Source organism: Chryseobacterium panacisoli, assembly GCF_008274625.1.
In the GTDB taxonomy this organism is placed as follows: domain Bacteria; phylum Bacteroidota; class Bacteroidia; order Flavobacteriales; family Weeksellaceae; genus Chryseobacterium; species Chryseobacterium panacisoli.
In genome coordinates this window covers 2,074,795-2,190,137 of the sequence record NZ_VTRU01000001.1, presented here as the reverse complement: position 1 = coordinate 2,190,137, position 115,343 = coordinate 2,074,795, and the positions used below count along the sequence as shown (strand labels likewise).

The window sequence follows — 115,343 nt, the reverse complement described above, 5'->3', positions numbered from 1 at the left end:
AAGACTAATCTTTACCTTTCTTTTTAGTTTATTAGGAATAACAAGCTGGGCACAGGACAAAAAAAAGGAGGCAGAGAAGAAGGTTCAGGAGAAATATGAACCTAATTTTATGGTTGGCCTTGATGTACTGAATACCGGAGCCGGTTTTTTTTCTGACAGAAAATTATATCAGGGATTTATTTCTTCAAAGATAAAAGGAAATCTTCATGCCATTGCAGAGGCAGGTTTTGAAAAGAATGTATACCAGAAGAATGGTTATGATGCAAAGGCAAGCGGTCCTTTCGTGAAGTTGGGGGCATTTTATATGCTTGCAAAAGATGCAGAGAATGAGTTCAACGGATTTTATGCCGGAGGAAAAGTTGCCGGATCATTTTATAATCAGGAGTATATGGCAATTCCTGTTCGTGGATTTGGAGGAAGCAATTCTTCTGAAGCCTTTCCCTCATCATCACAGTCATCTTTTTGGCTGGAAGGTACGTTGGGAGGCAGAGTGCAGTTGTTTAATTCCAATTTCTACATTGATGTGAATCTTCAGCCAAGATATATGGTATATACTTCCAAGCAGGATGATATCTCTCCAATGATCGTTCCGGGCTTCGGAAAAAGTTCTTCAAAATTCAATATGGGATTTGCATGGAATATTGCGTATAAGTTTTAGAAATAGTATTTCTTGACATTTAAAATAGATAAAACACAAACTTTAGAACAGTCTAAAGTTTGTGTTTTTTTTAATGGATATCGTTAATGAGTGTATTATGTTGAAAAATATTAACTTATTTTACCCATAAGATTTATAAAATAGTTATATTTGGCGGAAATTATAATTGTGTTTTAATTTATGAAAAGAGTATTTACTGCTTTAATGTTCACTTTTATAGGAGGCGCCGTGTTCGGTCAATGGACACCAACTTCCTTTAAAAAAGGAGACGATAACAAAAGAAGTACAGGATTTAGAGTAGATCAATCTAATGTAAGAGGAAACGGGTACTATAAATTAGACCTGAACTTACTGAGATCTCAGCTGAAGAATGCACAGGAAATGGGTACAAATGCCACTCCTGTAGTGATTTCTCTTCCCACTATGAGCGGGAAGATTGAAAGGTTTAATGTATACAGTTTTCCGGTAGTTGTAAAAGAACTGGCGGACAAGTATGAATTAGGATCTTATGTTGGAACAAGTGTAGAAGACCCTACCAAGTATTTAAGATTCAGTATTGCTCCTAATGATTTTCAGTCGATGATTATCCATGGAGGTAATTATGAGTTTATTGACCCGGCTTCTGCAGATAAAACAGTTTATGCCGTTCATCCTAAAACTAAAAAGGATAAAAGTGGGTTCTTATGTTCTACAGAAGAATCTCCTGTTGCTAAAAAGGAAATAGACGCTTTATTAAAAAATGGGCAGTCATTCTCAAATCAGGCAACGACTTTCAATAAGACTTCTGATAAGAAATACAGAACAATGAGACTGGCAATGTCTGTTACTGGTGAGTATACCCAATACTTTATGGGACTTGCTGGTGTACCTGCTACAGCTACAGATGATCAGAAAAGAGCTCCGGCACTTGTTGCAATCAATAATACTTTAACCAGAGTAAACGGAGTTTTTGAGAAAGATTTTGCATTGCATTTGAATTTGCAGAATTTTCCAGGTGTAATTTATATTGACCCGGCTACAGATCCATATTCTGCTGCTGCAACAGGAGCGGGAGGAGCATGGAATGGACAGCTGCAGGCTGCTTTGACAGCCAATGTAGGAGATGTCAACTACGATATCGGACACTTGTTCGGTAAATCAGGAGGTGGAGGAAATGCCGGATGTATCGGATGTGTATGTATCAATCCTACAACTACAGTTCCTAAAGGAAAAGGTTCAGGATTTACTTCTCCGGCAAATGGAATTCCATCAGGTGATAGCTTTGATATCGACTATGTTGCTCATGAGATGGGACACCAGTTAGGAGCTAACCATACTTTCTCTCATAATATTGAAGGAAGTGGTGTAAATATGGAACCTGGTTCAGGAACTACCATTATGGGATACGCAGGTATTACTGGTCCTAATACAGATGTTCAGGCTAATTCTGATCCTTATTTCCATAAGGCAAGTATTGGTCAGGTTCAGGCTAACTTAATTGCAAAAACGTGTGATGTTGAGACTACCATTACCAATAATCCACCGGTAGTTACGGATTTACCAACATATAATATTCCTAAGGGTACTGCTTTTGTTTTAACAGGTGGTGCTACGGATCCTGAAAATGATCCAATGACTTATTCTTGGGAAGAAGTTGACGATGCTTCAGTTTCTATTAACAAGTTTAACTTAGGAAATACAATGTCAGGTGCTTCGTTCAGATCTGCTGTTCCAAGTACGAATCCGGTAAGATATTTCCCTAAGTTTGCATCTGTAATGAACGGAGTATTAAATAATGCAAACAATACTTGGGAAGCAGTATCAACTGTAGCAAGAACGACAAACTTTGCATTAACTGTTAGAGATAATAATTCTAATGTAGCTCAACAGCAGTCAGCTTTTAAAGTTCAGACGGTTGTTGTGGGAGATAATGGGCCTTTCAGAGTAGCTAACCAATATGCTGATGTGAATACTCCAACTCCGGTTCAATGGATTGTTGCCAATACAAATGCTGCTCCTTATAATGTAGCTAACGTAAAGATTGATTATACTACAGATAACGGGACAACCTGGACTGTTTTATCTGCTTCAACACCTAATGATGGTTCTGAAAACTTTACTTTCCCTTCTTCATTGAACGGACAGACTATTAAAGTAAGAATTTCTTCAATAGGTAATATTTTCTATGCGGTAGGACCTGTTAGTATTGCACCTCTATCTGCATGTAGCAGTGCTGCTCCAACGAACGTAGCGGTGAGCAATATTACAGTATCTTCTGCAAGCGTATCATGGATGTCTTATACCGGGGCAACTTATAAAGTACGTTACAGAAAGGTAGGTACAACTGCTTGGACTGAAGCTGATACAACAGTGCCGTCAATCAATTTAGGTAATTTAATAGATGGTACACAATATGAAGTTCAGGTAGCTTTAGTTTGCGGTACTACAGTAGGAACGTATTCTGCTTCTGTAAACTTCACTACACCACAACTTGCTTATTGTACCGCTTCTACGAGTGATCCTAGCTATGAGTATATTTCGAATGTAACACTTTCGAATGTAAATAATACTTCAGCAAGTAGTACGTATACAAACTATACAACAAACACTGCACTTCAGATAAACTTAACAAAAGGGAATGTTTATCCTATGTCTGTTACTCTTAGTAACCCTGATGTTGCTGATTATGATACAGTAGCTGCATTTATTGATTTTAATAAGGATGGTGTTTTCAGCGAATCAGAAAGAGTATTGAATTATCCTGTAGCGCTTAGTCCGTCGCCAACTGTAGTAACAGGGAATGTTACAATCCCAAGTAGTGCAGTAGAAGGACAGCCATTAAGAATGAGAGTTGTGGCATTTTTTGTAGGAAGTACAAATGCAGGCTTATCATTACCGGCAGATTATCTGTGTGGAAATAATTTTGATTATGGTGAGGTTGAAGATTATAACGTAGTCATTACTGGTACCCTTGCTACTTCTGAAACAGCTGTTAAAAATAACGGTATTCAGATTTATCCAAATCCGGTAAGTGATATTTTAAATGTTACTAAAGTTTCAGATAAAGCTACTTATAAAATCTATAGTGCTGCTGGACAATTAGTAGATAGAGGAAATATCAATGATGGAAAAGTGAATGTTTCAACTTTAATTAAAGGTGGTTATGTAATTACAATAGATGATAAAGGAATTGAGCAATTCAAATCTAAATTCATCAAAAAATAAAGATAACCTTCAAATAATAGTAAATCCCCGGGCTTTCCCGGGGATTTCTTTATTTAAAGCAAAAGTGGAGATATTGTTATATTTTTATAAAAAAACCTAAATTCGCCTGTAAATTAATAACAAAAAATGATTAGATTTGTATGATTAATATTATAATGAAAACATTATGAAGAAATTCTTTACCTCTTTAATTCTGTTTCTCTGTTTGATCTGTACAGGCTTTGTATCCAAAGTCTCAGCTCAGGCAGGACAGATCGGGACAGGAACGGGTACCTCAGTGTATCTCCCCATACGTTCCTATTATGGGTATAGTTATTCCCAGCAGATTTATACTGCTGCGGAACTTACGACTGCTATAGGTACGTCGAACTATATCACGGCTGTAAAGTTTTATTCTACCACCGTTTCAACATCTCAGGATGTCTATAAGGATTGGGTAGTATATATGGGGAACACAACCCAGAATAACTTTGCAACCACTACAAGTTGGGTTCCATTAAGTGGTTTAACCCAGGTTTTCGACGGAGTTTTACCTACCCTGACAAATGGGAACTGGGTAACTCTTCAGTTGGCTACTCCGTTTTTGTGGAACGGAACAGACAATCTTGTGATTGCTGTAAATGAAAAAACTCCAGGTTATTCGTCTTCGCCAGGTACGGCTTGGGGATCTTATAATGCAGGAGCAAACAGAGGGATGATCTATTATGAAGATTCCGCAAACCCAGATCCTGCAGCACCTCCTACTGCAAAAGACAGACTTGCGGATATTCCTAGAATACAGTTGGAAAGCCATCCGCTGCCGGCTTGTTCTACAGCTCCTCCTACCAATATTACAGTTTCCAACCTGACAACAACTTCTGCTAATGTAGGCTGGTATCTTTCTGCAGGTGCTACGTACGTTGTACGATACAGACCTGTAGCGGGAGGCCCTTGGGTGACCATTAACGTAACAACACCTTTGGTAGGAAATCAGATTATTACCGGATTAACAGAACAAACCCAGTATGAAGTTCAGGTAGCTACTATCTGTGGGGGTACTCAGGGAGCATTTTCTTCCAGTGTAAACTTTACAACTCCGGCACTTACTTATTGTAATTCAGCGGCTACAAGTACCTTTATTGATGGGTATATAAGCCAGGTTGCAGTTAATGCACAAGGAGCTCCTTCGATGGTAAGCAACTCTAATCAAAGTGGTTACACAAATTACAGTACAGATCCTACAAGATTAGTTACTTTGGTAAGAGGTGGTACTGCTACTGTTTCTGTATCAAAAACATGGCCGGGTTATCAATATAGCTTCTTAACAGGAGTTTGGATTGACTTTAACCGTAATGGTATTTTTGAAGCGACTGAAAGAGTATTAACTTCTCCAAGTAATACGACAACGCCGGTTACAGCTACATTCAATATACCAACTGCTGCAGGTGGTGCATATACCGGAAACCTTACTACCAGAATGCGTGTAGTAATGAATGAGTATAGTCCTATTAATGCCTGTGGAACGTATTCTTATGGTGAGACTGAAGATTATGCTGTTAAACTTATTGATTTATCAGCATGTACTACAGCTCCACCGGCTGATATTCAGGTAAACAACGTAACTCCTTCTTCAGCTAACGTTACTTGGACATCAACTACAGGAGCTACTTATATTGTAAGATACAGAGTTTCTCCTTCCGGTGCATGGCAGCAGATTGCTGTAAATACACCTTTGGTAAGTAACCAAATACTTACAGGATTATTAGAGCAGACTACCTATGAAGTTCAGGTAGCTACTATTTGTGGAGGTACTACAGGAGCATTTTCTCCTAGCTTAACCTTTACAACTCCGGCTCTTACTTATTGTACGGCAGGTCCAACAGGTAATACTGCCACTAGCGGATATATTAATAACGTAACCGTTACTCCTACGAATACTCCTATTATGTTGAGCAATTCAGGATCGGATAACTACAAAGATTATACACCAGACCCTACAAGAGTTGTTATATTTGAAAGAGGTTCTGCAAATAATAAAATTTCTGTGAACAAATACTGGCCAGGTTCTCCAACATCTTATGGAGTTTCAGCGTGGGTTGACTTTAACAGAAACGGAACATTTGAAACAAGTGAGAGAATTCTGAATACTACTTATAATACAACTACTCCGGTAACGGCAACTTTTGCTGTACCTACAGTGGCGAGTGGAAATGTATATACAGGAACTCTTCCTACCCGTATGCGTGTCGTAATGAGATATTTTGACAACGCTAACCCTTGTGGAACATTTACTCAGGGAGAAGTAGAAGATTACGCAGTGAAATTTGTAGATTCTCAACCATGCTCAACAGCTCCTCCAACGAATATTACAGTAAACAATATTGGTGCAACTACTGCAACAGTATCATGGGTTGCAACGGTAGGAGCTACTTATAATATAAGATGGAGAACTACTCCTGGAGGAGTTTGGCAGACGGCTACTGTGCTAGCTGGCCAAAACTTCTATGGAATCACTGGTCTTACTGAGCAGACGAATTATGAAGTTCAGGTTTCTACAACTTGTAATGGTTCTACAGGATCTTACTCATCATCAGTAACCTTTACAACACCACCGTTGTCTTACTGCCAGATGACTGGTACGGGAACGAATGACCATATTTCGAATGTAACAGTTACCTCTTCAAACCTTGGAGTTCCTCCAATGAACAATACTTCAGTACAGACTAATTATACCAGCTACACAACACCTGAGACTCTTATTACTTTAGATGTTAATTCTCAAAATAATAAAATCTCTGTAGCTAAAGGTTGGACTGGAGCAACAGGAAACGATGCTGTAACAGCATGGATTGACTTTGACAGAAACGGACAGTTTACAGACGCTGAAAGAATTTTAATTTCTCCGCCTAACACAACTACTCCCGTTACTGCTACGTTTGCTGTTCCTTCAACATCTTATACGGGTCCATTGACAACTACAATGAGAGTTGTACTAAAACGTACAAGTGCCCCTGTAATGTGTCAGAATGCCGTAGATGGAGAAGTTGAAGACTACAGAGTAAGAATTAGACCTTGTAGCAATGCAACTCCAAACGCTCCTACATTTACTACTACTCATACAACAGCTACTGTTACCATTACAGGGGCAGGAGTAAGTTATGTAGTAAGATACAGAGTTCAGGGAACAACAGCTTGGACACAAGTATACGCATCAACACAATTGGGTAACCTTCCATTAGTAATCACCGGATTGACACCAGCTACAACTTATGAAGTAGAAGTAGCCGCAATTTGTGGAGATATTGTTGGTACAGCTACTCCAATCAAGACATTTACCACAAGATGTGATCCTACTCCTCCGAATGTGACAGTAAGTAACATTACTCCAACAACAGCATTGATTACATGGGCTCCGCTTGCAGCAAGCTCTACTTATACAATGAGATGGAGAAAAGTAGGTACTACTGCATGGACTCTTATCAGTTTACCTGCAGCTCCTGCAAATACCTATGTGTTAGGTAGCGTAACTCCATTAGAGCCGTTCACTACTTACGAAGTACAGATTGCTAATATGTGTAATGGAGAAACTGCTCTGAATCCATATTCTAACCCTAAAGTATTTACAACAGAAAGAATCTGTGAGATCCCGCCTCCGGGATTAACCATTACTCAATTGCTTCCTACATCGGCAGCAATCCAGTGGGATCCTTTCCCTGGAGCAACCTATGTTCTTAGATATAGAAAAGTAGGTATTCCAAGCTGGACAGAAGTACCATCATTAGTTAATAACCTTGTATTAACAGGTCTTACAGAATTAACTAAATATGAAATGCAGGTGGTAAATATCTGTAACGGTACACCAGGAAACTATACTCCTCCATATTACTTCACAACTCCTACAGTAATTTACTGTCAGATGAATTCAGGAAGTTCTACAGGTGAGCATATCTCTAAAGTTACTGTGAAGCCTACTGGTAAGAAAACAATGGAGAATGAATCAGGAGCATCAACGTATACAGATTATACAGGAGTTCCTAAAACATTCATCGAAATGATCCAGGGATCAACAGATAATGAGATCATCATTGAGAAGAAGTGGACAGGAAATACCTATAACGAAGGTATCGCAGTTTGGATCGACTTCAACAGAAATGGTGAATTCGATATCAATGAAAGAGTATTGAGCTCTCCACCAAATACAGACAGCCCTATTTCAGGTAAATTTAATGTGCCGGCAGATGCGTTTGTAAGTATGACGGATTACAAATATGTAGTGATGAGAGTAGCAATGGAAAGAGACGGTATCCCTGTAAACTGTACAAGCTTCAAAAATGGAGAAGTAGAGGATTACACAGTAAGAATCTCTAAACCGATTGTTGCTAATCCAATTGATCAGACGGGTATCATGATTTATCCTAACCCGGTAAGTTCAATACTGTTTGTGAAAAATATCAGCAAGAGAGCTAAATATAAGATCTACAATGCTGCAGGACAGGTAATCGGAGATGGTATCTTATTAAACAATCAAATCAACGTAAGCAGATTGATTAACGGTGTTTATGTAATCGATATCGATGATAACGGTAAAACTGTTCAGAAGAAATTTATCAAAGAATAAATAAACTAAATTTCAAATAGAATAAGCCTCCAGAAATGGAGGCTTATTTTTTTTACCTTATTATATATTAATTAATCACAATATTTTGATTTTTTTTATTTGATTTTCTTTAAAACATTTATATTTTTAATTATTTTAAGTTTTTATTGCGATATTTTTATCTAATTGGTGATTTGTGTTTTTTATTGATAATAAATTAATTAAATTTGTGATATTAATATAAAAAAACAGAAGATTATGAAGAAAATATCTATTTCGTTATTTTTTATTTGCTTGTTCATAATGATTTATCTGAAATGTACTTTTACAGCCTATAATGAAGAAATAATAAAAGATAGCTCGTTTGATAATAGCTATTATTCGTTAGAGCATTCATTAATAAAATCCCAGATGAAAAGTGAAAAAAAATGCGATAAAAAACATTTTATATGGATAGTTAGGGAAATGGATTATTATAACTACAGGCTAAATAAGCTTGTCCAAAAAAGTACTCCTTTTGAACCTGGGCAGATAAGTAAGGAGAACCATACAATAAAAACTTATTAAAATAGTAAAATTTAAAAAATGAGAGAAAAATATTCTTTTTTACTGAGTTTTCTATCTGCTGTGCTTGCTATTTTTATACTGAACTCTTGTACCACAGCAAGTTTTCCGTACAAACAGGAATTTAATACGGGTAATGGCGGATTTACCTTTGTGAATACTGCACAGACAAATAAATGGTTTTATGGTAATGCAGCAGGAAATCCTCCAAATGCTATTTATATTTCGAATACCAACGGAGGTACCAATGCTTATAATATTGCTGGAGCAAGTACTGCTCATGCTTATGTTGATATTGCTATTCCTGCAGGAACCAATACAACTATTTTATCATTTGATTGGAGGGCATCAGGAGAAGGTTCTGAGGATTATCTGAGAGTATGGCTGGTTCCTACATCTTTCACTCCGGCAGCGGGAACAAGTATTACAGCTGGAGCCGGGAGAATTAAAGTAGGAAATGATTTCAACATACAGTCAACGTGGAAGACATACATCAATTCAAATCTGAATTTAAGCAGCTTTGCAGGTACAAATATGCGGTTGGTATTTGAGTGGAAAAATAACAATAACGGAGGTAGCCAGCCCCCGGCTGCTGTAGATAATATCTCACTGGGAAATTGTTTTATTCCTACTCCGATGCCTGCGTCTTCTGTTTCACCTACTACTGCTATATTAAACTGGGCTGCTCCTTCGTTAGCTCCATTGGGTGGATATGAATATTATTATAATACAACCAATGTTCAGCCTACTTCAGGAACTAATCCCACAGGTACAAGTGGTCTTGTTTCTGTGAACTTATCTCAATTATCCCAAAATACAACTTATTATTGGTGGGTCCGTTCAGTATGCAGTCCGGCAGATAAAAGTCTATGGATTTCCGGAGGAAGTTTTACCACCCCGTCTTGTAATATTACATCTCCTGTAGTCACATTGAGTGACATTACTCATAATTCTGCTTCCATAAGATGGCCCCAAAGTAATCATGCGGATGCTTTTCAGATAAGATACAGGCCTGTAGGTTCTCCTAGCTGGACCGTAACAAATGTACCTATAGCACAGCCTCCGGCCACAATGAATATTTTCAATTTAACCAATTTATTACCTGCCACATTTTATGAAACTGAAATTGCTGCAGTGTGTAATGCAACAATAGGGGGGTATTCTCATCAGGAATTTTCAACAAGATGTGATCCCTTTCCTCCAAATGTAATAATAAGTAATATTACGTCAACATCTGCATTGATTGAATGGTCACCAGTTTCAACAAATTCTACCTATGTAATGAGATGGAGAGAAGTAGGAACAACAACCTGGAATCCTGTAACTTTACCTGTACCACCTGCCAATACCTTTACCCTTACAGGTTTAGATGTTAATAAAACATATGAAGTTCAGATTGCTAACAAATGTAACGGAGAAACAACCCTGAATCCATATTCGAATCCTAAAGTCTTTACAACAGAAAGAGTATGTGAAACTCCGCCTTCAGGATTAACAATTACTCAGTTGTTTCCTACTTCTGCAGCAATCCAATGGGATCCGTTCCCTGGAGCAACATATGTTCTTCGTTATAGAAAAGTAGGTATTCCAAGCTGGACGGAAATATCATCATCAGTAAATAACCTTGTATTGACAGGCCTTACAGAGTTAACGAAATATGAGATGATGGTAGTGAATGTCTGCAATGGTATTACAGGAAATTATACTCCTCCATACTACTTTACAACACCTACGGTCATCTACTGTAAGATGAAAGGTGAAAGCTCTGCGGGTGAGCATATTTCCAAAGTCACACTGAAGCCTGTTGGTAAGAAAACAATGGAGAATGAATCAGGAGCTTCTGCTTATACAGATTATACAGGCGTTCCTAAAACATTCATCGAGATGATTCAGGGATCAACAGACAATGAGATCATTATTGAGAAGAAATGGACCGGAAATACTTATAACGAAGGAATCGCAGTATGGATTGACTTCAACAGAAATGGAGAGTTTGATATCAATGAAAGAATATTTACATCTTCTCCCAATTCAGACAACTCTGTTTCAGGTAAATTTAATGTACCGGCAGATGCTTTTGTGAGTATGACAGACTATAAGTATGTTGTAATGAGAGTAGCAATGTCAAGAGGTGATATCCCGGTAAACTGTACAGACTTCAAAAACGGAGAAGTGGAGGACTATAAAGTGGTCATTCAAAAAAAACAAGTAGTTAATTTACTGGACCAGAATGAGGTTTTGATTTATCCGAATCCGGTAAAAACGCTGTTATATATAAAAAATATTAGTAGAAAGGCTAATTATAAGTTATACAGCGTTTCCGGCCAATTTATATCAGGCGGAATAATATTAGATAATAAAATTGATCTGAGTAAATTAATCAACAGTGTTTATGTTATCTCTATTGAAGACAATGGAAATATCATCCAAAAGAAATTTATAAAGGAATAATACAAAAAGCCCTCAGATAATGAGGGCTTTTTATTTTTAACTGAGAAAATAATTTTCTACTATTCAATAGCAAAGATCACTTTTTCAGTTTGTTCTTTTAATTCTTCCAGATTGGTATTGTTGTAGATGATACAATCTGCCATTTTTATTTTATCCCTTTCAGGCATCTGCTTTTCCATAACAGCCTCTACCTCACGATAGGTTTTGTTATCTCTGTCCATTACTCTTTTAGCCCTGATATTATCTTCAGCGGTTACCAAAAGAGATTTGTAACATTGTCTGTTAAGTTTTAGCTCAAACAATAATGCTGTTTCTTTGAACACCAGATATTTGCTTTGCTTCTTTACCCAATCTTCAAAATCAATTCGTACAGCCGGGTGTATGATTTCATTTAATTGCTCAAGAAGATCATTATTGTTAAAAACCTTACTGGCAACAAATTTTCTGTCATACAACCCATTTTCATCATAAGATTCTTCGCCAAGAAGTTCCTTGATCTTTATCTTCAGGTCTTCACTCTCGTTGACGATTGCCTTGGCTCTGTCATCGGAATAATAAACCGGAAATCCGAATTCCTCTATAAAATGGGCTACTGTAGTTTTTCCAGACCCGATTCCGCCGGTTAAACCTATGATCTTGGGTGCTGGTTCCGGTTCAGTCTGTTGTGTTTCTGAATGTAATTCTTCCATGATTTAAAATTAATATCCAAAAACATCATTAAACGTGAACGTCTCATCAAGTCTCACCCCTTTATCGGTCATTTTAAGACTTGCCAGCTCATTATGAGCATCATGTTCAAAGAACAATAAATATTCGTTATCTACACACTGCTTAAGGAATTTTCCTTTCTCTTCCATTGTTAAAAGAGGTCTGGTATCATATCCCATCACATATACCGGGTTGATATGTCCTGCTGTAGGAATAAGATCTGCAGCAAAAACGACTGTTTTTTCCTGGTATTGAATGACCGGAAGCATCTGTTTTTCTGTATGTCCGTCTACAAAGATGACATCCATTTTCAGATCCGGAGCGAAACCGTAATTTCCGGTAGTAGGGAGAGGTAAAAAATTAAGCTGGCCACTTTCCTGCATCGGCATAATATTTTCCTTCAGGAAACTTGCTTTTTCTCTCGCATTAGGTTCTGTTGCCCATTGCCAGTGATTTTCATTCGTCCAGAAGTGGGCATTTTTGAAAGCCGGTCTGTATCCGGTTCTGTCATCATTCCATTCTATGGCACCGCCACAATGATCGAAGTGAAGGTGGGTAAGGAATACATCCGTAATATCTTCCTTTATAAAGCCGTATTTCTTTAGATTTTTATCAAGAGTATCATCTCCAAAAAGAGAATAATGTCCGAAAAATTTATCATCCTGTTTGTTTCCAAGACCACAGTCTACAAGAATTAGTTTTTTTCCGTCTTCAATAAGCAGGGAACGTGTTCCCAGTTCAATTAGGTTTTTTTCGTCTGCCGGGTTTGTTTTTTCCCAGAGACTCTTCGGGACGACTCCGAACATAGCACCGCCGTCCAGTTTAAATTTTCCACATTGTATTGGATATAACTTCATATGTATATTTTGATTATTTTTTTATTGCTTTCATTTTCTCTGCAATCCTTTTTGCGTTATCATCAGAACCCTCAAGATGAGTGATAATATTGTTATAATCAGCCTCTTTTCTGTTCTGAGAAAGTTTTTGCTTGATAAATATTTCGTCAGGGATTATTTTAATGCCAAAAGCACCCTTCATTTCCTTTTCCACAAATTCTTTTCCCATATCCTTCACCATCATTGGACACTGCTGAAACTTTTCATATTTGGCCGTTAATTTATCCAAATGAGCATAAAGCTCGTCAGGATTCATCAGTTCGATCTTTCCGTAGACCTGTACAGCTTCATAATTCCAGGTGGAAACATTAATATGATCATACCAGCTGCTGGATATGTAAGTATGAGCGCCTAAAAAATCGCAAAGAACTTCATCTCCGTTTTTTAAGATTTTCGCTTGTGGATTAGCTCTTGAAATATGTGTTTCAATATAAGCATTTTCCGGATCATCTTCATTTAACATCATCATAGCATGAGTCGCCCTGATTTTGTCAACAGAAGAAATCAGCAAAGCAAAAGAATTTTCTTTAATGATCTCTCTCATCAAGTTGTAATCTTCGCTTCTGTATAATTTGGGTATAAACATAAATTAATAAACTCTCATTAACCTTAAACCTTGAACTTTAAACTTAGAAAAGCTCTCCCGGGTTTTTAGGTCTTGTAATATTTAAATGCTTGTAAGCTTTGTCAGTAACTTCTCTTCCTCTCGGAGTTCGGATAATAAACCCTTCCTGGATCAAAAATGGCTCATAAACTTCTTCCAATGTTTCAGGGTTTTCAGCAATAGATGTGGCTAAAGCGGAAATCCCAACTGGTTTTCCTTTAAAATTTTCAATCATAACACGCATGATCTTATTATCCATTTCATCCAATCCAAATTCATCCACATTCAGAGAGTTCAGCGCATATTTTGTAATATTGATCTCAATTTCGCCGTTCCCTTTGATCTCTGCGAAATCACGTACCCTTCTCAGCAATGCATTGGCAATCCTCGGGGTTCCGCGGCTTCTTCTTGCAATTTCTATCGCTGCATCTTCGTAAATAACCACTCCCAGAACCCTTGCACTTCGCTGGATAATCGTAGACAAAAGTTCAATAGAATAATACTCCAGTCTGCTTTGAATCCCGAATCGGGCAAGCATAGGTTTGGTAAGCATTCCGCTTCTTGTAGTGGCTCCTACCAGGGTAAAAGGATTCAGCCCAATCTGCACACTTCGGGCATTAGGACCTGTTTCCAGCATGATATCAATCTTGTAGTCTTCCATCGCAGAATACAGATATTCCTCTACAACAGGAGAAAGACGGTGAATTTCATCAATGAAAAGAACATCATTCTCTTCCAGATTGGTCAATAAACCTGCTAAACTTCCGGGTTTGTCCAGTACGGGACCGGAAGTGATCTTACAGTTTACTCCAAGCTCATTGGCAATAATATTGGCTAAAGTGGTTTTTCCAAGACCTGGCGGACCATGCAATAAAACATGATCTAATGCTCCTCCACGTCTTTTCGCAGCGGTAACAAAAACTTCAAGGTTCTCCAGCGTTTTTCTCTGCCCCGCAAAATCTTTAAAGCTCTGGGGACGGATCTGTTCTTCCTGCATCAGCTCCTCGCGTGAGTAGTTTTCCTTATCTGGATGTAAAAAATCTGGCATTAATTCATTTCATTTACCTCAAAGATAGCAAATTTAGACTAAGGTTGAAGGGCAGATTGAGAAAAGGTTAAGATTGATGCTGGGTTTAGGCTAAGGTTAAAAATGAGAACGGCTAAGATTTAAATAATTGGGATATTTTAAGTATTTTTGAGAGGAGAAATTATTGATAAAAATTATTAAAATTTTGATTGTTTAGCGAGCAGGCATTGATGATAATGAATCAGCCTCAATCTAAACATTAGCATTAACTTTAAACTAATGAAATTAATAGGACCATTTAAGCAGGTGGTGACGCTTGCTAACTTACCATTAAGAGGAAGACTTTCCGATGAACAACTTGAAATTATTGCAGACGGAGGAATTGTAGTAGATCAGAATATCATTCAGAAAGTTGGAAATTTTGAAGCATTAAAAACAGAAAATCCTACCATAGAGATCGAAAACATCGAAGGAGAACAGATTGTTCTTCCTGCCTTTGTAGATTCACATACCCATATCTGTTTCGGAGGAAACCGTGCTAATGATTTTGCCATGCGTAATGCAGGGAAAACCTATCTGGAAATTGCTGAAAGCGGTGGTGGAATCTGGAGTTCTGTACAGCATACAAGAAATGCATCAGAAGAAGAATTGCTGAAAACTTTAGTGGAGAGAATTAACTTTTTGGTTGATTTAGGAATTACCACTATTGAAGTGAAGAGCGGCTACGGTCTTGATGTTGAAAACGAGCTGAAAATGCTTAGAATTATCAAAAAAGCACAAAATAAAACTAAAGCTACCTTGGTTCCTACCTGCCTTTCGGCTCATTTAAAGCCTAGAGACTTTGAAGGAAGCAATCCTGAATATCTTGACTATATCATTACTGAAATTTTACCAAAAGTAAAAGAAGAAGGATTAGCCAACAGAGTAGACATTTTTATCGAAAAATCTGCTTTCCAGCCTGAAGAGAGTAAAGAATTCTTACTTAAAGCAAAAGCATTAGGTTTTGAAATTACCGTTCATGCTGATCAGTTTACGCCCGGAAGCTCAAGAACTGCAGTAGAGGTGGGTGCTCAGTCTGCAGACCATTTAGAAGCAACTATTGATGAGGACATCGAATTTTTGGCTAAGTCTGATACTGTGGCAACAGCGCTTCCCGGAGCAAGCTTAGGATTAGGGGAAAAATTTACTCCTGCCAGAAAATTATTAGATGCAGGAGCTATTGTAGCCATTGCAAGTGACTGGAATCCAGGTTCGGCCCCAATGGGAAATTTAATTACCCAGGCGTCTATTTTAGCCACTTTCCAGAAACTGACCACTGCTGAAGTGTTGGCAGGAATGACTTTCCGTGCAGCTTATGCCCTTAACCTGAAGGATAGAGGACAGTTGGAAACCGGGAAAAAAGCAGATTTTGTCACGTTTAAAACTAGTAATTTCCAGAATGTGCTGTATAATCAAGGAAGTTTAAAGGCTGAGCTTGTTTATATTGATGGAAATAAAAATTAAAATTATAAATTAACCATACTTTGTTATTCAATGAGCACATTTCCGGTTTCGGCTCATTGAATACTTACAATAGGCAAATGACTGAATAATGAGTAATATTTGGCAAGGCAGATTGGACGGAGAAGAACTTCTCCATCACAGAATATTTCAAAGAGTAAAAGAAGAACGCAATTACGATAATATCGCAACGGATGATTTCGTACTGCACGGTTTTGCTGTAGATGAAGGGGTAAGGCGAAATAAAGGTCGTGTGGGCGCTAAGGAAGCTCCTGATGTGATCAGAAAGAACATGTCTAACTTTCCTGTGATTCTTCCTGATTTTTCAATGCTGGATTTTGGGAATATTACCTGTGATGATGGTAATCTGGAAAATACGCAGAACAATCTTGCCAAAAATGTTTCAAAAGTCCTTTTAAAAGGAGGAAAATCCCTTGTTTTGGGTGGAGGGCATGAAGTTACATATGCTCATTATTTAGGAGTTAAAACAGCTTTTCCTGAGCAGAAAATAGGGATTATTAATCTTGATGCCCATTTTGATAACAGGCAGCCGGAAAAAGGAGTAGGAGCGAGCTCAGGTACCGGATTCTGGCAGATTGCTCAGGAAGGTCCTATCAACTCGCTGCATATTGGAATTCAGAGAAACTCCAATACACTGAAGCTTTTTGATACCGCTCATCAGTACGGAATGAAATACATCCTGGCTGATGAATTGTTTTTTGAAAACCTTCCGTCGATCTATCAACGTATTGATGAACTATTGGATACTGTAGATTATGCCTATCTTACAATTTGTATGGACGTCTTTAATGCATCAATCGCTCCCGGAGTTTCGGCTGCAGCATACAACGGAATCTTTGCGGACACAACTTTTATGCATTTTTACAGGCATATCTTAAAAAATAAAAAATTGGTTGCCATGGATGTGGCGGAAGTTAACCCTTCATTCGATATCCAGGACCGAACAGCAAGACTGGCAGCATGTCTTGTGAATGAATGGCTAATGATGTAAGATAAAGTTATATTCTTCTGATAGAGAAAATCATTATTTTATTGACCCTTAAGGAATGAAATTTGCTAATTTCACCGTGCTTTTAAAATAAAAGCGCTCATAAATTCATTAGCTGAATTTAAAACAGATTTATATTATGGAACAATTAATTGAAAGCAAGCTTATTAAAGCAGATAAAGCGTTTTCAGTGTGGAGAAAAGTGCCGTTTGAGGAAAGGCAGAAGTTAATTGCAAAAGCAGCAGAAATTTTAAAGAATAATTCGGAGAAATTTGGGACAATAATTACTACAGAAATGAATAAACCCATTTCAGAATCTATTGCTGAAGTGGAAAAGTGTGCTTTAATGATGAATTATTATGCCGCTGCTGAAAATATATTAAAACCAGAAAAAGTAGAATCTGAATTTGCTTATTCTGAAGTTCATTATACCCCGAAAGGAGTGATTTTAGGGGTAATGCCGTGGAATTTTCCTTTTTGGCAGGTATTGAGATTTGCTACTCCGGCAATTTTAGCTGGAAATACAATCGTTTTGAAACATGCTTCAATTTGTTTTGGAAGTGGAAATGCCATAGAAGAAGTACTTCTGGAAGCAGGTTTTCCGGAAGGGGTTTTTCAGAATCTTGAAGTGGGACACAAAGCAGTAAAGGAAATTCTTGAACATGATGCTGTAAGAGGGGTAAGCCTTACAGGAAGTGGAAAAGCCGGAGGTGAGGTAGCTTCAATAGCGGGTTTAAATATCAAAAAATCTTTACTTGAATTAGGCGGAAGTGATGCATTTATCATTTTTGATGATGCCAATCTGGAGGAAGCTGCAAAAGCTGGAGTAAAATCCAGGCTTCAAAACTGTGGGCAAACCTGTACTGCGGCCAAAAGATTTATCATTGATGAAAAGATTGAAAATGAATTTCTCCCTATATTCATTGAAGAATATAAAAAATATGAAATTGGAGATCCCTTAGATAAAGAAACCAAATTGGCAGGAATGGCAAGGCCCGATCTGGCTGATGAGTTGGAAGCTCAATTCAACAGAGCATTGGAAAATGGAGCAGAAATCATTATTCCTCTGGAAAGAATTTCAGAAAATGAATTTAAACCAGGCTTAATCAGAGTTCAGGAAGGAAATCCGATTTTAAAAGAAGAGCTTTTCGGACCTCTGGGCATGGTTATGATTGCAAAAAATGATGAAGAAGCCCTACAAATGGCCAATGATATACCTTTTGGACTTTCCAATTCCGTATGGACTAAAAATAAAGACCGCCAATTATTCTTCATTGAGAACCTTGAATCCGGAACAGTCAATATTAACAGAATGACAAGTTCTGATCCGCGTTTTCCGTTCGGAGGATCAAAAGCTTCAGGATATGGAACAGAATTGTCTCTATTGGCTTTAAAAGAATTCGTAACAGCTAAGACTATTGTAGGTAATTAAGGTGTGTAAATGTCATTCGAGGAACCAATTTCAGAGATTCTTCACTTCACTCTGTTTTGTTCAGAATGACAAGGTACCCTTTATAAGTTAATAGTATACTTTAGACTATAAACAAAAACTCCCGGAAATCAATTTCCAGGAGTTTTTTATGTTTTGACAAAAAGTAATTTTGCTTATTGCTTATACTGTCGTCAATCTCAGCGTATTCGTTTTTCCGCCTTCGTATGATGGAGTAGCATTGATGTTGATTACAAAGTCTCCAGTTTCGATATAACCGTAGTTGTGGGTCAGCATATTTACCTGAATGATTGTTTCATCAGTAGATTTCTTCATATCATAATAGTATGCGTGAACACCCCAAAGAAGGTTCAGCATGGTAATAACTCTTTTGTTACCGCTGTATACAATGATATGAGAGTTGGGTCTGTGTGCTGCAAGCTGGAAAGCTGTATATCCAGAGTGAGTAAGCGTCACAATAGCAGAAACGTTTGTTGTTTTAGCAATTCTTACTGCTGCAAGACAAACTCTGTTTGTAATGAATCTCTCATCAATACAGTTATAATCTTTTTCGATTGGCTCATTTTTGTGTTGGTAAAAATGAGTGGTTTCGATATTCTTTACAATTTTGGCCATGTTTTCCACTACCTGTACCGGATATCTGCCTACAGAAGTTTCTCCGGAAAGCATTACGGCATCAGCTCCGTCCAATACAGAGTTGGCAACGTCATTTACTTCTGCTCTTGTTGGTGTCAAACTGTTGATCATGGTCTCCATCATCTGGGTAGCGATAATCACCGGCTTAGAATAGAATCTTGCTTTTTCTACAAGGTTTTTCTGGATCGCAGGAACTTCTTCCATTGGAACTTCTACTCCAAGGTCTCCACGGGCTACCATTAATCCGTCACATTCAAGAAGGATTTCCTCAATATTTTTAACGCCTTCAGGCTTTTCAATCTTCGCAATAATCGGAGTCTTGAATTTACCATTTGGATGCGCTTTGATAAGCTCCTTCAAGTCGATAATATCCTGAGCATGGCGAACAAATGACAAGGCAATCCAGTCAACCTCCATATCAAGCATGAAATTAGCATCCTGAATATCTTTTTCTGTCAATGCAGGAAGAGATACATTCGTATTAGGTAGATTAACTCCTTTTTTAGAACTTAACGGACCTCCTTGAATGGTTTTTGCTTTTACAGTATCTATTTCATTGGTTTCGATAACTTCCAGCATTAGTTTTCCATCGTCAATAAGGATTCTTTCTCCTACTTTTACGTCTTGTGGAAACTGTTGATAAGTCATATATACCTTAGTGGAATCTCCCTCCATCTTTTCATTGGTGAAAGTAAGAATATCACCTGGATTCAGGTAAGATCCTTCCTTTACAACTCCCACTCTCAGTTTAGGCCCCTGAAGATCACCAAGAATTCCTACTGAATAACCATACTCGCTGTTTAGCTCTCTAATTATTTCAATATTTTTTCGAACTAAGTCGTAATCTGCATGGGAAAAATTTATTCTGAAAATATCAACACCCGCTTTCATTAAATCTAACATTACCTCCTTCGATGATGAAGCAGGTCCTAGTGTTGCGATAATTTTTGTCTTCTTTAAATACTTATTCATAATACTGGATAATTTGATAAAGTTCCTCATCAGAACTCAGTGTATAATCTTGAATTGGAAACACAAGATTTTCAGGGAGCAAAATTACGGAAAAATCAGGAAACTGTTCCGAACTATGCAGAATATATTCCACATCTACCTGATTATTTAATAAAAATTTAATGTTTTCTTCTTCTGTAAAGAGTTCTGTCTGAACTTTTTTTTGCTTACTTTCAGAAGATTTATTTGAAATAAAGGTAAAACAGGTCTTGGAAAACTTGTGGTAGGCCTCAAATCGTGGAAAAAAATAATCATAATATCCTCCATGAAAGACAAGATCTTTTTTTCTTGAAAAACTGAGATTGTTGGCTTGATTTATTTTGTAAAAAAACTCATGAGCTGGTACTTCTTTTGCTAATCTTACCAATCCTATGGCAATATCTTCAAATTCTATATCATCAAGATCATAAAGTTTTTGAATTTCCAAGTATATTTTCTTTTTTATTTAAAATATAAAATGCCCTTTGTGCTGCCTTTTCCTCTGCTTTTTTCTTGGAAGTTTCCGTTGCATTGGCAATTTTTTCTTCACCCAGCCATACGTGACATCGGAATACCACAGATTTATTAGCTTGTATTTCTTCGCAGGTTTCGTATTTTATATTGACCTTCTTCTTTTGGCTCCATTCGAGCAGGAGACCTTTATAGCTTACAATTTTGTTTTCAAGCTTGTTGATTTCGGAAGGGGTCAGCAATCTTTCCAAAATAATCCTTTTACAGGTATCATAATGGAAATCTAAATAAATGGCACCAATAAGGGCTTCGAATAAATTTCCGGAGATATTCTCACCCAAAGCGGAAGAACTGTTTTGCTTTTGCAAAAGGTTGGTTAGCTTGAGGTCTTCGCCTAATTTATTGAGGTTTTTCCTATTAACAATTTTAGATTTCATCTGTGTCAGATATCCTTCATTAGCCTGAGGATAGGTCTGGAACAAATGACAAGAAATAATTGTACCCAAAACAGAATCTCCTAAAAATTCAAGTCTTTCGTAGTTGCTGTCTTGATTTTTAGAAGAATTTTTCAAAGAAAAAGCCTCGCGGTAAAGAGCTATATTCTGTACCTCTGTACCTAAAACTTTATTAAGTTCGGTACTGAGAAAATACTCTCTCTCCGTTAATTGTCTTTTTCTTTTTTTGAGAAGGAATTTAGAAAAGTATTTCTGTAACTCCATTCATTGAATTTAGATTTTCTTAAATAGAACGCAAGCATTATGCCCGCCAAATCCAAAAGTATTGCTCATGGCTACTTTTACATCTTTCTTCACAGCAGTGTTAAACGTAAAGTTTAGTCTGCTGTCAATATTTTCATCATCAGTAAAATGGTTGATGGTAGGAGGAACAGTACCATGAATAATAGTTCCCAATGCAGCGATAGCTTCAATAACACCTGCTGCACCAAGAAGGTGGCCTGTCATTGATTTTGTAGAATTAATCTGAATGTCATAAGCATGCTCGCCTAATAATCTTGAGATTGCATTGGATTCTGCGATGTCTCCTAATGGAGTAGAAGTACCATGCATATTGATATGATCTACTTCATCAGCAGTTAAACCTGCATCTTCCAGGCAACTCTTCATTACCAGATAAGCACCAAGGCCTTCAGGGTGAGGAGCGGTCATGTGATGTGCATCAGCACTTAAACCTCCTCCTAATAATTCCGCATAAATTGTAGCACCACGTTTTACCGCGTGCTCATATTCTTCAAGAATAATACATCCTGCTCCTTCTCCTAATACAAATCCATCTCTGTCTTTGTCAAAAGGTCTCGAAGCTGTTTTAGGGTCATCATTTCTTGTAGAAAGTGCCATCATTGCATTAAATCCACCGACACCACTTGCTGTAACGGCTGCTTCAGAGCCTCCGCACACAATCACGTCTGCTTTTCCTAATTGGATCAGCATTTTGGAATCAATTATAGCATTTGCAGAAGAAGCACATGCAGATACAGTAGTATAGTTAGGTCCGTGGAAACCGTACTCGATAGAGATGTGTCCCGGAGTGATATCCGCAATCATTTTTGGGATAAAGAACGGGTTGAATCTTGGAATTTCCGTATTGGCCCATCCTAACACTTCAGTTTCAAAAGTCTCTAAACCTCCGATTCCTGAACCCCATATTACTCCAACTCTGTTTTTATCTACATTGTCTTCAATAATTCCAGAATGTGCTACTGCTTCTCTGGCAGCAACAAGCCCCAATTGAGTGTTTCGGTCCATTTTTTTAGCTTCTTTCTTATCGAAATGCTGTAACGGATCGAAATTTTTCACTTCGCAAGCGAACTTTGTTTTAAAGTTTGTGGCATCAAAAAGAGTAATCGGAGCGGCACCGCTCTCACCTTTTACAAGATTTTCCCAGTATTCTTTTGCATTATTTCCTATTGGTGTTATTGCTCCAAATCCGGTTACAACTACTCTTTTTAATTCCATAAACTTTGTTTAATTTCTTTTTTGTTGAAGAATATTATTTATTTACTACTTCTTCGATGTAAGCGATAGCGTGTCCTACAGTAGTAATTTTTTCAGCTTGGTCATCAGGGATCTGAATATTAAATTCTTTTTCAAATTCCATGATTAACTCAACTGTATCTAGTGAATCAGCTCCTAAATCGTTAGTGAAGCTAGCTTCAGGAGTTACTTCTGTTTCTTCAACGTCAAGCTTATCCGCGATGATAGCTTTTACTCTTGATGCAATGTCTGACATAGTAAATTATTTTTTTAATTGTTAGATGGTGCAAATATATAAAATTCTTTACGATAAAACATTTTTTTAGCCTTTTTTGTGGGCTGGAAGCTTTCATTTTAAATTGTTTCGGTTTAGTCTTTTAGTTTTCAGGAGGTTATATTTGGTGTGGATTATCAAAAGATAAAATCAAAATTGACTAATGATGGTGTGTTTTATAATAATAAGAAAGTTTGAGGTTAAGCGTAATTTTATCTTATGTGAATAAACCCTAATGAGTAATCTCAAAATTATTTCTCATAGTAAATCAGATCTTATAATTAGATTTTTTTCCGGAAATATATAAAACTAGTTTTTTTGAAGTTCGTTAATTCTTTTCTTGAGTATAATAAATTGGTGCGGAAAATCTGGAACACTTACCATTACTTATATCATTGGTTTTTACACTCTAAGTTTATTCTCACTGTATATGGGGCAATAGGTCTGAAAGTTAGTCTATAAGTATGTATGTTGTATAATGTACTTGATGCTCTTTCATTTTCAACTGCCTATATCAGGTTTGTAGTTTATGATTTGTTATCTGATCATTGAGGTAATGAAATAAGATCATTCCGGGTGAATTTTATATGTTGAATAGGAGTGTTCTTGTGTTGTTTTTATGGCCAAACGCCGTGTATCCAGGGTGGTGGATTGAAATGCTTAATTGGGGTAAGGATTGTAGATTTATCTTCTTATTTATCAGGTGTATGTCATTATCTTCAGGGCAATTTAAAGTTTAGAATAATAGTGCTAAAAAAGGGATTAATAAGATGTCTTTTAATGGTGTAATTAGTTTTGAAAAAATAGAGCTATAGGTTTGGAAGGATTAATTTTCTTTTTATTAATATGTAGGTTTAAGTATATGGATTAGCTGATCAATGTATTCCAATTTAAATGTTGGGAATAGTTGAGTTCTGCGGAAAAAATTTGAAAATAAAAAACCGCTTAGATTAACTAAGCGGTTTTTGGTGGAGTTGGAGGGATTCGAACCCTCGTCCAAACAAGCAATACATAAGATTTCTACATGCTTATTCTACCATTGGTTTTCGACTGGAGGCAGAGAGTAGACACCCAACTTCCAGCTTATCTTCTAAAGTTTTCGAATTTTAGCCGAAGCATCTAAAATCTTATTCCCGCATTCCTATATCTCAGGATCAAACGCCGCAGAACAGAGCATTTGTGAGATATCTTGCTTCCTTACTATCTTCAGGAAAACGCTTGATCTACTATACTTCGATATTAAGCTGCAAGAGCGAACTCTTCGTTGCCAGTTAAAGTTTTGTAGCAAGGGATTAAAGAGATCGCGCCACGGTTCTCTGCATGCTTACTTACCCATTGGTCTTGCTGTCGAAACCAGTCAACCCCGTAAATAAAGTGAATGCAAAGATAGTGCTTTTTGTTTACATTTCATTAATGTAGGTGCTTTTTAGTGAAAACGGTGTCGAAGTGAATAATTTGAAGTCGTTATAATTTGAATGTTTAGTCATTGTGGATAAAAATATTACTGTGTGTTAACTGCTTTTAATACTGGGTTTTTTGAGAATCTTTAAATAGGAGAGCGATTGTTTATGATAATATATTTTGTGTTGTAAGAAAAATTGTCTAGTTTTGCAATCCAAAATGAGATGTAAAATATGTTAATAATTCCAGTAAAAGATGGTGAATCCATCGACAGAGCTTTAAAAAAATACAAGAGAAAATTTGATAAAACAGGTACAGTTCGTCAATTAAGATCTAGACAAGCGTTTATCAAGCCTTCTGTAACTTTGAGACAATCAAGGTTAAAAGCTGCTTACAAACAAAGAGCACTTAGCAAAGAAGAGCAGGCTTAAGATTTTTTCTTAACCATATATTAATTCACTTCTTAAATTCTTATATTTGAGGAGTGAATTTTTATTTTTATACCTATGATGCTTGAAAAATTTTTAGAATACTTACAATTCGAAAAAAGGTACTCTCCCCATACTGTTACAAGCTATAAAAAAGACCTTGAAGACTTCTCTCATTTCTTTCTCCGAACAGAATCTTCCGACAACCTGACCAAGGCTGACAAAAAAATCATCAGAAATTTCATTGTTGAACTAAGTGAAAATAATATTTCCAAAAGAAGTATCAACAGAAAATTATCTTCTCTCCGGAGTTTTTATCTTTTTCTTTTAAAAATAGGTGAAATAAAAGTTTCTCCCACTGAAGGGATTTCTTCCCTGAAGTTTTATGCTGAAAAACAGATCCCTATGTCTAAAGAAGAAATGGCGGATCTTAATGATAGAATTTTTGAACAGCTACATGATGTGCTTGAAAGATGTATCATGGAAGTTCTTTATCAGACAGGTATGCGTAAAGCGGAACTTTGTGGCCTGATATTTGAGCATGTTGATTTATATGAAAATGAATTAAAAGTAATGGGAAAGGGGAATAAAGAAAGGGTAATTCCTATTTCCTGTGAACTGTCTGAACTTCTTAAGAGTTATCTGGAAATAAGAAATCCACAGACAGAATTTAAATCATATTTTTTTGTAAATAAGAAGGGGAAAAAACTCAACGAAAAATTTGTTTATGTGGTAGTTAATAAGTACCTTAGTCTTATAACAACGAAAGAAAAAAAAAGTCCTCACATCCTTCGTCACAGCTTTGCTACTCACGTATTGGATAATGGGGCGGAGATCTCCAAAGTGAAAAAAATATTAGGGCATTCCAGTCTTGCCAGTACTCAGGTTTACACGAATGCTAATATTGAACAATTGAAAAAAGTGTTTAATCAGGCTCACCCTCGAGCTTCAAAAAAAGAAGAATTATGAAGATTTCAGTACAATCAATTGGTTTAACTCCACACGAACCACTAGAGTCACACATTGACAAAAAAGTAAGTAAATTAGATACCTTCTATGACAAGATTCAGGAGTGTAAGGTATTTTTGAAAGTAGAAAATAACGCTGATAAAGTAAACAAAACAACTGAGCTTATTCTGGCGGTTCCGGGAGATGATATTGTAGTAAAAAAGACATCTGCAAGTTTTGAAGAAAGTCTGGACCTTTGCGTTGATACTGCTAAAAAGCTATTAATCAAGAAAAAAGAAATGGCGTAGAAAAAAAAGTTCAAAAAAGTTTATAAAAAATTTGAGAATTCAAAAAATCCGTTCTATATTTGCACTCGCAAAAAAGGAACAGCGATCTTTTGAATTCTTTTTTATATTTGCCTCCATAGCTCAGTTGGCCAGAGCACGTGATTTGTAATCTCGGGGTCGTGGGTTCGAATCCCTCTGGAGGCTCATAAAATATAAACTTTTTGGGGAGATTCCAGAGTGGCTAAATGGGACTGACTGTAACTCAGTTGCTTCGGCTTCGTAGGTTCGAATCCTGCTCTCCCCACTTTATATTTTTATAAAAAAACTTGCAAGATTAAATAAGTTTTCTTAGTTTTGCACAGCGTTTACCAATAGTTTTGGAAACAAAATTGCGGAAGTAGCTCAGTTGGTAGAGCGTCAGCCTTCCAAGCTGAATGTCGCGGGTTCGACCCCCGTCTTCCGCTCAAAAAAATACCTCAATAAGAGTGTTTTTTTTAACACTGAAATGTGTAGAGTAGATTCTCTCAATCACTTTCAGTCTTTTTATTAAAATGCCTCCATAGCTCAGTTGGCCAGAGCACGTGATTTGTAATCTCGGGGTCGTGGGTTCGAATCCCTCTGGAGGCTCATTTTAATATAAAATATCTGGGGAGATTCCAGAGTGGCTAAATGGGACTGACTGTAACTCAGTTGCTTCGGCTTCGTAGGTTCGAATCCTGCTCTCCCCACATTTTATATTATAAAAACTTGCAAAATTAAATAAGTTTTCTTAGTTTTGCACAGCGTTTACCAATAGTTTTGGAAACAAAATTGCGGAAGTAGCTCAGTTGGTAGAGCGTCAGCCTTCCAAGCTGAATGTCGCGGGTTCGACCCCCGTCTTCCGCTCAAAAAAATCACGCTACTTAGTGTGATTTTTTTAGTTGATGCCGACTTAGCTCAGCGGTAGAGTGCTTCCTTGGTAAGGAAGAGGTCACGGGTTCAAGTCCCGTAGTTGGCTCTTGATTTTCCCGAATTTTTTCGGGATTTTTTTTTCTGTTTTTTTAAACGAAGAATGAAGTCATTTTGTTACTGAAGGAGTATTACAGTTAAACAGCTGCTTAAACAAATCATAAATTAATTCTATCCTGTTTCTTCCCTTAGACCACTTTTTATCTATTGTGTATAGAGTGCTTTGATGTCCCGGAAATTTTTACTTCATCTTTAGAATCACAATCATAAAATTTTCGTTAAATTCGTGTAAAATAAATTTTGATGAATATTCTTTTATTAGAAGATGATCTCATTTTGTCTGCAGAACTTTGCCGATTTTTAGAATCAAATAATTTTAACTGTGATAAAATTTATGACGGAGAGACTTTTCTCCGCCAGATAAAAAATAATACTTACGAACTGTATTTGCTTGACATAAATGTTCCTAAGATAAATGGGCTTGATGTCTGCCAGACAATCCGTTCTTTTGATAAGAATACGCCGATCATTATCATTTCTGCCTATGGGGATATCTCTGATAAAAAGGATGCCTTCACAAGGCTGGCCGATGATTATCTGGTAAAGCCTTTTCAGTTTGAAGAACTTCTTTTAAGAATGAATTCGCTGCTGAGAAGAAAAGCACCTTCCGATAATTCAGATCAGGATATTCTCAGGATTGATGATCTTATTATCAACAAAACCGAGCAGAAGGTCTATCGTGGAGGAAATGAAATCACTCTTACATTAAAAGAATTTCAACTGCTGGTTTATCTTGCGGAAGCACAGGGAAGAACGGTTTCAAAACAGCAGATCACAGAACATGTTTGGGAACATAATTTTAATACGAATACCAATACTGTAGAAGTTTATATCAATTTCCTGAGGAAAAAGATTGATAAAGATTTTAAAATTAAATTGATCCATACCCGTTCAGGTTTCGGATATTACCTTAGCCCATTATAAATGTCTTTAAAAAGAAAGATAGCCTTAACGATCAGTATCGCCTTTTCATTACTTTTTGGGATGGTGATGGCGGTCATTTATTTATCTTTTAACGATTTCAGAAGAGATGAATTTAAAGAACGTTTCAGGCAGAGACTTGAATTCACTTCCCATTTCATTTCAAAATCAAAAGACTTTGAGGAGGAAGCTCCGGTTTTCTTCAATGAAAATTCAGACAATATTCTCTTGAATGAAAAGATTTTAATTTTCAACGAAAAAAAAGAGCTGATCTACAGTACAATCAAGGACCGGAATGTCACCTGGGACAGTGCGATGCTTAAAGAACTGGATAAAAAGAAGATTATCTATACGGAAAGAACAGTTCCGGAAATTTATGCTGCACTCAGGACGATTAATGGTGAAGACTATTATATTCTTACCAGTGCTTTTGATACCAATGGCAAATCGAAGCTGGGGTACCTGAAATACCTTCTGATCACCGCTTATGTCATGAGTACCCTTCTTATTGGCTTTTTTAGTTATTATTTTGTGGAAAAATTCCTTCGCCCGCTGGAAGATCTGAACAAAGAGATTTCTGAGGTGACAGCCCATAAACTTACAACACAAATTCCTGTTGAGCATTCTAATGATGAAGTCAGTGTGCTGGCAAGATCATTCAATACAATGATCGGAAGGCTGGATGATGTATTTCAGTCACAAAAGGATTTTACGGCGAGTGCTTCCCATGAGATCAGGACCCCTATTACAAGAATGGCATTTCAGCTGGAGAACCTCATAAAATTTGAAGAACATTCTCCCGAAACCTTGTCTTCTTTGCAACAGATTCAACGGGATGTATACCAGTTATCAGATTTAACGAATTCACTTTTACTGCTTACAAAATTTGATAAAGAAAACATCCAGAGTATTTATGAAGAAGTAAGGATTGATGAAGTCATCTTTGAAGCTTTTGAAGCGGTAGAGAAAAGTTATCCACAGCTAAAACTGGATTTTCTGATTAATGAAGAGAGTTCCGAAAATGCTTTTCTGATGATAAAGGGAATTCAGTCACTATTGGTTATTGTTTTTATCAATCTCTTTAAAAATGCAGCAGTATATTCTGACAACTCAGAAGTGAATGTCTTGATTACCGAAACGAATGATAACCTTTCTGTGGAAGTTCTTTCTCATGGAAATACTATTTCTGAAGATGAGCAGGCTAAATTGTTTGAAGCTTTCACAAGAGGAAATAATGCCCAGAATATTGCGGGATCGGGTTTAGGACTCAGAATTGTCAAAAGGATTCTGGAATATCATGATGCTGATATCATATACTCTTCCCCTGAAGAATATATTAATAAATTCACTCTAATTTTTAAGAAATAATCTTCAAAAGCAACTCGTCTCAAAACAGTTGCTTTTTTGTTAAACTCCGGATTGAATTTCTGAATAAAAAGTCAACGATTGGAGAATAAAATATTTATTCAATTGTTATTTCATTCTTTGAAACGTCCTGTAGAAAGAGATTTTAATATTTTTTTAAGCGTCATTTAAGTTTCTTTTAATAGCATCAGAGCAATTTTGTAATTTAAAAAGAAAAATAATGAACAGAATTGCAGTGCTGTGTCTCGCCGTTTCCTCATTCATGGCAGCACAACAGCAGATGTCTCTTTTGGATTGCGAAGAAGCCTTTCAGAAGAACAACCTCCAGCTGCTCGCCGAACAATATAACATCAATCTGGCTGATGCAGATATTCTGCAGGCTAAAATCTGGGAATTACCACAACTAAGCGGACAGTTCAATGCTTACAATCCTCAGGACAAAAAGATTTTTGATGTGGGACACTCAAAAGGAGCAGGAATTACTCAATTGATCTATATGGGTGGGAAAAAGAAAAACGAAATTGCTTTTGCCAAATCCAATAAAGAACTTGCTCAGCTTCAGTTTTCCCAACTCCTGGCGGATTTAAGGTCTCAGCTTCGTTCTGCCTATTTCAATCTCTATTATGAAAAACTAAAACTGGAGAACACTAATAAGCAGTTAGGGTATATGAATGATCTTTTAAGCGCTTATCGTGTGCAGTCCGCAAAAGGAAATGTTTCCCTTAAAGATGCTGTAAGGCTGCAGAGTATTGTGATCCAGCTGAATCATGATAAGCTGGAGATTAATAAAAATATTCTGGATTTTGAACAGAACCTGAAAGTTTTAACAGGAGTTTCGGAAGAAATAGAACCAACAATGTCTGAAGCTGAAGCTAAAGAATCTCTGGCAGCACAGCCTTTCGGAAATGAAGAGGAACTGAAAAGCAAAGCACTGGAAAATAATGCTGATTACCAATACAATCTGAAACTCATTGATAACAGCAAATTATATGCACAATGGCAAAAATCCCTGAATGTTCCGGATGTAACAGTAGGTGCTGCATGGGATCAGGCAGGCGGAACTTTTAATAATGAAGCAAACCTTACCTTAGGAATTCCTTTGCCCTTATGGAAAGCGAATCAGGGAAATGTGGTAAAGGCAAATTATGCTATTCAGCAGAATCAGAAAAATGCTGACTTTCAGAAACTGACTCTGGAGACAAAAGTTCAGTCTGCTTATAAAACCTGGAAAGCTCAATATGACCAGCTTTTGGACATCAAAACTACAGATCTTGAGAATATGGATCTTGTATACAACGGAATGCTTAACAATTTCAGAAAAGGAAATGTCAATCTGATTGAATTCACAGACTTTATGGACAGCTACCGAGAAACTGCCCTGCAGATCTATGATATGAAAAATGAGATCATGCAGTCAGCAGAACAGCTTAATCAACTAGTACAAACGAAAATCTTCTATTAACATCATGAAAACATATATTATCCCCGTATTGATGGCCCTTTCATTATTGGCCTGTTCAAAAAAAGAGGAAGAGAAAACCAATCACGCCAAAAAAGGATTCGAGCTGAGCAATACGATGCTGAATTCTATTTCCCTGTCAAAAGTTGAGAAAAAGAATATAGAAGATGAATACAGCTTTTACGGAAAGATCTCTGCAGACAAAAACAGCTATATAGATGTTTACCCGCTGGTAGGAGGAAATGTGATGAGTGTAAATGTAGAACTGGGAGACTATGTAAAAAAAGGCCAGGTGCTGGCAACCATCAGGAGTACCGAGCTTGCGGAAATTCAAAAAGATGTAAGTGATGCAAAAACAGATCTGGTAGTAGCAAAGAATAATCTTCGTGTTGCGAAAGAGATGTACGAAGGAAAGCTAAACACAGAAAGAGATGTCCTGGAAGCCAAAAGCCAGTTGCAAAAAGCCGAAGACCAGCTGCAGAGAGCTGCCGCAGTAAGTACCGTTTATAACGTGAAAACGGGAAACATATACAGTGTAGTAGCACCCATCAACGGTTATATTGTTCAGAAAAGTATCAATAAAGATATGCAGCTGAGAAGTGACAGGAGTGATAATATCTTTGATGTTGCCAATACAATCAATGTATGGGCAATAATGAATGTCAACGAATCGGATATTGATAAAATCAGCCTGGGAATGAAAGCACAGGTTTCTACTCTGTCATATCCTGATAAGGTTTTTGACGGAAAGATTGATAAAATATTCAAGATTATTGATCCGCAGACCAACGCCATGCAGGCAAGAGTGGTATTGGATAATGCCAACGGGCTTCTCATTCCGGACAGTAAAGCCACAATAAAAGTTTCCAGCCTGGAAAGCAATACGATGCTGGCTGTTCCGTCCAAAGCAGTGATTTTTGATGATAACAAAAGTTTTGTAGTGATTTTTAAATCCAGAACAGATGTGAAGGTCAGAGAAATTAAAGTGTTAAAGCAGGTGGGTGATGTCACTTATATTGCAGACGGACTGAAAGAAGGAGAGGAAGTGATTACCAATAACCAGCTGCTCATCTACCGTTCACTGAACAGCTAGTCTTATTAAACCATTAAGAATACTGACATTTTTCTTTAACGGCTTTTTTAGGTCATCAATGTATCGATCATGAATAAATTCATAAAAAATATAATCGCTTTTTCATTAAAAAATAAAGCATTTACCTTTATCTGGGTAGCGATTTTAGCCATCTCCGGTTTTATAAGTTTCAAAAATATGCCTATTGAAGCTTTCCCGGATGTAACCAATACCCAGATTGTAATCATTACCCAATGGAATGGGCGCAGTGCAGAAGAAGTAGAACGTTTTGTCACAACACCCATCGAGTTGGCGATGAGCCCGGTTCAGAAAAAAACAAGCGTGAGAAGTACCACCATGTTTGGACTTTCCATTGTTAAAATTCTGTTTGACGATGGGGTGGACGATACTTTTGCCAGAAATCAGGTCAATAACCAATTAAGAACCATTAGCCTTCCTGATGAGGTAGATCCGGAAGTACAGCCACCCTACGGGCCTACCGGTGAGATTTTCAGATATACGCTGGAAAGTAAAACAAAAGATTCAAGAGCATTACTTACTCTGCAAAATTGGGTCATAGACCGTGCCTTAAGAGGAGTTCCGGGGGTAGCAGATATTAATGTTTTCGGAGGTCAGGATAAAGTTTTTGAATTAAGTATCGACCCAAGAGCATTGGATAAATACAACCTGACTCCGCTTCAGGTATATGATGCTGTTACTAAAAGTAATCTGAACGTAGGAGGAGATGTCATTGAAAAGAATGGGCAGGCCTATGTAGTAAGAGGAATTGGCTTGGTGAAATCAGTGGCTGATATCGGAAATATTACGATTCAGAATGACAGCGGAAACCCTGTTCTGGTAAAAAATGTAGCAGAAGTTCATGAGAGCTCAATGCCTAGAGTAGGACAGGCTGCCCTGAATCATCATGACGATACAGTGGAAGGAATTGTTGTCATGAGAAAAGGCGAAAATCCAAGGGAGGTTTTGGTGGGAGTGAAGGCTAAAATTAAAGAGCTTAACGAAAAGATCCTGCCGAAAGATGTCAAGATGGTTACTTTCTATGATCGTGACAATCTGATGGATTTTACAACCCATACTGTAATGCACAATCTTATCGAAGGAATTGTGCTGGTAACGGTAATCGTTTTGATTTTTATGGCCGACTGGAGAACAACCCTGATTGTTTCCATCATTATTCCTCTATCCTTACTCTTTGCATTTTTATGTTTAAAACTGGCCGGGATGAGTGCCAACCTGCTTTCATTAGGAGCTGTAGACTTCGGGATTATCATAGACGGAGCCGTCGTCATGGTAGAAGGCCTCTTTGTAATGCTGGATCATAAGGCGCACAAATATGGAACGGAGAAGTTTAACAAACTTGCAAAAGGAGGCTGGATCAAACAGACGGGAACCGGATTAGGAAAAGCGATCTTCTTTTCAAAATTAATTATCATTACCTCTCTGATTCCCATTTTCTCATTTCAGAAAGTAGAAGGGAAGATGTTCTCTCCTCTGGCTTTTACCCTTGGATTTGCATTAATTGGAGCATTAATATTTACATTAACTCTGGTTCCTGTTCTTTCCCATATCCTTTTAAATAAAAATGTAAAAGAAAAAAATAATCCATTTGTCAATTTCTGGGACAGCATCGTTTTGAAAGGCTTTAGTTTAACATTTAAGCATAAAAAAATGAGTATGATCGTTGCCCTCTCTTTCCTTGCTGTTACTTTATTTTCCGGTAAATTTTTGGGAACAGAATTCTTGCCTCAGTTGAATGAAGGTTCGCTTTGGATTACAGCCGAAATGCCAATGAGTTCCTCATTAAAAGAATCTCTGAAAACAGCTGACCTTTTAAAGAAAGATATTATGAGCTTCTCAGAAGTCACAGATGTTCTGGCGCAGACGGGGAGAAGTAATGACGGGACCGATCCCAACGGATTTGGATTCGTACAGTTTGCCGTTAACCTTAAGCCAAGAGAAGAATGGAAGCGCAAGATCACCTATGATGAGCTGATTAATGAGATTGATAAAAAGCTCAGAAGTTATCAGGGAATTACGTTCAATTATTCCCAGCCGATTTCAGATAATGTAGCGGAAGCCGTAGCAGGTTTTAAAGCAGAAAACGGAATCAAAATTTATGGTGATAATCTGGAAACTCTGGATAAAATAGCCAATGAAGTTTTATTAAAAATTAAAGATGTAGAAGGCGTAAAAGACCCCGGAATTATTAAAAATATAGGCCAGCCGGAAGTAAGCGTTGTACTGGATAGAGATAAAATGGCAGCTTACGGTGTAATGCCGGCAGACGCACAAGCTGTATTGGAGATGGCTTTTGGTGGAAAAACCGCTTCAGAAATGTTTGATGGCGAAAGGAAATTCCCGATTCGTCTGCGTTATTCTCAGGAATACAGAACCAATGAAAATGATATTGCGGCTTTAATGGTTCCTACACAGGATGGAGCAAAGATCCCTTTAAAAGAAATCAGTACAATTGTTAAAGATAACGGAGCTGCATTTATTTACAGAGACAATATCAAACGATATATTGGGGTTAAATTTTCAATCCGTGACAGAGATCTGGGAAGCACTATTGCTGATGCCCAGAAAAAAGTTGAAACTATTGAGCTTCCGGATGGGTATTCTGTAGGATGGACAGGCCAGTTTGAAAACCAGCAGCGGGCCTCTCACAGATTGGCACAGGTAGTCCCCGTGAGCATTCTGATGATTTTCTTCCTGTTGTTTATTCTGTTTGGAAATATGAAAGATTCTCTTCTTGTATTGGCCAATGTACCTTTTGCTTTAATAGGAGGAATCATCGCATTGCATGTTACCGGAATCAATTTTGGAATCTCTGCCGGAGTAGGTATGATCGCCCTTTTGGGGATTTGTATCCAGAACGGGGTAATTCTTATCACAGAATTTCATCAGAACATGAAAGACGGTCTTGATATAGACTCCGCGATATTAAATGGGGTAAAATCCAGGACGAGACCCGTAATTATGACAGCGCTTATGGCTTCTATCGGACTGATGCCGGCAGCATTGTCTACAGGAATCGGGTCAGAATCTCAAAAACCTCTGGCAATTGTTATTATTGGAGGGCTGATTACCGCTACCGTGCTTACACTGCTTATCTTCCCGATTATTTTCTGGATATTCAACCGGACAAAAAAGCTCAGCCACATGTGATTTTTCTTTCATTTATATATTAGTAAAGCCTGGAATATTCTGTATTTCAGGCTTTTTCATAAAAGGTTTCAGAAAGTTTTTTTCAATCAGGAAAAATATGTAAATTTGCAGTCTCAATACGTTGAAATATAAGGTTTGTCCTTCATTGGAAGAGAATATTGAAAGTTTTTTTAATAAAAAGTTTTTGGTATTTAAAAATTCATTATATTTGCACACCGAAAATTTGAAAAACAATAAATAAATAATTTTAAATCATGGCAAAGGAAACGTTTAATCGTAACAAACCACACTTGAACATTGGTACTATTGGTCACGTTGACCATGGTAAAACTACTCTTACAGCTGCTATTTCTGCTGTATTAGCTAGCAAAGGTCTTGCTGAGAAAAAAGACTTCTCTGCAATTGACTCTGCTCCAGAAGAAAAAGAAAGAGGTATTACTATCAATACTGCTCACATCGAATACGAAACTGAAAAAAGACACTATGCTCACGTTGACTGTCCAGGTCACGCCGACTATGTTAAGAACATGGTAACTGGTGCTGCTCAAATGGATGGAGCTATCGTAGTATGTGCTGCAACTGACGGTCCAATGCCTCAGACTAGAGAACATATCCTACTTTGCCGTCAGGTAAACGTACCAAGAATCGTTGTTTTCATGAACAAAGTTGACATGGTAGATGATCCAGAGTTATTAGAGCTTGTTGAAATGGAGCTTAGAGACTTATTATCTACTTACGAATTTGACGGAGACAACTCTCCAGTAATTCAAGGTTCTGCACTAGGAGCTCTTACTGCAGCTACTGCATCTCCTGCTAACACAGAAGATAAGTGGTTCAAGAGCGTTGAAGAATTGATGGATGCTGTTGATACTTGGATCGAGCAACCACCAAGAGATACTGAAAAGCCATTCTTGATGCCAATCGAAGACGTATTCTCTATTACAGGTAGAGGTACTGTAGCAACTGGTAGAATCGAGGCTGGTGTTATCAACACTGGTGATCCAGTTGATATCGTAGGTATGGGTGATGAGAAATTAACTTCTACTATTACAGGAGTTGAGATGTTCAGAAAGATCCTAGATAGAGGTGAAGCTGGAGATAACGTAGGTCTATTGTTGAGAGGTATTGAAAAAACTGACATCAAGAGAGGTATGGTTATCGCTAAGAAAGATTCAGTTAAGCCACACAAAAAATTCAAGGCTTCTGTTTATATCCTTTCTAAAGAAGAAGGTGGACGTCACACTCCATTCCACAACAAGTACCGTCCTCAGTTCTACGTAAGAACTACTGACGTTACAGGTGAGATCTTCTTACCAGAAGGTGTAGAAATGGTAATGCCTGGTGATAACTTAGAGATCACTGTAGAATTGTTACAACCAATCGCTCTTAACGTAGGTCTTAGATTTGCGATCAGAGAAGGAGGTAGAACAGTTGGTTCAGGTCAGGTTACTGAAATCCTAGACTAATTATCTAAAAATAAATAAAGCTTCCGAAAGGAAACTCTCGGAAGCTTTTTATCTACGGGCATCGTCCAATGGTAGGATACCGGTCTCCAAAACCGTTGATCAGGGTTCGAATCCTTGTGCCCGTGCAAATATAAATTATGAGTTCATTTGTCGATTTTTTAAAAGGTTCTTATAACGAATTCAGACATAAAGTTGAATGGCCAAAGTGGGCTGACCTTCAGTCATCTACTATTGTAGTGACTATTGCGACAGTGATTCTGGCTCTATTTACTTTTGGAGTTGATGAATTGTTTTCTAAATCAATCAGCAACATCATTGGAATGCTAATCAACTTGTTCAACTAATTAAAAGTGTTTTCCCATAATGAGCGAATTGAAATGGTATGTGCTGAAAGCAATCAGCGGACAGGAAAATAAAGTGAAAAACTATATTGAGACAGAAATCAAGCGTCTAGGGTTTGATCAGTACGTTACTCAAGTGGTTATTCCTATGGAAAAGGTAATTCAAATTAGAAACGGAAAAAAAGTTCCTAAAGAGAGACCTTACTACCCTGGATACTTGATGATTGAAGCTGACCTGATGGGAGAGATTCCTCACGTTATCAAGAATATTCCCGGAGTTATTTCTTTCTTAAGTTTAACGAAAGGAGGAGATCCTGTTCCAATGAGAAAATCAGAGGTTAACAGAATGCTTGGAAGAATGGATGAACTTTCAGAATTTGCAAGCGATGTTGAAATTCCTTATGTAGTAGGTGAAAACGTTAAAGTAATCGATGGACCTTTCAACGGTTTCAATGGTACAGTTGAGAAGATTCTTGAAGACAAAAAGAAAATTGAAGTTTCTGTATTGATCTTCGGTAGAAAAACTCCAATGGAACTAAGCTACATGCAAGTAGAAAAAGTATAATAATTACTTATAAAAATATAAAAAGAGGACTGCTATTAAGCAGTCCTCTTTTGTTTTTTTATGCTTGCTTTATATTGTATTTATAGTTGTTGAGATTTATTATATCGGCGAATTATTTTTTTTAATTTTCTTTACAATTGCTTTTCAGAAATTTTTATATTCTCAACTACTGTCGTTTATTCTTATAAAGATCTTTGCTTTGATTCAATTGTCACTTTGTTGGGAATAGAGTTGTTTTTACAGATCAAATCTCTTTCCCTATACTTGATTTACTTTCGGATGGCATGCTTCTTGCAACAATATGGTAATTAATCCAAAATTTTATATTTTTTTATTTCATGCACTGTTTACAGGTGTGTGATAATTTTATGTTTTTAACTAAAAATATAAAGTTTGGATGAGCTATTCAAAACACAAGCCTTATATAAACACATAACCCAATGACAAAAATTATTTCGATGGTCATTCTGGTGGGTACGTCTGTACTCGCGAGTGCACAAGTTGGTATCAATACTGACAAACCGGAAAAGGAACTTACAGTGAACGGTACAATGAAGACATCTGGAGTTGTTTTCAAGCAGCCTATGGAGAAACTGAAAGCAGATGAGAATTATACTTTCATTATCAAATCTCCAGCTCCGGAAAATAAAATTACGGCGTACAACGATTCTTTTGTACCCAATTCTCCGGCACCCATTAATCTTATTCAATTTAAAATTACCTGTGATCCTTCAGATAAGGATTGGGTAAATCAATTTGACACAAAGATCAATTCCAGCAAATTTTTGGTCGTAATTTCTTCTTTTGGATTTACACAGCCTACAAGAACATTTACGGCTGACTGGGTGACGCCAATGCCTCAGATCTTTGCTTATTCTTCAGGAGGAACATGGAAACTTAAGGCAGATTATCAGGGATTTGCTCCTGATAACTCTTTCCCTACAGGGGTTTGGACACTGAACTTGTTGGTATTTGACAGGTCATATGCCAAAGATTTCAATTCAACGCAAAGTCTCAATGCTTCAACTACGGGTGCTGCAGCAGCTCCATTAATTCAATAAAATACACTATGAAAAAAATTATTGCGATACTCTTTACGGGTTTTGCTGCTTTAAGCATACATGCTCAAGTAGGAATTAATACTAATACACCTAAAGGAACTCTCGATGTAGAAGGAGAAACACTGGTAGAGTCCTATTTAATAGATACTGAAAATACAAAGGCAAGTGGAAACTATCTTCTTCTTACCCGTTCAAAAGATACATCACCGGTAGGTAAAGTAAAGTTGTTGGACATATCGCTCCGTAATGTAGCCCCTGTAAATATGTATAATGTTGTATTGAAAAATGTGAGACAGGATGAAGTTGTGAATCTCAATACAGGATTAGATGTAAGTAAATATGTTGTGGCCATTACAGGTGCTGTTTTTACAGGAGCGGTATCGGCAGCTAATACGACGACCAATCCCAAATCATTTGGTTCTTATTCTACTGAAGTTACTCAGGTAGTAAGTGGAGGTAAAAATTACCATGCCGTTAATTTAGCTTTTAAAGGAGCTGGAACTGTTTCAGCCCAAAACGGAACCTGGACACTTACCTTAAATGTCTTTGAAAAATCATTAGTTAAAGATTGGGGAACCTTCAACGGTTCTGTTTCAGCATCAGCTTCACCTGTTTATTCAGGAGTTTCAACCAATACACCTCTAGGACTTCAATAAAAAAACTATGAAAAGAAAAATTTATATCACTATAATCTTGTGTCTGGGAATATTTCTGAATGCCCAGAAAGGAAAAGTAGGGGTGAATACCGCTAATCCTACAGAAACACTCGACGTTAACGGAAAGACCTACACCAATTCTTTATATCTGAGAAATCCCGGTGAGCCTACTATGACAGGAGGAAGCTTCTTGGCAACTTCACAGAATGGTTTGCAATTGTATGATCCGGCTTTGGAAAGCAGTGGACTGTTTAATTACCTTAAGCTTACTCTTACGGGAGTATCCGGAACAGGGATAGCGGATTATGATACCAAAATTGATGCGAACAATTTTCTGGTTATACTTCACAATTATTCATTTAAACTGAATGACGGTACTACCAATGTAATGCTTGATTACGGAGACAATGGTGTGAATGATAACAAACAGGGATCACCGGATGTTGTTGCTTTCAAAAGTAACGGAACCTGGCACATCAAGGCAAGATTTACTGACAGCAGGATTCTTGCTGTGAGTTCTTCCACGCCGTCAAGATCTTATAATAACTTTACGGTTGATCTTTATCTGATGGCCTATAGAAGACTGATTGAAAAACAAAATATCAGCGATATCAATGCTGATCTTGGAGGGAATGACGGTTCTACCCAGACGATTAATAAACCTGCAGGTTTTTAATAAATCTTTCCTTTTAAAAATATATAAAGCGGCTATTTAATGTAAATAGCCGTTTTTGTTTTCAATGATAAGGATTCAAAATATATTACAGGGCTTTATGATTTATTTTTCTTAAACTTTTTAAAAATCAGCAATTTCCGTTTGCTGTTTCAAAAATATTTTATACTTTTGCAGTCCAAAAAGTAGGTTTATTGTTATGTGAGTGCATAATCTACTGAATAATAAATGCTTCCAAACTCATTAATTATTCAAATTTAAAAAACAAACAATGGCTAAGAAAGTCTTTAAAATGGTAAAGCTTCAGGTGAAAGGTGGCGCAGCTAACCCTTCTCCACCAGTAGGTCCAGCATTGGGTTCTGCAGGTGTGAACATCATGGAGTTTTGTAAGCAATTTAACGGAAGAACCCAAGATAAGCCAGGGCAAGTTTTACCTGTAGTAATTACAGTATACGAAGACAAATCTTTTGAATTCGTTATTAAAACTCCACCTGCAGCAATCCAGTTAATGGATGCAGCTAAGATCAAGGGAGGTTCTGGTGAACCAAACAGAAACAAAGTAGGTTCTGTAACTTGGGAACAAGTAAAGAAAATCGCTGAAGATAAAATGGCGGATCTTAACTGTTTTACAACAGACTCTGCACTTTCTATGGTTGCAGGTACTGCTAGATCTATGGGATTAAGAGTAACAGGAACTAAACCAACTAACGCTTAAAACTTAAAGAAATGGCAAAATTAACTAAAAAGCAAAAGGAAGCTTTAAGCAAAGTAGAAAAAGGAAGAATCTATAACCTTGAAGAAGGTTCGGCTCTTGTAAAGGAGGTGAACACTACAAAGTTTGATGCTTCTGTAGATATCGCTGTAAGATTAGGTGTAGACCCAAGAAAAGCAAACCAAATGGTAAGAGGTGTTGTATCTCTTCCTCACGGTACTGGTAAAGATGTTAAAGTATTAGCTCTTGTAACTCCAGATAAAGAAGCAGAAGCTAAAGCTGCTGGTGCTGACTATGTAGGTCTTGACGAATATTTACAAAAAATCAAAGAAGGTTGGACAGATGTTGACGTTATCGTTACTATGCCAGCTGTAATGGGTAAATTAGGTCCATTAGGTAGAGTATTAGGTCCAAGAGGTTTAATGCCAAACCCTAAATCAGGAACTGTAACAATGGAAATTGGTAAAGCAGTAACTGAAGTGAAAGCAGGTAAAATTGATTTCAAAGTAGACAAGTATGGTATCATCCACGCTGGTATTGGTAAAGTATCTTTCGATGCTGCTAAGATCAAAGAAAATGCGCAGGAATTGATCTCTACATTGATCAAAATGAAACCAACTGCTGCTAAAGGAACTTATGTAAAAAGCATTTATTTGTCTTCTACAATGAGCCCTGGTATTGCAATCGATACTAAATCTGTTAACTAATATAAATCCTTAAGACAATGACAAAAGACCAAAAAGTTGTAGCAATACAAGAGATCAAAGACTTGCTTCAGGATGCAAAAGTAGTATACGTAGCAGATCTAGACGGTTTGAACGCTGCGAAGTCTTCAGAATTCAGAAGACAGGCTTTCAAACAAAATATCAAAGTGAAAGTTGTAAAAAATACACTTTTACAAAAAGCAATGGAGCAGATTGAAGGAGTAGATTACTCTGAAATGTTCCAGACTTTTAAAGGAAACTCTGCATTAATGATTTCTGAGACTGCAAACGGTCCAGCTAAATTAATCCAAGGGTTCAGAAAGAAAGAAGAAAAGCCAGCTTTAAAGTCTGCTTTTGTTCAGGAAACTTTCTACGTTGGAGACGAAAACTTATCTGCACTTGCTAACATCAAGTCTAGAGAAGAAATGATCGGAGAAATCATCGGATTACTTCAATCTCCAATTCAAAGAGTTGTTTCTGCTCTTCAAAACAAACCTGAAACTGTAGAAGCTAAAGCTGAAGAAGCTGCTGCTCCTGTGGTAGAAGAAACTCCTGCTGCTGAAGCTCCAGCTGCAGAAAGCACTGACGAAACGCCAGCTGCTGAATAATTACACTCAAAAAATTAAATAAATAATCAACAAAAACATTACAACAATGTCAGATTTAAAAAATTTAGCTGAAACGCTAGTAAACTTAACAGTAAAAGACGTAAACGAATTAGCAACTATCCTTAAGGATGAGTACGGAATTGAGCCAGCTGCTGCTGCTGTAGTAGTTGCTGCAGGTGGTGGAGAAGCTGCTGAAGAAAAAACTGAATTCGACGTAATTCTTAAGTCTGCAGGTGCTTCTAAATTAGCTATCGTTAAATTAGTAAAAGATTTAACTGGTGCTGGTCTTAAAGAAGCTAAGGATATCGTAGATGGTGCTCCTGCTCCAATCAAAACTGGTATCTCTAAAGACGAAGCTGAAGCTCTTAAGAAGCAATTAGAAGAAGCTGGTGCTGAAGTAGAATTGAAATAATTTCAATTTTATTATAAATATAGAAGCCCGGGCAAATGCCCGGGCTTTTTTTTATGTAAATCTTTATAAATGTGTGTTTTATTTTTTTAATAGTATTTGAATATTATTGGTTCTTTCTTTCTTGTATTTCAATATGATTGTTTATTTGATAAAAATTAACATAATGTTTTATTTGTATTTTACGATTTGCTCATTTTGTTTAGTTTTTTACTAATAAAGTATTGTTTTGGTTGAAAAAATATTATATTTGTACCGAAAAAAAACACAACATAATTGGATAGAAATTATTTTCTTTCCTACGGCCACAAGATTACACTTCTATTGCTTCTGGCGGCTGTAGGAAAATTAAACGCTAAGTTTATACCTGATACAATGAGTAAAACTGAATTACCATATTGTACAGTTATAAATGATTATCCGCAACGATATTTAGCTGATGCTTCAGTTCTTCTGTCTGAAGCAGGAAATGATGTATCAGCCGTAAATAAACTGTCTGCTGTTCAAAATGAAACCTTTGCATTATATTGCAATAGCCAGCAATACAATTTTTCTTTTTTAAATAATAAGAATCTTCAGTTTTTCCTCCTTAGAGATATAAAACTGGTCACAGCCTGGGCTAAATGGCATTATTGTTCATACTCTATCTTCAAAGAACATATGTTCCTAGCATTTAATGAAGTCCGAAAGTTCAATACCAGTTCTTTTAAACTTGTCGATGGCTTTAAGTTTATTATTAAAATTCCTGATAAATTAATTCATTCTTTTATCTCCTAATATTTCTAACAATTTTATGCGCTTTCTTACAGTATTATCTGTTATTTCATTTATTATTTGAATGAGAATGCTCGAGAATTGCCCTTTCAAAAAAACACATTTACATAAAAAACAGCAAATATCATTAGACATGAAAAACAGATTATTTACCATCGCTCTTTTATCAGTTGGTTTGCCAGCATTAGCACAGGTTGGGATTAATATCGGACAAGCTCAGGCAACCCTTGATATAGTAGGATCACCTTCCAATACAAGTAAATTTGATGGCGTTATTGCTCCAAGGCTTACAGGGGTGCAATTAAAAGCTAAAAACTATACAATAGCTCAAACGGGAGCCATAGTATATGTTACCTCAGCTGAAACTTCACCTTCCGGGCAGACCGTTGATGTTGTTTCACCAGGGTATTATTATTTTGATGGAACCAAATGGGGAAGCATAAGCGGGAGCTGGCGTACGGTAGGAAATATCGGTACAACAGCAGCAACGGCAACCTTAGGAACAGATATAGGTAGTGGGAATTATTTAGGTACAAATGATGGCCAGAATTTGATTTTGGCTACTCAAAAAAACGTAAAAGGAATATTAGATACCAGTGGAACACTGCAGGGTGGGAATTCCAATTCTGCAACAGGTCCATATGCTTCATTTACCTGGGGGTCCAATAATATTCTTACCAACAGTACCTCTTCAAATATTGCATTGGGAAAAGACAATTCTGTCTCTGCACAGGGAAATTTTCTCGCGGTAGCTATTGGATTGGGAAATACAGCAAATAATGGTGCTAAAGTAATAGGAAATAGCAATAGTGCTACAGGGACTAATAATTTAGTATTTGGAAACCTGAACACCGTAACAGGACTTACAGGACTTACTATTGGGAACAATCACATCAACAGTGGAGGAATTGCTATAGGAAGCGGAAACACTACATCAACGAACAATATTGCTGTTGGTTCTGCAAATACGGCAACTGGTACAGAAGCCTTTGCAATAGGGTTTTCAGGTCAGGCAGCTGCAGGACAGTTGGTTTATGCAAACAAACAACATATTTTCTTTAATAAAAGCAACGGAACAGACACCATATTGGGCATCAACATGATTCCTACAGCAGCTACATCTACAGGTGCTGCGGTTCAGATGAAGGGAATTGCTTCCGGTGCGGGCGCATCATGTACTGCCGCTGAAGAAGGTGCAATCCGATATAATACAACCATTAAAGCACATGAAGGCTGTAATGGCTCTAACTGGAAAGCTCTTTATAATTAAAAAATAAACACAAACCTTAAAAAATAAAAAATGACCAGAAAATTATTCGAAAAGTTAGCTGCGATGCTTATGACATTGATGATGTCGGCAGTAGTATTTGCGCAGCAGGGCTATGAACCTATCCGTGGGATGGGGGTGGAGGCAAAACCTGTCAACAATTCAGGGATTTGTCTAGCATGTTATAACGGAAGCATGAATCCGGTGGTAGATGCCAGTCTTGATAACAGTGTAAGCATGGGGAATTTTGCCTCCCTGTTAAGTGGAAACGGAATCTCTGTAAAGAATAAAAACACAACCTATCCTGCGGGATATATTACTGGATTCAATGTAGATCTTGGGACAAGTTTTATTACCATAGATCTTTTAAGTTCTTTGCGGATTAGTACTTATAAAAATGGTGTTCTTCAGGAAACGACTACCAGCAGTACTCTTTTATCAGTTCCTGCATTCGGAGGAAGTAAAAACAGGATATTCCTGCATTTTAAAACTTCAAAAGAATTTGATGAAGTAAGACTGTATCAAACCAATGTTCTTTCCGTATTCAGTGCTATGAATGTGTATTATGCATTTGCGTTTGATCCTGCAAAAGTTCCTACAGATAATAATGGTATTTGTGATGATATCATTGCGGGAAGTGGTGTTGACGGAAATGTATCCGGAAGCAGCAGTTTCCTGGCTCCGCTTTCTTATGTTCAGAATAAAGAAAGAATTGGAGATGGAAATAAGAACTCTTACGGATCAATAGTTCTTCCGATCGGATTGCTGGGATCTTATTCAGTTGGAGTTCTTGACAAAAATCAGGTGTATCCTGCAGGTAACAGAACAGGTTTTGTTATAGAACCGGATGATCAGGGGAAACTCTTAAGTGCGGAGTTTTTAAAAAATATTACAATAGAAACTTATCTTTACGGCCAGCTTCAGGATTCAAAACAGCTGTCTGACGGAGGAGGTCTGATTAATATTAAAGTATTAGGATTTGGTTCAGGAAAGCAGAAAGTTACATTAACGACTACTAAGCCTTTCAATGAGGTAAGATTAAAAATTACCCAGACTGTAGGGTTTAACTTAGGTGCTTTAAAAGTATACTATGCTTTTGAAGAGCCTGTTGCTTGTGAATGTGACGATAAAATTCAGACAAGTGGTTCTGCTGTTCCTGGAAATTTGGTAACCGGAACTACATGGACGTCAGGTCCGGGATTCCTTGGTCTTATTTTAGCGAAGATGACCAATCCGGGAGCTATTGTAGATAATAATCCGTCTAATTATGCAACGGCTACTGTTCCGGCGGCATCTTTTCTTAGTATTTTTTCAGCATTTGCAACGGTAAGCAGTAATACTGTGCTTCCTGTCAACACGATGGCTGGGTTCACCGTAGAAAAAGCGGGGAATCTTCTTGGAGTAAGTGTTCTGGAAAATATCACCGTGACATTATACAACGGAAATACCTTGACAGATACCTTTACAAGCTCAGGAAGTCTTATCAGTGGAAACTTCTTCACAACGAATTCAAATAAATTCTATGTCGGAGGAAAAGCGACAAAGCCTTTCAACCGTATTAAAATTACATTCAACAGCGGAACTGCGGTTCGTATTCCTCAGAATTATTATATCTATAATGCTTTTGCGAGCAGAGATGATGATAACGATGGTGTTCCAAACTGTTTCGATCAATGTGCCGGAGGTGATGACAGCATAGATAATAACGGAAACGGAATTCCTGATTGTGCAGAAGGCTGTACTGAAGTGAATGACAAATCTCCTGCACTGGATACAGACGGAGATGGTATTGTGGATGCTTGTGATCTGGACTCTGATAACGATGGTATTCTTGATGCTGTGGAAGATTTTGATAAAAACGGAAAATACCAGGATGATGATAATGAAGGAGATATTCTGTTAACACCGGTATTAGGAGATTCAGTTCCGAATTATCTGGACCTTGATTCTGATAACGATGGTATCTTAGACTTGTTTGAATCAGGAATTCCAACATCAGTGATCAATCAGATTGATGCAGATCATAACGGAGTTATTGATGCTAATGTTCCGGTAGGTAAAAACGGTATTGCAGATATTCTGGAAACGTCACCTGACTCAGGAGTATTGAAATATGCAGTTAAAAATACAGATGGAGATGATAAACCGGACTTCCTGGATATTACTTCCAATGGTTCAGATCTTGACCTTTATCAGATCGGAAAGGGGAATTTGGATACGCTTGGAGGTGGATTTATCTCTACAATTAATGATAAAGACAAAGACGGTATTCAGGCTGTTGTAGATACAGACCTTGTGAAAAGAGGTTCTCCTAATTCTCCGCTTTCTCCTTATGCTTCATTGCTGAAAAGTGCATCTAAAACTGCTGCAAAAATCACGGATGCGGAAATTACTGATGCAGCGAATGATGTAAAAGTATATCCAAACCCGGTAAAAGCAGGAGAAAATCTTAGAATTACATCTGCAGAAGAAGGGGTGTATACACTGTTCTCAGCACAGGGACAGGTAATTAAGACAGATAAGTTCAATGCCAATACCGGTATTGATACATCTTCACTTCCTACAGGAGTTTATATCATTAAAATAGAAACCAAATCAAAAATAAAGTCTTATAAGGTTATTGTGAAATAGTCATAAGATTAGCTTGTGTTGTGGAGGGGTTGCTCATATTTGAGCAGCCTCTCTTGTTTTTAAGAGTCTCAAAATGAGATGATTTATTTGTTATTGTGGATATTTTTTTGTATCTTTGCCCCTCTTTTGGCGCGAAAAATTGTTTGTAAATTTATAAAATACTGAAAATCAACTCTTTCATTGTGAAAACGTGAGAGGGATTTCGTATATGTAGATATTGCGGTAATGCTGCCTCAAAAGTAATAAAAATATTTTGCATTACACTGTGAAAAGATATACCAGTGTTGCAGTTAGAAAGAGCCAAGTGCATAGTTAAAAGAGTCCTAAGGTCTTCTGTGAGCGCCAAAAACACTTTTACCTTTTACTTTTACCTTGTTTCTTGTTCTTTTCTGATATTTTTTAATGAATCAAAATATTTTTTAACCCTTTCTTAAAAGTTTTATGAGTAAAACAAAATCAACAACTCAAGGAAATCCGAGAATTAATTTCTCATCAGCGAAAGGAAAAATCATCACTCCAGACTTTTTGGATATCCAAATTGAGTCTTTCAGAGAATTTTTCCAGCTTGATACACTTCCTGAAGCCAGAAAGACAGAAGCTCTTTACAAGACTTTCCAAGAGAATTTCCCAATTACGGATTCAAGAAACCAATTCGTATTAGAATTCTTAGACTATCTGGTAGATTCTCCACGTTATTCAATTGATGAGTGTGTGGAAAGAGGACTTACTTATTCAGTTCCTCTAAAAGCTAGACTTAAATTGTATTGTACTGACCCGGAACACGAAGATTTCCAAACAGTGGTTCAGGACGTATATTTAGGTCCGGTTCCTTATATGACGCCAAGTGGTTCTTTCATCATCAATGGTGCTGAGAGAGTTATCGTTACGCAGCTTCACCGTTCACCTGGTGTATTCTTCGGACAAACTTACCACGCGAACGGGACCAAACTTTACTATTCAAGAATTATCCCTTTCAAAGGATCTTGGATGGAATTTACAACCGATATCAACAGCGTAATGTACGCGTATATCGACCGTAAGAAAAAATTACCATTAACAACTTTATTAAGAGCTATCGGATACGAATCTGATAAAGATATCCTTCAGATCTTCGACCTTGCGGAAGAAGTGAAAGTTTCTAAAGCTGCTCTTAAAAAAGTGGAAGGGAGAACATTGGCTGCGAGAGTATTGAACACTTGGTTCGAAGATTTCGTAGACGAAGATACAGGTGAAGTAGTTTCTATCGAAAGAAACGAAATCATCTTGGATAGAGAAACAATCCTTGAAAAAGAACATTTGGATCTTATCCTGGACGCTGGTGTGAAATCAATCCTGATTCACAAAGAAAACAGCAACGAATTCTCTATCATCCAGAATACATTACAAAAAGACCCTACCAACTCTGAAAAAGAAGCGGTAGAGTATATTTATCGTCAGTTAAGAAATGCAGATCCACCAGATGAGGAAACGGCAAGAGGGATCATTGAAAAATTATTCTTCTCTGAGCAGAGATACTCTTTAGGTGAAGTAGGACGTTACAGACTAAACAAAAAGTTAAGTCTAAACATTCCAACTACAACTGAAGTTCTTACAAAAGAAGATATCATTGCTATTGTAAGACACTTAATTGAGTTAGTAAACTCAAAAACTGATGTTGATGATATTGACCACTTATCAAACAGAAGAATTAAAACTGTTGGTGAGCAATTAGCAGGACAGTTCGGAGTAGGTCTTTCAAGAATTGCAAGAACAATCAAGGAAAGAATGAACGTTAGAGATAACGAAATCTTTACTCCGCTTGACCTTGTTAATGCTAAGACTTTAACATCTGTAATCAACTCGTTCTTCGGTACCAACCAGCTTTCTCAGTTCATGGACCAGACCAACCCGTTATCAGAGATCACTCACAAGAGAAGATTATCTGCACTAGGGCCTGGTGGTTTATCAAGAGAAAGAGCAGGTTTCGAGGTTCGTGACGTTCACCATACTCACTACGGAAGAATTTGTCCGATTGAAACTCCGGAAGGACCAAACATCGGTTTGATTTCATCTCTAGGGATTTATGCGAAAATCAACAACCTTGGTTTCATCGAAACTCCATATAGAAAAGTAGAAAGTGGTAAGATTGATCTTAACGCTGACCCTATTTACTTAAATGCAGAAGATGAAGAAGATAAAGTAATTGCTCAGGCAAACGTTGAATTGAGCGATAACGGAGACTTCTTAACAGACAGAATTATTGCAAGATTGGATGGTGACTATCCGGTAGTTGAGCCTGCTCAGGTTAACCTTATCGATGTAGCACCCAACCAGATTTCAGGTATTTCCGCTTCATTAATTCCATTCTTGGAGCATGATGATGCGAACCGTGCATTGATGGGATCTAACATGATGCGTCAGGCCGTTCCTCTATTGAAGCCACAGGCTCCAATCGTTGGTACAGGGCTTGAGCAGCAAGTTGCAAGAGATTCAAGAATCTTAATTAACGCTGAAGGTACAGGTACTGTAGAGTACGTAGATGCTGACAGAATCGTTATTAAATATGAAAGAAGCGAAGACGAAGATTTAGTACAATTCGAGTCTGCTACTAAAACATACAAACTTACTAAGTTCAGAAAAACCAACCAGAGTACAACAATTACCCTAAGACCAAACGTAAGAGTAGGTGATGTAGTGGAAAAAGGACAGGTACTTTGCGACGGTTATGCTACTGAAAAAGGAGAATTGGCTCTTGGTAGAAACTTAGTGGTAGCGTTCATGCCTTGGAAAGGATACAACTTCGAGGATGCAATCGTAATCAACGAAAAAGTTGTACGTGAAGACTGGTTTACTTCAATCCACGTAGATGAGTATTCTCTTGAAGTTCGTGATACCAAATTAGGTATGGAAGAGCTTACTGCAGATATTCCAAACGTATCTGAAGAAGCTACTAAAGATCTTGACGAGAACGGTATGATCAGAATCGGTGCTGAAGTGAAGCCTGGAGATATCATGATTGGTAAAATTACTCCAAAAGGTGAATCTGACCCGACTCCTGAAGAAAAACTTCTTAGAGCAATCTTCGGTGATAAAGCTGGTGATGTAAAAGACGCATCATTAAAAGCTGACTCTTCATTAAGAGGAGTTGTTATCAACAAGAAATTGTTCTCTAGAAACATTAAAGACAAAAAGAAAAGAACTGAAGAAAAACTTAGACTTGAAGAAATTGAAAACACTTACAAGGCTAAATTTGATGAGTTGAGAAATACTTTAATTGAAAAATTAAATACACTGGTAAGCGGTAAAACTTCTCAAGGGGTACAAAATGACCTTGACGAAGAAATCATCGGTAAAGGTGTGAAGTTTACTCACAAACTATTAACTTCAGTTGAAGATTATGTAAACGTTAGCGGTGCAGACTGGACAGTAGACGCTGACAAGAATGAATTGATCAAACAATTAATTCACAATTACAAAATCAAATATAACGACATCCAAGGAGTTAAAAACCGTGAGAAATTTGCAATTTCAATCGGAGATGAGCTTCCAGCAGGAATCATGAAGTTGGCTAAAGTTTACATCGCTAAGAAACGTAAACTGAATGTAGGAGATAAAATGGCGGGACGTCACGGTAACAAAGGTATCGTTTCAAGAATCGTTCGTGAAGAAGACATGCCGTTCTTAGAAGATGGAACACCGGTAGATATCGTATTGAATCCACTAGGGGTACCTTCTCGTATGAACATCGGTCAGATCTATGAAACAGTTCTTGGATGGGCTGGTCAGAAACTGGGAATGAAGTTCGCTACACCAATCTTTGACGGAGCAACTCTTGATCAGATTACTGAATATACAGAGAAAGCAGGTCTTCCTAAATTCGGTCACACTCACCTTTATGATGGAGGTACCGGAGAAAGATTTACTCAGGCTGCGACAGTAGGTATCATTTACATGTTGAAACTGGGACACATGGTTGATGATAAGATGCACGCACGTTCTATTGGACCTTACTCATTGATTACTCAGCAGCCGTTAGGAGGTAAAGCTCAGTTCGGAGGTCAGAGATTCGGAGAGATGGAGGTTTGGGCACTTGAAGCATTCGGTGCATCCAATATCTTGAGAGAAATCTTGACTGTGAAGTCGGATGACGTGATTGGTAGAGCAAAAACTTATGAAGCAATTGCAAAAGGTGAATCTATGCCTGAACCAGGTATTCCGGAATCATTCAATGTATTACTTCACGAGTTACAAGGACTTGGACTTGATGTAAGATTGGAGGAGTAAATTAAAAGATTTAATTATTAAAAAATTAAAACATTAATTAACTCCGAGATGATAAGAATGAAAGTAATTTTTAAATCTTTCAATCTTTAATCTTTTAATCAAAAATAAAATTATGTCAAATAAAAATAAAACAAGTAGATTTAATAAAATAACCATCGGTTTAGCTTCACCGGAGTCTATTTTGCAAGACTCAAGAGGGGAGGTTTTAAAACCGGAAACTATTAACTACAGAACTCACAAACCTGAAAGAGACGGATTATTCTGTGAAAAAATCTTTGGTCCTGTAAAAGATTACGAATGTGCTTGTGGTAAATACAAGAGAATTCGTTACAAAGGGATCGTTTGTGACCGTTGTGGTGTAGAAGTTACTGAGAAAAAAGTAAGAAGAGAAAGAATCGGTCATATCGGATTGGTTGTTCCTATTGCTCATATCTGGTACTTCCGTTCATTACCAAACAAAATCGGATACCTTTTAGGAATCCCTTCTAAGAAATTAGATATGATCATCTACTACGAAAGATATGTAGTGATTCAACAGGGTATTGCTAAAAAATTAGACGGTTCTGATTTTGAAAATATGGAATTCCTTACAGAAGAAGAGTACCTTGATATCATGGAAACTCTTCCTGTAGAAAACCAGTATCTTGATGATTCTGATCCAAACAAATTCATTGCCAGAATGGGTGCTGAAGCTGTAGAAGATCTATTAAAAAGAATCGATCTTGATGCATTGTCTTTCGACTTGAGACACAAAGCTCACAACGAAGGTTCAAAACAAAGAAGAACAGAAGCTCTGAAAAGATTGAATGTTGTAGAAGCATTAAGAGGTGCTAATACAAGAATGATCAACAGACCAGAGTGGATGATCATGCGTGTACTTCCTGTTATCCCACCAGAATTAAGACCATTAGTTCCATTGGATGGAGGACGTTTCGCAACTTCTGACTTGAATGACCTTTATAGAAGAGTAATTATCAGAAATAACCGTTTGAAGAGATTATTGGAGATTAAAGCTCCTGAAGTAATCTTGAGAAACGAGAAGCGTATGCTTCAGGAATCAGTAGATTCATTATTTGATAACACAAGAAAATCTTCTGCAGTAAAATCTGAATCAAACAGACCATTGAAATCACTTTCTGATTCATTGAAAGGTAAGCAAGGTCGTTTCCGTCAGAACTTACTAGGGAAAAGGGTAGATTACTCTGCGCGTTCGGTAATTGTTGTAGGTCCAAACTTGCAGCTTCACGAATGTGGTATTCCTAAAGATATGGCAGCTGAACTTTACAAACCGTTCATCATTAGAAAACTAATTGAAAGAGGGATTGTAAAAACTGTAAAATCTGCAAAGAGAATTATTGATAGAAAAGAACCCGTAGTTTATGATATCCTTGAAAATGTGATGAAAGGTCACCCTGTTCTACTGAACAGAGCACCTACGCTTCACAGACTGGGTATTCAGGCATTCCAACCTAAGATGATCGAAGGTAAGGCAATCCAGCTACACCCGTTGGTAACAACAGCATTCAACGCCGATTTCGATGGTGACCAGATGGCGGTACACTTACCGTTAGGACCAGAAGCAATCCTTGAAGCTCAGTTATTGATGTTAGGTTCTCAGAACATTTTGAACCCTGCAAACGGTTCTCCAATTACAGTACCTTCTCAGGACATGGTTCTTGGTCTTTATTTCATGACTAAAGAATTGAGCTCTACAGAAGATATGAAAGTAAAAGGGGAAGGTCTTGCATTCTATTCTCCTGAGGAAGCGGAAATCGCTTATGCTGAAGGTAGAGTTTCTTTAAATGCTAAGGTAAGATGTAGACTACCTGTTAAAGAAGACGGAGTAATAGTAACAAGATTGATCGAAACTTCTGTTGGTAGAATTTTATTCAACCAGATTGTACCTAAGCAGGTAGGATATATCAATGAACTTCTTACTAAGAAATCATTGAGAAACGTTATCGGTAAGATCCTTGCTGATACAGATTTCCCTACAACTGTGAAGTTCCTTGATGCAATGAAAGACTTAGGGTATTCAAACGCATTCAAAGGAGGTCTTTCATTCTCACTTGGGGATATTGTAGTTCCTGTTGAGAAAAAGCAGATGATTGCTTCTTCAATTGAAACTGTAGACGAAATTAGAGCTAACTATAACATGGGTCTAATTACCGATACAGAACGTTATAACCAGGTAATTGACGTTTGGACAAATACCAACGCCGGATTAACTGAAATGATCATGAGCAGAATGAAAACTGACCAAGGTGGTTTCAACTCTGTATATATGATGCTTGACTCTGGAGCGAGGGGTTCTAAAGAACAGATCCGTCAGTTATCAGGGATGAGAGGTTTGATGGCAAAACCGCAAAAAGCCGGTTCTACCGGAGCGGAGATCATCGAAAACCCGATCCTTGCCAACTTTAAGGAAGGTCTTTCGATTCTAGAATACTTTATCTCTACCCACGGTGCTCGTAAAGGTCTTGCGGATACCGCTCTTAAGACAGCCGATGCTGGTTACTTAACGAGAAGATTGGTAGACGTTGCACAGGACGTTATCGTTACAGAAGACGATTGTGGAACGCTGAGAGGTACAGAAGTTACTGCACTTAAGAAAAATGACGAGATCGTTGAAAGAATCTCCGAAAGAATCTTAGGTAGAGTATCTCTACATAATATTTACGATCCTGAAACGGATGAGCTTATTGCAAGCGCAGATCAGGTGATCATTGAAGCATTGGCGAAAAGAATCGAAGAAGCTGGATTAGAAGCTGTGGAGGTTCGTTCACCATTAACTTGTGAAGCTAAGAAAGGAATCTGTGCTAAATGTTACGGAAGAAACTTAGCAACAGGTAAAGTGATCCACATGGGTGAAGCGGTAGGTGTAATTGCAGCACAGTCAATTGGGGAGCCGGGTACGCAGCTTACGTTGAGAACCTTCCACCAAGGGGGTACTGCAGGAAACGTATCAGAAAACCCATCTATCGTTGCAAGAAGAGATGGTATCGTAGAAATGGATGAAGTAAGAACGATTACTTCTGAAGATGAAAACGGTAATACAGCTGAGGTTGTAGTTTCTCGTTCAACAGAATTCAGATTAGTTGCTGATAATGAGTTCAGAACTCCATTAATGGTAGCTAACGTACCTTACGGATCTATATTAGCTGTGAAACCAGGTGATAAAGTGAAGAAAGGGGATACAATCTGTAGATGGGATCCATATAACGCAGTAATTATTGCTGAAACTTCAGGTAAGGTAGAATACGAGGATATCATCCAGGGTATTTCATTCCAGCTTGAAATTGATGAGCAAACAGGATTCGAAGAGAAAGTAATCTCTGAATCTAGAAATAAGAAAGCCGTACCTACCTTGAAGGTGGTAGACTCTAAAGGAGTTGAGCAGAAAGCTTACAACTTACCGGTAGGAGCCCACTTAATGGTTAACGATGGTGAAAAAATTAAGGCTGGTAAAGTCTTAATCAAAATCCCAAGAAAATCTGCAAAAGCAGGGGATATCACCGGAGGTCTTCCGAGAGTTACCGAATTATTTGAAGCTAGAAACCCTTCAAACCCAGCGGTTGTTACTGAAATCGATGGGGTAGTTTCTTACGGAAAAATCAAGAGAGGTAACCGTGAACTTATTGTTGAAGCTAAAACTGGAGAAAGAAAAATTTATTTAGTTAAATTATCAAACCAGATCTTAGTACAGGAGAATGACTTCGTAAGAGCAGGTTCTCCGCTTTCTGACGGTTCTATTACACCGGAAGATATCTTAAGAATTAAAGGCCCAACAGCAGTTCAGGAATACTTGGTAAATGAGATTCAGGAAGTTTACCGTCTACAGGGGGTAAAAATCGACGACAAGCACTTCGAAATTATCGTAAGACAGATGATGACGAAAGTATCTATCGTAGATGGAGGTGATACTCAATTCCTTGAAGGAGCTCTTGAGCACAAGTATGATTTCTTGGAAGAAAACAACAGAGTATTCGGTCTTAAAGTAGTAGTAGATGCTGGTGATTCTAAAGAATTCATGCCAGGTCAGATGATTACTGCAAGAGAATTGAGAGATGAAAACTCTAAGTTGAAGCGTGAAGATTTAGGTCTTGTAGAAGTAAGAGAAGCTCTTCCTGCTACAGCAACTCCTGTACTGCAAGGTATTACAAGAGCAGCCCTTCAGACTAAATCATTCATGTCTGCAGCCTCGTTCCAGGAAACAACTAAAGTTCTTAACGAAGCAGCGGTTGCTGGTAAAGTAGACGATCTTAACGGTCTTAAAGAAAATGTAATTGTAGGTCACAGAATTCCTGCAGGTACAGGTCTTAAAGAGTATCAGAACGTTATTGTAGGTTCTAAGAAAGAATTCGAAGACCTTAACTAAAATTAATGATTTGAAATTTGGGATTTGAAATTATTTTTATATTTTCACAATCTCAAATTTCGAATTTTAAAAACATAATTTATAACAATGGACAACAATCAAAATCCACAAGACGGAAACATCAACATCGAATTAAACGAAATGGTAGCTGCTGGTATCTATGCTAACCTAGCTTTAGTAAACCACTCTCCATCTGAATTTGTAGTAGACTTTATTCAGTTGATGCCAGGTGTTCAGCAAGCTAAAGTAAGATCAAGAGTTATTCTTGCTCCACTTCACGCTAAAAGAGTATTAAACGCTCTTCAGCAGAACATCGCTAACTACGAGCAGCAGTTCGGAGAAATCAAAGAAGTTGAGCCTTTCGTATTAGGAGGAAACAACGTTCAAGCGTAAGATTTCTTTTTACAATAAAATAAGAATGCCCTGGTTTTTACCGGGGCATTTTTTTGCGCTAAATTCCCACGCAGAAAGGAATATCGAATTTATGTAATTGTTAATTTTATTTAATAACATAAAAATGTATAATAACCATTCATCAATTTTATATCTTTGTTTGAGAAAAAGTAGAAAATATAGGATATGATTGATAATGCGTTCGCTGTAAGTAAATTTGGCTTTTTAGGGGCTGATTTTTTAGCTGAGCTGGAAAAGCATGCTGTTGCAATTGATATAAAAGCAAAAACAGAAATCATAAGAGAAGGACAGAAAAATAAATTTGTCCCTTTCCTGATAAAAGGCTCTATTAAGGTTTTTACCCTTAATGACGGAAGAGAACTTATCTACTATTATATTAAGCCCAAAGATAGCTGTCTTATGACCTTCTCATCCATTCTTACAGACTATATCAGCAGGGTGTATGCCATTGCAGAAGAAGATTCGGAAGCTATTCTAATTCCTGTTTCCGTAATGCATGATTGGCTGATAAAATTCCCGGAAATCAACAAACTGTTTTATCATGAATATGACCGTAGATTTTCAGAAGTAATGAATATGGTGAATGATGCCGTGTTCCACAGGCTGGATAAAAGAGTCCTGAATTACATCAAACAGCAGATTTTATCCACAGGAAACAACCCTATAAAGATAACCCATCGTGAAATTGCAAGCAGTTTGGGAACTTCCAGGGAAGTGGTAAGCAGAGTTTTGAAAAAAATTGAAAGCGAAGGTGAAATTGTTCAGACCAAAGAAGGAATCAAAGTTCCTGTAAATGAAAATGTTAGAATGATCTAATTTTAATTGTTTGAAATGTTTATTTATATCATTGATAAAAACAATTTGAATGGTGACTTTTATCACCTGTTTTTGAATTGAGAACTCGATAAGTTTGTTATATCATAATTTAATTCAAATTGTATATGACGAAAACTCTCTTATTTTTGTCAGTGTTTTCATCAGGTCTTGTCTTTGCACAGGAAGATCTGCTGAAGGATATTGACACGGTGAAAACCAATTCAGAAACCTCACAACCCGCCTTCAAAGCCCTTCAGATTGTTACGGGGCAATCTACAAAACTCGCTGCCAAAAAAGAATGGTACATTATCGTCGCCCACAGATTTGGAGATATAAGCGCAGGATTTAAAGACTTTTTCGGTTTGGATCATGCCTCAACCAAATTAGGGGTTATCTATGGTATCTCAGACGCTGTTTCCGTAAGTCTTTCCAGAGAAACGAATATGAAAACGTTTGAAGGAGCAGTAAAATACAGGCTGGTAAGACAAAATGAAAACTTTCCGGTGGATATTGTGGGATATAATGTAATGGGTGCCAATACTGAACTTGATAAGGATAATTATCCACACCTTAAATTCAGCGACAGGCTTTCTTATCTTACGCAGGCATTGATCTCAAGAAGGTTCAATGATAAGCTTTCCTTACAGCTTACCCCTTCCTTTGTTCATAAAAACCTTTACGAACCCACTATTGAAAACAAAAATCAGTTTTTGGCAGGCTTGGGTGGACGCTATAAAATTTCAAAAAGAGTTTCTGTGAATGCAGAATACTTTGTGAATTTCGACGATCACAGTTTTTATAAAAACCCATTATCATTAGGGGTAGATATAGAAACCGGAGGACATGTGTTCCAGCTTTTATTGACGAACTCCCAGATAAATTCAGATATCGGATATCTTACCAATGCCACTGGAGCATGGGGAAAGGGACATATTTTCTTTGGGTTTAATCTTTATAGAGTTTTTTAATATGAAAAAGCTAATATCCTTATTGATATTGTCGTCAGCAATCATACTGACGGCTTGTGACAGCAGAACTTATGAAGAGATCTCTGATAATACACCTATCACGGCACCTGTAAAATATACAACAGATGTAAAACCTATTGTGGATAACAATTGCATTGGCTGTCATTCCGCCACCGGCTATAAACCCCTTGTTACTTATGATCAGGTAAAAAACAATATAGACGGAATTCTGGATCGTATCCAAAGGCCCAACGGTGATCCGGAAAAAATGCCTCAGGGAGGATCGCTGTCTGCAGCTCAGATCAATATTTTCATAAAGTGGAAAGCTGACGGGTTAAATGAAAATTAAAAAAATTGATATGAAAAAATTAGCATTATTAAGCGTATTACTGCTTTCTGCCGGTTACGCTTCAGCACAAAAATACAGTTCAAAGACAGGAAAAGTAACTTTTGAAGCTTCAGTACCTCTGTTTGATGATATTTTTGCCCAGGATGACAATAATCTTGTCATTCTGAATGCAGACAACGGAGAGATGGCATCTGTTTCAAACGTTAAAAACTTTCATTTTAAAACCAAATTAATGGAAGAGCATTTCAATGAAAGCTATGCTGAATCTGCAAAATATCCGAAAACGACATTCAAAGGGAAAATTGTCAACTTTGATAAGACAAAACTTACGGCCAGTCCTCAGAAATATACCGTTCAGGGAACGCTTAACTTTCACGGTGTAGACAAAGCAGTTAACTCTGCCGCTACTTTGTATACAAAAGATGGGAAAATCTATATGCAGGGTGGTTTTATGGCCAAACCTGCAGATTACAAAGTGACCATCCCTAAAATGGTTACCAAGAAAGTGGCAGAAAATGTCAACATAGAATACAACTACGTAATGGTAAAACAATGAGAAATGTAATCTTAATTTTAGGACTGTTTCTGAGCTCATGGTTATCTGCTCAGGAAAAAGTAAAATCAATATTTGATATTGCCAGAAGTGGAACCGTTCCTGAAGTACAGGAACAGATGAAGCAAAATCCGGATGTTATTAACCAGATTAACGAAAACGGATTTACTCCCCTAATTTTAGCCTGTTACAGAGGGAATATTCCGGTTGCGGAATTTTTAATTACTCACGTTAAAAACATGAATTATGCAAGTGGGGAAGGAACGGCTTTAACGGCTTCTGTCTTTAAAGGAGATAAAAACCTTACTCAGAAATTATTAGCGAACAAAGCTGATCCCAATGTGGCAAACAGCAGTGGAATAACTCCATTGATATACGCTGTGCAGTCACAAAACAAAGAAATGGTAGAGCTGTTACTAAAGAATAATGCAAATAAGACATTATCAGACAAACAGGGAAAAACTGTTTTTGAATATGCCCTATTTACTAAAAATCAAGATATTATTAACCTATTAAAAAATTGATCATATGAAATTAAAAACTACCTTATTATTGATCGGATTTTTTGCTTTTTTTCATGTAAAAAGTCAATATTCGACAGGAACTGTGCCTCTTTTTTCCACACCGGGAGGAGCAGATTTGGCTTATTCAGTTAAGATAGACCTTACCCCTTCTTTAGTTACCCTTACCCTTATTGGACCTTCTACGGGATGGCTGGGAATGGCTTTTGATACAACAAATATGGACGATATAGGGAAAGATGTTGTAATTTTTGATGGTACCAATTTAAGTGACAGAACATTTAATGGGCAAGGAGTGGTTCCGCCTTTGGATGGAACTCAAAACTGGACTGTAACATCGAATACAGTGGCAGGGAGTGTTCGTACAGTAATCGCTACAAGAGCTTTAAACACAGGAGATGCGAATGATCATGTCTTTACTGTTCCTCCTGCAAGTCCTTTAAACATTACTTATGGGCGCAGGTTATCAAACTTTACGATTGGTTATCATGGTTCTAACAGCTGTGGTACTACAACCCTTAATTTTGGTACGTTAGGTACTAATGAAACAGCTTTGGAAAGTAAGAAAATAGTTCTTTATCCAAACCCGGCTAAAGAAACGGTAAGCTTTAAAAATGCTGATAAAATAAAATCTGTTGATATTTATGAATCTGCAGGAAGAAAAGTAAGATCTGTAAAACTTGAGGGAGAAAATATCAGTGTCAGAGATTTGAAATCTGGTGCTTATTATTTTGAAATCACTTTAAAAGATGGAACTACGTCTTACGAAAAACTGATTAAGGAATAATTTTTCAGAAAAAACACGCCTAAATAATTAGTAATGATACCTCTGATCTTTCAGAGGTGTCATTTTTTGTTAAGTATCCATTCCAGAGGGATTGGTGAGAAAATTTTTATATTTGTGTACTATTTGGATACCTATGAAAGTTACCTTTGAAAAATATAATCCTTTCTGGAAAGAGCAGTTTGAAACCATTAAAAATGAGCTTGAGAATTATATCGGCTTTTTGAATCCGGAAATTGAACATATTGGTAGCACATCTGTGGAAGGTTTATCTGCAAAACCTGTTATTGATATTATGATTGGGGTAAAGGATGAAAAAGAACTTGATAAAGTTCCGGCTTTACTGGAAGGCAAAGATTATGTCTATTATGAAAAGTATAATGAGGATATGCCCTATCGCCGTTTCTTTATTAAACTTATAGATCATACCCATGCATTAGGATTTCCTGATGTTATTTATTCAAATGATGAAATTCCTGAGAGAATTCACAACCATCATCTCCGCATTGCCCATATTCATGTTATTCCGACTTCTTCAGAGCACTGGCTTCGGCATTTGGCTTTCAGGGATTATCTTCGTACTCATCCAGAGGTAAGGGAAGAATATCAAAACCTGAAAGAGGAGTTGAGTAAAAAAGAATGGTTTGATGGTAATGATTATAATCAGGAAAAAGACCCGTTTATAAAAAGAGAAGAGCGTAATGCCATTCAATGGTACTTGAACCAACAGAAATAAAGTGTAATGACTATATAAATTTAAATAACAATGGAGTTCAAAACCTTAGCAAATACAAGTATAGATGAAATTTTATCAGCGTTCAACCAGTCATTTTCTGACTATGTTGTTCCTTTCCACTTAACAAGAGAAGTGCTTATTTCAAAAATTGCAGCTGAAAAATTAGATATGAATATCTCTGTCGGAGCATTTGATGACGGAAAACTGGTAAGCTTTATTCTTCAGTCTGAAAAAGTTGAAAATGGAGAGAAAACTATTTACAATGGCGGAACAGGAGTGGTTCCGGAAAGCAGAGGTAAAGGATTGGTAAGAAAAATGTACGATTTTATTATTCCTGTTTTAAAAGAAAGAAATGCCAATACATTACTGCTTGAAGTTATTGAAGGAAATCAGCCTGCAATCAGGGCATATGAAAATCTAGGTTTTACGATCGTACGCAGATTACTTTGTTTTAACGGAAGTATTCAACAGGGAAAAGAAAATGCTGAGGTTTCTATTAAGGATTTAAATGATTTTCAATGGGGGCTGCTATGTTCTTTCTGGGATATAGAACCTTCATGGCAGGGATCTGTTTTTGTATTGGAGCCTATGCCTGAAAACTATGTGACTTTAGGTGCTTATATTGATGAGAAGCTTGTTGGATATATTATTTATGGCCCTGCAGCGAAAAAAATATACCAGTTTGCCGTAGATAAGAATTACAGAAATCGTGGAATTGGAACAAAGCTTTTCAATGCTGTTAAAGAAAGAAATGCTGGGCAGACTATAGCCCTGAATAATGTAGATGAATCTTCAGAAAACACAAGTAAATTTCTTAGTGAAAAGATAGGATTGAACAATTGGCTGTCACAGTTTGAAATGAAAAGACCTATTTAATGAATTTTAATTTTGATTCAAAAAAATAATCGGTTTTAATATACTTTTAATCTCTTAAACTTTTCAGGCAGAAGTATAGGATGTAACTTTGCGGAAAATTTAAAAATAATGAAGCGAGGAATCCATTTTTTACTGCTGTTAATTTCCTTTACGGCTTTTGCACAACAAGTCAATATTGATACAGCCCAGGTGGTGATCCCAGGTAGAGAAAACAGCACAGAAGCACAGTCTAAACCTTATGTGATTATGATATCTACAGACGGTTTCCGTTATGATTATGCTCAAAAATACAATGCGGAAAATCTTTTAAAACTGGCTAATGGCGGTGTAAAAGCTGAAGCAATGATTCCAAGCTACCCAAGTATTACTTTCCCAAATCACTGGAGCTTAATTACGGGACTTTATCCTTCTCATCATGGTTTGATAGATAACTTTTTCTACGATTATAAAAGAAAAGAAGGGTATGCCATGAGTAATAAGAAAAATGCTGAAGACGGAAGCTGGTATGGAGGAACTCCGCTTTGGGGACTTGCTGAAAAGCAGGGAATGCTATCTGCTTCTTTAATGTGGGTAGGATCTGCCAGCGATGCCGGAGGAATAAGACCTTCTTATTATTATCCGTATCATGAAAAATTCACGCCTTCTGAAAAAGTAGAAAAAGTGGTAAACTGGCTAAAGCTACCGGAAGATAAAAGGCCTCACTTTATTTCATTATACTTCCCGGAAGTAGATGGAAGCGGGCATCATTACGGTCCGGATACCAAAGAAACAGAAAATGCTGTTCACCTGATAGATCAAGCCATCGGTGATCTTGTTCAGAAAGTAAATAATTTAGGATTAAAAAATGTCAACTTTATTTTTGTTTCCGATCACGGAATGATTAAAGTAGACGGAGGAAAACCATTGGAAATCCCAGCTGTTCTTTTTGATAAAAACAGATTCGATTTTTACAATTCTCAAACCCTTTTAAGAGTTTACGTTAAAAATCCGGATGAGGTAAAAGCAGTTTACAAAGAACTGAAAGCTAATAAAACAGATGATTACGAAGTATATCTGGATAAAAAACTTCCTAAATACCTTCACTTTGCAACAAAAGATGACCAATACCACAGGATAGGACAGATTCTTCTGATCCCTAAAGCACCGAAAATTTTCCTGGAAAAAGGCAAGAAAACATCGGTGGGAAAACATGGCTATAACCCTAAATCTGTTCCGGAAATGAAAGCGACTTTCTTTGCCTGGGGCCCTGAATTCAAAAGCAATCTGGTGATCAATGAATTTGCCAACATTAATGTTTATCCTTTGGTTGCTGAAGTTCTAGGATTAAAAATTGATCAGCCTATTGACGGAAAACTGAAAGTTTTAAAACAAACATTAAAAGAGCAAAAATAATCTGAAGAATAATAAATAAAGATTTAAATAAGTTTCGGCGCACCAAAGGTGCGCCGAAACTCGTATTATCAATCTAAAAAAGACCAAAGAATTTAAAACTTAGAAGAAAACTCCTTAGCAAAATCCTCCAGCTTAAGATTTCCTGTAACTGGAGAACCATGATCAATAAAATCTTTTTGTACCACACCCGTTCTTATTCCTCTACCCATTTCAACATACAGGTGAGCCATATCTTCAGGTAATCCGGCTTGAAGCATTCCGTTTAAAGAATCTTCATCAGAGAACTCTACCCATGGAAGTTCAGGCTTGTTAACAGAAGTTCCTAAAACTTTAGCAAAATCCGAAGCTGTTCTTACATCGCTTACAATATATCTGATGTTGTTTGTGTCTCCATCTTTTACCAGTTCTTCTGCGGCGGCTTTGGCAATATCATTGGGATGTACTACAGGTACTTCAATACTTGAGGGATAATTACCACCAATAATTCCGGCATTTTGAATTAAAGGAATATCGTTAAAAAAATTATTATAAAAATATCCGGCTCTTAAAAAAGTGAAAGAGGTGTTTTCTACACCGTTATATATTTTTTCAATATGGTGAAGACCTGCGATAGGGCCATTCTCTACAGGAGATTCAGCACCTACACTGCTTAGCATTACCGCTCTTTTTACGTTGGCATTTTTTAAAGCTTCAGCATAATTTTTTCCTGCATTGATTGTATTTTCCACAATATTATCCGGGCTGATAGCCGGAGGTGTCATTACAAAAACAGCATCTGCTCCTTCAAATGTCTGAGTCAAAAAATGAACGTCCGTGATTGAACCTATAGCTGGAGTTGCTCCCAGAGATTCAATATCCTGTTTTCTTGCATCGCTGCTGCTTACTACTGTAATAGCATGTCCTTCGGCAACTAATTGCTGTGCTAATGGTTTAGCTACATTTCCTAATGATCCTGTGATTACGATTTTCATATGTAAATATTTTTTTATTTCTGAGAACAAAGTTATATTTGTACTTACTTTTATACAAGTACTTACCCTAAAGTATGTAGATATGACAGCAATCAAAGAAAGTTCAACCATTCAGGAAAACAGAAAAACGGCGCAGGATTGTCCCGTAATGTACGTGATGGAAAGAATTGGCGGATTTTGGAAACCCATTATCCTGTTTAATCTTTCCACAGGAGAAAAAAGATACAGTGAGTTGAAAAAGGCAATTCCTGCCGTAACGGAAAAAATGCTCATTCAACATCTGAAACAGTTAGAAACGGATGGTTTGATTATCAGAACGGCAAAACCTGTAGTGCCACCTCATGTGACCTATAAATTAAGCGAAGCAGGCAACGAGCTTGCCCCCGTTATTGATGCTATGGCGGCTTGGGCTTTTCAGGATATGGAAAGAAATAATAACAAATGTGCGGAAGGAAACCGATATATCATGCAGGATCAGAATGCTTTTAGCCAAAATCTGAAAAAATAAAAACAGGCGCTTCAATCCGAAGCGCCTGTTTCTGTTAATACTTTATAGAAGAATTACAGAGACTGCATATCGATTACGAAACGGTATCTTACGTCACTTTTCAACATTCTTTCATAAGCTTCGTTGATGTCCTGCATTTTGATCATTTCAATTTCTGAAACAATGTTGTGCTCTCCACAGAAATCCAATAATTCCTGGGTTTCGGCAATACCTCCAATTACTGATCCTGCTACAGATTTTCTTCCCATAATCATAGGAACAGTGTTCAAAATAGGTTCCAAACCACCCAGGTATCCTACAAGAACATGAGTTCCATTGATGTTTAAAGTAGCCACATATGGATTAACATCATGCATATACGGAACGGTGTCAATGATCACATCGAATTTTCCTTTTACAGAATCCATTTGTGCTTCGTCAGTAGAGATAACAACATGATCAGCACCAAGCTGTTTTGCATCTTCAGTTTTTCCGGGAGTTCTTGAGAATAAAGTAACTTCAGCTCCCAATCCTTTTGCTAGTTTAATGGCCATGTGACCCAGGCCACCCAGTCCTACAACAGCTACTTTAGAACCAGAACCTACATTCCAGTGTTTTAAAGGTGACCAGGTTGTAATACCTGCACAAAGCAGAGGAGCTACTGCTGCAAGATCAAGATTTTCAGGTACTTTTAAAACGTGATGAGAATCTACAACTACTTTTTGAGAATATCCTCCAAAAGTGTGACCTCCCAAATGCTTGTCTTTTCCATTGTATGTTCCTGTGAAACCATTCAGGCAATATTGTTCAAGATCATGCTGGCAGCTGTCGCAATGTCCGCAAGAATCTACAATACATCCAACCCCTGCAAGATCACCAACTTTAAATTTGGAAACTTCACTTCCTACTTTGGTAATTCTTCCTACGATTTCGTGTCCCGGAACTACAGGATACAAAGATCCGCCCCAGTCGTTTCTCGCTGTATGAAGGTCAGAGTGGCAAACCCCGCAATATAGAATTTCAATCTCTACATCCTTTGAGGTTACTTCTCTTCTTTCAATATTCATTTCTTTCAGATCTGCTGTGGTAGACTCTGCACCATAAGCTTTTACTGTGATTGTACTCATTTTTATATTTAGTTTATTTAGGTTTATAAATTATTATATTCTTCGTCCGTTACAGGCTGCAGCCATTCTACAATCCCGTTTTGAGTATTGGGATTGATCGCAATGTGGGTAAATTCACTGTCCGGGCAGGCACCATGCCAGTGGATGATACCGGGAAGAATATTGACGATATCTCCCGGGTTCAAAATCTGCACGGGCTTACCTTTTTCCTGATAATATCCTGTTCCTGAAGTTACAATTAAAATCTGTCCGCCGCCATGAGAATGCCAGTTATTTCTGCATTTTGGTTCAAAAATTACATTTCCTATCTGGCAGTTCAGGTTATCTTCATTGGGTTTCAGGATATGAACCCAGGCAGTTCCTCCGGAGAAATAATCTGAAGGAGCTCTTTCCCCTTTTGGAAAAATGTTGGTATTAAAAGTTTCCATAACGATACAAAAGTCGAAACTTTCCCGTAAACCACACTTATACAGATTACCGAATTACTTACCAATTTTACAGACTCTATTTCAGTTACCTAAGAAAGTGGTAATTTTGAATAGTAATAAAAATATACTTCATGGAAAATCAGGAGGTTGAAATCTATAATAGTATTTCGGAATACAATAAAATGGCCAATCATGAAACCCTGCATCCGCTGGTAAGTGTGATTGATTTTTCCAAATCTGATCCTATCTGCCAGCACAAAAGAAAATTTGGGTTTTATACCGTTTTTCTGAAAGATGTAATGTGCGGAGATATGCAGTATGGAAAACACAGCTACGATTATCAGGAAGGGACATTGGTTTTCATTGCCCCGGGACAAACCTATGGAATTTATAACAAAGATAAATATATTCAACCCGCAGGTTCCGCATTAATTTTCCATCCTGATTTGATAAAAGGAACAAACTTGGGAAAGAATATTAAAGATTATTCCTTTTTCTCATATGATGTACACGAAGCTTTGCACCTCTCTGAAAAAGAAAGAGAAATTATTCTGGAATGCTTTAAAAATATCCAGCTGGAACTTGAGCAGTCTATTGATAAACACAGCAAATCTTTAATAGTAAATAATATCGAGCTTTTTCTGAATTACTGTATGCGTTTTTATGACCGCCAGTTTATTACAAGAGACCACATCAATCAGGGAGTGATCGGTAAATTTGAAAACCTGGTAGATGATTATTTAAAATCGGAAAATCCTAAAAATATCGGTTTCCCTATGGTGAATTACTTTGCAGAAAAACTGAATTTATCTGCGAATTATTTTGGAGACCTGATTAAAAAAGAACTTGGAATTTCTGCTCAGGAATTTATCCACAACAAACTTATTGATATCGCCAAAGAACAGATTATGGATCAGGCGAAAACAATCAGTGAAATTTCCTATGATTTAGGATTCAAATATCCACAGCATTTTACAAGACTATTCAAAACAAAAGTGGGCATTTCTCCAAGTGAATATAAAATCCTGAACTAAGTTTTTTCAACACAGATAACACTCACTGTTTCACAAATGCTATAATAATGATAGTGGAAATCTGTGTTTTCATTTGTGAAATTTGTGTTTAAATAATTAAATTTAAGCAGAAAAGTTTTCACCATTCTTAAGATGACACCAACGCAGAAAGAAACCACGGTTTTTGAGACCCGATTTGGGAGAATTATAGCATTGAAAGAAGAAGGAATTATCAGGGCTAAAAACATTCGATATGCCCATTCCGAAAGATTCCAGAAACCCGTTGCCATAGAGGCTTCTTTAGCTTCGGTAATTATTTCTCCTGAAAAGACGCCGGTATGTCCGCAGGCCTTAAGTCCGCTTGTAGAAAAAATGATTGGAGCAACTCCTGTTGAAAGTTTTGAGCCGGATGAATCTACCCAATATCTTTCCATAACCCGTCCTGAAACAGTTGCTGAAAATGAAAAACTACCTGTTATAGTCTGGATCCATGGAGGATCTCATGAAATAGGCTGTGGTGATCTTGCCACTGCCAATCCTGCCGAATGGGTAAAAGAGCAACATATCATTGTCGTTTCAGTTTCGTATCGCTTAGGATTGTTTGGCTTTCTGGGAGGAGATGAAAAAAGACCTGCCAATCTTGGGCTTTTAGATATAATTGAAGCATTGAAGTGGATAAAAACCAATATTGCAGATTTCAGCGGTGATGAAAATAATATCACCCTTCTCGGACAGTCTTCAGGAGGAGATGCGATTGCTCACTTAATGATTTCGGAAGGAGTGGAGAATCTATTTCAGCGTGTGATCATCCAGAGCGCCCCTTTGGGATTACGTCATAAAAGACAGAAAATGTCTGCAGAATTTCTCAAAAAAACGGAAGCATTGAAAGATGAAACCGATGTTTTAAAAATGGTGGAGGACTATAAAATAGTTGTTCCCTCTGTAATAAAATACGGTTTGAAAGCTGCAATGCCCTTTGGTACACAATATGGATATTTTCCTTTGTGTAAAGAAGATGAGTCTGTAGAAATGTGGAAAAAGAATGCTCAGAAATTTGATGTGCTGATAGGCTTAAATAATGACGAAACTGCATTTTACCTTAAAACCTCTGAAGCTTTAAATAAATATTTCGGAAAAGGTTTGGGTTTAAAGCTCATGGATAAAACGGTTGAAAAAACTACGGCACTTATCTATGGAAATCCGGCAAAGCAATTTGCCCAGAATCTGGCTGAGGCCGGTGGGAATGTGTACCTCTTCAGAATTCATTCAAAATTGAAAGACAATCATATTGGTGCTTCCCACTGTATTGATCTCCCTTTGATCTTTGGTAACGAATCTGCGTGGAAATCTTCGGAACTGCTGAAAGATATTCCCTGGAGCCGTATTCATGAGAACGGCAAAAAGCTGAGGGCACTATGGGCCGAATTTGCCAGAACAGGAAAAATTGCTGATACCTCCGAAAAACCGGAAATCCTGGAACTTCAAAAGATTTAACCGCATAGCAAGCTTATAAAATTTCTAATTTTAACAAATATCTCAACTGGGAACTCTCCTCTGGAGGGGTGTCGAAAATTCAAAGAATTTTTGACGGGGTGGTTAACTCTATTTTCAATATTTATTTTCTGATTTAATTGTGTATTATGTATACTCAATCAGTCAATTGATGTTAAATATTTATTCATAATTGTAATTTTTAATGTATATTTAATTACTAAACCATAAAAAATAATAATCATGAAAACAAACAAAGATTTCACAGTTAAAAAACTTAAACGTGAAGAACTGAAAAGTATAAAGGCCGGAGATCTGAATTGGGGTAAAGTATGCTGCACTTCCAACGAAGATGGACAATGTTGCGAATGGGCTATTGATATTTGGAATTGCCGATATATTTATTGTTAATCTGCAAATCCTATAAGATAAACGACATACATCTTAAGGACGATGTATGTCGTTTTATTTTTACTGAAATTAATCTTATTCGGGAATCCAAACGCTTACATTTCCTGCCGGAACAGGAAAATTTCCCCATCCGTTTTCATCAATGGTTACTTTTTCTTTGAATCGCTTCAAAAGATCTTTAAATTTTTTTCCGGCATAAAGCTGTCCCACTTCCATAGGCTTGTTGTAAGAATCTTTATTGCTTAACACAACAGCACATCCTGTATGTTCGTCATCTCCTGTACGCACCCAGCCAAGACAGTTGGCATCTTCAAAATAATCATGTTGCTCACCATACGCATAGTCTTTTCTTGCTTTTAATAGCTCTTCAATGCCGTCTACTTTAGGCATGAAAATTTCCTGATCATTACCTTCTCTGTCTTTATCTACATATTGAGCACCAAAAAGATCAGGATAAAATACACACGGATAACCGTCTTTTCTCAACAAAATAAGCGCATAAGCAATAGGTTTGAACCATGGTTCTACAGGTGCTTCAAGATCCTGCAGAGGTTGTGTATCATGATTCGCTACTAAGCTTACAGAATGCATAGGATCTGCCTGGGTAAGGGTTTCATCAAAAATTCTTCGGAGATCATAAGAATTACCTTCTCTGGAAGCCGTATGGAAATTATTCTGTAAAGAACTGTCAAAAAGACTCATACATCCATCTGTTACCTCAATATATTTTTGAAGCAGATGAAGATATCCGGGAGCCCAGTATTCTCCTACAGCAAAAATATTTTTCCCGGAATTGGAACGAAGCAGCGTAAGCCATTCCTTGTAAAAATCAAAAGAAATATGTTTTAAAGCATCCAGTCTCACGCCATCGAAATCTGTCTGGTCAAAATACCATTTTGCCCAATTATTGAGCTCTTCGCGCACAAAAGGATTTCGGTGCTCGATGTCATTGTACATCAGATAATCATAATTTCCTTTTTCATCATCAATCATTTCTTCCCAGTCATTTCCATATTCAGACTGTATTTTATAAATATGGGATTCCATGCCTTCTGCATAATCTACACCGCTGAAACAAGTGAAATTCCATTCAAAATCAGAATATTTTTTTCCTCTTCCTGGAAAGGTAAATTTAGTATAAGATTCAATTTCGATAACATCGGAAATAACTTTTTCCCTGTTCTCTTCATCTACTTTTACCGCTTTGAATTTTTCCAGCTCATCGCCACCAGCTTTATGTCCCAGAACAATATCTACAATCACCTGTATATTTTGTTTCTTTAAGGCTTTAATAGCTTTTGTATAATCGTTTTTAGTGCCGTATCTTGTAGGGATAGTCCCTTTTTGATCAAATTCTCCGAGATCATACAGGTCATAGGCATCATATCCGATAGAATAGCCGCCATTTGTTCCTTTATACGCAGGAGGAAACCATACAGAAGTAATTCCAAGTTTTGCTAGATATTCAGCCTGTTTTTCGGCTTCTTTCCACAATTTTCCGTCTCCTTCAGAATACCAGTGAAAAAACTGAATCATGGTTGGGTTCATAAATTTGTTGATTTGGTAGATACAAGTTAGCGAAAAAATATGACCTATTCATTTTCAAATTCCTCAAACGGGATTTTTAGTTGAACGGAAACCTGCTTTTTTTCTTCAGTATTCAACTGAGAGAGAGACAATCCGAGAAGGCGCACTGCTTTATCAAAAGGGCGGAGTTCCCAAAGTTTTTTCCCAGTGTTATAATACTGTTCCGGTGACGAGAAATAATCTTCCCTGGTGATACTTCTTGTAAAAAGAGAAAAGTCTTTATATTTTATTTTTAAAGTTAAAGTCCTTCCAAGAATATTATTTTTCTGTAATCTCTGATGGATTTCCTCCGCAAGACTTTCCAGCTTTTCACTGATCTGCTGTTCATCCAGAAGATCTTCAAAAAAAGTTCTTTCCACCGCCACACTTTTCTGGATCCGGTGAGGTTTTACTTCAGAAGTATGAATCCCGCGTACTACATTATAATAATGTTTCCCAGACTTTCCGAAAAGCCTTACCAGATCTTCAAGTGATCTTTTCTTTAAATCTTTTCCTTTATAAATTCCTAAACTGAACATTTTGTTAGCGGTAACTTTTCCAACCCCATAAAATTTTTCTACGGGCAATTCTTCCAGGAAATGCTCCATTTTATCGGGGTGAATTGTTTTCTGGCCATTCGGTTTATTGATGTCTGACGCTACTTTAGCCAAAAATTTATTGACTGAAATTCCTGCAGAGGCCGTCAATCCTGTCTGTTCAAAAATTTTCTGACGGATTTCTTTGGCGATCAGATTGGCAGATTCCATTCCTTTTTTATTTTCGGTGACGTCCAGATAGGCTTCATCCAGAGAAAGAGGTTCTACCAGGTCAGTATATTCATAGAAAATCTCCCGGATTTTTTTTGAGATCTCTTTATATCTGGCGAATCGGGGAGGAACAAAAATAAGATGCGGACATTTTTCTTTTGCGGTCTTGCTGGGCATTGCAGAACGTACACCATATTTTCTGGCTTCATAGCTTGCGGCGGCTACTACACCTCGATGCTGCCCTCCAACTGCAATAGGCTTGCCTTTCAATGCCGGATTATCATGCTGCTCCACGGAAGCATAGAATGCGTCCATATCCACATGAATAATTTTACGAAGAGGCAAAGAAAAATCCATATACAAAGATATGGATTCCTTTATTTACGGTAAATTTTTTATATGATGGAAGTTTCCCATCTTCCTGCTTACATCCTTTTACTATTTCAGTCTCATGGTGAGAAGGTGAGGTTCAAAACCTGCCTTTTCATAAGCTTTTATGGCAGATTCATTTTGAGCATATACATCCAGTCTTACCTCACTGATTCCCCTTGATTTTGACCAGGAAATAAGTTCATCGGTAATCACTTTATTGATTCCTTTTCCTCTATGCTCCGGCTTTACATACATGAAACCCAGATAGGAATACTTTTCAAACTGATTATAATATTTTTCTGATTCTTTAATCAGGGCATAACCCGATGCGATAACCTCATCATTTTCTTCGGCAACAATTACTGTGGCATCTGAAGACTGTATAAGGCTGTTTAAATCATAATAATGAATTTTTCCTTCAATAAGCGTGCTGTTGAAAGGTCTTTCTGCAGCAACGACTCCCTGTTCAAATTCTAAAAGAATTTCCAAATCCTTTTCTGTAGCTTCTCTTGTGATCATGGTATTAAGATAACAGAAACTTTTAATAAGGTAAAGTTTCTGTGTTTTTTTGTGATTAAAATTATTTTAAAAGGTTGTTGATGGTTTGTTGAAGTTCAGGATCATCAGGAGAAATCGCGTAATATTTTGCAATAGAAGATTTCTGATCAATCACCATATATCTTGGAATCCAGTTAAGATCCACATAATTATTAAAATCATTTTTCCAGCCTGTAGAAAACCAATAATTTTCTTTGTGTTTCATATCAAATCTTTCAAGACTTTTTTCAAACCCTTCTTTTGAACGGTCTAATGATAAAAATACAAAATCAATATTCTTGTTGTTTTCTTCTAATTCTTTAGCTTTTGGAAGAGCATTTAAGCAATCTCTACACCATCCTGCCCAGAAATCAATCACCAAAACTTTTCCTTTATGCTGATCAAGAATCTGCTGGACTGTAATGGCTTTTCCTTCTTCATCTTGCAGTTTCTGCTGTAAAGCTTCTTTTGAAAACCCTGTTTTAAGAACGGCAGGAACTTTTTGTGAATAACTTATTCCAAAAATGCCCATCATAAAAATTAATATCAACTTTTTCATCTCGTACAATTTCATGTGTACAAATCTAAACAATGAATTGCAATCTGAGATTGATTTCTTATGAATTAGGAAAAATTTATAATATTGATGAATTCTATGGCGGTGAGAACGGATATGGGAACCTCCCCTTCAAAAATTCTTTAAATTTTCGCCAGTTCTCCAAGAGAGAGAAGAGTATTATGACTTCAGTTGTAATATTTGGGAATTAACAATTTTACGGGTAGTTTTTAATCAAACCTTTCACAACAGCAATTACATTGGGCATTGCTTTATTGGCTGCATTTAAAACTTCTTCGTGTGAAACGGCCAAAGCAATATCGGGACCGCCAAGGTCTGTGATGACCGAAATACAGAATACATCCATTTCCATATGCCTGGCAACAATGACTTCCGGAACGGTACTCATACCTACCATATCTCCGCCGATGGCTTTGATCATGCCGTATTCAGCGGGAGTTTCAAAAGTAGGTCCCTGTAAGGCAACATAAATTCCCTGGTGGATCTTGATATGATGATCATCTGCAGTCTGTTCTGCAATGGCAATCATTTTTTTGTTGTAAGGTTCGCTCATATCCACAAAACGCGGTCCAAGCTCATCCATATTTTTTCCACGAAGCGGATGTTCGGGCATCATGTTGATATGGTCTTTCAGAATGACAATGTCTGCAACGCTGTAAGCGGGATTTACACCTCCGCACGCATTGGAAAGAATAAGATTTTGAATACCGAGTGCATGAAAAACTCTCACAGGAAAAGTTACAATTTCCATAGAATATCCTTCGTAATAATGGAAACGGCCACTCATCATCAGCACTTTTTTTCCTTCCAGAAGTCCATAAATCAGTTTTCCGGTATGCCCGGCTACTGTAGTCTGTGGAAAATGAGGAATGTCTTTGTACTCTAAAACATGGATCGGATCTATTTCATTTTGTAACTTTCCCAGTCCGGATCCTAAAACAACCGCAAAATCAGGAGATTCCTGAATGATATTTTTAATAAAATCTGCGGTCTCTTTAATTTTTTCTAACATACTCTAAGATGATTTGATTGAATTCTTCTTTCTTATCAATAAGTACATTGATAGGCCAGTAGTAAACAATATCTCTAAGATAGTCAAAAGTTTTCAAACGTACATAGTCTTTCTCTGTGGTTAATATCAGTTTATATTCCCCCAGTTTTTTATACTCGGCAAGGATTTTTTTAATATCATCATCCGTGAAATTATGATGATCTCTGAACTTTAAATGCTTCACCCTTTTTGAGAATTTTGCCAGATGTTCCAGAAGCGGCTTAGGATTAGCAATTCCGGTGATCAGTAAAATATCATAATAATTGAGGTTGTTATCCGGAAGCATTTTATCTTTTCCGTATACATTTTCATCATAGCCAATGGATGAAAAGAAAACCTTTTGCCCATAAGCAGGTCGTATTCTTGAAATATAATATCTTTTTGTTTCCTCAGTAAGTTCATCAGGGCACTTGCTGACCATAATAATGTCTGCTCTTTTATATCCTGCTCTTGATTCTCTCAGATCTCCGGCCGGAAGAAGATAATCCTTGAAAAAAGGATCATTAAAGTCGGTCATCAGAATATTGAACCCGGGCTTGATTGCTCTGTGCTGCATGGCATCATCCAATACCAGAACTTCAAGGTCCATATCTTCAATTACTTTTTTGGCTCCGGGAACACGTTCTTCTGAAACGGCAATGACGAAACGGTTTTTAAAACGTTCAAAAAGCTGCATCGCTTCATCACCCACCATTTTGTAGTTGCTCTCATAATTGGTTACTTCGTAGCCTTTTGTCAGCCTTCCATAGCCTCGTGAAAGTACTCCTGTTCTGTAATGCTTGGATAGATATTGGGCGAGATACATCACCATGGGCGATTTTCCGCTTCCGCCCACAGAAAGATTTCCGACATTGATTATCGGAGTTTTGAATTTTGTCGACTTAAAAATTCCCAGATCATACATTGTGTTCCGGATACCCGTTACCAAATGATAACCAAGGGAAAAAGGATAAAGGTACCATCTTTTCATACGATTGCAAAAATAGGAATTTTCGTAAGCATTTGGTGCAATATTCTCAAAGACTTTTCAACAAATATTTCGTTAAATTAAAGTATTTTTGTGGAGTTATTACAATACATTGAGATACTTTATTGAATTTTCTTACAACGGGAAGAATTATTTCGGCTATCAGATACAGCCGGATGCCATTTCTGTGCAGGAAGAGCTGGAAAAAGCGTTATCCACAATTTTGCGCGAAGAGATTAAAACGACAGGGGCAGGAAGAACTGATACCGGGGTTCACGCCAAAAAAATATTTGCCCATTTTGATACTGAACATGAAATAAATGATCAGCTTCCACGCAGGCTGAACAGTTTTCTTCCACCTGATATTTCCATTAAAAGGATTTTTCCGGTAAAAGATGATTTTCATGCCCGTTTTGATGCTACGTACAGAACCTACGAATATTATATCTCACTGGAAAAAAATCCATTTACTCAGGAATCTGCCTGGCAGCACTGGAAAAGAACTCTGGATATTAATGCCATGAATGAAGCCTGCAAAATTCTTTTTGAATATGAAGATTTCACCAGTTTTGCGAAATTAAAGACAGACAATAAGACCAATATCTGCAAAATTTACAAAGCAGAGTGGGAGCAGAACGGAACAGAGCTTAAATTTACTGTTTCAGCCAACCGTTTTCTCAGAAATATGGTTCGGGCAATCGTTGGAACAATGGTAGAAATTGGAACCGGAAAACTGAAACCGGAAGATCTTCGCACAGTGATTGAAGATAAAAACCGAAACGCAGCAGGAACTTCAGCACCAGGACATGGATTGTATCTGGTGGATGTGGGATACGAATTTTAATGCTAAGAAATAGTCTGTTGTCAATTTATCTGTGACAGCCAAAAAATAGCTTATCAGCAGATTAAGGCTATTCATTTTGTAAATAGTACGTATCTGAAATTTTCTATGACGATTTGCAAAAGTTGTAAAGGCAGTCCGGTTATAAAATCTTATTTTTGCATAGAATTTTATTTTAATTCTTTCTTTCGATTCGTACAATGAAAAAACAAGATACCTGGGGAATTATAAAAAGGCTGTTCTTTATCGGAATGAAATTTCGTTCATGGTTCATCCTTACCCTTATAATTTCCATATTCCTTTCGATTGTTTCTACTTACAGGCCGTATCTTACTATGCAGGTGGTGGATAATGATATTACAAAGCTCCATGATAAGGCTTTGATGATGAAGCATATCTATATCCTTGTAGGGTTGGTGTTTGCTGAAACGATTTTAAACTTTTTCCTGGTTTATTTTTCAAATTTTATCTCACAGAATGTAATCCGGGATATCAGAGAGCGGTTATATGCCAAGCTGATTTATTTTAAGACTTCATTTTTTGATAAAACCCCAATCGGGCAGTTGGTAACGCGTGCGGTAGGAGATGTGGAAACAATTGCCACTGTTTATACGGATGGTTTCCTGATGGTTTTCGGGGATATTCTGAGAATTGTGTTTGTGTTGATCATGATGTTCAGCACCAATGTTCATCTGAGTTACATTACGCTGGCTATTTTACCATTAATGGTAGTCATTACAAGATTTTTCCAGAAAAGATTGAAGAAAGCTTTTGGAGATGAAAGAAACTGGACTGCCAATCAGAACTCTTTTGTTCAGGAAAGACTGGCCGGGATGTCTATTATTCAGGTATTCAACAGACAGGAATCTGAGTTTAAGAAATTTGATGATATCAATATTACCCTTAAAGGAGCATTGCTGAGAACCGTATTTATTTTCTCGCTGTTCTTTCCTGTAGTAGAATTAATTTCTTCATTATTCATAGGATTTATTCTTTTCTATGGAGGATATATTACAATCAGTGCAGGGGTAGTAATTGCCTTTATCCAGTATATTTCAATGCTGATCCGTCCTTTGAGACAGATTGCTGACCGTTTCAACAATATCCAGCGGGGGATTGTAGGAGCAGAAAGAGTATTGGGATTGATGGATGAAGAAAATGGAATGCCGAATAACGGAACAGTGAAGAAAGATCACTTTGCCGGAAAAATTGAATTCAGGAAAGTACATTTTGCCTATGATGAAAAACAGGAAGTTCTGAAAGGTATTGATTTTAAAGTAAGCCCGGGAGAAACAGTAGCTATTGTAGGGGCAACGGGTGCCGGAAAGTCTACCATTATCAGTTTGATCACAAGATTGTATGATATCAACTCCGGAAATATTCTGATTGATGATGTGGATTTAAAAGATTACGAGCTTTATAACCTGAGAAGTCATATCGGAGTCGTTTTACAGGATGTGTTCCTTTTCCATGGAAGTATTTTTGAAAATCTTTCTTTTGGAGATGACAGCATCACTTTGGATAAAATAAAAGCAGGTGCCCGGGAAATTGAGGTGGACCAGTTTATCCAGCAGCTTCCTGGCGGATATGATTATGTAGTGAGCGAAAGAGGTTCGTCAATATCTTTAGGGCAGAGGCAATTGCTGTCTTTCCTGAGAGCCTATTTATCGGATCCGAAAATTTTAATTTTGGATGAAGCTACATCTTCTATTGACCACGAAAGTGAAAAACTGATCCAGAGAGCAACCGAAAAAATTACTAAAAACAGAACATCCATTATTATTGCCCACAGACTTTCCACGATTGAAAAAGCCGATAAGATCATTGTGATGGAGCATGGTAAAATTGTAGAAGAAGGCAGGCATCTTGAGCTTCTGGACAGAAACGGGTATTATGCTACTCTTTACAAAGCTCAGCTGCGTCATGAGGTGGAAATAGAGGAGGAAAAAGAATCATAATCCATCAGGACTTATTACAAAATCTGGCTTATAAAATGAGAAAATAAATGGCAAGACTAAATTTGATTGAAAAATCAATGACTAAAAAATAATTACAATAAAAAAATGGCTTAGAAAAATATATTCTAAGCCATTGTATCTTTATTAGTTGATGTCAGATAAAACTGTATAATTTGAAATGTCATTTACATTTTGTACAGCAGCCATATTGAATTTATAAGCATTAAAAATTTCCATGCTGATAATCCATCTCAGGGTATTGCCTTCTCTAAAATAAATCTTTCCGGTTGTTGCATCACGGATTAAACCATTATCTGCAAACAGTGGATTATCGAATCCTTTTCTGGTAAGTACAGTGGCTTCATTAAAAGAGTTAAATGTATATCTGAAGGTCTTCGGGGAAGTAAAAAGACCATTCCACGTCATTTCTGAATCTACATGTCTCCAGCTTCCTCTAAAAAGAAAGCAATAAAAAACATTTCCGTTTTCAGTTACTTTAATAAAATCTCCATTTTTACTGGGAGCAGGTTCTATAACTCCTTTAGCCTGCGTTTGATTGGATACGGCTTCCGCTGGAACTTGTAAAGCAATATTTTCACTCTCATCATTAGAGCAGGAAGTTGCTAAAATTGCCAGCACTGAAGCAAAAAAAAGTTTTTTCATAGAAATTAGTTTAATAATATTTATATCAAAATGTAAATATATTTGTTTTAAACTAATTTGTCACTTATTGGTGTGTTAATAAAGGGTTAATGGTACATATCCTATTTTTATTTCTTTTCAAAACTGCAGAAAACAAAATTCTGAACCGTTTCAAAAGGAGTGATATGATCTTCAGTAACACACTTTACTTTTGTAAAACCTTTTTCAAATTTTTTATATAATGATTCCTCATCATACTGCTGGATATCCAACCCGCTGCATTTGGCAGGACCGTTTTGAGAAAAAGTTCCAATGATGATAAAGTTATTAACATGTTTCTCAGCAATATCTACGTACTTTGAAACCTGTTCCGATGTAGTAAGGAAGTGAAAAGCAGCTCTGTCATGCCAGATATCATAAGTTTCCGTTGGTTTGAAAGCGGTAATATCAGTTGCAATCCATTTCACTTTACCCGCAGCATCTCCCAGTCTTTTCTGTGCTTTCTCCAGTGCTTTGGCAGAAATATCAAGGACAGTAATATTCTTATAGCCTTCTTCAAGAAGAAAATCAACAAGGTTACTGTCGCCACCGCCAATATCGATAATCTTAGCATCTTTTCCCAATCCTGAAGATTTTATAAAGTCAAGGGAAGTCTGTGGTTTTTTCTGAGTCCAGCTTACCTGGTCAGGATTTTTGGATTCATATACGTTTTCCCAGTGGTTTTTGTTGTCAGAAGAACTCATCATTCTTTTAATTGATTATTGATCTCTTCAAATTTATCAATTAATTCATTAAGTTTTCCCTGTTGTTTCTTTATTGTTTTGGGTCTTAAATAAAACCAATTGAAAGCAATCCATGCGAATGTTACCGCATAGGTCAGAATACCTGATCCCAACGTCATTCTGTACGTATATTCATACATATAAAAGCAGATTCCCAGAGATAGCATAATAAAATATAAGTTGAGTATGGTGGTCTGCATAAACTTCTGCCTACTCTTTACCACATATAAACTCTGGAGATACTCATTGTTCGACTGGGTCTGATCAATCTTGTAAAAAACCATAAACATTTTGTTATAAGCAAAAAGGAACATCACCATGGCCAGAATGACAAGCACAATCCCGATTTTTGTAGTCATCATCTGAGGCTGGAAGCGATACCAGATATAAATAATTAATAATGAAGTGGTGATTAATGCAATATTAGCCAGGATCAGTTTACGCAGATTTTGATTCCTGAATTTTTTCAGCTTTCCAAGAAGTTCTTCCATATTGGGTTTGTTGGAAGTCTGCTGTTTCCATATATTTTTGAAATCGATATTAGTATCCATTTTCTCTAAACTTTTGTGTTAATTTTTCTTTTATCCTGTGAATTTTTACCCGTATATTGGATTCCGAAAGTCCCACGATATGGGCGATCTCAGCCTGCTTTACCTCTTCCAGCTCCAATGAAATAATAATTCTGTCCGTTTCCGGCAGCTCCGAAATAAACTGATACAGCATTTGTATCTGTGGTTCCATGGATTCTTGCTTTTTTTCTTCCAGATTAATAGGCAGATCTGTTTTGGTAAATTTCTTTTCCTTTTCAATCTGCCGGAGACAGTTATTAGAAGCAATTCTGAATATCCATGTTCCTATGCTGGATTCATTTCTGAATTTCGGAAGCTGCTGCCATACAATGATAAAGGTTTCCTGGGCAAGATCCTGAGCAAGGTTAGTGTCATTCACATATCCCATGCACAGACGGAATATCCTTTGCCAGTAGAGTTCGTATATCTCTTCAAAAGCCATTATTTCGCAGATAAAAAGTGAGTAAGCTGATTAAAGTACCAATCTTTGTCATCATACATGATGAAGTGTAATCCTTTTGAAGCATACTGCATATTGGCATTTTTTAAATTTTTGTACTGGTCTTCAATAGAAGGTTTCATATTGGCAAAAAAAGATTCCAAAAGAATAAGAGAAGGGCACTGTATATTTTTTATTTTATCTCTCAGATCGGTATTGGAAAAATCACAGTACATTTTGGCGAATGTTTTTCGGTCAGATTTCATACTCCAGTTGATCACCGTTTCCTGCATAGAAGGATCTGCCATAAGACGCGGCATAGTCTGTGTCTGCATATTGCGGAACTGATCATCACTCATAGCCGTTAATTGAGTAATGGTAGAGGAACAGTCATTATTTTCTTTAGAGGTAAAATTAGGATTGGATATGGCAGCCAGGCAAGGCAGAGCGTCTACAATGACGATTTTCCCTACCAGCTCAGGATAATCTGCGGCAATGGCAAGAGCAAGGCCGCCTCCCATACTGTGTCCGATGATAATAGGCTGGTTTATTTTATTATTCTTTATATAAGCCGCAATTCCTTTTTCCCAATCTTTAAAGCTGGCGTCTGCCTGTGGTTTTGTTCCGGCAAATCCTGCCATCGTTAAAGTATAACAAGTGAAGTTTTTTTCAAATTTTGCAGTCGTTTCGTTCCATACATCTCCGGAAGAAGCAAACCCCGGTATAAATAGTAAAGACTGATTTCCTTTTCCGGTTTTCTCTACTTCAAACGGATACTGTGTTTCCTGACCGAATATATTGCATACCGCTAAAAAAAATAACATGATGATAAGAAGGAATGTAAATTTTTTCATGATTTCTAAAGTTTTAAGGTTTATTTGTCTTTTAGAGACAAGCCTTGAAAAAATGTTACACTAGATTTTGATTTTTTTTTGAAAAAATATTCCTCCTTGCCCCGAAACCCTTGTCATTAGGGAGAAATTATATGAAAATGGTTTAGAAATTTATTGTTAATCAGTAAATCTTAGTGAGCTTGTGAATACAATATCAGAAAGATTAATCTAATATTTTTCCATAAAATCTGCTGATATCAAAATAAAATCCCGGGATTTTGTACTTATCTTTTTCAAATTCCTGATAATCACATTTTCCATTATGGCTTTGTGCCGTGGTTTCCATTTGAAACCTGTTCAAAAGCGCATATTCATCAGTAACGGAAATAACATGAAATCCTGTCTCACATTTCAATCCATCACCGGAAGTGAGAATAGCGTTTAATAATCCGTGGAAATTTCCAGCGATTTTTTCAGCAGTGGCGTCGTCTTTATTTAAATGATACAGATACGCAAGATAATTCATGGCACGCAGATCCAGAGGGTTTTCATCCAATGCATCCAGAAATAATTGGATCCCTTTGGAAAGATCTTTTTGTGAAATACCTTCCCCTCGATAATATTTGGCAACCTCTTCAGCCTTCTTCCCGATTTTATAGGGATGATACTCCTTTTGAAAGGTGTAACCGAAGTAAAGATGGCGATATTGACTGCTTGTAAGAAGTGTATCATTCTGTTTTAATCTTTTTAAAAGCTTCGGATAATAGAATTCCGAGTTTTTATCTTCAATATTTTTTTGAATTAAAGAATAATCAGGTGCCTTAAATTCCATTTTTTGTGCATGCAGGAAAGTAAGCAGTGTTAAAAGGAATAAAGAGAAAAATGCTTTACTATTCATAGTTTGTATAACGTTGTTGTGATTTTTTGACGAGTTAAAAATACGGAATATGCATTAATAAGATAAAAGTTTACTGCCTATTTGTAAAAAAAACAATAAAATATTGTCAAAGTGTTATTTTGTGTTGATAAATTTACTAACTTTATTCTGAATTTAAGAGGTTACCCCTTACATTGGAAGGGGTAAACGTAATTTTTAACTAAAAAACTAGAAATATTAATGAGCAGTAGTATCCAAGATGAATTTAAAGTCTTCAGAGACGAATTGAAAAAGTTAAATATCGAAGTACAGAAAGTTGTAAAAGTAGGAAACGGAAGTATGGATTTCCATGAGGTTTTCTATAAATCGCCGAGGTATGAAGAGGTAAAAAGTATCTATGTTCAGCGTCATAATCTGGACAATATGATTGAAAAATTTAAGCAAGCCTATCATTAAGAAATAGACTGTGCGCCGCAGAGAATCTGCGGCGCACAGTTTTTATAAGACAGTATAATATTAGTCTTTATCTAATGTGGAAGTGTCTTTCGTATCTTTCATTCCGGCATAAACGATCAGAGAAAATAAAATACATCCCGTAATGTACCAGTAGAAATAATTTTCGGTTCCTGTCTGCTTAAACCATAAGGCAATATATTCTGCTGTTCCTCCAAAAATAGCTACTGTAAGTGCATAGGGAAGTCCCACACCCAGCGCCCTGATTTCAGAAGGGAAAAGTTCTGCTTTTACAACAGCATTGATAGAGGTATATCCACTGACAATGATCAGGGATGCCATAATCAGGAAAAAGGCGGTCCACACTGAAGTTGTCGTACTTAAAGCAGTGAGCAGAGGTACAGTGAATAACGTTCCTAAAATCCCAAAGCCTAAAAGTAGCGGCCTTCTTCCGATTTTATCTGATAATGCTCCGAAAGCAGGCTGCAGACAGGCAAATATAAATAATGAAATAAATGAAATAAGGGTAGATTGCTCTTTAGTCAGATGAACGGTGTTCACTAGGAATTTTTGCATATAAGTAGTATAAGTGTAGAAGGCAAGAGTTCCGCCTAATGTCAGCCCCACTACTGTGAGCAAAGCTTTTGGATGCTTGAGAAGTTCTGTTACCGTTCCCTTTTTCTTTTCACTAAGTTCTTTTTTATTCTCAAATGCTTCGGTTTCATGAAGATTGGCTCTTAAATATAAAGCGATAACAGAGAGTAATGCTCCAATAACAAAAGGAATTCTCCAGCCCCATTCTTCAAGCTGGGTCTCTGTTAAAAGAAGTTTCTGTAAAATCAATTGTATTCCCAATGCAATCAGCTGGCCTCCGATCAGCGTTACATACTGAAAGCTGGAATAAAATCCCCTTTTATCTTCCGATGCCATTTCGCTGAGGTAAGTGGCGGAAACTCCGTATTCACCTCCCACGCTCAATCCCTGCAATAATCTGGCGACCAGTAATAAAGCAGGAGCCAGGATTCCGATAGTCTTATAAGTAGGAGTAAGGGCAATCAGCAGAGATCCGAATGACATGAGTAGTACAGAAAGTGTCATTGCCTTTTTTCTTCCGATCTTGTCCGCAATACTTCCGAATATCCAGCCTCCAATGGGGCGCATCAGAAAACCTACCGCAAATATTCCCGCTGTATTCATCAGCTGTGCATTCATATCAGAATCCGGAAAAAATGAATGTGAAAAATAAATGGCAAATGCTGCATAGGCATACCAATCATACCATTCTACAAGATTTCCTATAGATCCGCCAATGATGGCTTTGATTCTTTGGCCGGTAGTAATAGAGGATGAATTCATAAATGTTATTCAGACAAGTTTTGGCATCCAAGATACAAATTTCAGAAAAAATAAACCTTTCTGAAAAAGAACGGTTGAATAATGGGTATGGGTAAATTTTTAAAATCTATATCCAATAGAAAGTCCGCTTCTGAAGCCTGCCCACGGACCATCCACTTTTATTTTGGCTCCGTTGGCATTGGTTTCCACAGTATAATCTACAAAAGGAATATCCAGATTTTCTATTTCTTTTTTTAATTGAGCCTGCATGTCAGGAGTCAATACATAATCTGAGGTCATCATAAAATCACCTTTTCCGCTTCCGTAGTGAGCACCTGCAATCCAAAAATCCAGGACAAGATTTTGACTTCTGGTGAGAAAGAATTGTACTCCGACCATCAGGCCTCCACTGTTTCCTTTGGTATCTCCCTGACCCTTAAGAGGAATCTGATAGGTAACCCCATTCGGACCATTATAATCATAATAAAAATCAAAAGTATTGGATGTGACGCTTGAATACCGATAATAAGGTGCAAAATAAAATCCTTTTCCGTAGCCTTTACCAATATAAAACCTGGGTTCTATGGTAAAATTGGTGGCTTTTACCCTAAGATTCCGAAACCTTTTCTCATCTTCATCTTTCAAAAAGGCATTGATGAATGGTACTTTCCCTTCAGGCATTGTCCCGAAACCGATATTTACCGAAAACCACTGATTGATAGCCCGCTCATAAGACAGGTTAATGTTTCTGAAAGCGTAGGCTGTAACATTGGTCTTGATGATATTCATCTTTTCTGCCGAATTGTTTTGGATTTCCTGAGCTTCCAATATTGAAAAAAGAAAGCACGGAATTAATATGAATGCTTTTTTCATGACTTTAATATTTTGTGGTGTTAAATCGTACCAGCAAAAAACGGGCTGTATTTAACATAATAATTAGAATTTAAAGAAAAATTATTGACAAATCTTGAATGTTAGCGATCATCAATGTAATACACATCGGGGATTGATTGTCCTAATAGTATAATTCATCTTTTGATATGAAAAAAACTATTTATACCATATTCTTTCTTTGCGGAGCTTTTACTTTTGCCCAGGAGAATAAAAATGATACAGCCGATGTTGCAGCAACAAAAGAGATTCAGGAAGTTATTTTAAAATCACAACGTAAAAAACAGTTTGCGGATAAAGCCGTTTATACTTTTGATAAAGAAGCATTGGAAAGAGCACGCTATGCAAAAGATCTGCTTCGTACCCTTCCGGAATTACAGCTGGATCCGGTAGCGAATACTATTACCAGTACGAAAGGAGGGACTACATTATTTCTGATCAACGGGATTGAGGCTACAGATATGCAGATCCGAAGTGTAGCTCCCAGTGAGGTTGTGAAGGTTGAGTATTATGATATTCCGCCGGCAAGATGGGCAACAAGGGCAGATACTGTAGTTAATATTCTGACGAAATCTACAGAAACTGGATATGTGTTCGGGGCTGATGTTTCTACAGCTCTCAATACGGGGTTTGTGAATGGCTCTGCTTATGCCAATTATACCAAAGGGAAAAATAATTTCGGACTTGAATATTCTCTGAATCTGAGGGATTATGATGACCGAAGAGTAAACAGTATTTATGATTACCAGCTGAACGGAAAGCATTATCGTTCTGATGAGAATAGGAAAGATCATTTCGGGTATACTTTCCAGAATGTTGCTATACGTTATACCAGACTCGTTCCTGATGATTATGCTTTTCAGGCCAAACTGAATATGGATATTTTCAGCAGATTTTCAAAAGGAGTAGGGCAGAGTGTCTTTAGTGAGGATGATCTGAAGGAAGAACATGCAATGTTTAAAAATAACGGTTCGGATTATGTGATTCCTAAGCTGGATCTTTATTACTCTAAAAAGATTGGTGAAAAAGATGAGCTGAGCATTAATGTAGTAGGTTCTCATTACACGACTAATACTTCAGAAACAGCGAAGGAGTGGATTGAGGGCTCAGGACTTTCAGTATATGATAATGATATGGTTTTAAAGGCAAAGCAAACGAGTCTGGTAGGAGAACTTGCCCATACTCATGATTTTAAAGCAGGGAAACTTTCATCCGGATATCGTATCTCCAGGTCCTCTATTTCAAATGATCTGAATAATCTTGCCGGATATTCTCAATACAGTGTCAATTATCTGGAACAGTATTTTTACACAGAGTTTGCAGGGAAAATTGATAAATTCAGCTACCGTATCGGAGCTGGTCTAACGAATATCCACAACAAAAGTGCAGAGAATACTTTTGATGAATGGACTTTTACTCCAAAAGTGATTTTAGCCTATCAACTTAAAAACAATCAGAACCTTCGTTTTACAGCAAGTTATAATCCGGTAAGCCCATGGAGTAATGCTTTGAGCAGTAATGTGGTGCAGCTTGCTCCTAATATTGTCCAAAGAGGAAATCCTTTTTTAGAATCTCAGCAGGTATTTTCTAACAACCTGACCTATTCTTTTAATAATAAATATTTTGATTTCAATGCAGGTTTATTTTACCGGTATACCAACAGGGTAATCAATCAGTATTATGTTCAGGATGACGTATTGGGAGGCTATGCACTGACCTATGAAAACGGTAAAAACGGACAGCGGTATGGAGTACAGCTTACAGGATCTTATAAACCTTTCGGAAATAGCCTGCTTGTAATAAAAGCTGTGATTACGCCTACTTCTGAAACGGTAAAAACCAGTACCGGCGCTTTGATTAAGAATGATTTTTTAGGAAATTATTTTTCGCTTTCTTCAGAATATAAATCCTTCTCACTTCAATATCAGTTCAATATTCCGGTATATAATCTTAATGGAGCTTTTCTCAATACAAACGAAAATCAGAATAATATTTTTGTAAGCTATAAACACAAGAACTGGACGTTTTCCACAGGAATGTACTGGATAGGTATGCCTTCGGAATATAAAACGAAAAGTTTACCGGAAAGCTTAGTGGATTATAAAATTCATACTCAGATTATGAATAATAAATCCATGTTTGTATTAGGATTAAGCTATGATTTTTCTAAAGGGAAAAAGACGGAACTTCAGCGGAAGCTTAATAACGAAACAGCTCCTGCAGCTACTTTTTAAAAGCAATTTTGAAATGTTAATAAGAAATCCCCGCTCATTTGTAGGAGCGGGGATTTTGTTTTTATTATTTCTTGATGAATTTTGTATTCTTTGTGTCTGCAGCATTTTTTCCACTGATCTCGATGAAATAAGAAGCTGGCGGAAGGTCTGAGATTTGAATATTTCCTGATTTTACATCGGAAGTTTTAACCAGTTTCCCATCCAGGCTGTAAATATTTGCTTTGGAATAATGGTCTGTATTTCCTTTAAAGCCGATAAAGTCCTGTGCAGGGTTAGGATAAACCATTAAGTTTTCTTTTTTCACGGCAGCATTGCTAGTTGCCAGAAATGCTTCGTTTAAAGCTAATGCAGTGGCTACTGTCTGGTTGATGCTTAACAAAGGAACACTGATATTTCCGCTTGTAGAATTTAGCAAAGCATATCTGTGAGAAGCATCGTAATAAGCATAGGCTGTATTGGTAACTGTTCCAATAGGGTTAGCATAAATAATATCAAAAGATGCATATAGATTAAAGTTCTGTGTATATTTTACTCTAAGAACATTACTATATGTTTGGTTCCCTATAATGAGCGTTCCGTATGCATCAGCAATGGCAGCCATTGTACCGCTGAACAGTCCATTGGCAGAAGATGAAGAGAAAGTTCCTTTGGCTGTATCATTTTGGGCAGGTCCATAGGTCAATGGATAACTATTATAAGTACCATTATCCACGTTAAAATTTAAAGTTGCCTGTGGATTTACAATTCCCGTGATTTCCAGTTTAGTAGTAGAAGCTTTGTAATAAATGGTTGTTGCCCCATCTGCCATTTTAATAGTTGAACCCGGAAAAGTTGTTATTTCAGCAGAAGTAGGAGTCGAATAAGTCGTTACTGATGAAACTCCCATGGTAAGACCTCCGTTTGAAAATGTAGCATTAGCCCCTGTTGCAGAGTTGTTTACTACTCCGGTTACGTGATTGTAATTGACAACGTTTCCGGAAATAGGGTCATTGGCTGCTTTTGTAAGCGTGATCTGCGCAGAAAACATTGCAGAAGCTCCTAATAAAAGGAGTAAAGATTTTTTCATAGTCAAGATTTTTTTTGTTAAAAATAATTAAAATATGGTATCAAAATGTTAATTTTATTTGTTTTTGATTAAATTTTTAACAAAAACACCTGCTGATCATATCAGCAGGCGCCTCTGTGCGTTAAAAATATTTAAGTTTAATTGCTCATCACCACTTTACGATAAGCATAAATGTCTTCGATGGTCACAACGCTCATCCCTTTTTTGATAGCAAAGTCTACAATTTCCGGAAGTCTTGCCATAGAACCGTCTTCATTGGTCAGTTCACAAAGTACGGCATCATCACCCAGATTGGCCATTTTTACAAGGTCTACGCTGCCTTCGGTATGCCCGCGTCTTTCAAATACACCATCTTTTCTGGCAATCAGAGGGAAAACATGCCCCGGACTTGCAATGTGCTCTGCCTGAGCACCTGCTGCTACAGCAGTTCTGATTGTTGTTACACGATCTTTAGCAGAAACACCTGATTCCACACCTTCTCTGGCTTCAATGGAAATGGTGAATGCAGTTTGATTTTTTGAATTGTTGTTTTCTACCATCGGACGAAGGTTGAGGTGGCGGCTTTTTTCCTCAGAAATACATAAGCAGACGATACCGCTGCATTCGCGGATCAGAAGTGCCATGTCCTGTTCTGTAATTGTGGAAGCGGGAAATATAATGTCGCCTTCGTTTTCGCGGTTTTCATCATCTACCAGTAGAATACCTTTTCCCTGTTGTAAAGTTGAAAGTGCTTTTTCTACACGTTCTTTGGAGGTTGCTCCGAATTGTTCTAATAATTTTTCCATGTTATTTTACTTTTAAAAGTTAAAATAGTCTTCGGTACATGGAAATGAAATACAACGCAATAAGAGTCCATAAGGAATCTTATTGGTCATCTCATTTTCTTCTCCCATCCAGACTTTAACTGTCGGTTCCGGAATTTCACCAGATCAGTCCCTTCATAAGAAAGGAGTCGCGGACTGTAACCGCCGGTAGGGAATTTCACCCTGCCCCGAAGAAAACTTATACTAAGTTTTGCTGTATGTTGTAATTTAAATTTTTATTTCATTGAATAGTATTTAACGCACAGACCGCTAATTTCGGGAAGTTTTTTGAAATGGAGAAGAGATATTTCAGATTTATAAGATCATAAAAGGATATTTATTTTTTAAGCTGTTCTCAAAATTTTTTCCATTTTCTTTCCTTTTGCCAGCTCATCAATCAGTTTGTCCAGATAGCGGATATTTCTCATAAGCTCATCTTCAATTTCTTCTACACGATATCCACAAATCATACCTGTAATCAATGAAACATTAGGATTCATCTGCGGAGCCTGTTCAAAAAAAGTTTTAAAATCAATTTTGTGATCCAGTATTTCCTGCAGTCCTTTTTCATTATATCCTGTGAGCCAGAATATAATTTCATGTACTTCCTCTTTAGTACGTCCCTTTTTTTCTGCTTTTTGAATATAATGTGGATAAACACTGGCAAAAGCCGTTGTGAAAATTTTGGTATTCTGCATCATTAAATATTAGATTAATTTTTTGATAACTCCATCAAGAATCGCATTAAATTCATCCGGTTTTTCCAACATAGGATAATGTCCGACTCCCTCAATGGTAACATAATCATAGTTTTTTAAATATTGGCGGTTAGCTTCCACATCTGTAGGAGAAGCGTCAGAATTGATCGCTATCACGGGTACTTGAACTTGCTTTGCAATTGTTCTGAAATCAGTTTTATACAATGGTCTGAGGACATTGATTGCCAGTTCAGGTTCATTCTGAAGAAATTCGTATTGTAATCTTTCTTTTACGTCAGAAGGAGTTTGTTCAACAAACAGATATTGTGGCAGAAGGTTTTCCACAGTGTGTTTAAAGTCAGATTTATACAATGATAAAACTTCTTCGGTCTGCTCTTCCGTATAAGATTCATCTAAATTTTTCAATGTATCAATGAGAATTAAGGCTTTTACCTGTGGGATTTTCAATGAGGCCTCAAGTACATAAGCTCCGGACATAGAATGGCCAACAAGAATAACTTCCTGAGAACCGGAAGCATCAGCTACTGCTTTGATATCGTCGGCATATCTGGTACTGGTCCATTCCTGTCTGGATGCGGCTGATTTTCCGTGTCCCGCAAGATCTATCTGGATAATATGATATTTATTTTTGAAATTTTCCTGTTGACTTGCCCACCATTCGGTATTGCCTAGCCATCCATGCACAAAGATTAAGGTGGTATTTCCGTTGCCTGATTCTTTATAGTGAATTTTCTGACCATCTGATGATACGGTGTATTTTTCCATTTAAATTAAGAGTATTGGTGTATGATGAATCAAATTTACAAAATCACAGCGATCATATAAGAATTGTAAATGTGTATAAGTGAAGATTAATACTGGAAAATGTAGATAAGTTATCCACAAAACTTATCCACATGATTTTATATTGTGGAAATCTATAGTAAATTAATATATGGTATAAGTGATTGATTTTAATATGATTATAAGGTTTTATTGTAATGGATGAAAAACTTATCCATAGTCTATCCACAGAAGTATATTGAAGTATGAAAAGTTATCCACAAATTTTTCAAGATGTGGATAACGGGATGTTTTTAATTTAAATTATTTAAAATCAGTGATTTAATTAGGTTTATACTGAGGTTCTGAAATTCTTTATCAGACTTATCCACAAAACGGATAATATTACTGCTTATCCTTATAAATATTCCAGAAGTTGAAATCTGTCATAGGAGCGTCTGTTATTCCGATATTTCGTCCCATCGTTACGATCTGCCCTCTGTGATAAGTCCCGTGAAGAATGGCGTGCTGAATGTATTCATATTTTGAAAAATCACACTGAAACCATTGAGACTCTATCTTTACATTCTTTGAAAGATCGTCTTCAGTGAGGCTTTCCACATAATCTACCAGCTTTTGTGAATTGTTTTTAATAGCATTGAAAACATCTTCTTTATCCGTAGTTTCTGTAGTTTTAGTAAAATCGAAATCATTTTTTTCAGAAATGTGACTCCACCAGTATTCCTGGGTCTGCCAGATATGGTGTAAAGTTTTTAGGATAGTGGGAAAACTTGAAATTGTTTCCTGATTAAGTTGTTCATCAGACTTTGTGGATAACCAGTCAATATATTTGTTGACTACCCAATTATTGTACTGTACGCTTTTGTTGACTAATGTTTTTAAGCTCATAATATTAGTATTTAGTTGGTGTTGGTTAAAAAAAAGAAGATATCAGAGTCCGAAATGCGGGTCTTTATCTGTGTTTTCAGAATTAATGAGAGCTTTGTTACTGTATGTAGCGGCTTCAAAATCATTAATACTTACAGAAAGAAAAGAAATATCAGCCAGCAATTCAGAAAGTTTGGTGCAGATCTGTTTGGAAAGATGGGCTTTTTGTTCTGGAGTACGGCCTTCCATAATATATCCGAAGACGTGCAGGAAGTTTTTTTTCTGAATACCTAATCTATAATATTGATAGGGCTTAAGTCTGACTTTGATATCGTTGGGAGCAAACAGGCCCGTTGCATCAGCAGTTTCATATAGTGCATCCATTAATTCTTCGGGCGTTCTCAGCTGAAGAATATCCTGTGAACAATCTATAATAAAATGAGGCATAGATTATATTTTGTGGTTTGGTTTTGTGTGACATAAAAGTAATAAAAAATATCAACGGATATTAAAAATAAAAACCGCACTCGAAACAGTGCGGTTGAAGATACTTTTTTTACTACGTAATTGCTGTTTTTATTGAACTGATTTTTTGATACTGAAAGTTGGTTTCACTGCATTGGTCATGTCGAGAACAATATCATAAAATCCGTCTTCATTGATTGGGAAGGCATATGCATCAAAGGCAAGACTTTTATTATCATTATTCAGTCCGAGGCTGTATCCCCAATCATTATTAAATCTGAATTTTAAATCGCCTTTATTCAGTTTATAGTTTTTCAGAAAATAAATATTCGGGGTTTTGGGATTTGTCTGTAGTGGGATATCTTTTCCATCCCAACCATTAGGAGTAGCATTTCCTATGATTCCCCAGGAAAGGTTTTGTTTATTTTTTTTAGCTGTTTTCACCGTTCCATCCCAAAACTGAATAACAATAGTATCTATTTTTCCGTTTTGATCAGGTTTAAATGTACAGGTAAATTTATCATCCAGTTGAAATGATGTTTTGCTTTTTGGCAATAAGGCGTTTCTAGGATAACTGCCTTCTTTGAAAACCAGAAATCCATCAGCGCTGTTTATATAAAAATTTGAATTTTCAGTGGAATAAACTCCTTCCAGTTTTTTTAAATCCTCCACACTCACTTTTGCAATGGCTGGAATGGTATAAGGCTTATTGTACAGTATTTTTTCTACCAGAGGAAAAATAAAATCGGTGTGTGATAATTCTGAATTTGAAATTACAATCACACAAATATCATCTTCCAAAATTCTGTAATATCTGCTTCTGTAACCTGGCCCGCCGCCATCATGACCTACCCGTTTTTTATCAAAAACAGTCGAAATCTGAAAGCCTAATCCGTAATGATCTTTAAGATAAGGAGTAAAAGCTTTATCAGTTGTTTCTTTTTTCAGGAGCGTGTAATTCTTCAGCGCTTCATTGAACTTAAAAAGATCTTCTACAGTAGAATACATGGCCCCTGCTCCAAAAGGATGATCGGTTTTGAAACGTAATGCTTCGTTTGAACTATTATCAGATAAAAATTCATATCCGAATGCTTTATTTTCATCGGTAACAGTATTGAAGTTGAATCCACTGTGATCCATTTTCAGGGGTTTTAGTATATTATTTTCTATCACTTTATCATAATTCAGACCGGTCACTTTTTTAATAATATAACTGAGAATATAATAGCCGGAATTGGAATAATCCCAATCTTTACCAGGTGAAAAATTCAATGGTTTTGCGGAAATATATTTAAAAAATGTTTCTTCATCTACAGTATACTCAGAATTGGTATCATTGGGAATTCCTGAGGTATGGGAAAGCAGGTTGGCTAAAGTGATGCTGTCTCCTTTCGGAAAGTCAGGATAATATTTTGAAAGTTTGTCATTCAAAGATAATTTTCCCTGTTCTTCCAGTTGAAAAAGAACTGTTGCAGTGAACATTTTTGTGGTAGAGAAAACCCGGTAAAGGCTGTTATTGGTGTTTTTAAGTTTTTTAGGCGCATTTCTATAGCCGTAACTTTTTTCAAAAATAATCTTTCCTTTTTCAGCAATCAGAACAGAACCGCTGAACAAGCCGGCTTTTTCATACGTTGAGAATAACTGTTCCAGTTTTTTGGATTTCTGAGAAAAAAGAGGACTTGCTGCAAGCACTAAAATAATGCAGGTTAAAATAGACTTCATGTAATTTTTTAAATAAGACACTTTTAAGTGTTATAATATTACATGGGGTAATAGAAATATTTTTGAAGATGAGGGATTGGAGGAATTTTAATTAAATGCTTTAGCAACTCGTATTACATATACCTTGTATTTTAATACCACATTTTTTTTAATTCACCTGCAATTTCATCTGCCTTATCTTTCGTGATCCAGTCTACGATTCTTATTTCGCTGTCTTTTTGTATAAAAATAACAGAATAGGTTGAACCACTTATTGAAAAATGGTAACGGACCCCCAATTGATGCCTTTCTACTTCAAAATTTTCCGTTTCAATACGATCTATTTCTTCTTTCAGATAAGTTTTAGGACTTGTGAATAATTTGTTTTTATAGTGTACAGTCAGGCTTTCGGGATTCATAGTAAGAACTGTTTTTCCAAAATTATTCCATAACCAGATATCCAGAATAAAAATAAAGAAGGCAGCAAAAGGAAGTGCGAAAGAGATGAAACCTGCAGGTTGGAGAAATCCAATAGAGACGATGATAAGAATTATACAAAACAAAATGAGTAAGCCTACACTTGTTACAAAGGCGAGCAGCCAATTGGTTTTGTTTTTAATTTCAAGGATGACTGGCATGTCTGATCGATTACTGTAAAGGTTTTCTTTCATACAACTTTGTCTTCTCAAGACCAAAATTATTTATCTCCATGGGTGAATCTTCTTCCCAGTCCGGAAGATAGTTGTAAAGTTGATCGGTAAGCCTTACGATTCCCGGGGTTACATTATAATCAAATTCATAGCTTTTTCTTTCGGTAATAATTTCCAGCCCGGATTGTTTTCTTTCACTGAATGGAGATGGAATACGGAAAGAATATATTGAAATAATTTCATCCCATTTTATAAACTCTGTAATATTTTTTTGTTTAAAGTAAAATCCATCGATTGTATATTCAAATATCCCATTATCTTCATGCAGCCTGTCCATTTCTTTTTCAACTGAATCATAATCTTCTTTTTCATCAGAAGAATACAGTTTTGCTACCGAAAATATGATCATAACAAAGCAAAGAAAAATAACAGCAAATGTGATTTTTTTGTCGTCAAAAATAGGATAGTTATAAAGGGTAAGAATTAAGATAACAGTGGTGAGGGCAATGATCTTTTTCATTTTTTGAGTTCATTATTATTTCTATCAACATCCTTTCTTTATAGATTAAACAGTTCCGTTATTTTTTGATATAAAGTATTTAAATACTCGTGTTTGGGAGAGCAATTGCCATTACTCATTTTCAGAAAACTATTTTTCTTAAGGGCATGAATAAATATTCCACTCCCATCTGTACATGTTGAAGGAACATCATAGTCATTGTTGATCCAAAAATGGTTTTCAGATAACAACTTCGTAAATTGTACATATTGCTTTTGAGTGAAATTTTTCTGTACAAGAACTGTAAACCTTGAATCTATTTTTTCACCTGTCTTCTGATCATATTCTCCTGTAAATATTTTCTTTTTGACAAGAATATATTTATTCCCAGTGTGTTCAATTCTGATTAAATAATTGTCTTTAAATGCAGACCATTTGAAAATCTGATAGACTTCATCGTTTTCTTTATATGTTGATTTGTCAATGCATTCCAAAGGTTTTTCTTTAAGTTCTTCGGAAATATATTTACATGCATTATCATTATCCTGAGCTGTCAGAAAAATAAATGGAAAAGTTAAGAGTAAGGTGAGCGTTTTTTTCATCAGCTAAAAGTAATAAAACCGTTCTTAAAACGGAACGGCTTTAAATATATTGTCAATGTAAACCGGTACAGCAGGCTAGCGGTACGGCAGATTGATTTCTTCAATTTTTGCTCTCAGATCTGCAATGGTATAGGTTTCTGAATTACATTGAATTTCCGGAATATTATGTTTGGATAGGAAATCATTCAAATCTTCACAATTTTGCAGAATATTAAATTCTTTGTTGTCCAGATCTAAAACAATGCCTTTGGTTTTTCCATTGATAGAGTAGGTAAGAGGACTTAATGCGCCTAAGAATGCCTTTGACCATAAGCCTTTCATATTTTCTTCAAAATAAATGAATCGTCCATAGTTGATCACTTTACAAAACCTTGAATATTGGTCCGGGTCATATCCGTTGTCTTTCTTATTGGTATATTTTCTGTAGGTCTGAAAATACATTTCTCCTTTATGCGATACAGCCAGAGGAACTTTAACTCTTTTATTTTTTTGCTTAAAGTAGAAAAAAGCCTTTTCCGGCAGATCAAGAGAATCACATTTTTCACAGGCTTTGAAATATACTTCTTCAGTGGAAGACGGTTTTTTATTCAGAACATCTTCCAGCGTCATATAAACACCTTCAGGAAAATCTCCCTTTTTTATAGATTGATATTCTTTTTCCTGCCCTGCAGCGATGTTAAAAATAAAAAGAAGACAAAATAAAATATAAGATTTCATGAGTTTTTTATTGTTTTTCTGTGGCTAAATTACAAAAAGTGGTGAGATTTTATTCCGTATCATTGTAAGAATTGACTTTATAAATGAGCTGAAATTTTATAGTGTCTTTCTTTGTATGCGGATATTTTTCTTTATTAACCTGTTTTTCAAATTCTTTCATGAGTTCTAAATCCAGATCATCCTTAACGGCAAACTGAATTTCGTTTTTCTTTTTTCCTAACTCAAACTGAACCATTATTTTTCCTTCTTTTTTAGAGTTTTTAAATAAACTTTCAAAAATTCTATTCGTTTTTTCGATAACAGATTTCATATCCTCAACAGAAGCATTGGTCTGTAATTCCTGATCACTAGTCAAGAATAATACTTTCTCAAGTTTGGTTTCTTTATTGCCTTTATCAGTAATATACACTTCATTTCCATTTTTATAAGTCTTGATCGTTCCTTCTGTTTTGTATGTTCCTTTGTCAATAGGATTGTTATAGGTGTTTTTATTGGGAAACTCATCCAGCCAGAATAATTTCAGCTTTTCCTTTATAAAGTTTATAATATAATAATGGTTTTCTGTTTGCAGAATAAATAAAGGTTCTTCAATATCAAATGAAATGGTTGACCAATAATATTTTAATTCATCTTCATTGGCTTTTCGGATCTGATATTTTCCTGAAACTTCTTTTTTTACTTCTTCCCAAATCTTTTTGGAATCTTTCAGGTTCTTAGACATTTTCCCCTCTACTTCTATATCGTCAATATGAAAAATTACACTGTCCGGAATACTTTTTAAGCTTTCAATATTTTTAAATCTCTTCCAAAGTGTGGGTCCTATGATTAAATTATTTCCCAACAAATCATCATTGGTTGTATTCGTCAGACTTTCAGTAAGTAATTTTTTTGCTTTTTCATTTATTTTATCATCAGCATAGTTATAAACAACTCCATTCGGAATGGTTATTTTCTCTTTGACTTGTGCTGTTACAGTGTTGATGATGAATAGAAGCAGTAGGACGATTTTTATTTTCATGGGTTGTTTTTAGTTGGATGTAAAATACAAAAAATTAGAATTCGGAATTTTTTCTATACCCCAAATACTATTTTGGAAACTGCAAGGTCTGAATGGCTTCCAGAAGCTCTGTCTGGCTTTCTTTATTCAGGTTTATTCCATATAAATTAAATCTTATTTTTCCCAGGGATCCGGTTTTTAGGCTGTCAATATAAACTCCTGTCATTCCTTTTCCGATCTTTTTGGGTTCTAATATTTTTGCTTTATAACCATCAATTTTTTTATAGGTTATTTTACTTTTGATGAAATCTTCCCTATTTGAATTTTCATCGATGACAATAAATTCTGTTGTATCAGCTTTTGGATTCACTTTTAAGAGTTCCTTCAATTCTTCTTTGCTAATAATTGTAGCTGAAGTTTCTTCTAATGGATTTGAATAAGGTCCATAATCATAAAAAATTGAATCATTATTTTTTGTGACGATGATTCCTGCGTTGCTATCATAAACATCCATTTTCAGTTTGCTCCAGTCTTTGGGAGCCTGAACTTTAAAACTACCAAAATCCATTGATTTTGTTTTTAATGAATTGTCAGAACAGTTTAATACAATAAAGACAATAACAATGAATGAGGGGATATTTTTCATGGCGGGTTACTGTTTAAAGCTTCAATTTAATTTTTTGCACTTCCGTTGTATGGGGATTGTCGATTTTGTTAGGGGTCACCCAATTTACATAAAGCTCTTTATTTTCAATATATATACTGTCAATACAATAATGAGGAAACAGGCTTGAGCAGTTTTTCCAGTTTTCTCCCAGGAACTGTTTTTCTTTTCCCGGAATATTTTCAGCAATTAATTTGTAAGGGGGAGAATCTGTTTCATAGATAACGATACCATTTATTTTATCATAGGCCAACGTATTTTCATAGAATTTGACTTCATTATTCGTAAGCGGCAAAATTAAATCTGTCCATGTGTCGCTTCCATTGGGATGTCTCAGGCACATATAGTTATCATTGCTCCATTGTAAAGATGTTTTGTGATCCAGATAATGGTGACTAACAGAGGTTGAAGATTTGAATGTTCTTTTTCCGTTAGTCCAATGTATAAAAGATGTTGAATCCGTCTCCTTAACAAATTCAAATGTATGTTTCGGATTGATAGTTTCCGTTTTATTTGATGAATGACAACCTGAGAGCAATACACAAAAAGGCAATAGGAAGATAGGTTTCATGGGGTTTTAGTTTTTTAAATATAGTATAACTGAATTTTAGAACAAAGGTTCTCCATTCAAATCTGTTGTCAGAATTTCACTCATATAATCGAAAAAAGGGCGTATGGCAAGCAAAGTGAGAATGGCTTCTTTTTGAAAACTATCAGATAAAACTTCCTTATCGGTAAATTTTCTCATGACCAGAAATTGTTTTTTTCTGATTAAATCTATAGCCGGATGATTTTTATCAAATCCTCGTGGAGCTGTTTTTACAGAATCTCCTTTGAGCTCTCCAAAATGTTTTACAAAAGTTTTGTCAGAGATAATTTTTTCAATTTCAGTGCTGCTGATTTCAAATTCTTTACGGATACGGAGTAAATCCTTGGCTTCCGGGCCCCAAAAGCCACCTCCCACAAAACTGTTGCCGGGTTCAATCTGAATATAATATCCGCCTCTCAGCATAGGCTTTGAACGGGAATATCCAACACCAAAATTGGTTTTATATGGTGTCTTATCTTTGGAAAAACGGACGTCATTATAAATCCTGAAAATATGGATTCCCTTGAGCTGATCATGCTCCTGAAGTTCATGATAGATCTGAGTAAAAAGAATTTTGTTTTCTTTTACAATGTCATCAAATTCGGATTTGTGTTTGGCAAACCATTCGCGATTATTGTTTTTCTGTAGCTGGGTAAGAAATTCAAATGTTTTTTTCATATTCGGATCAGGATTTTCCTTCATTGATATATTCTTTGTAATCTTCTTCTAACTTGTCAATTTCTTTGATTAAAAAATCGTAAATATTTCCGTCAAATACTTCATAATCTTCCTCGTCATATTTGTCGTACTCTATTTTTACGATTCCATTGTCCGTATAGGCTCTGTACAGATTTCCGCTTCGTTTGAAAAATAGCTGCCCCAGAGGTTTTTCTTTATACTCAAGAGCTTCGGCATGTTTTTCTGCAAACCCCATCCATGAAGGCATTTCTTCATCCTGAGAAAGACCATATACAAAAAAGCCGTATCCGAATTTCCAGGCCGGAAGAACATCAAATTCGCTGGGACGTTTCCATATTTCTTCTTTAACTTCAAAAATTAAGGAACCGAATGTCGTCAGAAAGTCTTTAATATCTTCGCTGAGTGTAAAACCTGTGCTTTCTTCATACTTTGTAATCTGTTCTTCGGTTGCCGGATTTGCCAGAGATCCCATCACGAAAAAATCATCATTTAATTTCCTTTTTCTTTCCCAGAATTCTTCTTTTGTTGCCATATTTTGTTTGGTTTTATGTCGTCATCATTAATCAGATCGTTGTTGAAACAAATATAGGAGAAAGTAAGAGGGATAAAAAATGAAAGAGGGGAAAATACTCGTTTTCATTGGTGCTATTTAGAATGAAGTTTTCCCTTATAAAAATAAAAAAAACCGCTCTGTAAAAAGCAGAACGGTATGTGAAAAATTATTTCAATATTTTTTATTTACAGATCAGACACTCGCTGCCCTTTTCAATGGTATTGCACCAGGTCGCCTTTCGGACAATATATGACATCGGATTGACTTCATTTCTGACTTTTTGTAATTGGGATTCAGCTTCAATTTTTGAGGGGTACCCCATAAGAACAGTTCTGAATGAACCTCCTTTTTTAATAATGCTTGAATTATGATTAATCTTAACCGCTTTTTCAAGGTTTATATTTGCCCCATCTATATCTGTATTTCCGGCAGCTATAATAAACCATTCCGCATTATTCTCATTGGTAGTACTGGATAATGGAGTCTCAAATAAATCCACCTTTCTTTGGTTCTCTTCTTTTTGTTTTAATTGATCCGGAGTTGGATTTTTGATCGCAGAATCTTTTTTCAAGTCTATTTGTGCTTTTATATACTCCTTATACTCCCGTTTAATCGTATCATAATAATTGGTCCACGATTTTTTCATTTCACCGCTTGGGGCAACAATAGACAGGTATTTTGCAAGCTGAAGCCTTACCAGCGGACGTTCTTCGTTTTTAACATCATTTACATACTTATCGAAATACTGAAGTTCTTTAATATCCTGATCCCTCTCTTTAAAGAGATCCGTTACAATTAAAGTGACAGTACTGATAGCAAGAGTTATGATCACCCATTTAAAATAGGTTAAAAAGTTCTCAAGTTTATCAGGGTCCAGAGTTCCTTTTTTTATCAGATAATAGACTATAAAAATAGATAGTAAACCTATCACAATAAAGAAAAGGTACAGATAGAATGAAACGGTTCCGGTATTTGATAACATAATACAAGTTTTTATGGTTAGTTTTTTTTTCTAAATGTTGGAGATAAAACATTTAATAATCAAAATTACTCAGTATGAGCTTAGCTGTCAATAACCCTTTTGTGGTAGATTTTATAAAAAACTGTTCTGGTTTCTAGCTAAGTTTTTTTGTAAATATTCAAGGCAAGTATATATTTGGGGCAGGTTTGTTTTTTGGTTTTCAAAATGGTAGTTTATTAGGTTTAGCACATCAGCAGGGTTTATATCAATACAAAATATCGGCATCTGAAATGATATGAAATACTGCTTCTGAAAAAGTATCTGCGATTAACTCAGGTATTTCACCACAATTTTTAAACACTCCTTTTTTTCCTTTCACAAAACCGATATGATGGGCGTTAATCAGATAGTCCGCAAACACGATAAAGTTCTTATCACTCTCGTTATGGTACTCCTCCAAAGTTCTCGCTAGTGGCCAGATAGAAAACATATTCTTTGTCCAGTCCCAATCTGTAAATCCGTCCAATTTTAAGTAAAATTCTTTAAAATCATCTGGAAACCGGAAGTTAATAATTTCTTCCGCTGCTTTAATGGATTCTGGTGCTGCAGGTAGATTAAGTTTTATATTTTCATTTATCCACTTGTTGATAATAGTATCAACCCAAATAGATTTCATCCTTTTATTATTCTAGTTTAAAATGTTTTTAAAGCTCTGCATTTTTAAATTCAGAATTTACCTTCCACAGCCTGTATTCCAGAGTCCAATCCTTAGGAATATAGAACGGAATTGCAATATGCCCGTTATATTCTTGTAAAATATTCTGTGAGCTTACTACTTTCTTTTTTACGGTCTTGGCTTTATCACAATTAGATTTGTAAAAAGTAAGTACGTCCGTAGGTATTTCTTTCGGTAATACGTAATAGGGGAATCTGGAAGGAGATATTCCATACCTTTTTTCTAAATTCTTAATATTAAAACTAAAATCATTAATCTCGGAGCATTCAGAAATATTCATTTCAATTCCAAATCTTATTTCAACTTTATATTCTTTATCATTCTCAATTTTCGGAAGTTTAAGATCAACTCTTTTCATCCCTTTTTCAGGTTCAGGATAATTGGGCTTTTCTTGTGAATACATGTTTAATGAGTATAAAATAGAAAAGAAAAGTATTACATTTTTCATAGTCGTTTTTTATTGTATCGTATTTTATTCGAGGACGTCATAAATCTACTCTCTGATTCTTAGTTTGAGTCTCTCAAAAATCTTTTTTGTAAAGTAAAGTTCTATTGCGAATAGTGAGTAAAAAAATAGTACAGAAAATATAGCCAATCCAAGATCCCCTTGGAAATCAGGGTCCATAATTTTTTTAATGATCGCCAATAAAAATATTAACGTGAGAACTGAGAACCAAAAGTATCCCAGGAAGCTTAATCTTAATTTAGGATTTTGAAGATTATTCTTTTTAAAAACAATAATGAAGGTAGGAAGGATTGAAGTGATAGGAGTTTTTATTCTTGCAAGCTCAATTCTATTTTTAAATTCCCTGCCAAAGAATAATTTTCCATCAGTATGCAACGATGCTGTGTTGGCTAAATCCAGTATCATTGAACTTCTTTTTGAGTTTTGTCTAACTGCCTCATCAATTTTAGCACTGCTAAAATTTAAATTCATTTTAATCATTGTAGTTTTTACTAGATGACTGTAAGTTATTATTATCTGAAAATTTTAATCTGCTGCAAAACCCCCTTCTCATTTTTAAAACTAAAAATATAGTTCCCACGTGGTACTCTGGATAGATCTATCGTTTTATTATAATAGGCAAAACCCTTGCTGATCACCTTTCCATCTACAGAGTAAACGGTAAATTCAAACTGATTGCTGTTATTTTTATTACTGATGATAAAACCGTCTTTGGCCGAATTGGTATAAACTTTTGTTTCCATTATAGGGTTGTCGGTGGTTGTATTAGCAAGTGTACTGTCGCTGATATCTGCAACCTGTATGCTTTTAATCGCTGATTTGGTGACAGACGTTGTACTTCCGCCGATGATGTATAATTTATTGTTATATGCTTCCAATGCAGCATGTCTTCTGGGAATCATATTGGATGATAGCTGATGGAATTTATTGGCTGTCGTATCAAAATAGGCGAGAAAAGTTTGATTATTATACCCTCCAGCAATAAAAATTTTGTCACCGGATACGGCTAATGAGTGCCCGGATATACCAGCAGGCATCGTATATTGATTGGTCCAAAGATTAGTGTTGAGGTCATAAACATTGATCAGTCGGGATGAAGTACCGTTAAAACCACCAATGACATAAAGCTTTTCATTCACAATTTTGCCCTTTGCTTCTCTGGCTGTGGGCATATCGGGTAATGGATGCCATGTATCTGAAGCAATATCATAATATTGGAATCTATTAGAAAAGACTGTAGTTGCCACTCCATTCAGTCCGCTGCCGCCAAATACATATATTTTGCCGTTATGGATGGCAGAACCTGCATTTCCTGTGTAGGAACGATTCACAGCGCCCTTCGTTACTTTATTGGTTTCAAGGTCTACAATTTCAAGATGGCTGTTTCCCCAACCGTTAAAAATATAAATTTTATTATTGTAAGTCTCAGAATTAGCAAATTTTTTGGAAAGGAGAGTAGTATTGAGAACACTCCATTTGTTATCCGTAATATTATATTTCTCAATATAATTGGCATTGCCACCCTTGTCCTGATATCCATTGCTCACATAGATATTATCATCCACAATTACACTGGCAGCAGCCCCTCTGCCTACAGACATATTGGCGAGATTTTTAAAATGGAGGGTTTGTGCATGAGCTAGCAGTGAGCCCAAAAATGAAAGGAATAATAATTTTGTTTTCAAGGGTCTGAGTTTTAGTGTTGGGTTCTGTTTGCTTTTTTTTCAGTGATTCAGGTTTATTTATTTTTTTAATACCGGACTTTAAGAGAATAATCGTGGTTTAAAGATAGGAAAAAGTTGATGAGGTTTTTTCGGTTCATATAAGGATATTTTTTTCGTCCAGAATATATCTAAAACTATATCCACCTTTTTTAGATCGTTGCTATTCAGTCTTCTTTGGTTAGATGCAGTTGAATGAAACCCTCTTTAAGTTTATATTCTGTATGTTTAAATTTTGAGTTCAGTTCACTGTTGTTTCCTAAAATACCACCCATTCCTGTGATTAATGGATGAATATTAAAATAAATGTCCGTTACCAGATCTTTGTCTATAAAGGCATTAAAAGTACCTGTTCCACCACCAACTGCCATTTCGTTCAAACCTTTTTCTGACATATATTCAATAGCTTCTTCGGGACTTTTAACAGTCTTGTAGCCTTTTGATGCGTAAGATTTTTCAGAGAGTATTACGATTTCTATTCCGTTGAAATGTTCTTTGACTTCCTGTGGGAAGGTTAAAAAATTTTCAAAAGTTTTCAGGCCTATGACAAGGTTTCCCACTTTTTTTGCGAATTCTACATAAAACTCCATTGCTTCTGGCGGCAGCTGATGATGTGGATGATCGGATAATAATACTTTACCATTAGCTGAAATGTTTGCAATTACTGTTACTTTCATTTTAATTTTTTTTACAGTGTAAAATTATCTGAAAGAAACTTTACCTTTACTATCCGTTACCTGTTGGAAAGTAACTATTGTATGAGTACTAAAAAAAATGACATCAGTAAAGAAAAAATATTGGCCCTTAAAGATGCCATTGAATTATTGAGCGGTAAGTGGAAATTCTGTATTCTGCATAATTTGTATCATTATGAAACAATGCGGTTTAAAGACCTGCAGGAGACAGCTCTGGGAATAAGCCCAAAAGTTCTCTCCAAAGAGCTGCAGGAACTGGAAGATAATTTACTGATCACCCGAACGGTTAATAAAACGAAACCTGTTACCGTTTCTTATGCACTTACTGCACACGCCAAAGAAACTGAAGATGTTGTCAATGCCTTAATTAATTTTGGTTTGAAGCATAGAAAGAAGATAAATGAGAAGTGATTGTATATAATTAAAAAGTTATAGTATTTATTTTAATTGAATTTCAATTTTTTTATCCTCCATAAATAACTTTATCCAATTCGGATTTTCATTATTTCCAGGAATGCATTCGATTAAACTTTTATTATTTTTATAATTTTCTATAGCTTTTTTCCCAAACTTGATTTTCATTTCATAAATTTCATCACCACCATATCCAATCCAGGCTTTTGTTATGATTTGCTTGTTGTTTTCAATATTATGATAAAGTAAAGATTTTGTGTCTTCTGGTAAATGATTTATACCATCACACCAAAAAGTCTTAGCATAATATTTTATCTTTTCATTTTCAATGTTTTTAAAATCCAGAGACCATTCTAAATGACTGCAAAATTCTAAATTAAACATTGGTTCATTAAGATTATAATTAAAAGCACCACAATTTGGACATTCAATATATTCTCCATTCAATTTTTCAAACTCACATTCTGCACATCTGCCATTTCTATTGTTTAAATGTTGAATAATAATTTTTGCTTCCTTTTTGTCTAAATTGAATTCGTCAATTAATTTTTTTTCAATAAATACTTTTAAATCGTTTTGCATCAAAATATAAAGATCAAGCTTTTGTTCTTCAGAAAAGTTGATAGTAATAACTTCATTTTTACATTTGTTGCAATTAATTTTCATTCTTAATTTGTTTTTTTGTTACAAACATCCAAATTTAGATATTAAATTAACATGAGAGAGTATCTGTAGAGGTAGAACTGGCAAAATGGCTATCAATCAGTGATATCCTTTTATTTTCTGTAAAATAACAGCATTATTCTTATTCGTATTCTTTTCTATGAGGAGATCTAAAATCTCTCCATATAATGCCCTTTGCTTTTCATTGGGAGCGTTCATAGGATTGATTTGAACCAATTTTCCATTGGAGTATACAATGATAATGTTTGTTGACATCCCATCCATTGCGGGTTTTAAATCTTTATCATTAAAATCTTCTGAAGTGAAGGAGCCTGATATTCGTTGAATTCGATCGATATCATTTTCTGATAGTGTAATTTTAAAAGGTTGCAGTTCCGGCATTTCATTGAGGTATTCCAGATGTTCTTTCTCTTCTTCGGTACTCCATTTTTCTCCATTTTCCTTTGATGGAGGTGGTGGGTTATAAGAAACCGGGCTGTAAAAAATCAAATATTTTTCATTAAAATTTAAGATCGTTTCAGCAGGAAGATGAAACGTAGGGTAGTATCCTATTTTGATCAGAACAGGTTTAGGCTTTTCAGTTTTGCCATCATCATTTTTCTTATCACAGGAAAATAAAAGTACAAGACAAAATAATAGCAGTGTAAAGTTTTTCATCGATGAAAATATACAAAAGTTTTTATTTGGTATAATCTCCTGCGACAATAGATCTTTCCATTGTACTTACAATCTCAGAAACGGGAATGGTAAATATCCCGGCATTTCCTTTGTCAAAATCTTTTTTCCAGTAAGAATAGCCGTCCATTTCAAGGGAATCTGGTTTTTTGCCTGTCTTATTTTTCAGGCTAGTGACACTTTTGTCTAAAGCTTCTTCTGAAATAGGAAGATGGCTGATGTATTCTGCAAATCCAGTAGGGCTTGAAGGATTTTTCATCTTCAAACCACTGATGGAAATATGAATCACTTTTCCGGTTTCAGGATATTCTTCAATCTTTAGGATTTTAAGGATTGAGCTTTTTTCTGTGGGACGGGTTTTGTAATTCCATTCCTGGCCGACACGGTATTGGTTATTTTTTGTGCAACTGAAAGATAGCAAGAATAGTACTGCTATTAAAGTATAGAGTTTCATGAGGGGTTGGTTATTAGTTTTGTTTTTTATTTCGAATAGGTTTTTTCAAGAAGTTCAACCGATTCCGTTTCAGTTAATGGATTCTTCTTATCTGTATTATTTGTTAAATTGAATGAGATCAGATTGTTGTTTCTAACGGCATATAGTAAATATGAAGTCTTGTCTTTACTAACATCCTGAGATTTATCTTTTATGATAATTTTCCAGATAATATAATTTTTTTCTTCGTTTCGCTTTACTTCGGAAACTTCAGCTTTCACTCCGGTTGAAGAGGCCCAGTAATCATATTCCCACTTGTAAAATGCATTCAGCAATTCTTTTTCTGTTATACCTTCTTTATAAAATTCAAATTTTTCAGGTTTTCTTACTGAAATCAGCAAATTTATTTTTTCGTCTTTATTGCTTAAATGAAATTGTCCGGATTGTTTCAGTTGATTTTTATATTCCCATTTTCCAGGAATTTCAAATAATTCTCCATTGATCTGAAAAGGAGTCTTCTTTTGGGCAAATGAAGAGATGGAAGCCAGAAGAAGAATAAAGATGGAGAAAAGTTTAATGTTTAATTTCATTTTGAGTATAAGTTTCTTGAACGTGAGGTTATTATTTTTGCTTTTTATTGCTGAATCAAAGACATCAGCTTTGTCATTATCTCACGAAAACGCTTGATATTTCTTCCCTGATGTATTTTTTTTGTTTTGCATATTTGTGTACGTTATAGAAACAAATATAAGTAAAAGTTGGGGATAGGAAATGGGGGAGTGAGGGTATTTTATTCAGGTTAAAAGATGATGTGCTTGCATTTGTTATCCGAATTCTCCTGACTTTGGATTATTTATTTTTTTGCGCAAAGTCGGTAGATTTTGTGGAGTGGTGTTTATTTTTTACTGCTGTCCATTATAGGTAGTCCATAAAATGAGCTCCGATATCTCCAAGAGAATACCCCCTTTCGTCAAGTCGGTAGTATGAATTCTGAATAAGATTGTAATAAAAATCGGCTAAAGGTGTTCTTTCTTGAATGCAAGTTAAAATATGATTGTCCTTAATTATGGATTCATATTCTTTATAAAGTTTAGCACTTGAACTTTCCCCAAGTGGTTCAAAATGGACTAAACTACCTGAATCACTTTTAGAATCATTTCTAATAATAGAAATGTCAAAATGGTTAGTCAAAGGTAAGCAAGTTGAAAAATAGGCATCTTCAATAGTCGTCAATTTAGTCGAAATTCGATATGCGACTAAAATAAATTCAGGACTTGACCAAATTCCCATTTCACCGGGCCATATTGTACTAAGTAAATCCCGAATTTTAGAAAAGTTCGATTCTGTTTTTATTAGATCTTTTTTGGTAAGATTTGTTTTTATCTCAATTATCTTTAGCACAGCGTGTCCCATAGCCAAAACTGTTCCATCTGCATTATAACCTAGTAAAGGATATCGGCTGTCAAGAATTAGTATATCAATTTGTGGAGATCTTAATTTATCTGGTGTTAGGAAATGACCTGAAACTGCTTTTAAAGTTGGTGGCAAATAATTATTTAAAAATGTGATTAACGGTATTTCGCCATTTCTTCCAATAGTCTGAGAGTTTTTTGACGATGCAATTGCTTTGTCGACTGCTGAAAGAATTACTTTTTCCTCTTCTTTAAAAATTGGTTCAGTCATGTATAGTTTTCTAATATTATTTATTTTTTGATTTGCAGTTTTACAACCAAATTATAACTATGGAAATCAACCGCAAATCTTTTAAAAAATTTCTAGAAGTACATAAAAATTAATTGATGATGTTTTCACGGTTTTACTTAGTTGACTCAAATATAATTAAAAAAATAATACAATGAAAAAACCGATCCGAAAAAGCAGAACGGTTTATATTAATTATCTCGTTCGCTGATCGTTACATCATTCCTGGCATTCCACCCTTATTAACTTAGATAAGTGGTTAATTTGATGTCACATTAACTATCATTCTATAAATTCGCATTTATAGTAAGTTTTTAATTTTTAAACGTTTGTTTTACCGTTTCTTCTCTATCTATCCCTATTATTGCATCGTCAAAATTATCTTCTAATTGATCAAGTAAATCCGTACAGTCTTCTTCGACATGTCCAAAATCAAAAGTTAGTGGTTGTCCATCTTGTTCCAAAAAATCTTCAGGTAGTAGTAACTTTATTTCCTGTTTACTTCGAGGAATAACTTCTGTTTCTGTAAAAATATTGGGGTATTTGTCAAGTAACTCCTTAAGTTTTATTGCCTCTACTTCTGTCAGAGTTGTTATTTTAGGTTCTGTATTTTTATACATATAAAACTTTTGCCCCTTGTAGATTTTGTTAGTAACTTTCGTCAATACTGAGTGTGTCATTTAATGCTATTTTAATTTATGAAAATTGATTAATTATCTGAATAGATTTGTTATACTTCATTATTCTACTATTCAAATTTGAATGGCAAGTTAACATATTGGAATATTTGTTCCTTACGGGAAACCGTATCCAAACAAAAAACCGCTCTACAAAAAGTAGAGCGGTTAGTATATTAATTTGCCTCGGTCGCTGACCGTTACATCATTCCTGGCATTCCACCCACCCATTGACATAGCTGGTTCAGCGCTCTTTACTTCAGTGATAACACATTCAGTAGTAAGAAGCATTCTTGATACGGAATCTGCATTTTCAAGGGCAACTTTTTAACTTACACAGTTAGTATCAAAAGCTTTGGGATGCTCTCCAAAAGACTTCTGGCCAGAACAGCCGATTTTGGAAGAGAAATACGAATTTGTAAAAGAAATAGAAGTAAAGAAAAAATCCTAGCAAGAGCTGGGATTTGTCTTTTTTATTCTATTTTGCATTTTTTTCCACATTTTACTAATACAATGTTGGAGGAAGTTTTTATTTGTAGTTTATTTTGTGATTTAATTCAATAGGATTATTTTCTTGTAAAATATTTTTTTGCATTTCTTTAGTCTTTACTGAAATATCCATTACAATACCATTCGGGCTGGTAAATGTAACTGTTTTTCCCATTGCCACTTTTGTATTTATATCATAAGGATCATTAAAAAATGATTTTGCAAGTGTTTCATATTTCTCCCAATCAATTTTTATTGGTTTTGTACCTGCGTCAAAAATATTCCCGCCTTTTTTGACTTCTATCAAATTAAATGAATATTCATTGTTTGAATCTTGAATAGAAACAATCAACCCCGGTAAACCATTGAAAACATATGGACCATTGCTGAAAGGTAATTCTGTAGTAAACCAAGCAATCCAGTTTCTCCCTCCATAATTTGTTTCGGCTTTTTGAGATTTATATTTTCCAATCATTTTTTGTTCGGAAGTTATTTTCCAATTTAATATTTCCTCAATGGGAAGAAGATAATCTGTTCCCAAATAAGTTATTACTTTTTCAATTCTTTTTTGATTTAGATTCTTTTTGATATAGAATTGGTTTTCAACACCCATTTTATACCTTCCGTTTCCATTATTCAACTTTACTGAATCAGATTTTTTGTCTTGTGAATCTCTAAAAATTGAAGTATTATTTTTTAAATCCAAAATCATATTATCGGAATTAACATCATCTGGTTTTTCTGAATTTAGTCTGTATTTTGTTTCGTAAATAAAAGTGAATTTTTGCGAGAAGCAAAATGTAGAAATTCCAAGAAAAAATATAATAAATTTCATTTGTGACGAGTGTTTGTTTAAAATTCCTGCTAACATCCAAATTTACGTATTGCGTCAATATGCAGTGTATAAAATTGCGACAGTGTTGTTTTGGTTATCTATTTGTTAAATATACTATTTCCTTTACGGAAAACCATAATAAAACAAAAAACCATTCCACAAAGTAGAACAGTTAGTATATTAATTTACCATGTGCATTTAATCTTACTTATCCGGTTCCAGAATATTCTTTTGTGGTTCTAAACCCATCCGAAGCTATATAAAACCCATCCGTTGGGGTTCACCAACCGGAAATTTTGGGTTGTAAACCTATCAATAGCACCTGAAGACCTCAAAGGAGTATTTCAGAACCCTAAAAGCAACGTTCCAAAACCTCAGTCGAGATATTCAGAACCTCAAATGATGAGGTAAGGAGGTATTTTGCGTCGGAAACAGTTGAAATTTTATTAAGAATAGAATATTTAAAAAAATCACCACTGTCGCGCGAATCCTTGTTTAACCATTATGTTCTTTGGCTAAACTTCAAAAGTATTTCTTGATCAGTTCTTTCATCTTTTTGATCAAAAGAATAGCAAAAGCTTATCATAGGCTCCTCTTTAAATTTTGCGTACAAAGTGGGTCTCAGTAATTGAGTTTTATTATCGTTGAATGGTGTTCTTTTTTCATTATCTGGATTTCGTTTTACTGTATAACAATATATTTTATTAGGATCCTTACTATCACTTTTAGACAGTGAAGAAACCATTAATCGCCTTATATTATCAGGATGATTTGGATTTACCTGAGTAGGAATAAAACCGGAAAAATGCTGATAAAACTGCTGTAAAATATCTCCTAAATTTGTTGAAAAACTAATATTGAAAAATTCTCTTAATGTTTGAGCGGAGATCATCAATTGATTTGATTTGGCAGGAACGGCTAAAGTATGCTCAGGGTCATTTGCTTTTATAAATTCAAGTTTTAAAAGTGCGTATTCAGGTCTTTTCTCATTTTCTATATACAGCTTAACAAGAACTATATAATTTATGTTTTTATAATTGAATGTAAAGGCTTCAATAACCCAGCCTTTGTCTTCCATATCTTTTTTAAGTAACTTCAGATTTTGTAAAATATGTTTACTCTTCATAGGCTAAACATTTAAAGAAATGAAAATTTATAATATATTCTTTACTAAGTTAAAATATAAAAATAGGATTTCCATACGGGAAACCACATTCCACAAAAAATCGCTCTACAAAAAGTAGAACGTCTACCTCGGTCGCTGACCGTTACATCATTCCTGGCATTCCACCACCCATTGGCATAGCTGGATCAGCGCTCTTCACTTCAGTGATTACACATTCGGTTGTAAAAGCATTCCGGAAACAGAAGCTGCGTTTTCAAGGGCAACCTTAACCCATATTTTGCCAATATAATGTTATCTGTAGTTGCATTATTCGGTTTTTGATCGAACGAATTTAAGTGTGTCAGTAATTATTGGTTTTGTCCAACCAATGTTTTCATCGGGATTTTTTTGTTCAAGGACTACTTTTACAGTATCAGAAAGTTTGTCAAGATAAATTATTTTTCTTCCGTTTCCAATTTCGCTGGAATTTTCATCTGTCGATAATCGAAGTTCAAACGGAAAATCTATAAAGTAATCCCTATAATCATATTTAAAAATTATTTCCAATGGATAACTGATATTTGAAATTTTATTATTTTCATCGTATTCTATTTCAATTTTTGCAGTGTAAAACATTACATCTTTTTTGTTTAATAAGGTATAATTATTTTTTAATGGTTTATAAAAAATATTTTCAATACGCTTTTGTTTAGCTTGTTTTACATCGTTTTCTTTTGTTGCTGCAAATACTATAAATAAATAGCTTAAAGCATTTCCAATTAAAAGAGGAATAAATAATTTTTTAAAACTGAATTTGAAAATTTTTGATATAGCGAAAGTTTCAATACACACACTTCCCAAGCACATCAAAAAATAAGTTGCAATCCAGTTAAATTTGTCAAAAGTTGCATTTGGAAGAAATCTATCAATTGCAAAATGCCAAATTAACATTGCAAACATCATCACAAGAGTTCCAAGAAATCCAGAAATTAAATTTCCGATTATTGATATTAGCACAGATTTTTTCCAACCAATTTTAAGAAATACATAAATAGTTATGGTTTCAATAATTATTGTAAGGAAAATTAAATACCAAAATTTTTGAACTTCTTCACTAACATAAATAGCGGGCCAAATTACATTTAATAAAGTCATTTATTTTTTGCGAGATATTGGTTTTGCAATTACAGATAACGTCCAAATATACGCATTGCGCAAATATCACATATATATTATTGCGCTTATTTCATATATGTATTGTACAATTGCTTGTTAAACAGCGGTTTATTTTTAGTTGTTTTTGGATAAACGCAATAGTAATAAATGATAAACAAAGGAGTTATCTACAAAATAAAAAACCGCTCTACAAAAGCAGAGCGGTTTATATATTAAATTTGTCTTATCGACGTGCTATTACATCATTCCTGGCATTCCACCACCCATTGGCATAGCTGGTTCAGCGCTCTTTACTTCAGTGATAACACATTCAGTAGTAAGAAGCATTCCAGATACAGAAGCTGCGTTTTCAAGAGCAACTCTTGTTACTTTAGTTGGGTCAATGATTCCTGCTTCAAGCATGTGAACATACTCGTCAGTTTTCGCGTTGTATCCGAAGTCTCCTGAACCTTCTGCTACTTTAGCAACGATTACAGAACCTTCACCACCTGCGTTAGCAACGATTTGTCTTAATGGCTCTTCGATTGCTCTTTTCACGATTTTGATCCCTGTAGTTTCGTCAGGATTGATTCCTGTAAGGTTTTCTAAAGCAGAGATTGCTCTTACTAAAGCAACACCTCCTCCTGCAACAATACCTTCTTCTACAGCAGCTCTAGTTGCGTGTAATGCATCATCAACTCTGTCTTTTTTCTCTTTCATTTCTACTTCAGAAGCAGCACCTACATAAAGTACAGCAACACCACCAGCTAACTTAGCCAGTCTTTCCTGAAGTTTTTCTTTATCATAATCAGAAGTAGAAGTTTCCATCTGAGCTTTGATCTGAGATACTCTTCCTTTGATTTTCGCTTCATCACCACCACCGTTTACAACAGTTGTGTTGTCTTTGTCGATTGTTACTTTCTCAGCAGTTCCAAGCATATCCAAAGAGATGTTTTCCATAGTGAAACCTTGCTCTTCAGAAATCACCTGTCCACCTGTAAGGATCGCGATATCTTCTAGCATTGCTTTTCTTCTGTCTCCGAATCCTGGAGCTTTTACAGCAGCAATTTTAAGAGAACCTCTTAGTTTGTTTACTACCAAAGTAGCTAAAGCTTCACCTTCAACTTCTTCAGAGATGATCAATAAAGATTTACCACCTTGTGCAATTGGCTCAAGAACTGGTAATAATTCTTTCATTGAAGAAATTTTCTTCTCTACTAAAAGGATATATGGGTTTTCTAGTTCAGCTAACATTTTCTCAGGGTTAGTCACGAAGTAAGGTGACTGGTATCCTCTGTCGAACTGCATACCTTCTACAACATCTACAGTTGTATCGATACCTTTAGCTTCTTCTACAGTGATTACTCCTTCTTTTCCAACTTTTCCAAAAGCTTCAGCGATCAAAGCACCGATAGTTTCGTCGTTGTTAGCAGATACAGAAGCAACTTGCTTTACTTTATCAGTAGAATCTCCAACAGCTTGAGACTGAGTTTTTAAGTTTTCAACAACTGCAGTTACTGCTTTGTCGATTCCTCTTTTAAGATCCATTGGGTTAGCACCAGCAGCTACGTTTTTAAGACCTTCTCTTACGATAGCCTGTGCCAATACAGTAGCGGTAGTAGTACCGTCTCCTGCGATATCATTAGTTTTGGAAGCCACTTCTTTTACCATTTGCGCTCCCATATTTTCTACTCTGTCTTCAAGTTCGATTTCTTTTGCAACAGACACACCATCCTTAGTTACGTGCGGAGCACCGAAAGATTTTTCGATTACTACGTTTCTTCCTTTAGGACCTAAAGTTACCTTTACCGCATTAGCCAATGCATCTACCCCTCTCTTTAGAGCGTCTCTTGATTCAATATCGAATTTTATTTCTTTTGCCATAATTTTTATTGTATTAATGTACTTTGTACAATGTATTAATGATTTTGTATCCTGAAAATATCATTTTACATGAATACATTTTACTTTTTACAAATTAACCTATGATTCCTAATAAATCAGCTTCTCTTACGATTAAATAGTCTTTTCCTTCAAGCTTCAATTCAGCACCTGAATATTTTCCATAAAGAACTTTGTCACCTACCTGAACAGTTGTTGGCTCATCTTTTTTACCAGGACCTACTGCCACTACAGTACCTTCTTGCGGCTTTTCCTTTGCAGTGTCCGGGATAATGATACCTGAAGCTGTTTTAGTTTCTGCAGCGATAGGTTCTACCAGAACTCTGTCTGCTAATGGTTTAAAGTTTACTGACATAATATGTTTATTTATTAATTATTTCTGCGTAGTAATTCTCTAAATGTATGCCATGAGACACTGATGGATGAAATGGCAGACTTTTGTTTCCGAATGTGAAAATTTGGCAGAAAAATTATTTTTTGCGGGCTGGAAATCCAATAAGATAACTGGTGGCTACAGGAACGACAAACAAAAGAACGGTAATAGCGGATACTAAAATTTCCATCGTATGGCTGGCTAAAAACCGAGCAAAAGCGGTAGCAGGGTAGAAGTGCTCATATAAGGACAAACTTAATTTAACTCCTAAAACAGCAATCACAATAAATGCTGCTGTTTCCAGAAAAGGAAATATCTGCATCAGGCGGACAAACCACTGTGCAATAAATCTCATCGCTAAAATTCCTATAAAGACCCCAAGGGTAATTAAAAGTAAATTATCTGAAAATGCTACGGCGGCAAAGACATTATCAATAGAAAAAGCCAGATCCATTACTTCTACAATAGCAACGGTTGCCCAGAACTGTCCCAGCAGCCCGATTGAATTTTTATACAGCCAGCTGGATTCTTTGTCAGGGGTTTCCTCCTGATTTTCTTCATCATTTGTGTTTTTTATTTTTTTGATCAACCAGTCAACAGAAATATAGAGCAGGTACATTCCTCCCAGTGGTTTCAGCCACCAAATGGAGATCAGTACAGATGCGAAAATAAGAGCTAATCCGCGAAATACATAAGCTCCAAGGATGCCGTATTTTAAAGCTCTCTTTCTTTGATGCTCCGGAAGATCCATGACGATAGTTGCCAATACTGCAGCATTGTCTACGGAAAGAAGGCTTTCAATAAGGATGAGATTGCCAATAATGGCCAGAGATTTTGCGGGATTTTGTAATATGTCATTTAACAGTTGTGTAAAATCAGGAAACATCATTTTTTAAAGAAATAGTATTTTGGTTAAGTTTTGAAATAATGGCAGCAGAAACGGTAATGCCTATGAAATTGGTAACAGATCGGGCTTCATTCATAAAGCGGTCTACACTGTATAAAAGGGCAAGATCTGTAGTGGGGATTTTTCCAAACCGGCTTAAAGTAAACATCAGGGCAAGGAAGCCTGATCCGGGTACTCCCGAAGCGGTTTTTGAAGCAATTGAAATGGTTATAAAAAGCCAGAAATAATCTTTTAAAGTAAGCTGAATATTATAAAACTGGATAAGGAAAATACATGAAATGGAAAGGTAGATGCAGGCTCCCGCCAGATTAAAATTGTACCCGAGAGGAATAATGAGACGAAGAATTTTCCGGTCATACCCCTGTGATTCCATTTTGTCAAAAATTACCGGAAATGCTGTCTTTGAAGAAGAGGTGG

At 36.2% G+C, this 115,343-nt stretch carries 112 protein-coding genes, 8 tRNA genes, 1 other RNA gene and 1 riboswitch (3 of these 122 cut by a window edge); of the genes, 59 read left to right on the top strand and 62 right to left on the bottom strand.

Going from position 1 to position 115,343, the window contains the following annotated elements:
- Nucleotides 1-27: the final stretch of a DUF6452 family protein gene (locus FW781_RS09820; protein WP_149387214.1), read on the top strand. It extends 450 nt beyond the left edge of the window; only the last 27 of its 477 coding nucleotides appear in the window; its start codon lies beyond the left edge, outside the window; it ends in the stop codon at nucleotides 25-27.
- Nucleotides 1-658 carry the 3' portion of a DUF6048 family protein gene (locus tag FW781_RS09815; RefSeq protein WP_149387213.1) on the top strand. The gene continues 8 nt to the left of window position 1, outside the view, so only the last 658 of its 666 coding nucleotides appear in the window; its start codon lies off the left edge, out of view; its stop codon occupies nucleotides 656-658. The genes FW781_RS09820 and FW781_RS09815 overlap by 35 nt, the downstream gene beginning before the upstream one ends.
- 180 nt (nucleotides 659-838) lie before the next feature.
- On the top strand, nucleotides 839-3,862 hold the full coding sequence (locus FW781_RS09810; RefSeq protein ID WP_149387212.1) for a reprolysin-like metallopeptidase: 3,024 nt from the start codon (nucleotides 839-841) through the stop codon (nucleotides 3,860-3,862).
- Between the two features lie 166 nt (nucleotides 3,863-4,028).
- Nucleotides 4,029-8,459, top strand: a complete 4,431-nt coding sequence (locus tag FW781_RS09805) for a GEVED domain-containing protein (protein WP_149387211.1) — start codon at nucleotides 4,029-4,031, stop codon at nucleotides 8,457-8,459.
- Between the two features lie 237 nt (nucleotides 8,460-8,696).
- Complete coding sequence (locus FW781_RS09800) at nucleotides 8,697-9,005, top strand: hypothetical protein (RefSeq protein WP_149387210.1); 309 nt, start codon at nucleotides 8,697-8,699, stop codon at nucleotides 9,003-9,005.
- Between the two features lie 18 nt (nucleotides 9,006-9,023).
- Nucleotides 9,024-11,453, top strand: coding sequence for a fibronectin type III domain-containing protein (locus FW781_RS09795; protein WP_149387209.1), 2,430 nt, complete (start codon nucleotides 9,024-9,026; stop codon nucleotides 11,451-11,453).
- 59 nt (nucleotides 11,454-11,512) lie between these two features.
- Here the strand turns inward: FW781_RS09795 and coaE are convergent, their stop codons facing one another.
- From coaE to ruvB, 4 genes are read right to left on the bottom strand one after another with little or no spacing between them, the layout of a single operon-like run.
- Nucleotides 11,513-12,142: a dephospho-CoA kinase gene (gene coaE / locus FW781_RS09790; RefSeq protein WP_149387208.1), complete on the bottom strand. Its 630-nt coding sequence runs from the start codon at nucleotides 12,140-12,142 to the stop codon at nucleotides 11,513-11,515.
- Nucleotides 12,143-12,151: 9 nt separating this feature from the next.
- Nucleotides 12,152-13,018 (bottom strand): MBL fold metallo-hydrolase, encoded by an 867-nt coding sequence (locus tag FW781_RS09785; protein WP_149387207.1) that lies wholly within the window; start codon nucleotides 13,016-13,018, stop codon nucleotides 12,152-12,154.
- 13 nt (nucleotides 13,019-13,031) lie between these two features.
- The gene (locus tag FW781_RS09780) at nucleotides 13,032-13,643 is read right to left on the bottom strand and encodes an FMN-binding negative transcriptional regulator (protein ID WP_149387206.1); all 612 of its coding nucleotides are present in this window, start codon (nucleotides 13,641-13,643) and stop codon (nucleotides 13,032-13,034) included.
- A gap of 43 nt (nucleotides 13,644-13,686) precedes the next feature.
- On the bottom strand, nucleotides 13,687-14,709 hold the full coding sequence (ruvB, locus tag FW781_RS09775; protein WP_047425136.1) for a Holliday junction branch migration DNA helicase RuvB: 1,023 nt from the start codon (nucleotides 14,707-14,709) through the stop codon (nucleotides 13,687-13,689).
- 258 nt (nucleotides 14,710-14,967) lie between these two features.
- On the opposite strand from ruvB, the gene hutI reads away from it, so the two are divergent.
- From hutI to FW781_RS09760, 3 genes are all read left to right on the top strand, one after another.
- The gene (gene hutI, locus FW781_RS09770) at nucleotides 14,968-16,191 is read left to right on the top strand and encodes an imidazolonepropionase (RefSeq protein WP_149387205.1); all 1,224 of its coding nucleotides are present in this window, start codon (nucleotides 14,968-14,970) and stop codon (nucleotides 16,189-16,191) included.
- Nucleotides 16,192-16,279: 88 nt separating this feature from the next.
- Nucleotides 16,280-17,200, top strand: a complete 921-nt coding sequence (gene hutG / locus FW781_RS09765; RefSeq protein WP_149387204.1) for a formimidoylglutamase — start codon at nucleotides 16,280-16,282, stop codon at nucleotides 17,198-17,200.
- 136 nt (nucleotides 17,201-17,336) lie between these two features.
- Nucleotides 17,337-18,629: an aldehyde dehydrogenase family protein gene (locus FW781_RS09760; protein WP_149387203.1), complete on the top strand. Its 1,293-nt coding sequence runs from the start codon at nucleotides 17,337-17,339 to the stop codon at nucleotides 18,627-18,629.
- Between the two features lie 180 nt (nucleotides 18,630-18,809).
- Here FW781_RS09760 and pyk read toward each other — a convergent pair whose 3' ends face one another.
- From pyk to ssrA, 6 genes are all read right to left on the bottom strand, one after another.
- The gene (gene pyk, locus FW781_RS09755) at nucleotides 18,810-20,255 is read right to left on the bottom strand and encodes a pyruvate kinase (protein WP_047386077.1); all 1,446 of its coding nucleotides are present in this window, start codon (nucleotides 20,253-20,255) and stop codon (nucleotides 18,810-18,812) included.
- On the bottom strand, nucleotides 20,248-20,721 hold the full coding sequence (locus tag FW781_RS09750; protein ID WP_149387202.1) for an IPExxxVDY family protein: 474 nt from the start codon (nucleotides 20,719-20,721) through the stop codon (nucleotides 20,248-20,250). Before FW781_RS09750 ends, pyk begins: the two co-directional genes overlap by 8 nt.
- Nucleotides 20,699-21,463, bottom strand: coding sequence for a ribonuclease III (gene rnc / locus FW781_RS09745; RefSeq protein ID WP_149387201.1), 765 nt, complete (start codon nucleotides 21,461-21,463; stop codon nucleotides 20,699-20,701). Before rnc ends, FW781_RS09750 begins: the two co-directional genes overlap by 23 nt.
- Before the next feature lie 9 nt (nucleotides 21,464-21,472).
- Nucleotides 21,473-22,717 carry a beta-ketoacyl-ACP synthase II gene (gene fabF, locus FW781_RS09740; protein ID WP_047379275.1) on the bottom strand — a complete coding sequence of 415 codons (1,245 nt, stop codon included), beginning with the start codon at nucleotides 22,715-22,717 and terminating at the stop codon, nucleotides 21,473-21,475.
- A 34-nt stretch (nucleotides 22,718-22,751) separates the two neighbouring features.
- Nucleotides 22,752-22,991, bottom strand: a complete 240-nt coding sequence (locus FW781_RS09735; RefSeq protein WP_002976354.1) for an acyl carrier protein — start codon at nucleotides 22,989-22,991, stop codon at nucleotides 22,752-22,754.
- Between the two features lie 984 nt (nucleotides 22,992-23,975).
- Nucleotides 23,976-24,374, bottom strand: a transfer-messenger RNA (tmRNA) gene (ssrA, locus tag FW781_RS09730).
- 269 nt (nucleotides 24,375-24,643) lie between these two features.
- Here ssrA and rpsU point away from each other — a divergent pair.
- The 41 genes from rpsU (at nucleotide 24,644) to FW781_RS09525 (ending at nucleotide 63,004) form a co-directional block, all read left to right on the top strand.
- The gene (rpsU, locus tag FW781_RS09725) at nucleotides 24,644-24,841 is read left to right on the top strand and encodes a 30S ribosomal protein S21 (protein WP_047379266.1); all 198 of its coding nucleotides are present in this window, start codon (nucleotides 24,644-24,646) and stop codon (nucleotides 24,839-24,841) included.
- A 78-nt stretch (nucleotides 24,842-24,919) separates the two neighbouring features.
- Nucleotides 24,920-25,807: a tyrosine-type recombinase/integrase gene (locus FW781_RS09720; RefSeq protein ID WP_149387394.1), complete on the top strand. Its 888-nt coding sequence runs from the start codon at nucleotides 24,920-24,922 to the stop codon at nucleotides 25,805-25,807.
- Nucleotides 25,804-26,094 carry an HPF/RaiA family ribosome-associated protein gene (locus tag FW781_RS09715; RefSeq protein ID WP_047386085.1) on the top strand — a complete coding sequence of 97 codons (291 nt, stop codon included), beginning with the start codon at nucleotides 25,804-25,806 and terminating at the stop codon, nucleotides 26,092-26,094. The genes FW781_RS09720 and FW781_RS09715 overlap by 4 nt, the downstream gene beginning before the upstream one ends.
- 109 nt (nucleotides 26,095-26,203) lie before the next feature.
- Nucleotides 26,204-26,277: transfer RNA gene (locus tag FW781_RS09710), tRNA-Thr, on the top strand.
- A 19-nt stretch (nucleotides 26,278-26,296) separates the two neighbouring features.
- Nucleotides 26,297-26,377 (top strand) — tRNA-Tyr (locus FW781_RS09705).
- An 87-nt stretch (nucleotides 26,378-26,464) separates the two neighbouring features.
- Nucleotides 26,465-26,537 (top strand) — tRNA-Gly (locus FW781_RS09700).
- 89 nt (nucleotides 26,538-26,626) lie between these two features.
- Nucleotides 26,627-26,700, top strand: a tRNA-Thr gene (locus FW781_RS09695).
- Nucleotides 26,701-26,720: 20 nt separating this feature from the next.
- Nucleotides 26,721-26,801 (top strand) — tRNA-Tyr (locus FW781_RS09690).
- An 84-nt stretch (nucleotides 26,802-26,885) separates the two neighbouring features.
- A tRNA-Gly gene (locus tag FW781_RS09685) sits at nucleotides 26,886-26,958 on the top strand.
- Between the two features lie 40 nt (nucleotides 26,959-26,998).
- Nucleotides 26,999-27,070 (top strand) — tRNA-Thr (locus FW781_RS09680).
- A 254-nt stretch (nucleotides 27,071-27,324) separates the two neighbouring features.
- Entirely contained in the window at nucleotides 27,325-28,005 is a 681-nt protein-coding gene (locus FW781_RS09675) for a response regulator transcription factor (RefSeq protein ID WP_047379264.1), read from the top strand.
- Entirely contained in the window at nucleotides 28,006-29,370 is a 1,365-nt protein-coding gene (locus tag FW781_RS09670) for a sensor histidine kinase (RefSeq protein ID WP_149387200.1), read from the top strand.
- A gap of 217 nt (nucleotides 29,371-29,587) precedes the next feature.
- The gene (locus tag FW781_RS09665) at nucleotides 29,588-30,829 is read left to right on the top strand and encodes a TolC family protein (RefSeq protein WP_149387199.1); all 1,242 of its coding nucleotides are present in this window, start codon (nucleotides 29,588-29,590) and stop codon (nucleotides 30,827-30,829) included.
- 4 nt (nucleotides 30,830-30,833) lie between these two features.
- Entirely contained in the window at nucleotides 30,834-31,919 is a 1,086-nt protein-coding gene (locus FW781_RS09660; RefSeq protein WP_149387198.1) for an efflux RND transporter periplasmic adaptor subunit, read from the top strand.
- 69 nt (nucleotides 31,920-31,988) lie between these two features.
- Nucleotides 31,989-35,087, top strand: coding sequence for an efflux RND transporter permease subunit (locus FW781_RS09655; RefSeq protein WP_149387197.1), 3,099 nt, complete (start codon nucleotides 31,989-31,991; stop codon nucleotides 35,085-35,087).
- Nucleotides 35,088-35,341: 254 nt separating this feature from the next.
- A complete protein-coding gene (gene tuf / locus FW781_RS09650) occupies nucleotides 35,342-36,553 on the top strand; it encodes an elongation factor Tu (protein WP_034687396.1) in 1,212 nt (403 codons plus the stop codon).
- A 54-nt stretch (nucleotides 36,554-36,607) separates the two neighbouring features.
- A tRNA-Trp gene (locus FW781_RS09645) sits at nucleotides 36,608-36,678 on the top strand.
- A gap of 12 nt (nucleotides 36,679-36,690) precedes the next feature.
- Nucleotides 36,691-36,897, top strand: a complete 207-nt coding sequence (gene secE / locus FW781_RS09640; RefSeq protein WP_045501119.1) for a preprotein translocase subunit SecE — start codon at nucleotides 36,691-36,693, stop codon at nucleotides 36,895-36,897.
- Nucleotides 36,898-36,916: 19 nt separating this feature from the next.
- Nucleotides 36,917-37,459: a transcription termination/antitermination protein NusG gene (gene nusG / locus FW781_RS09635; protein ID WP_047379257.1), complete on the top strand. Its 543-nt coding sequence runs from the start codon at nucleotides 36,917-36,919 to the stop codon at nucleotides 37,457-37,459.
- 440 nt (nucleotides 37,460-37,899) lie between these two features.
- Complete coding sequence (locus FW781_RS09630; protein WP_149387196.1) at nucleotides 37,900-38,520, top strand: hypothetical protein; 621 nt, start codon at nucleotides 37,900-37,902, stop codon at nucleotides 38,518-38,520.
- Between the two features lie 8 nt (nucleotides 38,521-38,528).
- Entirely contained in the window at nucleotides 38,529-39,176 is a 648-nt protein-coding gene (locus FW781_RS09625; RefSeq protein WP_149387195.1) for a hypothetical protein, read from the top strand.
- A gap of 7 nt (nucleotides 39,177-39,183) precedes the next feature.
- Entirely contained in the window at nucleotides 39,184-39,852 is a 669-nt protein-coding gene (locus FW781_RS09620; RefSeq protein ID WP_149387194.1) for a hypothetical protein, read from the top strand.
- A gap of 268 nt (nucleotides 39,853-40,120) precedes the next feature.
- Nucleotides 40,121-40,564: a 50S ribosomal protein L11 gene (rplK, locus tag FW781_RS09615; protein ID WP_047379251.1), complete on the top strand. Its 444-nt coding sequence runs from the start codon at nucleotides 40,121-40,123 to the stop codon at nucleotides 40,562-40,564.
- A gap of 11 nt (nucleotides 40,565-40,575) precedes the next feature.
- Complete coding sequence (gene rplA, locus FW781_RS09610; RefSeq protein WP_047099699.1) at nucleotides 40,576-41,268, top strand: 50S ribosomal protein L1; 693 nt, start codon at nucleotides 40,576-40,578, stop codon at nucleotides 41,266-41,268.
- Between the two features lie 17 nt (nucleotides 41,269-41,285).
- A complete protein-coding gene (rplJ, locus tag FW781_RS09605; protein WP_149387193.1) occupies nucleotides 41,286-41,873 on the top strand; it encodes a 50S ribosomal protein L10 in 588 nt (195 codons plus the stop codon).
- Between the two features lie 46 nt (nucleotides 41,874-41,919).
- Nucleotides 41,920-42,285, top strand: a complete 366-nt coding sequence (rplL, locus tag FW781_RS09600; protein ID WP_007845452.1) for a 50S ribosomal protein L7/L12 — start codon at nucleotides 41,920-41,922, stop codon at nucleotides 42,283-42,285.
- Nucleotides 42,286-42,558: 273 nt separating this feature from the next.
- Nucleotides 42,559-43,059: a hypothetical protein gene (locus FW781_RS09595; protein WP_149387192.1), complete on the top strand. Its 501-nt coding sequence runs from the start codon at nucleotides 42,559-42,561 to the stop codon at nucleotides 43,057-43,059.
- A gap of 130 nt (nucleotides 43,060-43,189) precedes the next feature.
- Nucleotides 43,190-44,326 (top strand): hypothetical protein, encoded by a 1,137-nt coding sequence (locus FW781_RS09590; protein ID WP_149387191.1) that lies wholly within the window; start codon nucleotides 43,190-43,192, stop codon nucleotides 44,324-44,326.
- Between the two features lie 30 nt (nucleotides 44,327-44,356).
- Complete coding sequence (locus tag FW781_RS09585; RefSeq protein ID WP_149387190.1) at nucleotides 44,357-46,954, top strand: T9SS type A sorting domain-containing protein; 2,598 nt, start codon at nucleotides 44,357-44,359, stop codon at nucleotides 46,952-46,954.
- Between the two features lie 441 nt (nucleotides 46,955-47,395).
- Complete coding sequence (rpoB, locus tag FW781_RS09580) at nucleotides 47,396-51,217, top strand: DNA-directed RNA polymerase subunit beta (RefSeq protein ID WP_047386098.1); 3,822 nt, start codon at nucleotides 47,396-47,398, stop codon at nucleotides 51,215-51,217.
- Nucleotides 51,218-51,329: 112 nt separating this feature from the next.
- Nucleotides 51,330-55,595 (top strand): DNA-directed RNA polymerase subunit beta', encoded by a 4,266-nt coding sequence (gene rpoC / locus FW781_RS09575; RefSeq protein WP_149387189.1) that lies wholly within the window; start codon nucleotides 51,330-51,332, stop codon nucleotides 55,593-55,595.
- Between the two features lie 87 nt (nucleotides 55,596-55,682).
- Nucleotides 55,683-55,988: a DUF3467 domain-containing protein gene (locus FW781_RS09570; RefSeq protein WP_002976436.1), complete on the top strand. Its 306-nt coding sequence runs from the start codon at nucleotides 55,683-55,685 to the stop codon at nucleotides 55,986-55,988.
- Nucleotides 55,989-56,174: 186 nt separating this feature from the next.
- Nucleotides 56,175-56,825, top strand: a complete 651-nt coding sequence (locus FW781_RS09565) for a Crp/Fnr family transcriptional regulator (protein ID WP_149387188.1) — start codon at nucleotides 56,175-56,177, stop codon at nucleotides 56,823-56,825.
- A 125-nt stretch (nucleotides 56,826-56,950) separates the two neighbouring features.
- Complete coding sequence (locus tag FW781_RS09560; protein ID WP_047386102.1) at nucleotides 56,951-57,793, top strand: DUF5777 family beta-barrel protein; 843 nt, start codon at nucleotides 56,951-56,953, stop codon at nucleotides 57,791-57,793.
- A gap of 1 nt (nucleotide 57,794) precedes the next feature.
- The gene (locus FW781_RS09555; protein ID WP_228720166.1) at nucleotides 57,795-58,142 is read left to right on the top strand and encodes a hypothetical protein; all 348 of its coding nucleotides are present in this window, start codon (nucleotides 57,795-57,797) and stop codon (nucleotides 58,140-58,142) included.
- 10 nt (nucleotides 58,143-58,152) lie between these two features.
- On the top strand, nucleotides 58,153-58,698 hold the full coding sequence (locus tag FW781_RS09550) for a YceI family protein (RefSeq protein ID WP_149387186.1): 546 nt from the start codon (nucleotides 58,153-58,155) through the stop codon (nucleotides 58,696-58,698).
- Nucleotides 58,695-59,219 carry an ankyrin repeat domain-containing protein gene (locus FW781_RS09545; protein WP_149387185.1) on the top strand — a complete coding sequence of 175 codons (525 nt, stop codon included), beginning with the start codon at nucleotides 58,695-58,697 and terminating at the stop codon, nucleotides 59,217-59,219. The genes FW781_RS09550 and FW781_RS09545 overlap by 4 nt, the downstream gene beginning before the upstream one ends.
- A gap of 4 nt (nucleotides 59,220-59,223) precedes the next feature.
- Nucleotides 59,224-60,003, top strand: a complete 780-nt coding sequence (locus tag FW781_RS09540; RefSeq protein WP_149387184.1) for a T9SS type A sorting domain-containing protein — start codon at nucleotides 59,224-59,226, stop codon at nucleotides 60,001-60,003.
- Nucleotides 60,004-60,136: 133 nt separating this feature from the next.
- Nucleotides 60,137-60,736 (top strand): GrpB family protein, encoded by a 600-nt coding sequence (locus FW781_RS09535; RefSeq protein WP_149387183.1) that lies wholly within the window; start codon nucleotides 60,137-60,139, stop codon nucleotides 60,734-60,736.
- 30 nt (nucleotides 60,737-60,766) lie between these two features.
- The gene (locus FW781_RS09530; RefSeq protein WP_149387182.1) at nucleotides 60,767-61,612 is read left to right on the top strand and encodes a GNAT family N-acetyltransferase; all 846 of its coding nucleotides are present in this window, start codon (nucleotides 60,767-60,769) and stop codon (nucleotides 61,610-61,612) included.
- 108 nt (nucleotides 61,613-61,720) lie between these two features.
- Complete coding sequence (locus FW781_RS09525; protein ID WP_149387181.1) at nucleotides 61,721-63,004, top strand: alkaline phosphatase family protein; 1,284 nt, start codon at nucleotides 61,721-61,723, stop codon at nucleotides 63,002-63,004.
- Between the two features lie 92 nt (nucleotides 63,005-63,096).
- Here FW781_RS09525 and FW781_RS09520 read toward each other — a convergent pair whose 3' ends face one another.
- Nucleotides 63,097-63,975, bottom strand: coding sequence for an NAD(P)H-binding protein (locus FW781_RS09520; RefSeq protein WP_149387180.1), 879 nt, complete (start codon nucleotides 63,973-63,975; stop codon nucleotides 63,097-63,099).
- Between the two features lie 82 nt (nucleotides 63,976-64,057).
- On the opposite strand from FW781_RS09520, the gene FW781_RS09515 reads away from it, so the two are divergent.
- Nucleotides 64,058-64,483, top strand: a complete 426-nt coding sequence (locus tag FW781_RS09515; RefSeq protein WP_149387179.1) for a winged helix-turn-helix transcriptional regulator — start codon at nucleotides 64,058-64,060, stop codon at nucleotides 64,481-64,483.
- Between the two features lie 53 nt (nucleotides 64,484-64,536).
- Here the strand turns inward: FW781_RS09515 and FW781_RS09510 are convergent, their stop codons facing one another.
- Nucleotides 64,537-65,589 (bottom strand): NAD(P)-dependent alcohol dehydrogenase, encoded by a 1,053-nt coding sequence (locus tag FW781_RS09510; RefSeq protein ID WP_149387178.1) that lies wholly within the window; start codon nucleotides 65,587-65,589, stop codon nucleotides 64,537-64,539.
- Between the two features lie 23 nt (nucleotides 65,590-65,612).
- Nucleotides 65,613-66,017, bottom strand: coding sequence for a cupin domain-containing protein (locus FW781_RS09505; RefSeq protein ID WP_149387177.1), 405 nt, complete (start codon nucleotides 66,015-66,017; stop codon nucleotides 65,613-65,615).
- A 131-nt stretch (nucleotides 66,018-66,148) separates the two neighbouring features.
- On the opposite strand from FW781_RS09505, the gene FW781_RS09500 reads away from it, so the two are divergent.
- The 3 genes from FW781_RS09500 (at nucleotide 66,149) to FW781_RS22415 (ending at nucleotide 68,932) form a co-directional block, all read left to right on the top strand.
- Nucleotides 66,149-67,051: a helix-turn-helix domain-containing protein gene (locus FW781_RS09500; RefSeq protein WP_149387176.1), complete on the top strand. Its 903-nt coding sequence runs from the start codon at nucleotides 66,149-66,151 to the stop codon at nucleotides 67,049-67,051.
- 132 nt (nucleotides 67,052-67,183) lie between these two features.
- Entirely contained in the window at nucleotides 67,184-68,524 is a 1,341-nt protein-coding gene (locus tag FW781_RS09495) for a carboxylesterase family protein (RefSeq protein ID WP_149387175.1), read from the top strand.
- Nucleotides 68,525-68,764: 240 nt separating this feature from the next.
- Nucleotides 68,765-68,932, top strand: coding sequence for a hypothetical protein (locus tag FW781_RS22415; RefSeq protein WP_172625692.1), 168 nt, complete (start codon nucleotides 68,765-68,767; stop codon nucleotides 68,930-68,932).
- Nucleotides 68,933-69,007: 75 nt separating this feature from the next.
- Here FW781_RS22415 and FW781_RS09490 read toward each other — a convergent pair whose 3' ends face one another.
- The 6 genes from FW781_RS09490 to lpxK all read right to left on the bottom strand — a co-directional run bounded on the left by FW781_RS09490 (nucleotide 69,008) and on the right by lpxK (nucleotide 74,772).
- The gene (locus FW781_RS09490) at nucleotides 69,008-70,480 is read right to left on the bottom strand and encodes an alpha-amylase (protein WP_149387174.1); all 1,473 of its coding nucleotides are present in this window, start codon (nucleotides 70,478-70,480) and stop codon (nucleotides 69,008-69,010) included.
- A gap of 44 nt (nucleotides 70,481-70,524) precedes the next feature.
- Nucleotides 70,525-71,622, bottom strand: a complete 1,098-nt coding sequence (gene dinB, locus FW781_RS09485; RefSeq protein ID WP_149387173.1) for a DNA polymerase IV — start codon at nucleotides 71,620-71,622, stop codon at nucleotides 70,525-70,527.
- Nucleotides 71,623-71,703: 81 nt separating this feature from the next.
- Entirely contained in the window at nucleotides 71,704-72,156 is a 453-nt protein-coding gene (locus FW781_RS09480; protein ID WP_149387172.1) for a GNAT family N-acetyltransferase, read from the bottom strand.
- Nucleotides 72,157-72,217: 61 nt separating this feature from the next.
- Entirely contained in the window at nucleotides 72,218-72,733 is a 516-nt protein-coding gene (locus FW781_RS09475) for a TlpA family protein disulfide reductase (RefSeq protein WP_149387171.1), read from the bottom strand.
- Between the two features lie 214 nt (nucleotides 72,734-72,947).
- Nucleotides 72,948-73,763 (bottom strand): purine-nucleoside phosphorylase, encoded by an 816-nt coding sequence (locus tag FW781_RS09470; RefSeq protein WP_149387170.1) that lies wholly within the window; start codon nucleotides 73,761-73,763, stop codon nucleotides 72,948-72,950.
- On the bottom strand, nucleotides 73,747-74,772 hold the full coding sequence (lpxK, locus tag FW781_RS09465; protein WP_149387169.1) for a tetraacyldisaccharide 4'-kinase: 1,026 nt from the start codon (nucleotides 74,770-74,772) through the stop codon (nucleotides 73,747-73,749). The genes FW781_RS09470 and lpxK overlap by 17 nt, the downstream gene beginning before the upstream one ends.
- Nucleotides 74,773-74,860: 88 nt before the next feature.
- Here lpxK and truA point away from each other — a divergent pair, with 88 nt between their 5' ends.
- The gene (gene truA / locus FW781_RS09460; RefSeq protein WP_228720165.1) at nucleotides 74,861-75,613 is read left to right on the top strand and encodes a tRNA pseudouridine(38-40) synthase TruA; all 753 of its coding nucleotides are present in this window, start codon (nucleotides 74,861-74,863) and stop codon (nucleotides 75,611-75,613) included.
- A 197-nt stretch (nucleotides 75,614-75,810) separates the two neighbouring features.
- Nucleotides 75,811-77,568 carry an ABC transporter ATP-binding protein gene (locus tag FW781_RS09455; RefSeq protein WP_149387168.1) on the top strand — a complete coding sequence of 586 codons (1,758 nt, stop codon included), beginning with the start codon at nucleotides 75,811-75,813 and terminating at the stop codon, nucleotides 77,566-77,568.
- Between the two features lie 144 nt (nucleotides 77,569-77,712).
- Here FW781_RS09455 and FW781_RS09450 read toward each other — a convergent pair whose 3' ends face one another.
- The 6 genes from FW781_RS09450 to FW781_RS09425 form a co-directional block, all read right to left on the bottom strand.
- The gene (locus FW781_RS09450; protein WP_149387167.1) at nucleotides 77,713-78,231 is read right to left on the bottom strand and encodes a hypothetical protein; all 519 of its coding nucleotides are present in this window, start codon (nucleotides 78,229-78,231) and stop codon (nucleotides 77,713-77,715) included.
- A 107-nt stretch (nucleotides 78,232-78,338) separates the two neighbouring features.
- On the bottom strand, nucleotides 78,339-78,953 hold the full coding sequence (locus FW781_RS09445; protein WP_149387392.1) for a class I SAM-dependent methyltransferase: 615 nt from the start codon (nucleotides 78,951-78,953) through the stop codon (nucleotides 78,339-78,341).
- Nucleotides 78,953-79,543 (bottom strand): hypothetical protein, encoded by a 591-nt coding sequence (locus FW781_RS09440; RefSeq protein WP_149387166.1) that lies wholly within the window; start codon nucleotides 79,541-79,543, stop codon nucleotides 78,953-78,955. The genes FW781_RS09445 and FW781_RS09440 overlap by 1 nt, the downstream gene beginning before the upstream one ends.
- Nucleotides 79,533-80,003 carry an RNA polymerase sigma factor gene (locus tag FW781_RS09435; protein ID WP_149387165.1) on the bottom strand — a complete coding sequence of 157 codons (471 nt, stop codon included), beginning with the start codon at nucleotides 80,001-80,003 and terminating at the stop codon, nucleotides 79,533-79,535. The genes FW781_RS09440 and FW781_RS09435 overlap by 11 nt, the downstream gene beginning before the upstream one ends.
- Nucleotides 80,003-80,854 carry an alpha/beta fold hydrolase gene (locus tag FW781_RS09430; protein ID WP_149387164.1) on the bottom strand — a complete coding sequence of 284 codons (852 nt, stop codon included), beginning with the start codon at nucleotides 80,852-80,854 and terminating at the stop codon, nucleotides 80,003-80,005. Before FW781_RS09430 ends, FW781_RS09435 begins: the two co-directional genes overlap by 1 nt.
- A gap of 202 nt (nucleotides 80,855-81,056) precedes the next feature.
- On the bottom strand, nucleotides 81,057-81,731 hold the full coding sequence (locus tag FW781_RS09425; protein ID WP_149387163.1) for a DUF4919 domain-containing protein: 675 nt from the start codon (nucleotides 81,729-81,731) through the stop codon (nucleotides 81,057-81,059).
- Nucleotides 81,732-81,950: 219 nt separating this feature from the next.
- Between FW781_RS09425 and FW781_RS09420 the strand changes: the two genes are divergently transcribed.
- Nucleotides 81,951-82,166: a hypothetical protein gene (locus tag FW781_RS09420; RefSeq protein ID WP_047386142.1), complete on the top strand. Its 216-nt coding sequence runs from the start codon at nucleotides 81,951-81,953 to the stop codon at nucleotides 82,164-82,166.
- Between the two features lie 60 nt (nucleotides 82,167-82,226).
- Here FW781_RS09420 and FW781_RS09415 read toward each other — a convergent pair whose 3' ends face one another.
- Nucleotides 82,227-83,519 carry an MFS transporter gene (locus FW781_RS09415; protein WP_149387162.1) on the bottom strand — a complete coding sequence of 431 codons (1,293 nt, stop codon included), beginning with the start codon at nucleotides 83,517-83,519 and terminating at the stop codon, nucleotides 82,227-82,229.
- A gap of 99 nt (nucleotides 83,520-83,618) precedes the next feature.
- Nucleotides 83,619-84,371, bottom strand: coding sequence for a DUF3575 domain-containing protein (locus tag FW781_RS09410; protein WP_149387161.1), 753 nt, complete (start codon nucleotides 84,369-84,371; stop codon nucleotides 83,619-83,621).
- Nucleotides 84,372-84,538: 167 nt separating this feature from the next.
- Between FW781_RS09410 and FW781_RS09405 the strand changes: the two genes are divergently transcribed.
- A complete protein-coding gene (locus FW781_RS09405) occupies nucleotides 84,539-86,623 on the top strand; it encodes a TonB-dependent receptor domain-containing protein (protein WP_149387160.1) in 2,085 nt (694 codons plus the stop codon).
- 64 nt (nucleotides 86,624-86,687) lie between these two features.
- On the opposite strand, the gene FW781_RS09400 is transcribed toward FW781_RS09405, so the two are convergent.
- From FW781_RS09400 to FW781_RS09295, 22 genes are all read right to left on the bottom strand, one after another.
- Nucleotides 86,688-87,689 carry a T9SS type A sorting domain-containing protein gene (locus FW781_RS09400; RefSeq protein ID WP_149387159.1) on the bottom strand — a complete coding sequence of 334 codons (1,002 nt, stop codon included), beginning with the start codon at nucleotides 87,687-87,689 and terminating at the stop codon, nucleotides 86,688-86,690.
- A gap of 137 nt (nucleotides 87,690-87,826) precedes the next feature.
- The gene (gene ribB / locus FW781_RS09395; protein ID WP_149387158.1) at nucleotides 87,827-88,474 is read right to left on the bottom strand and encodes a 3,4-dihydroxy-2-butanone-4-phosphate synthase; all 648 of its coding nucleotides are present in this window, start codon (nucleotides 88,472-88,474) and stop codon (nucleotides 87,827-87,829) included.
- Nucleotides 88,475-88,566: 92 nt separating this feature from the next.
- Nucleotides 88,567-88,692, bottom strand: a riboswitch (FMN riboswitch).
- 144 nt (nucleotides 88,693-88,836) lie between these two features.
- Complete coding sequence (locus FW781_RS09390) at nucleotides 88,837-89,190, bottom strand: DUF2200 domain-containing protein (protein WP_149387391.1); 354 nt, start codon at nucleotides 89,188-89,190, stop codon at nucleotides 88,837-88,839.
- Between the two features lie 9 nt (nucleotides 89,191-89,199).
- Nucleotides 89,200-89,976: an alpha/beta fold hydrolase gene (locus FW781_RS09385; protein WP_149387157.1), complete on the bottom strand. Its 777-nt coding sequence runs from the start codon at nucleotides 89,974-89,976 to the stop codon at nucleotides 89,200-89,202.
- 402 nt (nucleotides 89,977-90,378) lie between these two features.
- Nucleotides 90,379-90,882, bottom strand: coding sequence for a DinB family protein (locus FW781_RS09380; protein ID WP_149387156.1), 504 nt, complete (start codon nucleotides 90,880-90,882; stop codon nucleotides 90,379-90,381).
- Between the two features lie 42 nt (nucleotides 90,883-90,924).
- Entirely contained in the window at nucleotides 90,925-91,308 is a 384-nt protein-coding gene (locus FW781_RS09375; RefSeq protein WP_149387155.1) for a 5-carboxymethyl-2-hydroxymuconate Delta-isomerase, read from the bottom strand.
- 129 nt (nucleotides 91,309-91,437) lie between these two features.
- Nucleotides 91,438-93,048: a serine hydrolase gene (locus tag FW781_RS09370; RefSeq protein ID WP_149387154.1), complete on the bottom strand. Its 1,611-nt coding sequence runs from the start codon at nucleotides 93,046-93,048 to the stop codon at nucleotides 91,438-91,440.
- Between the two features lie 131 nt (nucleotides 93,049-93,179).
- Nucleotides 93,180-93,665: a hypothetical protein gene (locus FW781_RS09365; RefSeq protein WP_149387153.1), complete on the bottom strand. Its 486-nt coding sequence runs from the start codon at nucleotides 93,663-93,665 to the stop codon at nucleotides 93,180-93,182.
- Nucleotides 93,666-93,675: 10 nt separating this feature from the next.
- Nucleotides 93,676-94,197 carry a hypothetical protein gene (locus tag FW781_RS09360; RefSeq protein WP_149387152.1) on the bottom strand — a complete coding sequence of 174 codons (522 nt, stop codon included), beginning with the start codon at nucleotides 94,195-94,197 and terminating at the stop codon, nucleotides 93,676-93,678.
- A gap of 38 nt (nucleotides 94,198-94,235) precedes the next feature.
- Nucleotides 94,236-94,778: a hypothetical protein gene (locus FW781_RS09355; protein ID WP_149387151.1), complete on the bottom strand. Its 543-nt coding sequence runs from the start codon at nucleotides 94,776-94,778 to the stop codon at nucleotides 94,236-94,238.
- A gap of 75 nt (nucleotides 94,779-94,853) precedes the next feature.
- Nucleotides 94,854-95,495 carry a hypothetical protein gene (locus FW781_RS09350; protein ID WP_149387150.1) on the bottom strand — a complete coding sequence of 214 codons (642 nt, stop codon included), beginning with the start codon at nucleotides 95,493-95,495 and terminating at the stop codon, nucleotides 94,854-94,856.
- 49 nt (nucleotides 95,496-95,544) lie between these two features.
- On the bottom strand, nucleotides 95,545-96,513 hold the full coding sequence (locus FW781_RS09345; RefSeq protein ID WP_149387149.1) for a hypothetical protein: 969 nt from the start codon (nucleotides 96,511-96,513) through the stop codon (nucleotides 95,545-95,547).
- 67 nt (nucleotides 96,514-96,580) lie between these two features.
- Nucleotides 96,581-97,138, bottom strand: a complete 558-nt coding sequence (locus FW781_RS09340) for a hypothetical protein (RefSeq protein WP_149387148.1) — start codon at nucleotides 97,136-97,138, stop codon at nucleotides 96,581-96,583.
- 13 nt (nucleotides 97,139-97,151) lie between these two features.
- On the bottom strand, nucleotides 97,152-97,727 hold the full coding sequence (locus tag FW781_RS09335) for a hypothetical protein (RefSeq protein WP_149387147.1): 576 nt from the start codon (nucleotides 97,725-97,727) through the stop codon (nucleotides 97,152-97,154).
- Nucleotides 97,728-97,763: 36 nt separating this feature from the next.
- On the bottom strand, nucleotides 97,764-98,423 hold the full coding sequence (locus tag FW781_RS09330; RefSeq protein ID WP_149387390.1) for a DUF2461 domain-containing protein: 660 nt from the start codon (nucleotides 98,421-98,423) through the stop codon (nucleotides 97,764-97,766).
- Nucleotides 98,424-98,430: 7 nt separating this feature from the next.
- The gene (locus FW781_RS09325; protein ID WP_149387146.1) at nucleotides 98,431-98,976 is read right to left on the bottom strand and encodes an SMI1/KNR4 family protein; all 546 of its coding nucleotides are present in this window, start codon (nucleotides 98,974-98,976) and stop codon (nucleotides 98,431-98,433) included.
- 202 nt (nucleotides 98,977-99,178) lie between these two features.
- On the bottom strand, nucleotides 99,179-99,979 hold the full coding sequence (locus tag FW781_RS09320; RefSeq protein ID WP_149387145.1) for a hypothetical protein: 801 nt from the start codon (nucleotides 99,977-99,979) through the stop codon (nucleotides 99,179-99,181).
- Between the two features lie 244 nt (nucleotides 99,980-100,223).
- Nucleotides 100,224-100,634 (bottom strand): SMI1/KNR4 family protein, encoded by a 411-nt coding sequence (locus tag FW781_RS09315; protein ID WP_149387144.1) that lies wholly within the window; start codon nucleotides 100,632-100,634, stop codon nucleotides 100,224-100,226.
- A gap of 28 nt (nucleotides 100,635-100,662) precedes the next feature.
- Nucleotides 100,663-101,142, bottom strand: a complete 480-nt coding sequence (locus FW781_RS09310) for an ecotin family protein (protein ID WP_149387143.1) — start codon at nucleotides 101,140-101,142, stop codon at nucleotides 100,663-100,665.
- A 45-nt stretch (nucleotides 101,143-101,187) separates the two neighbouring features.
- The gene (locus FW781_RS09305; RefSeq protein WP_149387142.1) at nucleotides 101,188-101,631 is read right to left on the bottom strand and encodes a hypothetical protein; all 444 of its coding nucleotides are present in this window, start codon (nucleotides 101,629-101,631) and stop codon (nucleotides 101,188-101,190) included.
- A gap of 41 nt (nucleotides 101,632-101,672) precedes the next feature.
- Complete coding sequence (locus FW781_RS09300) at nucleotides 101,673-102,845, bottom strand: Kelch repeat-containing protein (protein WP_149387141.1); 1,173 nt, start codon at nucleotides 102,843-102,845, stop codon at nucleotides 101,673-101,675.
- A gap of 203 nt (nucleotides 102,846-103,048) precedes the next feature.
- A complete protein-coding gene (locus FW781_RS09295) occupies nucleotides 103,049-103,558 on the bottom strand; it encodes a dihydrofolate reductase family protein (protein ID WP_149387140.1) in 510 nt (169 codons plus the stop codon).
- Nucleotides 103,559-103,639: 81 nt separating this feature from the next.
- On the opposite strand from FW781_RS09295, the gene FW781_RS09290 reads away from it, so the two are divergent.
- Nucleotides 103,640-103,987, top strand: a complete 348-nt coding sequence (locus FW781_RS09290; protein WP_149387139.1) for a winged helix-turn-helix transcriptional regulator — start codon at nucleotides 103,640-103,642, stop codon at nucleotides 103,985-103,987.
- Between the two features lie 27 nt (nucleotides 103,988-104,014).
- Here FW781_RS09290 and FW781_RS09285 read toward each other — a convergent pair whose 3' ends face one another.
- The 13 genes from FW781_RS09285 to FW781_RS09225 all read right to left on the bottom strand — a co-directional run.
- A complete protein-coding gene (locus tag FW781_RS09285) occupies nucleotides 104,015-104,656 on the bottom strand; it encodes a hypothetical protein (protein ID WP_149387138.1) in 642 nt (213 codons plus the stop codon).
- A 96-nt stretch (nucleotides 104,657-104,752) separates the two neighbouring features.
- On the bottom strand, nucleotides 104,753-105,331 hold the full coding sequence (locus FW781_RS09280) for a hypothetical protein (protein WP_149387137.1): 579 nt from the start codon (nucleotides 105,329-105,331) through the stop codon (nucleotides 104,753-104,755).
- 22 nt (nucleotides 105,332-105,353) lie between these two features.
- Nucleotides 105,354-105,803: a hypothetical protein gene (locus FW781_RS09275; protein WP_149387136.1), complete on the bottom strand. Its 450-nt coding sequence runs from the start codon at nucleotides 105,801-105,803 to the stop codon at nucleotides 105,354-105,356.
- Nucleotides 105,804-105,829: 26 nt separating this feature from the next.
- Nucleotides 105,830-106,372 carry a hypothetical protein gene (locus FW781_RS09270; RefSeq protein ID WP_149387135.1) on the bottom strand — a complete coding sequence of 181 codons (543 nt, stop codon included), beginning with the start codon at nucleotides 106,370-106,372 and terminating at the stop codon, nucleotides 105,830-105,832.
- A gap of 325 nt (nucleotides 106,373-106,697) precedes the next feature.
- Nucleotides 106,698-107,465: a DUF6602 domain-containing protein gene (locus tag FW781_RS09265; protein ID WP_149387134.1), complete on the bottom strand. Its 768-nt coding sequence runs from the start codon at nucleotides 107,463-107,465 to the stop codon at nucleotides 106,698-106,700.
- A 332-nt stretch (nucleotides 107,466-107,797) separates the two neighbouring features.
- Nucleotides 107,798-108,163, bottom strand: coding sequence for a hypothetical protein (locus FW781_RS09260; protein ID WP_149387133.1), 366 nt, complete (start codon nucleotides 108,161-108,163; stop codon nucleotides 107,798-107,800).
- 526 nt (nucleotides 108,164-108,689) lie between these two features.
- Nucleotides 108,690-109,484 (bottom strand): GLPGLI family protein, encoded by a 795-nt coding sequence (locus tag FW781_RS09255; RefSeq protein ID WP_172625691.1) that lies wholly within the window; start codon nucleotides 109,482-109,484, stop codon nucleotides 108,690-108,692.
- 502 nt (nucleotides 109,485-109,986) lie between these two features.
- On the bottom strand, nucleotides 109,987-110,610 hold the full coding sequence (locus FW781_RS09250) for a DUF6037 family protein (RefSeq protein WP_149387131.1): 624 nt from the start codon (nucleotides 110,608-110,610) through the stop codon (nucleotides 109,987-109,989).
- Nucleotides 110,611-110,916: 306 nt separating this feature from the next.
- Nucleotides 110,917-111,744 (bottom strand): hypothetical protein, encoded by an 828-nt coding sequence (locus FW781_RS09245; RefSeq protein WP_149387130.1) that lies wholly within the window; start codon nucleotides 111,742-111,744, stop codon nucleotides 110,917-110,919.
- A 258-nt stretch (nucleotides 111,745-112,002) separates the two neighbouring features.
- Nucleotides 112,003-113,628 (bottom strand): chaperonin GroEL, encoded by a 1,626-nt coding sequence (gene groL, locus FW781_RS09240; RefSeq protein ID WP_149387129.1) that lies wholly within the window; start codon nucleotides 113,626-113,628, stop codon nucleotides 112,003-112,005.
- Between the two features lie 94 nt (nucleotides 113,629-113,722).
- Complete coding sequence (locus FW781_RS09235; RefSeq protein ID WP_034696138.1) at nucleotides 113,723-114,001, bottom strand: co-chaperone GroES; 279 nt, start codon at nucleotides 113,999-114,001, stop codon at nucleotides 113,723-113,725.
- A gap of 115 nt (nucleotides 114,002-114,116) precedes the next feature.
- Nucleotides 114,117-114,908 carry a TerC family protein gene (locus FW781_RS09230; protein ID WP_149387128.1) on the bottom strand — a complete coding sequence of 264 codons (792 nt, stop codon included), beginning with the start codon at nucleotides 114,906-114,908 and terminating at the stop codon, nucleotides 114,117-114,119.
- On the bottom strand, nucleotides 114,895-115,343 hold the end of the coding sequence (locus tag FW781_RS09225) for a cation:dicarboxylate symporter family transporter (protein ID WP_228720164.1). 757 nt of this gene lie beyond the right edge of the window; the window shows 449 of its 1,206 coding nt (coding positions 758-1,206); its start codon lies off the right edge, out of view — the gene reads right to left on this strand; it ends in the stop codon at nucleotides 114,895-114,897. Before FW781_RS09225 ends, FW781_RS09230 begins: the two co-directional genes overlap by 14 nt.

Excerpts from the sequence above, each read along its gene's own strand:
- FW781_RS09810 (WP_149387212.1), top strand. The coding sequence starts at position 839 with ATGAAAAGAGTATTTACTGCTTTAATGTTCACTTTTATAGGAGGCGCC.
- FW781_RS09805 (WP_149387211.1), top strand. The coding sequence starts at position 4,029 with ATGAAGAAATTCTTTACCTCTTTAATTCTGTTTCTCTGTTTGATCTGT.
- FW781_RS09800 (WP_149387210.1), top strand. The coding sequence starts at position 8,697 with ATGAAGAAAATATCTATTTCGTTATTTTTTATTTGCTTGTTCATAATG.
- FW781_RS09795 (WP_149387209.1), top strand. The coding sequence starts at position 9,024 with ATGAGAGAAAAATATTCTTTTTTACTGAGTTTTCTATCTGCTGTGCTT.
- coaE (WP_149387208.1), bottom strand. The coding sequence starts at position 12,142 with ATGGAAGAATTACATTCAGAAACACAACAGACTGAACCGGAACCAGCA.
- FW781_RS09785 (WP_149387207.1), bottom strand. The coding sequence starts at position 13,018 with ATGAAGTTATATCCAATACAATGTGGAAAATTTAAACTGGACGGCGGT.
- FW781_RS09780 (WP_149387206.1), bottom strand. The coding sequence starts at position 13,643 with ATGTTTATACCCAAATTATACAGAAGCGAAGATTACAACTTGATGAGA.
- ruvB (WP_047425136.1), bottom strand. The coding sequence starts at position 14,709 with ATGCCAGATTTTTTACATCCAGATAAGGAAAACTACTCACGCGAGGAG.
- hutI (WP_149387205.1), top strand. The coding sequence starts at position 14,968 with ATGAAATTAATAGGACCATTTAAGCAGGTGGTGACGCTTGCTAACTTA.
- hutG (WP_149387204.1), top strand. The coding sequence starts at position 16,280 with ATGAGTAATATTTGGCAAGGCAGATTGGACGGAGAAGAACTTCTCCAT.
- FW781_RS09760 (WP_149387203.1), top strand. The coding sequence starts at position 17,337 with ATGGAACAATTAATTGAAAGCAAGCTTATTAAAGCAGATAAAGCGTTT.
- pyk (WP_047386077.1), bottom strand. The coding sequence starts at position 20,255 with ATGAATAAGTATTTAAAGAAGACAAAAATTATCGCAACACTAGGACCT.
- rnc (WP_149387201.1), bottom strand. The coding sequence starts at position 21,463 with ATGGAGTTACAGAAATACTTTTCTAAATTCCTTCTCAAAAAAAGAAAA.
- fabF (WP_047379275.1), bottom strand. The coding sequence starts at position 22,717 with ATGGAATTAAAAAGAGTAGTTGTAACCGGATTTGGAGCAATAACACCA.
- FW781_RS09735 (WP_002976354.1), bottom strand. The coding sequence starts at position 22,991 with ATGTCAGACATTGCATCAAGAGTAAAAGCTATCATCGCGGATAAGCTT.
- rpsU (WP_047379266.1), top strand. The coding sequence starts at position 24,644 with ATGTTAATAATTCCAGTAAAAGATGGTGAATCCATCGACAGAGCTTTA.
- FW781_RS09720 (WP_149387394.1), top strand. The coding sequence starts at position 24,920 with ATGCTTGAAAAATTTTTAGAATACTTACAATTCGAAAAAAGGTACTCT.
- FW781_RS09715 (WP_047386085.1), top strand. The coding sequence starts at position 25,804 with ATGAAGATTTCAGTACAATCAATTGGTTTAACTCCACACGAACCACTA.
- FW781_RS09675 (WP_047379264.1), top strand. The coding sequence starts at position 27,325 with ATGAATATTCTTTTATTAGAAGATGATCTCATTTTGTCTGCAGAACTT.
- FW781_RS09670 (WP_149387200.1), top strand. The coding sequence starts at position 28,006 with ATGTCTTTAAAAAGAAAGATAGCCTTAACGATCAGTATCGCCTTTTCA.
- FW781_RS09665 (WP_149387199.1), top strand. The coding sequence starts at position 29,588 with ATGAACAGAATTGCAGTGCTGTGTCTCGCCGTTTCCTCATTCATGGCA.
- FW781_RS09660 (WP_149387198.1), top strand. The coding sequence starts at position 30,834 with ATGAAAACATATATTATCCCCGTATTGATGGCCCTTTCATTATTGGCC.
- FW781_RS09655 (WP_149387197.1), top strand. The coding sequence starts at position 31,989 with ATGAATAAATTCATAAAAAATATAATCGCTTTTTCATTAAAAAATAAA.
- tuf (WP_034687396.1), top strand. The coding sequence starts at position 35,342 with ATGGCAAAGGAAACGTTTAATCGTAACAAACCACACTTGAACATTGGT.
- secE (WP_045501119.1), top strand. The coding sequence starts at position 36,691 with ATGAGTTCATTTGTCGATTTTTTAAAAGGTTCTTATAACGAATTCAGA.
- nusG (WP_047379257.1), top strand. The coding sequence starts at position 36,917 with ATGAGCGAATTGAAATGGTATGTGCTGAAAGCAATCAGCGGACAGGAA.
- FW781_RS09630 (WP_149387196.1), top strand. The coding sequence starts at position 37,900 with ATGACAAAAATTATTTCGATGGTCATTCTGGTGGGTACGTCTGTACTC.
- FW781_RS09625 (WP_149387195.1), top strand. The coding sequence starts at position 38,529 with ATGAAAAAAATTATTGCGATACTCTTTACGGGTTTTGCTGCTTTAAGC.
- FW781_RS09620 (WP_149387194.1), top strand. The coding sequence starts at position 39,184 with ATGAAAAGAAAAATTTATATCACTATAATCTTGTGTCTGGGAATATTT.
- rplK (WP_047379251.1), top strand. The coding sequence starts at position 40,121 with ATGGCTAAGAAAGTCTTTAAAATGGTAAAGCTTCAGGTGAAAGGTGGC.
- rplA (WP_047099699.1), top strand. The coding sequence starts at position 40,576 with ATGGCAAAATTAACTAAAAAGCAAAAGGAAGCTTTAAGCAAAGTAGAA.
- rplJ (WP_149387193.1), top strand. The coding sequence starts at position 41,286 with ATGACAAAAGACCAAAAAGTTGTAGCAATACAAGAGATCAAAGACTTG.
- rplL (WP_007845452.1), top strand. The coding sequence starts at position 41,920 with ATGTCAGATTTAAAAAATTTAGCTGAAACGCTAGTAAACTTAACAGTA.
- FW781_RS09590 (WP_149387191.1), top strand. The coding sequence starts at position 43,190 with ATGAAAAACAGATTATTTACCATCGCTCTTTTATCAGTTGGTTTGCCA.
- FW781_RS09585 (WP_149387190.1), top strand. The coding sequence starts at position 44,357 with ATGACCAGAAAATTATTCGAAAAGTTAGCTGCGATGCTTATGACATTG.
- rpoB (WP_047386098.1), top strand. The coding sequence starts at position 47,396 with ATGAGTAAAACAAAATCAACAACTCAAGGAAATCCGAGAATTAATTTC.
- rpoC (WP_149387189.1), top strand. The coding sequence starts at position 51,330 with ATGTCAAATAAAAATAAAACAAGTAGATTTAATAAAATAACCATCGGT.
- FW781_RS09570 (WP_002976436.1), top strand. The coding sequence starts at position 55,683 with ATGGACAACAATCAAAATCCACAAGACGGAAACATCAACATCGAATTA.
- FW781_RS09565 (WP_149387188.1), top strand. The coding sequence starts at position 56,175 with ATGATTGATAATGCGTTCGCTGTAAGTAAATTTGGCTTTTTAGGGGCT.
- FW781_RS09560 (WP_047386102.1), top strand. The coding sequence starts at position 56,951 with ATGACGAAAACTCTCTTATTTTTGTCAGTGTTTTCATCAGGTCTTGTC.
- FW781_RS09555 (WP_228720166.1), top strand. The coding sequence starts at position 57,795 with ATGAAAAAGCTAATATCCTTATTGATATTGTCGTCAGCAATCATACTG.
- FW781_RS09550 (WP_149387186.1), top strand. The coding sequence starts at position 58,153 with ATGAAAAAATTAGCATTATTAAGCGTATTACTGCTTTCTGCCGGTTAC.
- FW781_RS09545 (WP_149387185.1), top strand. The coding sequence starts at position 58,695 with ATGAGAAATGTAATCTTAATTTTAGGACTGTTTCTGAGCTCATGGTTA.
- FW781_RS09540 (WP_149387184.1), top strand. The coding sequence starts at position 59,224 with ATGAAATTAAAAACTACCTTATTATTGATCGGATTTTTTGCTTTTTTT.
- FW781_RS09535 (WP_149387183.1), top strand. The coding sequence starts at position 60,137 with ATGAAAGTTACCTTTGAAAAATATAATCCTTTCTGGAAAGAGCAGTTT.
- FW781_RS09530 (WP_149387182.1), top strand. The coding sequence starts at position 60,767 with ATGGAGTTCAAAACCTTAGCAAATACAAGTATAGATGAAATTTTATCA.
- FW781_RS09525 (WP_149387181.1), top strand. The coding sequence starts at position 61,721 with ATGAAGCGAGGAATCCATTTTTTACTGCTGTTAATTTCCTTTACGGCT.
- FW781_RS09520 (WP_149387180.1), bottom strand. The coding sequence starts at position 63,975 with ATGAAAATCGTAATCACAGGATCATTAGGAAATGTAGCTAAACCATTA.
- FW781_RS09515 (WP_149387179.1), top strand. The coding sequence starts at position 64,058 with ATGACAGCAATCAAAGAAAGTTCAACCATTCAGGAAAACAGAAAAACG.
- FW781_RS09510 (WP_149387178.1), bottom strand. The coding sequence starts at position 65,589 with ATGAGTACAATCACAGTAAAAGCTTATGGTGCAGAGTCTACCACAGCA.
- FW781_RS09505 (WP_149387177.1), bottom strand. The coding sequence starts at position 66,017 with ATGGAAACTTTTAATACCAACATTTTTCCAAAAGGGGAAAGAGCTCCT.
- FW781_RS09500 (WP_149387176.1), top strand. The coding sequence starts at position 66,149 with ATGGAAAATCAGGAGGTTGAAATCTATAATAGTATTTCGGAATACAAT.
- FW781_RS09495 (WP_149387175.1), top strand. The coding sequence starts at position 67,184 with ATGACACCAACGCAGAAAGAAACCACGGTTTTTGAGACCCGATTTGGG.
- FW781_RS22415 (WP_172625692.1), top strand. The coding sequence starts at position 68,765 with ATGAAAACAAACAAAGATTTCACAGTTAAAAAACTTAAACGTGAAGAA.
- FW781_RS09490 (WP_149387174.1), bottom strand. The coding sequence starts at position 70,480 with ATGAACCCAACCATGATTCAGTTTTTTCACTGGTATTCTGAAGGAGAC.
- dinB (WP_149387173.1), bottom strand. The coding sequence starts at position 71,622 with ATGGATTTTTCTTTGCCTCTTCGTAAAATTATTCATGTGGATATGGAC.
- FW781_RS09480 (WP_149387172.1), bottom strand. The coding sequence starts at position 72,156 with ATGATCACAAGAGAAGCTACAGAAAAGGATTTGGAAATTCTTTTAGAA.
- FW781_RS09475 (WP_149387171.1), bottom strand. The coding sequence starts at position 72,733 with ATGAAAAAGTTGATATTAATTTTTATGATGGGCATTTTTGGAATAAGT.
- FW781_RS09470 (WP_149387170.1), bottom strand. The coding sequence starts at position 73,763 with ATGTTAGAAAAAATTAAAGAGACCGCAGATTTTATTAAAAATATCATT.
- lpxK (WP_149387169.1), bottom strand. The coding sequence starts at position 74,772 with ATGAAAAGATGGTACCTTTATCCTTTTTCCCTTGGTTATCATTTGGTA.
- FW781_RS09455 (WP_149387168.1), top strand. The coding sequence starts at position 75,811 with ATGAAAAAACAAGATACCTGGGGAATTATAAAAAGGCTGTTCTTTATC.
- FW781_RS09450 (WP_149387167.1), bottom strand. The coding sequence starts at position 78,231 with ATGAAAAAACTTTTTTTTGCTTCAGTGCTGGCAATTTTAGCAACTTCC.
- FW781_RS09445 (WP_149387392.1), bottom strand. The coding sequence starts at position 78,953 with ATGAGTTCTTCTGACAACAAAAACCACTGGGAAAACGTATATGAATCC.
- FW781_RS09440 (WP_149387166.1), bottom strand. The coding sequence starts at position 79,543 with ATGGATACTAATATCGATTTCAAAAATATATGGAAACAGCAGACTTCC.
- FW781_RS09435 (WP_149387165.1), bottom strand. The coding sequence starts at position 80,003 with ATGGCTTTTGAAGAGATATACGAACTCTACTGGCAAAGGATATTCCGT.
- FW781_RS09430 (WP_149387164.1), bottom strand. The coding sequence starts at position 80,854 with ATGAAAAAATTTACATTCCTTCTTATCATCATGTTATTTTTTTTAGCG.
- FW781_RS09425 (WP_149387163.1), bottom strand. The coding sequence starts at position 81,731 with ATGAATAGTAAAGCATTTTTCTCTTTATTCCTTTTAACACTGCTTACT.
- FW781_RS09420 (WP_047386142.1), top strand. The coding sequence starts at position 81,951 with ATGAGCAGTAGTATCCAAGATGAATTTAAAGTCTTCAGAGACGAATTG.
- FW781_RS09415 (WP_149387162.1), bottom strand. The coding sequence starts at position 83,519 with ATGAATTCATCCTCTATTACTACCGGCCAAAGAATCAAAGCCATCATT.
- FW781_RS09410 (WP_149387161.1), bottom strand. The coding sequence starts at position 84,371 with ATGAAAAAAGCATTCATATTAATTCCGTGCTTTCTTTTTTCAATATTG.
- FW781_RS09405 (WP_149387160.1), top strand. The coding sequence starts at position 84,539 with ATGAAAAAAACTATTTATACCATATTCTTTCTTTGCGGAGCTTTTACT.
- FW781_RS09400 (WP_149387159.1), bottom strand. The coding sequence starts at position 87,689 with ATGAAAAAATCTTTACTCCTTTTATTAGGAGCTTCTGCAATGTTTTCT.
- ribB (WP_149387158.1), bottom strand. The coding sequence starts at position 88,474 with ATGGAAAAATTATTAGAACAATTCGGAGCAACCTCCAAAGAACGTGTA.
- FW781_RS09390 (WP_149387391.1), bottom strand. The coding sequence starts at position 89,190 with ATGCAGAATACCAAAATTTTCACAACGGCTTTTGCCAGTGTTTATCCA.
- FW781_RS09385 (WP_149387157.1), bottom strand. The coding sequence starts at position 89,976 with ATGGAAAAATACACCGTATCATCAGATGGTCAGAAAATTCACTATAAA.
- FW781_RS09380 (WP_149387156.1), bottom strand. The coding sequence starts at position 90,882 with ATGAGCTTAAAAACATTAGTCAACAAAAGCGTACAGTACAATAATTGG.
- FW781_RS09375 (WP_149387155.1), bottom strand. The coding sequence starts at position 91,308 with ATGCCTCATTTTATTATAGATTGTTCACAGGATATTCTTCAGCTGAGA.
- FW781_RS09370 (WP_149387154.1), bottom strand. The coding sequence starts at position 93,048 with ATGAAGTCTATTTTAACCTGCATTATTTTAGTGCTTGCAGCAAGTCCT.
- FW781_RS09365 (WP_149387153.1), bottom strand. The coding sequence starts at position 93,665 with ATGCCAGTCATCCTTGAAATTAAAAACAAAACCAATTGGCTGCTCGCC.
- FW781_RS09360 (WP_149387152.1), bottom strand. The coding sequence starts at position 94,197 with ATGAAAAAGATCATTGCCCTCACCACTGTTATCTTAATTCTTACCCTT.
- FW781_RS09355 (WP_149387151.1), bottom strand. The coding sequence starts at position 94,778 with ATGAAAAAAACGCTCACCTTACTCTTAACTTTTCCATTTATTTTTCTG.
- FW781_RS09350 (WP_149387150.1), bottom strand. The coding sequence starts at position 95,495 with ATGAAATCTTATATTTTATTTTGTCTTCTTTTTATTTTTAACATCGCT.
- FW781_RS09345 (WP_149387149.1), bottom strand. The coding sequence starts at position 96,513 with ATGAAAATAAAAATCGTCCTACTGCTTCTATTCATCATCAACACTGTA.
- FW781_RS09340 (WP_149387148.1), bottom strand. The coding sequence starts at position 97,138 with ATGAAAAATATCCCCTCATTCATTGTTATTGTCTTTATTGTATTAAAC.
- FW781_RS09335 (WP_149387147.1), bottom strand. The coding sequence starts at position 97,727 with ATGAAACCTATCTTCCTATTGCCTTTTTGTGTATTGCTCTCAGGTTGT.
- FW781_RS09330 (WP_149387390.1), bottom strand. The coding sequence starts at position 98,423 with ATGAAAAAAACATTTGAATTTCTTACCCAGCTACAGAAAAACAATAAT.
- FW781_RS09325 (WP_149387146.1), bottom strand. The coding sequence starts at position 98,976 with ATGGCAACAAAAGAAGAATTCTGGGAAAGAAAAAGGAAATTAAATGAT.
- FW781_RS09320 (WP_149387145.1), bottom strand. The coding sequence starts at position 99,979 with ATGTTATCAAATACCGGAACCGTTTCATTCTATCTGTACCTTTTCTTT.
- FW781_RS09315 (WP_149387144.1), bottom strand. The coding sequence starts at position 100,634 with ATGAAATCTATTTGGGTTGATACTATTATCAACAAGTGGATAAATGAA.
- FW781_RS09310 (WP_149387143.1), bottom strand. The coding sequence starts at position 101,142 with ATGAAAAATGTAATACTTTTCTTTTCTATTTTATACTCATTAAACATG.
- FW781_RS09305 (WP_149387142.1), bottom strand. The coding sequence starts at position 101,631 with ATGAATTTAAATTTTAGCAGTGCTAAAATTGATGAGGCAGTTAGACAA.
- FW781_RS09295 (WP_149387140.1), bottom strand. The coding sequence starts at position 103,558 with ATGAAAGTAACAGTAATTGCAAACATTTCAGCTAATGGTAAAGTATTA.
- FW781_RS09290 (WP_149387139.1), top strand. The coding sequence starts at position 103,640 with ATGAGTACTAAAAAAAATGACATCAGTAAAGAAAAAATATTGGCCCTT.
- FW781_RS09285 (WP_149387138.1), bottom strand. The coding sequence starts at position 104,656 with ATGAAAATTAATTGCAACAAATGTAAAAATGAAGTTATTACTATCAAC.
- FW781_RS09280 (WP_149387137.1), bottom strand. The coding sequence starts at position 105,331 with ATGAAAAACTTTACACTGCTATTATTTTGTCTTGTACTTTTATTTTCC.
- FW781_RS09275 (WP_149387136.1), bottom strand. The coding sequence starts at position 105,803 with ATGAAACTCTATACTTTAATAGCAGTACTATTCTTGCTATCTTTCAGT.
- FW781_RS09270 (WP_149387135.1), bottom strand. The coding sequence starts at position 106,372 with ATGAAATTAAACATTAAACTTTTCTCCATCTTTATTCTTCTTCTGGCT.
- FW781_RS09265 (WP_149387134.1), bottom strand. The coding sequence starts at position 107,465 with ATGACTGAACCAATTTTTAAAGAAGAGGAAAAAGTAATTCTTTCAGCA.
- FW781_RS09260 (WP_149387133.1), bottom strand. The coding sequence starts at position 108,163 with ATGACACACTCAGTATTGACGAAAGTTACTAACAAAATCTACAAGGGG.
- FW781_RS09255 (WP_172625691.1), bottom strand. The coding sequence starts at position 109,484 with ATGAAATTTATTATATTTTTTCTTGGAATTTCTACATTTTGCTTCTCG.
- FW781_RS09250 (WP_149387131.1), bottom strand. The coding sequence starts at position 110,610 with ATGAAGAGTAAACATATTTTACAAAATCTGAAGTTACTTAAAAAAGAT.
- FW781_RS09245 (WP_149387130.1), bottom strand. The coding sequence starts at position 111,744 with ATGACTTTATTAAATGTAATTTGGCCCGCTATTTATGTTAGTGAAGAA.
- groL (WP_149387129.1), bottom strand. The coding sequence starts at position 113,628 with ATGGCAAAAGAAATAAAATTCGATATTGAATCAAGAGACGCTCTAAAG.
- FW781_RS09235 (WP_034696138.1), bottom strand. The coding sequence starts at position 114,001 with ATGTCAGTAAACTTTAAACCATTAGCAGACAGAGTTCTGGTAGAACCT.
- FW781_RS09230 (WP_149387128.1), bottom strand. The coding sequence starts at position 114,908 with ATGATGTTTCCTGATTTTACACAACTGTTAAATGACATATTACAAAAT.